The sequence below is a fragment of the Salmonella sp. SAL00670 genome, assembly GCF_046552235.1.
GTDB lineage: Bacteria > Pseudomonadota > Gammaproteobacteria > Enterobacterales > Enterobacteriaceae > Salmonella > Salmonella enterica.
Map to the genome: position 1 here is coordinate 1 of NZ_JBGDUO010000004.1, position 115,343 is coordinate 115,343.

The 115,343-nt window shown below is 51.3% G+C and carries 95 protein-coding genes and 2 pseudogenes (1 of these 97 running past the window's edge); 50 read left to right on the top strand and 47 right to left on the bottom strand.

What is annotated here, in order from left to right:
- Positions 1-364: 364 nt before the first annotated feature.
- Positions 365-802 carry an acetyltransferase gene (locus ACLJRS_RS13955; protein WP_000973244.1) on the bottom strand — a complete coding sequence of 146 codons (438 nt, stop codon included), beginning with the start codon at positions 800-802 and terminating at the stop codon, positions 365-367.
- 156 nt (positions 803-958) lie between these two features.
- Here ACLJRS_RS13955 and metA point away from each other — a divergent pair, with 156 nt between their 5' ends.
- The 4 genes from metA (at position 959) to aceK (ending at position 6,947) form a co-directional block, all read left to right on the top strand.
- Entirely contained in the window at positions 959-1,888 is a 930-nt protein-coding gene (gene metA / locus ACLJRS_RS13960) for a homoserine O-succinyltransferase MetA (protein ID WP_001122767.1), read from the top strand.
- 268 nt (positions 1,889-2,156) lie between these two features.
- Complete coding sequence (aceB, locus tag ACLJRS_RS13965) at positions 2,157-3,758, top strand: malate synthase A (RefSeq protein ID WP_001069370.1); 1,602 nt, start codon at positions 2,157-2,159, stop codon at positions 3,756-3,758.
- A gap of 31 nt (positions 3,759-3,789) precedes the next feature.
- The gene (gene aceA, locus ACLJRS_RS13970; RefSeq protein ID WP_000857884.1) at positions 3,790-5,094 is read left to right on the top strand and encodes an isocitrate lyase; all 1,305 of its coding nucleotides are present in this window, start codon (positions 3,790-3,792) and stop codon (positions 5,092-5,094) included.
- A gap of 101 nt (positions 5,095-5,195) precedes the next feature.
- On the top strand, positions 5,196-6,947 hold the full coding sequence (gene aceK / locus ACLJRS_RS13975; protein WP_001137266.1) for a bifunctional isocitrate dehydrogenase kinase/phosphatase: 1,752 nt from the start codon (positions 5,196-5,198) through the stop codon (positions 6,945-6,947).
- Here the strand turns inward: aceK and ACLJRS_RS13980 are convergent.
- Positions 6,911-7,318 (bottom strand): ASCH domain-containing protein, encoded by a 408-nt coding sequence (locus tag ACLJRS_RS13980; protein WP_010989091.1) that lies wholly within the window; start codon positions 7,316-7,318, stop codon positions 6,911-6,913. The genes aceK and ACLJRS_RS13980 overlap by 37 nt on opposite strands.
- Positions 7,319-7,328: 10 nt before the next feature.
- Positions 7,329-8,153, bottom strand: a complete 825-nt coding sequence (gene iclR, locus ACLJRS_RS13985) for a glyoxylate bypass operon transcriptional repressor IclR (RefSeq protein WP_000226434.1) — start codon at positions 8,151-8,153, stop codon at positions 7,329-7,331.
- A gap of 303 nt (positions 8,154-8,456) precedes the next feature.
- Between iclR and metH the strand changes: the two genes are divergently transcribed.
- Both metH and ACLJRS_RS13995 read left to right on the top strand, forming a co-directional pair.
- On the top strand, positions 8,457-12,140 hold the full coding sequence (gene metH, locus ACLJRS_RS13990; RefSeq protein WP_000095978.1) for a methionine synthase: 3,684 nt from the start codon (positions 8,457-8,459) through the stop codon (positions 12,138-12,140).
- 266 nt (positions 12,141-12,406) lie between these two features.
- Entirely contained in the window at positions 12,407-14,038 is a 1,632-nt protein-coding gene (locus ACLJRS_RS13995) for a Na/Pi cotransporter family protein (RefSeq protein WP_000956811.1), read from the top strand.
- A 75-nt stretch (positions 14,039-14,113) separates the two neighbouring features.
- Here ACLJRS_RS13995 and pepE read toward each other — a convergent pair whose 3' ends face one another.
- Positions 14,114-14,803, bottom strand: coding sequence for a dipeptidase PepE (pepE, locus tag ACLJRS_RS14000; RefSeq protein ID WP_000421798.1), 690 nt, complete (start codon positions 14,801-14,803; stop codon positions 14,114-14,116).
- 71 nt (positions 14,804-14,874) lie between these two features.
- Here pepE and ACLJRS_RS14005 point away from each other — a divergent pair, with 71 nt between their 5' ends.
- Genes ACLJRS_RS14005 through rluF form a run of 3 tightly spaced genes read left to right on the top strand, consistent with a single transcriptional unit; the run spans position 14,875 to position 16,466 of the window.
- Entirely contained in the window at positions 14,875-14,976 is a 102-nt protein-coding gene (locus ACLJRS_RS14005) for a hypothetical protein (RefSeq protein WP_001576533.1), read from the top strand.
- Positions 14,977-15,010: 34 nt separating this feature from the next.
- Entirely contained in the window at positions 15,011-15,550 is a 540-nt protein-coding gene (locus ACLJRS_RS14010) for a DUF2058 domain-containing protein (RefSeq protein WP_001096724.1), read from the top strand.
- Between the two features lie 46 nt (positions 15,551-15,596).
- Positions 15,597-16,466: a 23S rRNA pseudouridine(2604) synthase RluF gene (rluF, locus tag ACLJRS_RS14015; RefSeq protein ID WP_000954619.1), complete on the top strand. Its 870-nt coding sequence runs from the start codon at positions 15,597-15,599 to the stop codon at positions 16,464-16,466.
- On the opposite strand, the gene ACLJRS_RS14020 is transcribed toward rluF, so the two are convergent.
- The 27 genes and pseudogenes from ACLJRS_RS14020 to ACLJRS_RS14150 all read right to left on the bottom strand — a co-directional run bounded on the left by ACLJRS_RS14020 (position 16,463) and on the right by ACLJRS_RS14150 (position 38,528).
- Positions 16,463-16,735: a DUF3811 domain-containing protein gene (locus ACLJRS_RS14020; protein ID WP_001207628.1), complete on the bottom strand. Its 273-nt coding sequence runs from the start codon at positions 16,733-16,735 to the stop codon at positions 16,463-16,465. The two genes, rluF and ACLJRS_RS14020, sit on opposite strands and share 4 nt — an antisense overlap.
- Before the next feature lie 62 nt (positions 16,736-16,797).
- Positions 16,798-17,556, bottom strand: a complete 759-nt coding sequence (locus tag ACLJRS_RS14025; RefSeq protein WP_001068171.1) for a DeoR/GlpR family DNA-binding transcription regulator — start codon at positions 17,554-17,556, stop codon at positions 16,798-16,800.
- Positions 17,543-18,406 (bottom strand): Cof-type HAD-IIB family hydrolase, encoded by an 864-nt coding sequence (locus ACLJRS_RS14030; RefSeq protein ID WP_000924651.1) that lies wholly within the window; start codon positions 18,404-18,406, stop codon positions 17,543-17,545. Before ACLJRS_RS14030 ends, ACLJRS_RS14025 begins: the two co-directional genes overlap by 14 nt.
- Positions 18,407-18,422: 16 nt before the next feature.
- Complete coding sequence (locus tag ACLJRS_RS14035) at positions 18,423-19,262, bottom strand: hypothetical protein (protein ID WP_000472332.1); 840 nt, start codon at positions 19,260-19,262, stop codon at positions 18,423-18,425.
- Positions 19,263-19,285: 23 nt separating this feature from the next.
- Positions 19,286-20,875, bottom strand: coding sequence for a PTS sugar transporter (locus ACLJRS_RS14040; protein WP_000716849.1), 1,590 nt, complete (start codon positions 20,873-20,875; stop codon positions 19,286-19,288).
- A gap of 422 nt (positions 20,876-21,297) precedes the next feature.
- Positions 21,298-21,813: a tail fiber assembly protein gene (locus tag ACLJRS_RS14045; RefSeq protein WP_001177098.1), complete on the bottom strand. Its 516-nt coding sequence runs from the start codon at positions 21,811-21,813 to the stop codon at positions 21,298-21,300.
- Between the two features lie 9 nt (positions 21,814-21,822).
- Positions 21,823-23,304: a tail fiber protein gene (locus tag ACLJRS_RS14050; protein ID WP_000368203.1), complete on the bottom strand. Its 1,482-nt coding sequence runs from the start codon at positions 23,302-23,304 to the stop codon at positions 21,823-21,825.
- Positions 23,305-23,306: 2 nt separating this feature from the next.
- Positions 23,307-23,939, bottom strand: a complete 633-nt coding sequence (locus ACLJRS_RS14055; RefSeq protein WP_000359500.1) for a phage tail protein I — start codon at positions 23,937-23,939, stop codon at positions 23,307-23,309.
- Entirely contained in the window at positions 23,932-25,047 is a 1,116-nt protein-coding gene (locus tag ACLJRS_RS14060; RefSeq protein WP_000951736.1) for a baseplate J/gp47 family protein, read from the bottom strand. The genes ACLJRS_RS14055 and ACLJRS_RS14060 overlap by 8 nt, the downstream gene beginning before the upstream one ends.
- Complete coding sequence (locus ACLJRS_RS14065) at positions 25,038-25,397, bottom strand: GPW/gp25 family protein (RefSeq protein ID WP_001093501.1); 360 nt, start codon at positions 25,395-25,397, stop codon at positions 25,038-25,040. The genes ACLJRS_RS14060 and ACLJRS_RS14065 overlap by 10 nt, the downstream gene beginning before the upstream one ends.
- Before the next feature lie 163 nt (positions 25,398-25,560).
- Complete coding sequence (locus ACLJRS_RS14070; protein WP_000632054.1) at positions 25,561-27,108, bottom strand: DUF6056 family protein; 1,548 nt, start codon at positions 27,106-27,108, stop codon at positions 25,561-25,563.
- A complete protein-coding gene (locus tag ACLJRS_RS14075; RefSeq protein ID WP_000703634.1) occupies positions 27,108-28,037 on the bottom strand; it encodes a glycosyltransferase family 2 protein in 930 nt (309 codons plus the stop codon). The genes ACLJRS_RS14070 and ACLJRS_RS14075 overlap by 1 nt, the downstream gene beginning before the upstream one ends.
- Entirely contained in the window at positions 28,034-28,396 is a 363-nt protein-coding gene (locus ACLJRS_RS14080; RefSeq protein WP_000593181.1) for a GtrA family protein, read from the bottom strand. The genes ACLJRS_RS14075 and ACLJRS_RS14080 overlap by 4 nt, the downstream gene beginning before the upstream one ends.
- Before the next feature lie 327 nt (positions 28,397-28,723).
- Positions 28,724-29,446 (bottom strand): phage baseplate assembly protein V, encoded by a 723-nt coding sequence (locus ACLJRS_RS14085; protein WP_000679391.1) that lies wholly within the window; start codon positions 29,444-29,446, stop codon positions 28,724-28,726.
- Positions 29,447-29,455: 9 nt separating this feature from the next.
- On the bottom strand, positions 29,456-30,499 hold the full coding sequence (locus ACLJRS_RS14090) for a phage late control D family protein (protein ID WP_001673856.1): 1,044 nt from the start codon (positions 30,497-30,499) through the stop codon (positions 29,456-29,458).
- Positions 30,487-30,696 (bottom strand): tail protein X, encoded by a 210-nt coding sequence (locus tag ACLJRS_RS14095; protein WP_001269717.1) that lies wholly within the window; start codon positions 30,694-30,696, stop codon positions 30,487-30,489. Before ACLJRS_RS14095 ends, ACLJRS_RS14090 begins: the two co-directional genes overlap by 13 nt.
- Positions 30,696-31,649, bottom strand: coding sequence for a phage tail protein (locus ACLJRS_RS14100; RefSeq protein WP_000271422.1), 954 nt, complete (start codon positions 31,647-31,649; stop codon positions 30,696-30,698). Before ACLJRS_RS14100 ends, ACLJRS_RS14095 begins: the two co-directional genes overlap by 1 nt.
- A pseudogene (locus ACLJRS_RS14105) lies at positions 31,649-34,003 on the bottom strand (phage tail tape measure protein). The gene ACLJRS_RS14100 and the pseudogene ACLJRS_RS14105 overlap by 1 nt, the downstream one beginning before the upstream one ends.
- 96 nt (positions 34,004-34,099) lie before the next feature.
- Positions 34,100-34,228, bottom strand: coding sequence for a GpE family phage tail protein (locus ACLJRS_RS14110; protein WP_001185654.1), 129 nt, complete (start codon positions 34,226-34,228; stop codon positions 34,100-34,102).
- Complete coding sequence (locus ACLJRS_RS14115; protein WP_001003642.1) at positions 34,188-34,505, bottom strand: phage tail assembly protein; 318 nt, start codon at positions 34,503-34,505, stop codon at positions 34,188-34,190. The genes ACLJRS_RS14110 and ACLJRS_RS14115 overlap by 41 nt, the downstream gene beginning before the upstream one ends.
- Before the next feature lie 51 nt (positions 34,506-34,556).
- Positions 34,557-35,081 (bottom strand): phage major tail tube protein, encoded by a 525-nt coding sequence (locus tag ACLJRS_RS14120; protein WP_000907491.1) that lies wholly within the window; start codon positions 35,079-35,081, stop codon positions 34,557-34,559.
- Positions 35,081-36,508 (bottom strand): phage tail sheath family protein, encoded by a 1,428-nt coding sequence (locus tag ACLJRS_RS14125; protein ID WP_000729847.1) that lies wholly within the window; start codon positions 36,506-36,508, stop codon positions 35,081-35,083. The genes ACLJRS_RS14120 and ACLJRS_RS14125 overlap by 1 nt, the downstream gene beginning before the upstream one ends.
- Positions 36,498-36,695 carry a hypothetical protein gene (locus ACLJRS_RS14130; protein WP_000875314.1) on the bottom strand — a complete coding sequence of 66 codons (198 nt, stop codon included), beginning with the start codon at positions 36,693-36,695 and terminating at the stop codon, positions 36,498-36,500. The genes ACLJRS_RS14125 and ACLJRS_RS14130 overlap by 11 nt, the downstream gene beginning before the upstream one ends.
- Positions 36,692-37,147 (bottom strand): Gp37 family protein, encoded by a 456-nt coding sequence (locus ACLJRS_RS14135; protein ID WP_000449441.1) that lies wholly within the window; start codon positions 37,145-37,147, stop codon positions 36,692-36,694. Before ACLJRS_RS14135 ends, ACLJRS_RS14130 begins: the two co-directional genes overlap by 4 nt.
- A gap of 158 nt (positions 37,148-37,305) precedes the next feature.
- Complete coding sequence (locus ACLJRS_RS14140) at positions 37,306-37,620, bottom strand: hypothetical protein (RefSeq protein ID WP_410957833.1); 315 nt, start codon at positions 37,618-37,620, stop codon at positions 37,306-37,308.
- 12 nt (positions 37,621-37,632) lie between these two features.
- Positions 37,633-38,238: a lytic transglycosylase domain-containing protein gene (locus tag ACLJRS_RS14145; protein ID WP_001270439.1), complete on the bottom strand. Its 606-nt coding sequence runs from the start codon at positions 38,236-38,238 to the stop codon at positions 37,633-37,635.
- A gap of 2 nt (positions 38,239-38,240) precedes the next feature.
- Positions 38,241-38,528, bottom strand: a complete 288-nt coding sequence (locus ACLJRS_RS14150; RefSeq protein ID WP_001226439.1) for a putative holin — start codon at positions 38,526-38,528, stop codon at positions 38,241-38,243.
- 575 nt (positions 38,529-39,103) lie between these two features.
- On the opposite strand from ACLJRS_RS14150, the gene ACLJRS_RS14155 reads away from it, so the two are divergent.
- Complete coding sequence (locus ACLJRS_RS14155; RefSeq protein WP_000615248.1) at positions 39,104-39,451, top strand: Mor transcription activator family protein; 348 nt, start codon at positions 39,104-39,106, stop codon at positions 39,449-39,451.
- 130 nt (positions 39,452-39,581) lie between these two features.
- Here ACLJRS_RS14155 and lysC read toward each other — a convergent pair whose 3' ends face one another.
- Positions 39,582-40,931: a lysine-sensitive aspartokinase 3 gene (lysC, locus tag ACLJRS_RS14160; RefSeq protein ID WP_000136394.1), complete on the bottom strand. Its 1,350-nt coding sequence runs from the start codon at positions 40,929-40,931 to the stop codon at positions 39,582-39,584.
- Between the two features lie 344 nt (positions 40,932-41,275).
- Between lysC and pgi the strand changes: the two genes are divergently transcribed.
- From pgi to psiE, 6 genes are all read left to right on the top strand, one after another.
- On the top strand, positions 41,276-42,925 hold the full coding sequence (pgi, locus tag ACLJRS_RS14165; RefSeq protein ID WP_000790025.1) for a glucose-6-phosphate isomerase: 1,650 nt from the start codon (positions 41,276-41,278) through the stop codon (positions 42,923-42,925).
- A gap of 443 nt (positions 42,926-43,368) precedes the next feature.
- The gene (yjbE, locus tag ACLJRS_RS14170) at positions 43,369-43,611 is read left to right on the top strand and encodes an exopolysaccharide production protein YjbE (protein WP_001541297.1); all 243 of its coding nucleotides are present in this window, start codon (positions 43,369-43,371) and stop codon (positions 43,609-43,611) included.
- A 63-nt stretch (positions 43,612-43,674) separates the two neighbouring features.
- Positions 43,675-44,313: a YjbF family lipoprotein gene (locus tag ACLJRS_RS14175; RefSeq protein WP_000824812.1), complete on the top strand. Its 639-nt coding sequence runs from the start codon at positions 43,675-43,677 to the stop codon at positions 44,311-44,313.
- Positions 44,310-45,047, top strand: a complete 738-nt coding sequence (locus ACLJRS_RS14180; protein ID WP_000977968.1) for a capsule biosynthesis GfcC family protein — start codon at positions 44,310-44,312, stop codon at positions 45,045-45,047. The genes ACLJRS_RS14175 and ACLJRS_RS14180 overlap by 4 nt, the downstream gene beginning before the upstream one ends.
- The gene (locus tag ACLJRS_RS14185; protein WP_000750804.1) at positions 45,047-47,143 is read left to right on the top strand and encodes a YjbH domain-containing protein; all 2,097 of its coding nucleotides are present in this window, start codon (positions 45,047-45,049) and stop codon (positions 47,141-47,143) included. The genes ACLJRS_RS14180 and ACLJRS_RS14185 overlap by 1 nt, the downstream gene beginning before the upstream one ends.
- A gap of 142 nt (positions 47,144-47,285) precedes the next feature.
- Positions 47,286-47,696: a phosphate-starvation-inducible protein PsiE gene (gene psiE, locus ACLJRS_RS14190; RefSeq protein WP_000982750.1), complete on the top strand. Its 411-nt coding sequence runs from the start codon at positions 47,286-47,288 to the stop codon at positions 47,694-47,696.
- Between the two features lie 165 nt (positions 47,697-47,861).
- Here psiE and malG read toward each other — a convergent pair whose 3' ends face one another.
- Positions 47,862-48,752: a maltose ABC transporter permease MalG gene (gene malG / locus ACLJRS_RS14195; protein WP_001252081.1), complete on the bottom strand. Its 891-nt coding sequence runs from the start codon at positions 48,750-48,752 to the stop codon at positions 47,862-47,864.
- A gap of 14 nt (positions 48,753-48,766) precedes the next feature.
- Positions 48,767-50,311: a maltose ABC transporter permease MalF gene (gene malF, locus ACLJRS_RS14200; protein ID WP_000382573.1), complete on the bottom strand. Its 1,545-nt coding sequence runs from the start codon at positions 50,309-50,311 to the stop codon at positions 48,767-48,769.
- A gap of 42 nt (positions 50,312-50,353) precedes the next feature.
- Between malF and ACLJRS_RS14205 the strand changes: the two are divergent.
- Positions 50,354-50,494: pseudogene (locus ACLJRS_RS14205) on the top strand (hypothetical protein); the annotation flags it as partial.
- On the opposite strand, the gene malE reads toward ACLJRS_RS14205, so the two are convergent.
- A complete protein-coding gene (gene malE / locus ACLJRS_RS14210; protein ID WP_000695415.1) occupies positions 50,443-51,633 on the bottom strand; it encodes a maltose/maltodextrin ABC transporter substrate-binding protein MalE in 1,191 nt (396 codons plus the stop codon). The pseudogene ACLJRS_RS14205 and the gene malE overlap by 52 nt on opposite strands.
- Positions 51,634-51,993: 360 nt before the next feature.
- On the opposite strand from malE, the gene malK reads away from it, so the two are divergent.
- The 5 genes from malK to ubiA all read left to right on the top strand — a co-directional run bounded on the left by malK (position 51,994) and on the right by ubiA (position 57,196).
- Positions 51,994-53,103, top strand: a complete 1,110-nt coding sequence (malK, locus tag ACLJRS_RS14215) for a maltose/maltodextrin ABC transporter ATP-binding protein MalK (RefSeq protein ID WP_000179176.1) — start codon at positions 51,994-51,996, stop codon at positions 53,101-53,103.
- A gap of 88 nt (positions 53,104-53,191) precedes the next feature.
- Positions 53,192-54,550, top strand: a complete 1,359-nt coding sequence (locus ACLJRS_RS14220; RefSeq protein ID WP_000973642.1) for a maltoporin — start codon at positions 53,192-53,194, stop codon at positions 54,548-54,550.
- 163 nt (positions 54,551-54,713) lie between these two features.
- A complete protein-coding gene (malM, locus tag ACLJRS_RS14225) occupies positions 54,714-55,631 on the top strand; it encodes a maltose operon protein MalM (RefSeq protein WP_000782497.1) in 918 nt (305 codons plus the stop codon).
- A gap of 181 nt (positions 55,632-55,812) precedes the next feature.
- Entirely contained in the window at positions 55,813-56,310 is a 498-nt protein-coding gene (gene ubiC, locus ACLJRS_RS14230) for a chorismate lyase (RefSeq protein ID WP_000019230.1), read from the top strand.
- 13 nt (positions 56,311-56,323) lie between these two features.
- A complete protein-coding gene (ubiA, locus tag ACLJRS_RS14235; RefSeq protein ID WP_000455249.1) occupies positions 56,324-57,196 on the top strand; it encodes a 4-hydroxybenzoate octaprenyltransferase in 873 nt (290 codons plus the stop codon).
- 98 nt (positions 57,197-57,294) lie between these two features.
- On the opposite strand, the gene plsB is transcribed toward ubiA, so the two are convergent.
- On the bottom strand, positions 57,295-59,715 hold the full coding sequence (gene plsB / locus ACLJRS_RS14240) for a glycerol-3-phosphate 1-O-acyltransferase PlsB (RefSeq protein WP_000017360.1): 2,421 nt from the start codon (positions 59,713-59,715) through the stop codon (positions 57,295-57,297).
- A gap of 170 nt (positions 59,716-59,885) precedes the next feature.
- Here plsB and ACLJRS_RS14245 point away from each other — a divergent pair, with 170 nt between their 5' ends.
- The 5 genes from ACLJRS_RS14245 (at position 59,886) to ACLJRS_RS14265 (ending at position 62,816) form a co-directional block, all read left to right on the top strand.
- Complete coding sequence (locus tag ACLJRS_RS14245; RefSeq protein WP_000002900.1) at positions 59,886-60,254, top strand: diacylglycerol kinase; 369 nt, start codon at positions 59,886-59,888, stop codon at positions 60,252-60,254.
- Positions 60,255-60,362: 108 nt separating this feature from the next.
- Positions 60,363-60,971 carry a transcriptional repressor LexA gene (gene lexA / locus ACLJRS_RS14250; protein ID WP_000646079.1) on the top strand — a complete coding sequence of 203 codons (609 nt, stop codon included), beginning with the start codon at positions 60,363-60,365 and terminating at the stop codon, positions 60,969-60,971.
- A 178-nt stretch (positions 60,972-61,149) separates the two neighbouring features.
- The gene (gene dinF, locus ACLJRS_RS14255; protein ID WP_001128102.1) at positions 61,150-62,475 is read left to right on the top strand and encodes an MATE family efflux transporter DinF; all 1,326 of its coding nucleotides are present in this window, start codon (positions 61,150-61,152) and stop codon (positions 62,473-62,475) included.
- On the top strand, positions 62,472-62,585 hold the full coding sequence (locus ACLJRS_RS14260; RefSeq protein WP_077906478.1) for a hypothetical protein: 114 nt from the start codon (positions 62,472-62,474) through the stop codon (positions 62,583-62,585). Before dinF ends, ACLJRS_RS14260 begins: the two co-directional genes overlap by 4 nt.
- 21 nt (positions 62,586-62,606) lie before the next feature.
- Entirely contained in the window at positions 62,607-62,816 is a 210-nt protein-coding gene (locus ACLJRS_RS14265; protein WP_001030592.1) for a CsbD family protein, read from the top strand.
- Positions 62,817-62,914: 98 nt separating this feature from the next.
- Here ACLJRS_RS14265 and zur read toward each other — a convergent pair whose 3' ends face one another.
- A complete protein-coding gene (gene zur / locus ACLJRS_RS14270; protein WP_000416271.1) occupies positions 62,915-63,430 on the bottom strand; it encodes a zinc uptake transcriptional repressor Zur in 516 nt (171 codons plus the stop codon).
- Between the two features lie 246 nt (positions 63,431-63,676).
- On the opposite strand from zur, the gene ACLJRS_RS14275 reads away from it, so the two are divergent.
- From ACLJRS_RS14275 to pspG, 3 genes are all read left to right on the top strand, one after another.
- Entirely contained in the window at positions 63,677-64,987 is a 1,311-nt protein-coding gene (locus tag ACLJRS_RS14275; RefSeq protein ID WP_001039337.1) for a conjugal transfer protein TraF, read from the top strand.
- An 87-nt stretch (positions 64,988-65,074) separates the two neighbouring features.
- Positions 65,075-66,073 (top strand): tRNA dihydrouridine(20/20a) synthase DusA, encoded by a 999-nt coding sequence (gene dusA, locus ACLJRS_RS14280; RefSeq protein ID WP_001182227.1) that lies wholly within the window; start codon positions 65,075-65,077, stop codon positions 66,071-66,073.
- Positions 66,074-66,240: 167 nt separating this feature from the next.
- Positions 66,241-66,483 carry an envelope stress response protein PspG gene (gene pspG, locus ACLJRS_RS14285; RefSeq protein WP_000891414.1) on the top strand — a complete coding sequence of 81 codons (243 nt, stop codon included), beginning with the start codon at positions 66,241-66,243 and terminating at the stop codon, positions 66,481-66,483.
- Between the two features lie 174 nt (positions 66,484-66,657).
- Here the strand turns inward: pspG and ACLJRS_RS14290 are convergent, their stop codons facing one another.
- On the bottom strand, positions 66,658-67,641 hold the full coding sequence (locus ACLJRS_RS14290; protein ID WP_000235555.1) for a quinone oxidoreductase: 984 nt from the start codon (positions 67,639-67,641) through the stop codon (positions 66,658-66,660).
- Positions 67,642-67,705: 64 nt separating this feature from the next.
- Between ACLJRS_RS14290 and dnaB the strand changes: the two genes are divergently transcribed.
- The 6 genes from dnaB (at position 67,706) to ACLJRS_RS14320 (ending at position 73,415) form a co-directional block, all read left to right on the top strand.
- Entirely contained in the window at positions 67,706-69,121 is a 1,416-nt protein-coding gene (gene dnaB / locus ACLJRS_RS14295; protein ID WP_000918353.1) for a replicative DNA helicase, read from the top strand.
- Between the two features lie 31 nt (positions 69,122-69,152).
- Positions 69,153-70,232, top strand: a complete 1,080-nt coding sequence (gene alr, locus ACLJRS_RS14300) for an alanine racemase (protein ID WP_001147297.1) — start codon at positions 69,153-69,155, stop codon at positions 70,230-70,232.
- 185 nt (positions 70,233-70,417) lie between these two features.
- Positions 70,418-71,611 carry an aromatic amino acid transaminase gene (gene tyrB, locus ACLJRS_RS14305; protein WP_000486910.1) on the top strand — a complete coding sequence of 398 codons (1,194 nt, stop codon included), beginning with the start codon at positions 70,418-70,420 and terminating at the stop codon, positions 71,609-71,611.
- 186 nt (positions 71,612-71,797) lie between these two features.
- The gene (gene aphA, locus ACLJRS_RS14310) at positions 71,798-72,511 is read left to right on the top strand and encodes an acid phosphatase AphA (protein ID WP_000724435.1); all 714 of its coding nucleotides are present in this window, start codon (positions 71,798-71,800) and stop codon (positions 72,509-72,511) included.
- Positions 72,512-72,639: 128 nt separating this feature from the next.
- A complete protein-coding gene (locus ACLJRS_RS14315) occupies positions 72,640-73,056 on the top strand; it encodes a secondary thiamine-phosphate synthase enzyme YjbQ (protein WP_000270393.1) in 417 nt (138 codons plus the stop codon).
- 2 nt (positions 73,057-73,058) lie between these two features.
- Positions 73,059-73,415, top strand: coding sequence for an MmcQ/YjbR family DNA-binding protein (locus ACLJRS_RS14320; protein WP_000155666.1), 357 nt, complete (start codon positions 73,059-73,061; stop codon positions 73,413-73,415).
- Here ACLJRS_RS14320 and ACLJRS_RS14325 read toward each other — a convergent pair whose 3' ends face one another.
- The 3 genes from ACLJRS_RS14325 to uvrA all read right to left on the bottom strand — a co-directional run bounded on the left by ACLJRS_RS14325 (position 73,416) and on the right by uvrA (position 77,153).
- Complete coding sequence (locus ACLJRS_RS14325; RefSeq protein WP_000146597.1) at positions 73,416-73,754, bottom strand: hypothetical protein; 339 nt, start codon at positions 73,752-73,754, stop codon at positions 73,416-73,418.
- Positions 73,741-74,196: a hypothetical protein gene (locus ACLJRS_RS14330; protein ID WP_000432191.1), complete on the bottom strand. Its 456-nt coding sequence runs from the start codon at positions 74,194-74,196 to the stop codon at positions 73,741-73,743. Before ACLJRS_RS14330 ends, ACLJRS_RS14325 begins: the two co-directional genes overlap by 14 nt.
- A 131-nt stretch (positions 74,197-74,327) precedes the next feature.
- Complete coding sequence (gene uvrA, locus ACLJRS_RS14335; RefSeq protein ID WP_000357725.1) at positions 74,328-77,153, bottom strand: excinuclease ABC subunit UvrA; 2,826 nt, start codon at positions 77,151-77,153, stop codon at positions 74,328-74,330.
- 247 nt (positions 77,154-77,400) lie between these two features.
- On the opposite strand from uvrA, the gene ssb1 reads away from it, so the two are divergent.
- The 7 genes from ssb1 to siiF all read left to right on the top strand — a co-directional run bounded on the left by ssb1 (position 77,401) and on the right by siiF (position 102,374).
- On the top strand, positions 77,401-77,931 hold the full coding sequence (gene ssb1, locus ACLJRS_RS14340; RefSeq protein WP_000168322.1) for a single-stranded DNA-binding protein SSB1: 531 nt from the start codon (positions 77,401-77,403) through the stop codon (positions 77,929-77,931).
- A gap of 1,040 nt (positions 77,932-78,971) precedes the next feature.
- Complete coding sequence (siiA, locus tag ACLJRS_RS14345; RefSeq protein ID WP_000389227.1) at positions 78,972-79,604, top strand: SPI-4 type I secretion system auxiliary protein SiiA; 633 nt, start codon at positions 78,972-78,974, stop codon at positions 79,602-79,604.
- Entirely contained in the window at positions 79,601-80,989 is a 1,389-nt protein-coding gene (locus ACLJRS_RS14350) for a MotA/TolQ/ExbB proton channel family protein (RefSeq protein WP_000875181.1), read from the top strand. Before siiA ends, ACLJRS_RS14350 begins: the two co-directional genes overlap by 4 nt.
- A complete protein-coding gene (gene siiC / locus ACLJRS_RS14355; protein WP_001750160.1) occupies positions 80,979-82,298 on the top strand; it encodes an SPI-4 type I secretion system protein SiiC in 1,320 nt (439 codons plus the stop codon). The genes ACLJRS_RS14350 and siiC overlap by 11 nt, the downstream gene beginning before the upstream one ends.
- The gene (siiD, locus tag ACLJRS_RS14360; protein ID WP_001081935.1) at positions 82,295-83,572 is read left to right on the top strand and encodes an SPI-4 type I secretion system protein SiiD; all 1,278 of its coding nucleotides are present in this window, start codon (positions 82,295-82,297) and stop codon (positions 83,570-83,572) included. Before siiC ends, siiD begins: the two co-directional genes overlap by 4 nt.
- Positions 83,573-83,588: 16 nt before the next feature.
- A complete protein-coding gene (gene siiE / locus ACLJRS_RS14365) occupies positions 83,589-100,268 on the top strand; it encodes a non-fimbrial adhesin SiiE (RefSeq protein WP_410957834.1) in 16,680 nt (5,559 codons plus the stop codon).
- Between the two features lie 39 nt (positions 100,269-100,307).
- On the top strand, positions 100,308-102,374 hold the full coding sequence (gene siiF, locus ACLJRS_RS14370) for an SPI-4 type I secretion system protein SiiF (RefSeq protein ID WP_000358566.1): 2,067 nt from the start codon (positions 100,308-100,310) through the stop codon (positions 102,372-102,374).
- Positions 102,375-102,651: 277 nt separating this feature from the next.
- On the opposite strand, the gene ACLJRS_RS14375 is transcribed toward siiF, so the two are convergent.
- Positions 102,652-102,933, bottom strand: coding sequence for a YjcB family protein (locus ACLJRS_RS14375; protein ID WP_000719058.1), 282 nt, complete (start codon positions 102,931-102,933; stop codon positions 102,652-102,654).
- A gap of 562 nt (positions 102,934-103,495) precedes the next feature.
- Here ACLJRS_RS14375 and ACLJRS_RS14380 point away from each other — a divergent pair.
- On the top strand, positions 103,496-105,097 hold the full coding sequence (locus tag ACLJRS_RS14380) for an EAL domain-containing protein (RefSeq protein ID WP_000083650.1): 1,602 nt from the start codon (positions 103,496-103,498) through the stop codon (positions 105,095-105,097).
- Here ACLJRS_RS14380 and soxS read toward each other — a convergent pair.
- Positions 105,085-105,408, bottom strand: coding sequence for a superoxide response transcriptional regulator SoxS (soxS, locus tag ACLJRS_RS14385; protein ID WP_000019483.1), 324 nt, complete (start codon positions 105,406-105,408; stop codon positions 105,085-105,087). The two genes, ACLJRS_RS14380 and soxS, sit on opposite strands and share 13 nt — an antisense overlap.
- A gap of 86 nt (positions 105,409-105,494) precedes the next feature.
- On the opposite strand from soxS, the gene soxR reads away from it, so the two are divergent.
- The 4 genes from soxR to ACLJRS_RS14405 all read left to right on the top strand — a co-directional run bounded on the left by soxR (position 105,495) and on the right by ACLJRS_RS14405 (position 110,406).
- The gene (gene soxR, locus ACLJRS_RS14390; protein ID WP_000412686.1) at positions 105,495-105,953 is read left to right on the top strand and encodes a redox-sensitive transcriptional activator SoxR; all 459 of its coding nucleotides are present in this window, start codon (positions 105,495-105,497) and stop codon (positions 105,951-105,953) included.
- 292 nt (positions 105,954-106,245) lie between these two features.
- Positions 106,246-106,914 carry a glutathione S-transferase family protein gene (locus ACLJRS_RS14395; RefSeq protein ID WP_000958575.1) on the top strand — a complete coding sequence of 223 codons (669 nt, stop codon included), beginning with the start codon at positions 106,246-106,248 and terminating at the stop codon, positions 106,912-106,914.
- 346 nt (positions 106,915-107,260) lie between these two features.
- Complete coding sequence (gene ghxP / locus ACLJRS_RS14400; protein ID WP_000106901.1) at positions 107,261-108,610, top strand: guanine/hypoxanthine transporter GhxP; 1,350 nt, start codon at positions 107,261-107,263, stop codon at positions 108,608-108,610.
- Positions 108,611-108,759: 149 nt separating this feature from the next.
- On the top strand, positions 108,760-110,406 hold the full coding sequence (locus ACLJRS_RS14405) for a Na+/H+ antiporter (protein ID WP_001536604.1): 1,647 nt from the start codon (positions 108,760-108,762) through the stop codon (positions 110,404-110,406).
- 130 nt (positions 110,407-110,536) lie between these two features.
- Here ACLJRS_RS14405 and ACLJRS_RS14410 read toward each other — a convergent pair whose 3' ends face one another.
- Entirely contained in the window at positions 110,537-111,424 is an 888-nt protein-coding gene (locus ACLJRS_RS14410; RefSeq protein ID WP_000354963.1) for a LysR family transcriptional regulator, read from the bottom strand.
- Positions 111,425-111,527: 103 nt separating this feature from the next.
- Here ACLJRS_RS14410 and ACLJRS_RS14415 point away from each other — a divergent pair, with 103 nt between their 5' ends.
- Both ACLJRS_RS14415 and ACLJRS_RS14420 read left to right on the top strand, forming a co-directional pair.
- The gene (locus tag ACLJRS_RS14415; RefSeq protein ID WP_000257347.1) at positions 111,528-111,938 is read left to right on the top strand and encodes a CidA/LrgA family protein; all 411 of its coding nucleotides are present in this window, start codon (positions 111,528-111,530) and stop codon (positions 111,936-111,938) included.
- On the top strand, positions 111,931-112,620 hold the full coding sequence (locus ACLJRS_RS14420) for an LrgB family protein (RefSeq protein WP_001067092.1): 690 nt from the start codon (positions 111,931-111,933) through the stop codon (positions 112,618-112,620). Before ACLJRS_RS14415 ends, ACLJRS_RS14420 begins: the two co-directional genes overlap by 8 nt.
- Before the next feature lie 38 nt (positions 112,621-112,658).
- Here ACLJRS_RS14420 and actP read toward each other — a convergent pair whose 3' ends face one another.
- The 3 genes from actP to acs all read right to left on the bottom strand — a co-directional run.
- On the bottom strand, positions 112,659-114,308 hold the full coding sequence (gene actP, locus ACLJRS_RS14425) for a cation/acetate symporter ActP (RefSeq protein ID WP_000832529.1): 1,650 nt from the start codon (positions 114,306-114,308) through the stop codon (positions 112,659-112,661).
- The gene (locus tag ACLJRS_RS14430) at positions 114,305-114,619 is read right to left on the bottom strand and encodes a DUF485 domain-containing protein (protein ID WP_000999620.1); all 315 of its coding nucleotides are present in this window, start codon (positions 114,617-114,619) and stop codon (positions 114,305-114,307) included. The genes actP and ACLJRS_RS14430 overlap by 4 nt, the downstream gene beginning before the upstream one ends.
- Positions 114,620-114,864: 245 nt before the next feature.
- A protein-coding gene (gene acs, locus ACLJRS_RS14435; protein WP_000083877.1) for an acetate--CoA ligase crosses the window boundary here: on the bottom strand, positions 114,865-115,343 show its 3' end. The gene runs 1,480 nt beyond the window's last position; the window shows 479 of its 1,959 coding nt (coding positions 1,481-1,959); its start codon lies beyond the right edge, outside the window — the gene reads right to left on this strand; it ends in the stop codon at positions 114,865-114,867.

A 115,343-nucleotide genomic window follows, 5' to 3' on the forward strand; every position in this document is an offset into this window, starting at 1 on the left:
CAGAAGTGAAACGCCGTAGCGCCGATGGTAGTGTGGGGTCTCCCCATGCGAGAGTAGGGAACTGCCAGGCATCAAATAAAACGAAGGGCCCTGTCGGAAGACAGGGCCTTTTGTTTTATCTGTAGTCTGCCGGTGAGCACTCGTTGCGCAGCAACGGCCCGTAGGGTGGCGGGCAGGACGCCCGCCATAAACTGCCAGGCATCAGACAAGTGAAGAAGCCCGTCCGTCTGGACGGGCTTTTTTGCGTGTGTGGTAACTGTAAAAATATAGGCCTGATAAGCGCAGCGCCATCAGGCAACCTGCACCGCCGGATGGCAGTTTCGCCTTATCCGGCCTGTATGCACTTATCAGGCAGCACCACTACTCACGGATAAATTAAATTCAACAATGGATACGGTTTCCCAAGATCGTCAACCTCCGAACGTCCCGTCACCTTAAATCCCATTTTCTTATAAAATCCAACAGCTTGTGTATTCTGCTCATTAACATTGGTTGTCAACCCCGGCGCCAGTGTTAACGCATGTTCAACCAGCATCTTACCGATACCCTGACCACGCACGTCCGGATCGACAAACAGCGCATCCATATGTTCGCCGGTAAGCAGCATAAATCCTACCGGCTCATCCTGATCGGTCACGGCAACCCATAGTGGCGCTTCTGGCAGAAAATCGCTCACCAGTTCTTCCAGTTCGGCCCGATAAGCGTTTGACAGAAAATCGTGCGTGGCATCGACTGAGCGACGCCAGATCGCAATCAGTTTTTCCCCTTCCTCATGCCTTGAACGGCGAATGTTAATCATCATCTTCACTCCTTTTTTGCTTACTTCTATTCTAATGCAAATGCTGTCGTGAAACTTTCTCACCTTGAACTTGCAGACTCGACATTCGCCTGATTTCTGAGTATCTTCAGCTATCTGGATGTCTAAACGTTTAAACGTATGTCGTGAGGTTATCAGGTTATGCCGATTCGCGTGCTGGACGAGCTACCCGCCGTCAATTTTTTACGTGAGGAGAATGTCTTCGTCATGACGACTTCTCGCGCATCAGGTCAGGAAATTCGCCCGCTAAAGGTACTTATCCTTAACCTGATGCCGAAGAAGATTGAAACGGAAAATCAGTTTCTGCGTTTGCTATCGAACTCGCCATTGCAGGTCGATATTCAACTACTGCGGATAGATGCCCGCGAGTCGAGGAACACGCCAGCCGAGCATCTGAACAACTTTTACTGTAACTTCGACGATATCTGCGATCAGAACTTTGATGGGCTTATCGTGACCGGAGCGCCGCTGGGTCTGGTGGAGTTTAATGACGTGGCTTACTGGCCGCAGATTAGGCAGGTGCTGGAATGGGCGAAAGATCACGTTACTTCGACGCTATTTGTCTGTTGGGCCGTTCAGGCCGCACTCAATATTCTGTATGGTATCCCTAAGCAGACCCGTACAGATAAACTTTCCGGCGTCTATGAACATCACATCCTTCATCCACATGCTCTGTTAACGCGTGGTTTTGATGATTCGTTTCTGGCGCCACACTCACGCTATGCCGATTTCCCGGCGGCGCTGATACGGGATTATACGGATCTTGAAATTCTGGCCGAAACAGAAGAAGGGGATGCGTACCTGTTTGCCAGCAAAGATAAACGTATTGCGTTTGTCACCGGTCATCCTGAATATGACGCTCATACGTTAGCGGGTGAATATTTTCGTGACGTTGAGGCCGGGTTAAATCCGGAGGTTCCGTACAACTATTTCCCAAAAAACGATCCGCAAAACATACCGCGCGCAACCTGGCGCAGCCACGGTAATTTACTGTTTACTAACTGGCTCAACTATTATGTCTACCAGATTACGCCATATGATCTGCGTCACATGAATCCAACCCTGGATTAATCTTCTGCTTCTGACGATCCTAAAGCGTTTCAGCATGTTGAATCAGGCACCTTCGGGTGCCTTTTTTATTTCCGAAACGCACCTCATCATGTAATTGAATTTAATTTATATTGTTATCAATAGGTTAATGCATAATTAAATTAAAAATGGAAATTGTTTTTGATTTTGAAATTTAATTGAGTAGTCTTAGTTGTGTTGAACGAAAAGCGCACAGTGATCCTTCGTTCGCATTGGGGATGTATCTGGATCAACAACGAGGAGCTGCATGATGAATCCACAGGCAACCACAACTGATGAATTAACCTTTACCAGGCCGCAAGGCGAGCTGGAAAAGCAAGTCCTGACCGCTGAAGCAGTCGAGTTTTTGACGGAGTTAGTCACCCGTTTTACGCCAAAACGCAATAAACTCCTGGCTGCACGTATCCAGCAACAGCAGGATATTGATAACGGTAAGTTGCCTGATTTTATTTCGGAAACCACTTCCATTAGAGAAAGTAATTGGCAGATTCGTGGTATTCCGGCGGATTTACAGGATCGCCGAGTAGAAATTACCGGGCCGGTTGAACGTAAAATGGTGATTAATGCCCTGAACGCAAATGTGAAAGTGTTTATGGCGGATTTTGAAGACTCGCTGGCGCCGGACTGGAATAAAGTTATTGATGGTCAAATCAACCTGCGTGATGCGGTGAACGGCACCATTAGCTATACCAACGAAGCCGGAAAAATCTATCAGCTCAAGCCCGATCCGGCCGTATTGATTTGTCGTGTACGTGGTCTACATCTGCCAGAAAAACATGTTACCTGGCGGGGGGAAGCCATTCCCGGCAGCCTGTTTGATTTTGCTCTGTACTTTTTCCACAACTATAAAGCGCTGCTCGCTAAAGGTAGCGGCCCGTATTTTTACCTGCCGAAAACGCAAGCCTGGCAGGAGGCAGCCTGGTGGAGCGAAGTCTTCAGCTACGCCGAAGACCGCTTTAACCTGCCGCGCGGTACGATCAAAGCGACCCTGTTGATTGAAACGCTTCCTGCTGTTTTCCAGATGGATGAGATTCTTCATGCGTTGCGTGATCATATTGTCGGTCTCAACTGTGGTCGCTGGGATTATATTTTCAGCTATATCAAAACGTTGAAAAATCACCCGGATCGCGTCCTGCCGGACAGGCAGGTGGTAACGATGGACAAACCGTTTCTGAGCGCCTACTCGCGCCTGCTGATCAAAACCTGTCACAAGCGCGGCGCGTTCGCGATGGGCGGTATGGCGGCGTTTATCCCGAGCAAAGACGTTGAACGCAACAATCAGGTCCTTGCCAAAGTGAAAGCGGATAAAGCGCTGGAAGCGAACAACGGCCACGACGGCACGTGGATTGCGCATCCTGGGTTGGCGGATACCGCAATGGCCGTCTTTAACGAGGTACTGGGCGAGCACAAAAATCAGCTGTTCATTACCCGTGATGAAGATGCGCCGATTACCGCTGAACAGTTACTGGAGCCATGTGAAGGCGAACGCACAGAAGCGGGAATGCGCGCCAATATTCGCGTGGCAGTGCAGTACATTGAAGCGTGGATCTCCGGCAATGGCTGTGTACCGATTTACGGTCTGATGGAGGATGCCGCGACGGCGGAAATCTCACGAACCTCTATCTGGCAGTGGATTCACCATGAGAAAACACTGGGCAATGGAAAACCCGTAACGAAAGCGCTTTTCCGCGAAATGTTGGCGGAAGAGATGCGGGTAATCCAGGACGAACTGGGCGAGCACCGCTACAGCAGCGGGCGCTTCGACGATGCCGCACGTCTGATGGAGCAAATCACCACCTCAGATGACTTAATCGACTTCCTCACCCTGCCGGGCTATCGCTTACTGGCTTAATTCACCACATAACAATATGGAGCATCTGCACATGAAAACCCGTACTCAACAAATCGAAGAATTACAGAAAGAGTGGACACAACCGCGCTGGGAAGGCATCACCCGCCCGTACAGCGCGGAGGAGGTGGTGAAATTACGCGGCTCGGTTAACCCGGAATGCACGCTGGCGCAGCTCGGCGCCGCGAAAATGTGGCGGCTGTTGCACGGTGAAGCGAAAAAAGGCTATATCAACAGCCTTGGCGCGCTGACCGGCGGTCAGGCGTTGCAGCAGGCGAAAGCTGGTATTGAGGCGATTTATCTTTCAGGCTGGCAGGTGGCGGCAGATGCCAACTTGGCATCCAGCATGTATCCGGATCAATCGTTGTACCCGGCAAACTCTGTTCCGGCGGTAGTGGATCGGATCAACAACACTTTCCGTCGTGCAGATCAGATCCAGTGGGCATCCGGTATTGAACCCAACGATCCGCGCTATGTGGATTACTTCCTGCCGATCGTTGCTGATGCGGAAGCCGGTTTTGGCGGCGTTCTGAATGCCTTCGAACTGATGAAATCGATGATTGAAGCCGGTGCAGCGGCCGTTCACTTCGAAGATCAGCTGGCGTCGGTGAAGAAATGCGGCCATATGGGCGGCAAGGTGCTGGTCCCCACGCAGGAGGCGATTCAGAAACTGGTTGCTGCGCGTCTGGCCGCTGATGTGATGGGCGTCCCGACGCTGGTGATTGCGCGTACCGATGCGGATGCGGCAGATCTGATCACCTCCGACTGCGATCCCTATGACAGCAGTTTTATTACCGGCGAACGCACCAGCGAAGGTTTCTACCGCACCCATGCGGGCATTGAGCAGGCGATCAGCCGCGGTCTGGCGTATGCCCCGTATGCCGATCTGGTATGGTGCGAAACCTCTACGCCGGATCTCGAACTGGCGCGTCGTTTTGCCGATGCTATCCACGCGAAGTATCCGGGCAAACTGCTGGCCTATAACTGTTCACCATCCTTCAACTGGCAGAAGAATCTGGACGACAAGACCATTGCCAGCTTCCAGCAGCAGTTGTCGGACATGGGTTACAAATACCAGTTTATTACCTTGGCGGGTATTCACAGCATGTGGTTCAACATGTTTGACCTGGCGCATGCATACGCTCAGGGCGAGGGCATGAAACACTATGTTGAGAAGGTTCAACAACCCGAGTTCGCCGCGGCGAAAGACGGCTACACCTTTGTTTCCCACCAGCAGGAAGTGGGCACTGGTTACTTCGACAAAGTCACCACCATTATTCAGGGTGGCGCGTCATCCGTTACCGCGTTAACGGGTTCCACCGAAGAATCGCAGTTTTGATTGATGCCCGGTGGCGCTGCGCTTACCGGGCCTACAGATAGCGTAGGCCGGATAAGCGAACGCGCCATCCGGCATGACGTGGTGCCGGATGAGGGAAAAAAATGCCGCGTGGCCTGGAATTACTGATTGCTCAAACCATCCTGCAAGGCTTTGACGCGCAGTATGGTCGATTTCTGGAAGTGACTTCCGGCGCGCAGCAGCGTTTTGAACAGGCCGACTGGCACGCCGTCCAGCAGGCGATGAAAAGCCGTATCCACCTCTATGATCATCATGTGGGTCTGGTGGTGGAGCAACTGCGCTGTATTACCGATGGCAAAAGTACCGACGCGGATTTCCTTTTACGCGTTAAAGAGCATTACACCCGGCTGTTGCCGGATTACCCGCGCTTCGAGATTGCGGAGAGCTTTTTCAACTCCGTTTATTGCCGGTTATTTGACCACCGCTCGTTAACACCCGAGCGGTTGTTTATTTTCAGTTCGCAACCGGAGCGCCGCTTCCGTACTATCCCGCGCCCGCTGGCCAAAGACTTCTTTCCCGATCACGGTTGGGAGCCGCTGTTGATGCGCATACTCAGTGACTTACCGCTGCGTCTGCCCTGGCAGAATAAAAGCCGGGATATCCGCTATATTATCGCGCACCTGACTGAAACACTGGGCGAGGACGCGCTACCTCGCTGCCATGTCCAGGTGGCGAATGAGTTGTTTTACCGTAATAAAGCGGCCTGGCTGGTAGGTAAATTAACCACACCTGACGGTACGCTGCCGTTTTTATTGCCGATTCATCGTACTGATGAGGGGGAACTGTTTGTCGATACCTGCCTGACCACCACGGCAGAAGCGAGCATTGTGTTTGGTTTTGCCCGCTCTTATTTTATGGTGTATGCGCCGCTGCCTGCCGCGCTGGTTGAGTGGTTGCGTGAAATCCTGCCGGGTAAAACCACTGCCGAACTGTATATGGCGATTGGCTGCCAGAAACATGCGAAAACCGAAAGCTACCGCGAATATTTATGTTATCTGGCTGAAAGCGATGAGAAATTCATTGAGGCGCCTGGTATCCGCGGCATGGTGATGCTGGTGTTTACCCTGCCAGGTTTCGACCGGGTATTTAAAATCATTAAAGACAAATTCGCCCCGCAGAAAGAGATGTCTGCCGCCCATGTGCGTGCCTGTTATCAACTGGTAAAAGAGCATGATCGCGTCGGTCGTATGGCGGATACCCAGGAGTTTGAGAATTTCGTACTGGATAAACGGCAAATCGATCCGGCGCTGATGGCGCTGTTACGACAAGAAGCGCCAGAGAAGATTACCGATCTTGGGGAACATATCGTCATTCGCCATCTCTATATTGAACGTCGCATGGTGCCACTCAATATCTGGCTGGAACAGGTAGAAGGCCAGCAGTTGCGCGATGCGATAGAAGAATATGGTAATGCGATTCGCCAGCTTGCCGCCGCTAATATTTTCCCCGGCGATATGTTGTTTAAAAACTTTGGCGTTACCCGTCATGGTCGCGTGGTGTTCTATGACTACGATGAAATTTGCTACATGACGGAAGTGAATTTCCGCGATATTCCGCCAGCGCGTTATCCGGAAGACGAACTGGCCAGCGAACCCTGGTATAGCGTCTCGCCGGGTGATGTTTTCCCGGAGGAGTTTCGCCACTGGCTGTGTGCCGATCCGCGTATCGGGCCATTGTTTGAAGAGATGCATGCCGACCTGTTTCGCGCCGATTACTGGCGTGCGCTACAGACGCGTATTAAAGAAGGGCATGTAGAAGATGTGTATGCCTATCGACGTCGCCAGCGCTTTAGCGTGCGTTACGGCGCGATCTCAAGTACGGCGAACTCTTCGTAAACCAGTTCCATCTCCGGCGACCAATTACCCTCGCGCTCAAAAAAGGCCCGGTGTGCCGCTTGCCAGTACGCCAGGCTAAGATCGCCTTCGCCTTCCAGTGCGGCGAGATCGGCGCTCATCTCGTTAAAACGGATCAGCCTGAGCGCCAGCGTGCGTATGACGCACACGGCGTCGCCTGTGCCGTTGAGCACAATGTGATATGACCCGGGCGTGACAGGGGGCTGCTCTTTCTGATAGCTAACCAGCGAGCTACAGGTGCCACGCTTTTTACCGGCGACCACTAGCGCCGCCAGCTCGTCGGCCAGCGCCGGCGAATCACCGAAAGACCAACAGAAGGCCTGTGGGTACTTCTCCTGCCAGTATAATTTCAGGCTGCTCATTTCAGCGAGTTCCACCATAGGCCAGCGTCACCTCTTTCGCCGCTTTAATCACCATGGCGCCAAGTTCGGTGACGCGATCGTCGGTAATGCGTGAGCAGGGGCCGGAAATAGAGAGGGCCGCAAACGGTTCGCGGTGTTCGTCATAAATACACGAGGCCACGCAGCGCAGACCGAGCGCATGTTCTTCGTCGTCAAAGGAATAGCCGCGCTTGCGTGTTTGGGCGAGGTCATCTTTCAGATGCAGCGGCGACACCAGCGTCGCATGGGTATAAGCGTGCAACCCCTTGCGGTGCAGCAGACTGGTAACCTGTTCCTCACTGAGCTGTGATAAAAACGCCTTGCCCGCGCCAGAGGCGTGCATGGGCAGCTTGCCGCCAATAGGGGCGGACATGCGCATCAATTGTGTGCACTGCACCTGGTCGATAATAATGGCCTGATGGTCGCTCTGGTCGAGTACGGCAAGGTTTACCGTTTCGCCGGAGTCCTCCATCAGCTTGCGCAAAATCGGATGGACAATCGCCAGCAGATTACGGCTCTGTAAGAAGCTGCTACCGACGATAAACGCGTGTGCGCCTACGGCCCAGTGGCCCAGCTCACCAACCTGGCGGACAAAACCCTGTTGCTGCATGGTGGTGAGTAGACGGTGAGTCGTGGAATTAGGCAAACCCGCCTGTTGCGCCAGTTCGGTCAGCGCGACGCTGCCGTTGGACTCGGCAATCCACTCCAGCAGCTTCAGACCGCGAGTTAAAGACTGAACCTGCCCGGTTACGGGTGCAGTGGTAGCGGCAGGTTTTCTCCCGCGTTTCGCGGGAACAGGGGCAACCATGGCAGACTCCTTTTTCTGTATCGTGGAAATCATTTTCGTTTTATTCAATTATAATGCAAGAGTTCCTGAACTGATCGGATGAGTGACATCACAGGATGCCCGATGGCGCTGCGCTTATCAGGCCTACGCTTTGGGAGCCGCCAAAGTAATTTGTAGACTGATAAGGCGCTTGCGCCGCCATCCGGCAAAGCGACAGAAGTGGGTGGCAAGCTGAACATGTCTCATGTTGCCCGTTGTTCTCTTTTCCGCCAGCACGCTTTGTGCCAGTATGGCTCGTTACGTGGAGCGTTGTCGGGAGCGAGTGTGAGCAGCAAAGTTGAACAACTGCGTGCGCAGTTAAATGAACGTATTCTGGTGCTGGACGGCGGTATGGGCACCATGATCCAGAGCTATCGTCTACATGAAGAAGATTTCCGCGGGGAGCGCTTTGCCGACTGGCCCTGCGACCTGAAAGGCAACAATGACCTGCTGGTACTCAGCAAGCCGGAGGTGATCGCTGCTATCCACAACGCCTACTTTGAGGCTGGCGCGGATATCATCGAAACCAACACCTTTAACTCGACAACCATTGCGATGGCGGATTACCGGATGGAATCCCTGTCGGCGGAAATTAACTATGCGGCGGCCAAACTGGCGCGTGCCTGCGCCGATGAATGGACGGCGCGAACACCAGAAAAACCACGCTTTGTTGCGGGCGTGCTTGGTCCAACTAACCGCACGGCCTCCATTTCACCGGACGTCAACGACCCGGCGTTTCGTAATATCACCTTCGATCAGCTGGTGGCGGCCTACCGTGAATCCACTAAAGCGCTGGTGGAAGGTGGCGTAGATCTGATTCTGATTGAGACCGTCTTTGACACCCTGAATGCGAAAGCGGCGGTGTTTGCGGTGAAAGAAGAGTTTGAAGCGCTGGGCGTTGATCTGCCGATCATGATTTCCGGCACCATCACCGACGCCTCTGGCCGTACGCTTTCCGGCCAGACGACCGAAGCCTTTTATAACTCGCTGCGCCACGCCGAGGCGCTCACTTTTGGCCTTAACTGCGCGCTGGGGCCAGATGAACTGCGCCAGTACGTCCAGGAACTGTCGCGGATTGCCGAATGCTACGTCACCGCGCACCCGAACGCCGGCCTGCCGAACGCTTTCGGCGAGTACGACCTCGACGCCGACACCATGGCAACGCAAATCCGCGAATGGGCCGAAGCGGGCTTCCTCAACGTGGTTGGCGGCTGCTGTGGCACTACGCCAGAGCATATCGCCGCCATGAGCCGCGCCGTTGCCGGTTTGCCGCCGCGCCAGCTGCCGGATATCCCGGTCGCCTGCCGCCTTTCCGGCCTGGAGCCGCTGAACATTGGCGACGATAGCCTGTTTGTCAACGTCGGCGAGCGTACTAACGTCACCGGCTCGGCCAAATTTAAACGGCTGATCAAAGAAGAGAAATACAGCGAAGCGCTGGACGTCGCCCGTCAGCAGGTAGAAAGCGGCGCGCAGATTATTGATATCAATATGGATGAGGGGATGCTTGACGCCGAAGCGGCGATGGTGCGTTTCCTCAGCCTGATTGCCGGTGAGCCGGACATTGCCCGTGTACCAATCATGATCGACTCCTCCAAATGGGAGGTTATCGAAAAAGGGCTGAAGTGCATTCAGGGTAAAGGCATCGTCAACTCTATTTCGATGAAAGAGGGCGTGGAAGCCTTTATTCATCATGCGAAGCTTCTGCGTCGCTACGGCGCGGCAGTGGTGGTCATGGCCTTTGATGAGCAGGGCCAGGCCGATACCCGCGAGCGTAAAATCGAGATTTGCCGTCGGGCGTACAGGATTCTGACTGAAGAGGTGGGCTTCCCGCCGGAAGACATCATCTTCGACCCGAATATCTTTGCCGTCGCCACCGGTATTGAAGAGCACAACAACTACGCGCAGGACTTTATCGGCGCTTGTGAAGACATCAAACGCGAGCTGCCGCACGCGCTGATCTCCGGCGGCGTGTCTAACGTGTCCTTCTCGTTCCGCGGCAACGACCCGGTACGTGAGGCTATCCACGCGGTATTCCTCTACTACGCCATCCGCAACGGCATGGACATGGGCATCGTCAACGCCGGGCAACTGGCGATTTATGACGATCTGCCCGCCGAGCTGCGCGATGCGGTTGAAGATGTCATTCTTAACCGTCGCGATGACGGCACCGAGCGTTTGCTGGAACTGGCGGAGAAATATCGCGGCAGTAAAACCGACGAGGCTGCCAGTGCCCAGCAGGCGGAATGGCGTAGCTGGGACGTGAAAAAGCGTCTCGAATACTCGCTGGTGAAAGGCATTACCGAGTTTATCGAACAGGATACCGAAGAAGCCCGTCAGCAGGCCGCCCGCCCGATTGAGGTGATTGAAGGGCCGCTGATGGACGGCATGAACGTGGTCGGCGACCTGTTCGGCGAAGGGAAAATGTTCCTGCCGCAGGTGGTGAAATCCGCTCGCGTGATGAAACAAGCGGTGGCCTACCTGGAGCCGTTTATTGAAGCCAGCAAAGAAAAAGGCTCCAGCAACGGCAAGATGGTGATTGCCACCGTGAAGGGCGATGTGCACGACATTGGCAAGAACATTGTCGGCGTGGTGCTGCAATGCAACAACTACGAAATCGTCGATCTCGGCGTGATGGTGCCAGCGGAGAAAATCCTCAGAACGGCGCGTGAAGTGAATGCCGATCTGATTGGTCTTTCCGGGCTGATCACCCCGTCGCTGGACGAAATGGTCAACGTGGCGAAAGAGATGGAGCGTCAGGGCTTTACTATCCCGCTACTGATCGGCGGCGCAACCACTTCGAAAGCGCATACGGCGGTGAAAATCGAGCAGAACTACAGCGGTCCGACGGTCTACGTGCAGAATGCTTCGCGTACCGTGGGCGTGGTGGCGGCGCTACTCTCCGACAACCAGCGCGATGACTTTGTCGCCCGTACCCGCAAAGAGTACGAAACCGTGCGTATTCAGCACGCCCGCAAAAAACCGCGCACGCCGCCGGTCACGCTGGAAGCGGCGCGCGATAACGATCTGGCGTTCGATTGGGAACGTTACACCCCGCCGGTAGCCCACCGTCTGGGCGTGCAGGAGGTGGAAGCCAGCATCGAAACTTTGCGCAACTACATCGACTGGACGCCGTTCTTTATGACCTGGTCGCTGGCCGGCAAATACCCGCGCATTCTGGAAGATGAGGTGGTGGGCGTTGAGGCGCAGCGTCTGTTTAAAGACGCCAATGATATGCTGGATAAACTGAGCGCCGAGAAACTGTTGAATCCGCGTGGCGTGGTGGGCCTGTTCCCGGCGAACCGTGTGGGTGACGACATCGAAATTTATCGCGACGAAACCCGTACTCATGTTCTGACGGTCAGCCACCACCTGCGCCAGCAGACCGAGAAAGTCGGTTTTGCCAACTACTGTCTGGCGGATTTTGTCGCGCCGAAACTGAGCGGAAAAGCGGATTACATCGGTGCTTTCGCGGTGACCGGCGGTCTGGAGGAGGATGCGCTGGCGGACGCCTTCGAAGCGCAACACGACGACTATAACAAGATCATGGTGAAAGCGATTGCCGACCGTCTGGCGGAAGCGTTTGCCGAGTACCTGCATGAGCGTGTACGTAAGGTTTACTGGGGATATGCGCCGAACGAGAGTCTGAGTAACGACGAATTAATCCGCGAAAACTACCAGGGGATTCGCCCGGCGCCGGGTTATCCTGCCTGCCCGGAACATACCGAAAAAGGCACTATCTGGCAGCTACTGGATGTCGAAAAACACACCGGGATGAAGCTCACCGAATCTTTCGCCATGTGGCCTGGCGCGTCGGTCTCCGGCTGGTACTTCAGCCATCCTGAGAGCAAATACTTTGCGGTAGCGCAGATCCAACGCGATCAGGTGACAGATTATGCTTTCCGTAAAGGAATGAGCATTGAGGATGTTGAGCGGTGGCTGGCGCCGAACCTGGGTTACGATGCGGACTGATTCATAAAATCGTCACTTTTCCTTACAACATACAAGGCACTCATTGGGTGCCTTGTCTCTTTCTTACAATTAAACCCTTATACTGAAGGAAGGCTCTACGCTGAATTTGCCGGATGGCGGCGTAAACGCCTTATCCAGCATACCGTATTACGTATGGTAAGCCCGGTGGCGTGCAACGCCAGCAGGCCTTAACGCTGTGCGCCATCAGGCAATTTATCGCAAGTGAGCTTCAGGAAAACGTATAACGATAAGGAGAACCTGACGCCGTGTTAACTTTGCTCCATCTACTTTCTGCCGTTGCGCTGTTGGTATGGGGAACACATATCGTTCGTACTGGCGTAATGCGCGTGTTTGGCGCGCGTCTACGCACTGTCCTCAGCCGCAGCGTGGAAAAGAAACCGCTCGCCTTTTGTGCGGGTATCGGTGTTACCGCGCTGGTACAAAGCAGTAACGCCACCACTTTATTGGTAACGTCGTTTGTCGCCCAGGATCTTGTCGCCCTGACGCCAGCTCTGGTGATTGTGCTGGGCGCCGACGTGGGGACCGCGCTAATGGCGCGTATCCTGACCTTCGATCTCTCGTGGCTGTCGCCGCTGCTGATTTTTATCGGCGTGATTTTCTTTTTGGGACGTAAGCAGTCCCGCGCCGGGCAGCTGGGTCGCGTCGGTATCGGGCTTGGCCTGATTCTACTGGCGCTGGAGCTGATTGTGCAGGCAGTGACGCCGATCACTCAAGCTAATGGCGTGCAGGTCATTTTCGCGTCGCTGACGGGCGACATTATGCTGGATGCGCTGATTGGCGCGATGTTCGCTATTATCAGTTATTCCAGCCTGGCGGCGGTGTTGCTGACAGCAACCCTGACGGCGGCGGGGATTATATCGTTCCCGGTGGCGTTGTGCCTGGTCATCGGCGCCAATCTGGGATCGGGCCTGTTGGCGATGCTCAACAACAGCGCCGCCAATGCTGCCGCGCGTCGCGTAGCGCTCGGCAGCCTATTGTTCAAATTGATCGGCAGCCTAGTCATCCTGCCGTTTGTCCATCCGCTGGCGAATCTGATGGATGAGCTATCGCTACCGAAATCAGAGCTGGTGATCTATTTCCACGTTTTCTATAACCTGGTGCGCTGCCTGGCGATGGTGCCATTTGCCGAGCTGATGGCGCGTTTTTGTAAACGAATTATTCGTGATGAGCCTGAACTGGATACCCATCTGAAGCCGAAACATCTGGATGTCAGCGCGCTGGATACGCCAACGCTGGCGCTGGCTAATGCTGCCCGCGAGGTGTTGCGCATTGGCGATGCGATGGAACAGATGATGGAAGGGCTAAAAAAGGTCATGCACGGCGAGCCGCGTGAAGAGAAAGCGCTGCGCAAGCTGGCGGATGACGTTAACGTGCTCTACACCGCGATTAAGCTTTATCTGGCGCGAATGCCAAAAGACGAGCTGGCGGCGGAGGAGTCCCGCCGGTGGGCGGAGATTATTGAGATGGCCCTGAACCTCGAACAGGCGTCGGATATTATCGAGCGAATGGGCAGCGAGATTGCCGACAAGTCGCTGGCGGCGCGTCGGGCATTTTCAGAAGAAGGATTGAAAGAGCTGGATGCGCTTTACGATCAACTGCTCAGTAATCTGCAACTGGCGATGTCGGTCTTTTTCTCCGGCGATGTCACCAGCGCCCGTCGGTTGCGCCGCAGTAAACATCGCTTCCGTATACTTAATCGCCGATACTCACATGCGCATGTCGACCGCCTGCACCAGCAGAACGTGCAAAGCATTGAAACCAGCTCGCTTCATTTAGGGCTGCTGGGCGATATGAAACGTCTTAACTCACTGTTCTGTTCGGTCGCCTATAGCGTACTGGAACAGCCGGATCAGGACGAGGAACGGGGCGAGTATTAAGTGAAATGCCGGATGGCGGGGCCTACGGAGAACATGCGCGTAGGCCCGCCATTCGGCATTCAATGTGGCCTGGGATTAAAAGCGATGACCCGCTTCCAGCGCCACGGCCTCTTCACCTGCTTTAAACACCCAGGTGGTATTCGGGCCGCCGAGAACCGCCTGGCCGTTGCTCACCTGAATCCAGTTACCTTCCGGCAAACCAATCACTGTCAGTTCCGGCGCGACCACCAGCAGTTCGCGAATACGCTGCTCGCGGGTCTCGCCCTTATGACCTTCCGGCAAGGCGTTAGTGAAGTGAGGATTAATTTGCAGCGGGAACAGATCCAGCGCGTCGAAACCGTTTGGATCGACGATCGGCATATCGTTGGTCGTGCGGATAGTCGGGCAGGCAAGGTTGGCGCCCGCGCTCCAGCCGATATACAGCGCGCCGCGTTTTACCCTGTCCGCCACCGGCGCCAGCAGCCCGCGTTCACGCGATTCTTTCAGTAGCTGGAAGGTATTTCCGCCGCCGACAATAATGATTTCCGCTTTCTCAATCGCCGCAAGCGGATCGGCGACACGATGAATCCCTGTGACGTTTACCCCTAATGGCGCAAGCACCTCTGCGGTTTTATCCGTGTACTCGTCCCATGTTTGCGTGACGCCGGCAAACGGAATAAACACGGCTGAGCGCCGACCGTTCAACTGATTCGCTATCAGCGTCAGAGCGTGTTCCAGCCAGGCTTTACCCGGCAGCGTCGAGTTACTTAATAAAAGCAGTTCCATTACTTCTCCACCTCATCAGGAAATGTCAAAACGTAATAATGCTACCATTATCCATTTAATGTCTTACTGATATGGCTCATGATGTTGCGCGTGTTACAGGCAACGCGCGGTCGCTAAAAGTGACGCCAGGCCAGATCTGCTATCTGGTATCGCCTGAAAAATTACAGGTATAATCCGCAAAATTATTTAACACGTTTAGAGACGAAAATGGCAAAACTGACCTTACAAGAGCAACTGCTACAAGCGGGATTAGTGACCAGCAAAAAAATGGCCAAAGTCCAGCGCACGGCTAAAAAATCACGCGTTCAGGCTCGTGAGGCCAGAGAAGCGGTGGAAGAAAATAAAAAGGCGCAACTTGAGCGTGATAAACAACTCAGTGAACAGCAAAAACAAGCGGTTTTAGCGAAAGAGTTTAAAGCTCAGGTTAAGCAACTTATTGAAATGAATAGAATCAATGTATCTAAAGGCGATATTGGTTTTAACTTCACCGATAATAACGTCATCAAAAAAATAGACGTGGATAAGCTCACTCAGACGCAACTGATTAATGGGCGTCTCGCGATTGCGCGTCTGGTTATCAATAACAGCGGTGAATGTGAATATGCGATTATTCCCGCGAGCGTCGCCGATAAAATCGCACAACGAGATGCGGACAGTATTGTCGTAAACAGTGCGCTGAGTCAGGAAGAGCAGGACGAAGATGATCCGTATGCCGATTTTAAAGTTCCTGACGATTTGATGTGGTAAGTCACATTCCCGACGTTTATGTAGAAAAATTTCTCAGAGAGTAAATATGCTGACCGACACATCTACCCGGCTTAATAAATATATCAGTGAAAGCGGCATCTGTTCGCGTCGCGAGGCGGACCGTTTTATCGAACAGGGCAATGTTTTTATCAACGGCAAACGCGCCGCCATTGGCGATCAGGTGGTCGCCGGGGATGTTGTTAAAGTAAATGGTCGGTTGATTGAGCCGCGAGAAGCGGATGATTTAGTGCTGATTGCGCTGAATAAACCGGTTGGCATTGTCAGTACCACTGAAGACGGCGAACGCGACAATATTGTCGATTTTGTGAACCACAGCAAACGTATCTTCCCGATTGGTCGTCTGGATAAAGACTCGCAGGGGCTGATATTTCTGACTAACCACGGCGATCTGGTCAATAAGATTCTGCGTGCCGGTAACGATCACGAAAAAGAGTATCTGGTGACGGTGGATAAACCGATTACCGACGAGTTTATTCGCGGTATGGGCGCTGGCGTGCCGATTCTGGGTACCGTCACCAAAAAATGTAAGGTGAAAAAAGAGGCGCCGTTTGTCTTTCGCATCACCCTGGTGCAGGGATTAAACCGTCAGATCCGTCGTATGTGTGAATACTTTGGTTATGAAGTGACGAAACTGGAGCGTACGCGCATTATGAACGTCAGCCTGAGCGGGATTCCGCTGGGCGAGTGGCGCGATCTGACGGACGATGAGCTGATCGATCTGTTTAAGTTGATTGAGCGTTCCTCTTCCGAAGCCAAACCAAAGGCCAAAGCGAAGCCGAAGACCACGGGTATTAAGCGACCGGTCGTGGCGATCGAAAAAAGCAATGAGAAAGCACGCCCGACATCAAGCGGTAAGCGCTTTACCTCGCCGGGACGAAAGAAGAAAGGACGTTAACGTCTGCCGCGCGTCGGCGTATTCGCCGACCAGGAGAATGACGCTTCCGTATCGGGTTTATACGCCTGCTTTTTCTTCAACTGGCGGGCTTTTTTCGCTTCAGCCTCACGCAGCGCCATCAGCTTATCGATGTACTCCTTTTTTACGCTGTTGGTCTCAGAATTGGTCAGCGGACGACCGTGCGCAATACGGGCGCGGTCCAGCAACGTTTTCAGTTCGCGCTGTTCGCGCTCGGTCATCTCTTTTTGGGTAATGCGGGGGAGTGCCATACGGGTGCCCTCAGTTAGCCGATGCATTTAGTCTACGGCAATACGCAACGGGCGGATAGCGCTCAGTCAGCAATCCGCAGCTTTCCAGCGAAATCCTGTGGCGTATAACCCGTTGACGTAAATCCTTTATCCGTGATGATGTTATCGATTTCTTTTACGCTTGCGATGCACATCACACCGTCCTGACCAAATTTGGTATGGTCAGCGAGAATCACTGATTTTTTGCTCATCGCAATCATGGCTTTGGCAACGTAGGCTTCTTCAAAGCTCTTCACCAACACGCCATGCTGGGGAGAAATGCCGCCAGCGCCAATAAAACAGATATCCGCGTGAATTGCGTTAATCTGCTGACACACCGAGACGCCGAGGTTGGCGCGAAAATGGTAATCATATTCGCCGCCTAATACATACACGCGGGCCTGCAGGTTATGCTCTTTAATTTTATCGGCAATCAGGGCTGAATTGGTAATCACGGAAAAAGCGAGAGGCGGTAATTGCTCGGCCAGAATAAGGTTAGTTGTACAGGAATCAATAAACAATGTATCCCGTTCACTGACCATTTCGGCGGCAAGTTTGCCAATCGCTATTTTCTCTTCGCGATGCGCCTCTATTCTTGCGCTAAACGCATCCTCCTGGACAACTTGCTTTTTGACTGCGCCCCCATGAATCTTAGTGATTTTGCCTTCAGATTCCAGTAAGGAGAGATCGCGACGAATGGTTTCTGAGGTGACGTTGAGCATTTCCGATAATTTAATAACGGTGACTTCACCGAATTTGTTTAATTCATCAAGAATATGTTTTCGTCTTTTAATTGGATTCATTATCTTTCGCCGCCGTCAACCTTTGGCGCATGGTAACTGGATGCGTAAGGCAACGCAACCACTCCAACGCACGGACGATACCCTCCTCATCATTCGTGGCAGTCACATAGCCGGCCTGCCGTTTTACTGCATCCGGCGCGTTGCCCATTGCGATGCTGATTCCGGCGGCGGCAAACATGCTGACATCATTCTGCTGGTCGCCAATCGCGACCACCTTGTCAGAAGATATATTTAAATGATGAATTAATTGTTCTATTATGCACCCTTTATTTACATCGGATCTTTGAATATCAATATAATTTTCTCCCGTGACAACCGCATAATATCCACAAGGCAGGTGATTATTCACTTCTGTACACAGATTATCTATCTCCGGAGATGCGGCAACAAGGGTAATTTTATATATGTTGCGACGATTAAAGATATTTTCTGCAGTTTCAGTTATAAGCGGTAACCCAAATAAGCGAGCCTCATATGTTGTCCAGTGCGCAATCAGCCTATCGTCACGATGGTGAATTGCTTCGGCACTAAAAAAATGGTGGTGATAGCGGGAAAGAGAAATATGCTGGTCAATATTCCACAGGTCTGTGGCGGTCAGCGGGGCAGCATGAATAATGCGCTGCTCCGCCATCTCCAGAAGGTGTCCGCAGTTAAAACCGGCGCACCAGCTAAACAACCTATCAACCTGTTGTTGGCGTAGCAGGCGTACCATTGAGGAGACCGGTCTGGCGGAACATGCCGCCAGTAGACCACCGTTCTGGCGGAACGCAATCAGCGCCTGGCGCGTGCGCGGGCTGATTGTTTTCTGCGAGGTGAGTAATGTTCCATCCAGATCGGTGATTAACAACATCTCTCGTTCCCTAATATCAATGAACAATAAACGGCGTAACGGCTTCTTTGGCGGCGTTGCACACCATGTTGTCGATAGCCGTACCGACCACGAGAATATTGACTCCGGTATCTTTAAACGCTTTCGCGTTGGCAAGGTTAATCCCGCCTTCCGCCAGCGTCGGAACATCCACCGCGCCGACCAACGCCCGCAGGCGATCTTTAATCATCTGCGGGATATCGCCTGCCGCTACGCCTTCATAGCTCATGCCGGTCATCAGACCAATCATATCCACGCCGATATCCTGCATCCGCTTCGCCACGCTGGCGACCTCTTCCGGCGTGCGTGCAGGAATACCGAAAGTATGCAGATCGTCAGGATGGCCAATATAGGCATCGACGGTCAGACCATATTGATGGGCGAGATTAACGATGTCCTGCAGATCGTCCCAGTCGGATTTATGCGTATGTAAACCGTCGGCTCCAGCGCGGGCAATCTCCAGAATTTCCGTTTCGCTGAGCGGCACCGGTAAGGTTTCGGTAAAACCGCCGGCGATACCAACGGTGATAAAAATATCGTCCGGGACCACATTACGAACACCGTGTACGGCCTCAGCCATCTGGCTATTGGTGATTTCGTGACGAATCTGCTCCGCCGCGTGCATGTTGCTCACGCCTTTGTGTCCACGCGCCAGCGCCAACGCAGGGTGGTTCGGCTCCAGAAGCTTAACGCCAGCCTCACACACGGCTTTCGCCAGGCGCGCATCGTCGCCAGTTATTCCTGTGCTGAGGATAGTTTGCCCACCGTGAAGCGTGATGGCTTCTTTCACTTTCTGTAACGCTTTGGCGCGTTTTTTATTCATATCGCCTTTAAACATGGTGTACCTCTGGTGTTGGTGCATTAATTAACGGCTGTCGTTGTTGATTCGCTCTGTACGACAGGTTTGAAACGGTTAGCAATAATGGTGGTAAGGCAGGTCATCGCCATTGTGGCAATCATTACGATGGCCATCTGGAGCGCATTGCTGGATAAGAACGGTGAGGCGAAAGCCGGAACATAGGCCACACCTTTGACATTAAAAAAGCCCAGCATCATGCCGCCCATTCCGGCCCAAAAAATGGCGGAGCCAAAAACAATTTTGTTGGCGAACATGAAGGGATAGGCGGATTCAACAAAGGTGCCAAAACCCAGGTTAATGAGCAGGCCCGGCGTAGCAACGGCAGCTTCGCTTTTTTCACGCGGGGCGATCACATTGGCAAGGTTAATACCTGCGGCCACCATCACCAGACCGACCATATCGACCGCGCCGAGGAAGCTGACGCCGGATTTTTCCATCTCCAGCAGCACCAACGGCAGGATCACCGCGTGATAGACGCCGCCGAGAATGGCAGGCCAGATAACCAGACCAGCCAGCAGCCCGGCAAGAATTGGGCTGAATGCCAGCGTGCTTTCGATAGCCAGTTTGATGTAATTACCCGCAGATAGCGCCAGCGGACTCAGCAGATAGTGCATGATTAACCCAGCGGCAAGGCCCGATATCCCACCGGCGACGATGTTGACGGTAGTCATTGGGAAGCGCCAGTTCAGGCACAGCTCGAACAGCCAACGGACGAAAATCCCCGCCATTACACCGCCGATAATGCCGCCGATCAGTCCGCCCTCTACGGAAAGCACGCCAGCGACGACCCCGGCCACAATTGAAACTTCATCCAGTTCGGAAATCTGTTTTGCCGCCAGTACCGCGACTAACACCGGCAGACCTTTTAATAAGATTTCAAAGATATCGTTAAGTTTTTCCAGTCCTGGTATGTGGCTCAGGGCGAGTACAATCGCCATGGCGATAAAGCCTGGTAGCGCAGGGATCATGATGCTACGAATGTTAAAACGTTTGAGCAGGCTTTTTCCGGAACCGCTCTGTGAGGGCGAAGCGCTACCCAACTGTGGTTTGTACTTGATACCCCAATGTTTACACAGCGACGCCACGAAGGAGACGGCGCGGGTACGGCTGGTGGTGCCGGTTGTTCCGGAGGTCGCGACCACATTCGCCCCCTTTGCCGCCACCAGCGCCATGGAGGTTCCCCCGGTGCCGACAATCGGTGTTTTCATCTCAACGGCGGCGGCAAAAACGGCCTGGTTCGCCTTTACCGGATCGGCGCTCATTACCACGATCCCATCGATCTCACCGCGGCGGATCATCTCAGCGATTTGGCGATCGCTTTCTACTACCGAGGTGTTTACCTCCGAAAGTTTGCCCTGAAATATGCGCTGTGGTTTTTGTTGGTTTTCTGTGGTTAATGCATAAACCGATGCCGGGGTATCCGGTTTGGCGACGTCCATCGAGGCTTCTGCCGCGATAAACTGTACGGCGGCCACATTCACGCCCGCAGCCTCGCACTGCTGATAAATCTCCTGGAGTAACTTCTCTGGCTCGGCGCCACCCAGGTTGTAGAGGTTGCCTCCACTGCTTCCAATAATCGCAATTTTTTTCATAGCGGCCTCAAATAGGGTAAGGGGGTTATCTGTGTTGTAGTGCAATCATAATTCCAACTAAAACAAAATAAATCAACAATGAAAAAGTTGTTTTATAACAATCGATCTCAATTTTTAAAGGTAACCTATTAAAGTATAATGATTAATTTATGTTTTTGCTTTGTGTTGTTTTGTGTGGTTTTGTGACGAAGTTCAAAATGAGGAGGGCATAAATAGGGGAAAGCTGTCCATGTTGATGGGACGAGCAGGGTGTACAGATTCCTGAGCAGTATTCCGCCGGCAGCGCCTGGCGCGGGAACCGCCGGATGACGCGCCTGAGTCGCCATCCGGCAACGTATCGCCCGATGGCGCTTACGCTACCGGGCCTGTGTTTCTATGATTTATGTATATATTATTGAGTTTACTCTATATGCCCATCGGACTTATACATCTGGAGGTAAAGGCCAGCTAATGTCGAGTAAGTTACTGGTATCAATCCTATTGATTTCAACTCGATACCTTTTCCATGCACCCAATTTTTGTATCTCTTCGTCAGTGGCTATTCCAAGGTCTACAGCATCTTGTAATGGTCTTATTTTTTCATTTGCTAGTTTCAGTTTTTTTGATTTTTCTGCATTGGTGATTTGAGTAAGTTCTACTTCATTATATGTCCTGGGTATTATTTTGTTATCTACAAATTGATATTTTCCAGAAATGATATCATCATATGGTAAACTGTCGGATTCAACAATATCAAAGCCTGCTGGATATAACGTTGAAATATTTTCACTCACAGAGTGAATAACTTTTGTGTCAGGGTGAATACATAGCTTGTATTTTAGTTTAAAAGTATCTATTGAATTATAAAAATCTAAGCCGTTTTCATCAATAAAGTATTGTATATTTTCTCCAAACGGCATATGTTCTGGGTAATAACGTGTGACATTTCTTAATTGCATTTTTTTTCCTTATCCTGAAATAGTTCGCCAAAAACCGTTGATGTTAATCTGAAGTGGTTTATATCTCACACATTCCATTTTATCACCACCATCAACAAATGTTATTACACATCCAGCAGGTGCCATTGTTGGTGCTTGTACCTCTGCACCTAACATAACATTTTGCACGTATCGTGCATCAGATTGTGTCCTGGTATATATATTCGTTGCAGAGGTTTTGCTTTTTGCCAAATCATACGCCGCCTTTACCGCGCTCGGCGTCGCTGCCTCCGTCGTACTGGTGCTGTTCGTTGCACTGTTGAGCTTTACGATCCCTTTCTGCGCCGTAGTCCCATCCGGCACGTCGGTAATATCCCCCCACGCATGTTTGTGACTCCCCGCCGCCTTCCCATTCGCCAGGTCATACGCCGCTTTCACCGCGCTCGGCGTCGCCGCCTCCGTCGTACTGGTGCTGTCGGTGGCGCTATTAAGCTTCACGATCCCTTTTTGCGTCAGCGTACCGTCCGGGGTGCCGGTGATCTGCCCCCAGGAGTGAGTATGGCCGGCCGGGGCCGCTGCGCTCGCCTTGTCATACGCCGCCTTTACCGCGCTCGGCGTCGCCGCCTCCGTCGTACTGGTGCTGTCCGTCGCGCTGTTAAGTTTCACGATCCCTTTTTGCGTCAGCGTGCCGTCCGGGACGCCGGTAACCTGGTTCCAGACGTGAGTATGGTTCGCCGGAGCTGCCGCATTCGCCTTATCCATCGCCGCCTTTACCGCGCTCGGCGTTGCCGCTTCCGTTGTGCTGGTGCTGTCCGTCGCACTGTTAAGCTTAACAATCCCCTTTTGCGTCAGCGTACCGTCCGGAACGCCGGTAATCTGGTTCCAGGTATGCGTGTGATTACGCGCTTCCGCCATCGCCGCCTTGACCGCCTTTGGCGTAGCCGCTTTGGTCTCGTCATCGCTGTCAGTGGCGTTACTGAGCCGTGTAAAGCCTTTCTGCGTTAATGTCGCATCCGGGTGATTTGTCGAATGTTCATGCTCGTCCAGCCGGACATCCACATAGTCGCGCGTCGCCAGCACAATGCTCGGATCGACCGTCAGCGTCACCGCCGTGGTGTTGGAGACTTCCATAATCAGGCGGATACAGACCTGCTTGCCGCAGCCGCCCGGCAGCAGCGGTTTGTAGGATTCCGGGAATTTGCCGATGGCGATTAGCTCGCCCTCGTTGTCGAACACGCCCACTTCACGCACGTACCAGCCGCCAACCTCTTCCGGCAGCACCAACTCGGCAATCAGCCAGTTAGGATTATTCGGCGCAACGGTCAGCGTATTCATCTCGCCGCGCCAGACTTCGTGGCGTAAATTGGTCTGGCTGGCGGTCGGTTCATAATATTGTCCGCCGCCGTCGCCAACCGCCATCTTTTGCAGATGTAGCTGTTTTTTATCCGCAAGGGCGCTGGCGATTTTCGCCATTCCCCTGTCGGTCAGGAGGGTATAAAACTCATTATCCATAATTACTCCGGGTAAATAGATGTAATTTCAAGGCTCCATTGCCCTGTACCGAAATAGATCGGTTTAGTTTGTTGAACTTCCAGAACCTGGAAGGGTAAGACGGTCGTTATTTCTCCACCGTAAAGCGCGCTGCCAATAACAGGAATAGCGCTTTGGTTAATTATCCAGACAATTAACGCTTCCAGTTTTGAACGCACGTTCTTATATTCATGAATAAGATCGACCAGATTATTAAACAGATTTTCATCCATGCCCTGGTTGATTAGCTTAATTTCAACCTTGAAGAAATAAGCCTTACCTCCATACTCAAACCATTCGGAGATCGTGCCGGGTAAGGATAATATTTCCAGTACGCGGCGAACGGCCCAGGGGGTTCCTTTATATTTATGCAGTTCAATCGCCTGCTTAATTAACTCTCGTTTCTCCTGTTCATTGGCAGCAAATAGCCAGCCTTCGAGCCCCTGTACATGAAACTGTTCGGCCAACGAGGGCAATGCCGAGGCATCAACGATATCCACCAGATAGACCAGCAACGCCGTCAGGTCGATTTGCGCGAAACGTTCGGCGGCAATGTTCGCCAGAATTGAGAAACGTTCGTCGCTGGCCAGCGGCGGCGGCAGAAGCAGTTTATCCATCGCTGACTCCGGCAATCGTCACGTCAATAGCCGTACATTCCGCCCATTCGTGCGCCTGCAATACCTTTTTCGCGGGCATATCCAGCGCGACGTCGTAAACGCCATCCACTTGTAGCACTTTAATTATCTGGTTTGGCACAATGTCCTGGCCCAGCCGGGTCTGGCGCGAGCGCGTCCATGTATTAATCGCTTCACGCGCGGCGGCAAGCGTCGTCTCCTGATCGGCGGTGGTAAACAGCGTCAGCCGGGCGCTGATCTGATAAGCCACGCGCGGAGAACATTTAGCGCTCACCTTATCGGTTAGCGGGCGCTTTTTCTCTTTGCTCACCTCCCGTTCGATCTGGGCAAGAAGCTCCGGCCCCGGCAGACCGTTCAGGGTCAGCGGATAGAGTTCCACGCAGCCTTCCGCCAGCCCTTCATCCGGCCCCAGTACCGCCACGTCGATAATCGACTGGCTGACCGAGAGCGTATGGAAGCGATAGGCGCCATAGCTGCCCGCGTTGCTGAAACTTTCCGGCGCTAGCTGGATGCGTTTACGTAGCGCGTCGTCGTTCTCTTCGCCGCAGCCGCCACTTGAGGCCGTCAGATTGGTGACGCTGATATCGTAATTGCCCACGCGGTCTACCAGCGCGCTGATTTGCGCAGGCTGCCAGTTGTTGCCGGGTTCACCGGTCACTACACAGGTTGCAGTTACCGCAACGCTCAGGCTGCCCGCAGGCAACAGAACATCTTCGTCGGTGGCGAACATCACGCTATCCGACGCGCTGGCGCGGGTACCCTGTGGAATCACCAGGTTACTTTTAGCCGCTTGAGTAACAGAAAACTGCAGCGTGGTTTTTGCCGCCTGAGCGGGCAGACGGTGAACGCCAACCAGCTCGCCTAAATAATCCAGCATCGGCGCACGGGAATACGCGACCAGGTTTTGCTTCGCTGCCTCCTGGATGGCGATGCGGACAAGGTTTTCACGATAAGCAAACAGGTCAATGAGCAGCCGCTCAGCCTGCGCCGGATAGAGTTTTTTACCGCTGGCTTCTTCATATTGCGCAATCATCTCGCTGGTGATTTGCGCGGGATCGCGGTCAATAAAATCGGGTTCGGCTATCGCCATAACACCTCCGTTGAGTTGATTACGCCGTCTGCGGCACGCCATTGCACGCGTAACGTCAGGTGTTCGCCGTCAATCGTCGGCGTCACCTTCAGCAACCGGCAGCGGGGTTCCCACATGCGAATCGCTTCCACCGACTCCCGAACAACGTGCGGAATAGCCCGCTCGATCGGGTAATCGATATAGCGCCACAGATTGCTGCCAAAAAGCGGCCTGTGGGGATCGCTGCCGCGCGGCGTGCGCAGAATGATGTGTATTGCCTGATGAATATCATCCAGCCCGCAGACGTATTCTTCAGGACGTTGCAAGGCAGGTTGCCAGTGCAGGGTCGAGGGTCGTGTTTTCGTGTTCATGAGGCTATTTTCGCCTTCCGGCGGGGGGAGAGATATTAAAGCGCTTTAAGGAAATAATTGATGGCGGGGTCAGAATGTGTTTTGCCCGGCGGCGCTTCTGCGCTTACCGGGCCTGTGTTGATGCACATTTTGTTAAATGGCGAAGATCGCGTTTTACGTAAAGTTAAAATGAAATTGCTGTAATTTCACCTTTGCCTACAGAAGCGTAGTACCAGAATTCATCATTGATTTCTGCGTGCTTCATTTTTTCAACTGGAATCGTTTTCTGCCGTCCATTAACCGAGAGTGTGATCGAACCCGTTAGCTGCTCCCGGCTGATAATAGCGAAATCCCCGCGGGTGTTGCTATAAGCCGTCGTTTCATTGGAAAGGCTGTGCTTCGCTCCATTAGCGATTACAGAATAATCAAAATTGACTTTCTTTTTGAAAATAGCTTGTACATGATAATACTCGCCGTAAACAGCAGGATCATGGAATAAACCAAAATGACCACCGCTATTTTGCAACTTGACGAAATAATAGTCAGGGATGATAAACTTCTGTTTACCTGCCGCTATTTCTTTAGTAATGATTTCTTGTCTTACGATTTCCTGTCCGGCCGTTTTTTTATAACCGTTAAGCATCAATGAATAGGACCAAAGGAATACGATACCACAGAGGACAGTCACGGCAGTTACGCCGACGACTCCAGCCTTAACGCCACTTTTCAACAGGGCGTAAGCGATGAAGGAGATAGCTAAAAGGAAAAACATAAACGTACCGTTCATAACCCGATCGGGGTAGGACGGCGACGCGAACATGATTAAGGAAGTGCTAATACCTATACATACGACTAACGCAGCGCAGATAAGGGACGTTTTATCAATTTTGGCGCGAATCTGCTTATTGAATATGACCAGTAAGACCAGCAATAACAAAACAACATAAGCTATCCAGATCAGCGCCAGATGGTTATGAACGCGTTCTGTTAAGTGAATGAAAATACGTTCAAAAATCGGCCTTCCATACCAGAATTCTTTGCCGCTGGCGCGGATGAAATTGCCCGGAGAAAGTATCAATACGCATGAACCTGCGATTGCACAGAGACTATAAACTATCTTATTGCGCGAAACAGATTTGTTTTGCCATAACTCGTATGCAATGGCCAGAACAGAAATAAGCGAGACGAAAGGTGAGACGCTTTCATTGGAACAGCCTGCCATAAAGCTTAGTAATGCAACCCACGGGCTGATCGCTTTACTGTTTTTTATTGTTATGGTGTAAAAGAAGAACAGCCATGCAACAACGAACAGATTCGTCCACAAATAATTCGCAGCACCAACGATCCAGAAAGTGGTTTGACCCAAATTCGGGTTCGAAATCCAGTAAGTGAAGAATATTAGTGGGAATAATAAGTAGTCGGATTTATTCCAGCGTAATGTACCTGAGGGTGTCTTCACAATGAAATAACAAAATACCAGTGTCGAAACGGCAGCGCTGATGGAATACACGAGTTGAGAACGTGTATACAGGATGAGTGCGCTGGTGTAATCAGCTATAATCCTGCCACTCCATGTCATATAATGATGAAAATGTGATTCCGGCGAAATTCCTAAAAGGTAATAGCGGTAATCATCAGAGTGAATGGGGGTATACCATTCAATAAGAAAAATAGACAAAAAAGCCAGTAGTATCATCGCCGTTTTCGGTAATATCTTGAGCATAGTAATCATTATTCCATCATTGTTTTTTTGTTTTTCACGATATAGCGGGGTCTTTGCTTCACCTCCGTGTAAACGCGTCCGATATATTCACCCATGATGCCTATGCCGATAAGCTGGATGCCGCCTAAGAAGAGAATCGCGGTCATAAGCGAAGGATAACCAGGAACAGGGTTTCCCCACATCAATTTATCAATGATCATCCACATGGCATATATCAGGGAGAGGGCAGAAACGCTCACTCCTATATACGTCCAGATACGCAAAGGGAAAGTAGAAAAACTTGTAATCCCCTCCAGCGCCAGGTTCCAGAGTTTCCAGCCATTAAATTTTGAGCTACCTGCGACACGTTCAGCACGGGCATATTCGACAACATCTGTTTGACCTCCAACCCATGAAAGTATACCTTTCATGAAAAGGTTACGTTCTGGTAATAGCTTGATATTTTCTACAATCTCGCGCGACATCAATCGAAAATCACCGACATTCTCTTCAATCTTTGGCGTACTGATTTTGTTATGCAGCCTGTAGAACCACTCAGCGCTTTTACGCTTCAGGTGGCCATCCGTTGAACGATCGATACGCTTAGCCAGCACCATTTCTGCACCAGCCTGCCATTTATTGATCAAATGTGGGATTACTTCGATGGGATCTTGTAAATCAACATCGATAGGGATCACCACATCTCCGGTCGCGTAATCCAATCCGGCAAAAAGTGCAGGTTCTTTACCAAAATTGCGGGTAAATGAGATCGGAACAACAAGAGGATCGGCAACAGCTAATGCGCTGATGATTGATTCAGTCGCATCGTGACTCCCATCATTAACGAAGATAATCTCAACGTTATAAGGTTTAAGTGAACTGTATTCTCTGACCGTTTTATAGAAAATAGGGATCGCGTCCTCTTCATTAAAGACGGGAACCACTAATGAAATTTTCATTTCTCATTCCTGAAAACAATGAATCTGGAATATAAAAATCCGCAAATAAGGCTAATTGCGGAAAATACAATGAGCGTAAAAATGGGAGGCATAGCACACTTGTCGCCTGTCCATCCCACGACAGCGCTCAGCACGCCCATAAAACCGACGTACAGCAAATAACGTCCGGTTGATACGCTGGCTCCAAAGGTAAACCGGGCGTTAGCGAAAAAACTAAAACTGACAGCGGCAGCAAAGCCCGCTACGTTTGCCAAAGCCTGACTTGTTTGAAATCCATAGACGCAAAGGGCAAAGATAGCCCAATGCAAAGCAGTATTAAGTACGCCTATCGAAACGTACTTTATAAATAATTTTATCATTATAGCAATCAAGAAGTTGTAATTCAGCGAAGTCTACCAGACAAAACTGAGAGGATCATTCCTGAACAGCAGATTTTATGTAAACAGGGCGAAGTTAAAGTAAAAAATAACGCTAGTTTTCCAATATACATATATGCAATATTTGCAGCGCAAAGTGATTACATTTTCATCGGAAATAGCGCGCGAAAAGGGACTAATCACGTTGCGCTGAAAATAAATATCCTCCAGCAATTTGCCCGGTGGCGCTTCTGCGCTTACCGGGCCGGTGTTTATGCACCTTTTGCAGGCTGGATAAGGCGAAGCCACCATCCAGCAGCAATTTGCAGGTTAGTGAGAGTGGTGGTTAGAGTTGCCGCCGTTGTCCATCAGCGTGCCGCTGGCGTTAACGTGGCCGAGGACATTCACGTTGCCGGTAATCACCGCGCTGTTTCCGACGCCGCCGCTGCCTGCCATACCGCCAAGCCAGGTGAGTTTTTTCATCACGGTAACGTCGCCGGTAAAGGTGCTGAGCGGCGCATCGACGGTGACATTCAGCGCTTTAATGCCCGTATGGGGCGCTTCCACGTTGACATCTACCGCCTTGACGCCCACGGAGGTGGCCGCCACGTCTACGGTTTCTGATATCACCGTGACGTGCTGCGCCCTGACCTCTACTTGCGGTGAAGTAAGCTGCGTACGTTCCTTCACTTCAATGACGATTTTTTCTATGCCGCCGTTGACGGTGAGCTGGTGTAACGCACGGTCATATTCAAAGGCCGCGCCGTCGGAAAACTGCACGTAGCGCTTGTCGCGCGAGGCCAGCGGCGCGGTATCCACGCTGGAGTAGACCGCGCCCAGCACCACGCCATCCTCGCCGTTGTCGTCGAGCAGCACTTCGACCTGTTCGCCAATATCCGGCAACCAGTAATCTTTGTTGTCCTGCGTATTGCGTTGCAGCACCGCAAGCCAGTTACTGCGCAGGTTATCGCACTCCGGCAGAGTGACTCTGACGCGCACGACCGCCTCATCAATATCGCTGATAATGCCCGTCTGGCGGGTAACGCCTTTCATATTGCCTCCTTACTGGCTGGTTGCCGGTCCGCGTGAAATGTCGATTTCGGTAGTGTAGCCGCCGCTGCGCGTGAGTTTGTGCATGGATTTATCAATCAGCCACTGCCCGGAAAGTATGCCAAAATCGCTCAGTTCTATCTTGTTGCCCGCCGTCAACTGCGGGCAGCCCATCATGCTGAGCGTGCCGGTTTGCTGGTATTCGTTGTGGCTGTCCAGCGCGGCATTGGCTTTAGCCTGCGCCGCGCCGGTATCCGGAGCGCGACTGTTAATCTTCAGGGTATCGGCGCTGGTCGCCGCACCGCGCGCCGGGGCTTTTTCCTGGCTATCATGGGTGTAGATAACCAGTTCTTTTTGCTTGCTATTTTGATGTTGCACGGTGGCGTTTTTGTAGATCCGGTTGATGGTATCTTTGAACGTGTAGTGCGAAATATCCGTCCGCCTGAGCGTCTTCACCGGCGCCAGACAGCGTAGCGTCGGCAGATGCGAAAAGATCAGCTCCGTCGCCGTCACTTTCACGGTATAGCCATATTCACTCGCCAGCCGTTTGAGAAACGCCACATCGGTTTCGGCATATTGCGTGACCCGATCAATTGTCAGCGGCGCAATCTCGCCCACCAGCGTTAAACCATGCTTTTGCGCGATGCGACTGGCGATGGCGGAAAGCGTAGTCTCCTCAAAGCCCTGGCTGTTTTTGGTGCGTAGCGCTTTGCTGACCGAGGTGGCGATACCGTCGATATTGACCGTCGAAGGCGGCGCGCTGATATCAATTTTATCAATAACATACGTTCCACAATCGAGCAGGTCTTCCCCCTGGTAGCCCAGGTGCAGCGCCAGCGTGTCGCCTTTTCCCGGATACCATTCGTTCATCCAGCGCCCGGCGCTATCTTCCAGCGCAATGGCAATAACATCCGACTCGTTTTTAATGCTGTCGCTGTAGCTGATACTGGTGACATAAGGCGCGATATCGTAAGTGATATCTTTATGCCCGTACCAAAGGGTAAAAATGGGCCTCAGGGTGGCGAACACCCCGCCGGATACTGTTATCTCAGCCATGGCGGTAGCTCCGGGGTAGTTTGCGTAACGCTGATAACCGGGATGACCAGCCGCACGCCTGACGGTAAAACCGGCATAATAGCGACGTGCGGATTGGCCGCGATGATGCGTTCGTAGGCCAGGGCGTCGCCGTAATAGCGCCAGGCGAGATTATCCCAGCGTTCGCCGTCGGTGGTGACATGTTCAAGGTAGCGCATTACAGACTCCTCGTAATATCGGCGGCGGCAAGCTGGCTCACGTCGGGCGCGCTTTTTTGCAACGTGCCGCGCGCCTGATTGACCAGCGTCGCGGCGCTGTCGTAAGTCGCTTCCGCAACGCTGCTGGTGATGGCGTCAAACAGCGATTCGGCGTGTTCGATAAGCGTGCCGGCATCGCCCGCGCATTCGCGGATCCCCGGCAGGCTGTCGATCAGTTCCTGCATTTTCGCCGCCAGCGCTTTCGGCAGCCCGGCCAGCGTTTGCAAATCCAGCGGCTGCTGGAACAGCGCGTCTATCGAACTCATGGTTTTTTTCAGCGAATCGACGATATCGCCGCATTTTTCTTTCAGCGCTTTGGCTTCCTTCACCAGTTCTTTCGCCTGGGCGATCGTTTTTTTGATGTCATCAATGGCGTCGGCCACCTCATCCATCATCTCTTTGGCTTCACGCATACCCTCTTCAACGACGCTCAGCAGTTCATCGAACCAGGAATCGTTAACGTCGGGAAGCTCATCCAACATCTCGTCAATGTTCGGTTCCTGGGTGGTGATGGCCGGAGGCAGCAGCGGGCTCTTCGGATCGCCGGTGTACTCCTGTAGCGACAAACTGCCGCCCTGGGCAATGACGTTACCGTAAGGATCGGTGTGTTGGTGGGTAGCGGTCAGATCGGTAATCACGAACCAGCCGCGATAATCGCCGTTGCCGAACACCAGCGCCATCGCCTGGTGCGCGGTCATCGCTTCCCGCAGACGGTTCAGCTCGGTGGTCGGCTGGCAATACTGACTATGAAAGTTGAATTTCAGGGTGATTTTGTCCAGCTTATCGCCGATAAATTGCACGCCCGGTTTCCCTTCAATACGGGCATGGCTGGTGTAATCCACGCCCATCGTACTTTCAAATTCGTCCCAGTAAGCGACGACGTCAAATTCTATTTCGCCTAATACGGCATACATTATGCGTACTCCCGGCGCCGTTGTTGCGCCATGACATCGTTAATCATTCTCTCCAGCTCGCGTTTGCTCAGCGACAGCACGTTGTTGATATCTTTGGCGGCATTCGCGCCGCTTCCCTGCACGGTAACCTGCGGGGAAAAGTGTACCTGCACGTTGCTTTGCGCGCGGGAGGGCAGCGTATAAGGTTTCCCGCCGGATTTGCCGGGAAGCGCGGCTGGCGTCGGCGGCGTGGCGGCGCTTTTCGTCTTCACAGGCTGCGGCGAGGCCATCGTTTTGGCCGAGGTTGTCACCGCTTTCGCTCCCGATGCCAGCGGCGCGCTGGCCTGTTGCGCGACCATTGTTCCGGCAATACCGGGGACGGCGGCGGCGACAGACGGCATTTCAGCGCTGATGCCCAGCGCGCTTTTCGCCCAGTCGGGGATCAGCGCTTTTATCTTCTCAATCGCCCCGCTCAGGAAAGGAAGCGCATTCAGAATGCCGTTGATCAGGCTATCGAGAATATTGCCGCCAAATTCGCTGAAACTGGCGGGGAGTTCAATGCCAAACCAGTCCAGTACGCCGGCGAAGGCGCGGTAAAACAACCCCAGCGGCGACCAGTCGAGAATCAGACGCGTGACGCCGGCAATGCCTCCGTCAAAGGCGGTTTTGATGCGCTCCCAGACTCCGGCAAAGAAACCGGAAATCGGTTCCCAGTAGCGATAAAGTAAATAGGCGGCGCCTGCGATAGCGGTGATAGTCAGGCCGACAGGGTTCATCAGCAGCGCCCGACCCAGCCAGATAAACGTCTGGCCGACCAGCCGTAGCCCTTTTATCAGGCCGTTTCCCAGCAGCATCGTCAGGCTTTTCGCACCGTTGCCAAACGATTTCAGAACCGACAGCGCGCGACTGCCGCCGCCCAGCGCCAGACCGGCTTTGACCTTCAGGAAGATATCGATCAGGCGAATAAACGGTGACGCAATGAGGTTTGCTCCCAGCCTGAGAATATTCAGCGCCCCGTTGAACAGCCAGATAACGCTAACGACTTTAGCGACCCCTTGCACCAGCGCCGGATTTTCCCGCAGCTAGGCGCTGAACTGCCGCACCAGCGGCGTGATGCTTTGCGCCAGTTCGCCAATGGCGGGCATCAGTTCCAGGCCGACGGTCAGCCACAGATCGTTAAGTGAAAGTTGTAACGCTTTGGTCTGTTCTCCGGGCGATGTCATTTTCGCGGCGAAGTCATCATCAATAACATGTTGCCCCGCCGCCTGCATTGCGGAGGCTTTTAGCTGGCGATATTCGTCCATATTCGCCAGCATCGGGGCGAGAAAATCCCGCGTTTGCGCATCGCCGAACATCGCGCCGAGGTTAAATTTCTCCACCATGGCCTGTAGCGCGTCGCCGCGCGCGGAAAGATCCTCAATCTTCATGGTTTGCCTGAAGGTGTCGAGGATCTGCGGGTTCATTTTCTCCAGTTGCATCTGCACGATGTGGGTCATCGCTTCCGTCACGCCGATCCCATTTTGCTGATGCTCCAGCAGCGATCCCTGAAGATCCACGCCCTGGCGGGCAAACCAACTGTCCGTCTCTTTCGAGAAGGCGGATTTCAGGAAATGGTCGAAATTCGCTGCCGCCGCGCCTGCGTCAGGGGCATTTTTCATGGCGATTTGCATCGTTGCGGTCAGTTCCGCAATGCCTTCTTTCCCCTGAGCGCCGGTTTTTCCGGCAAAGGCGTTAATCCACTGGGTTTGCTCTGCAACGGAGCCGCCGCCGCTTTTTGCCACGCTGTACAGCATATTTTGCGCAAAACGGAAGTCGTCAGGGGCGATGTTCAGTTTGTCGCGAGTGGCCAGAGCCGCCTGCGCCCAGCTTTGCGCGCTGTCGCGGGAGGCGGTCGCGGCTTTGGCGATATCGGGCATGTAGCGGCTAAGATCCTGCAATGCGCTGACGCCGCCTTCGATCATCGTGGCGGCGGTGCTTTGCAGATCTTTTTGATCTTGATTGAAATCAAGGCTCCAGTCGCGGATATTCAGGCTCAGGGCGTCCCGCGCGGTGTTATCCATGCCGCCCTTCGCCGCCATATCGACCATGTTGCCCTGAAATTCGTAAGGCAGCTTCCAGTCGGGAGTCTCAACGTTCAGGAGCTTGCCGAGCTGTCCGGCGAACGTTTGTGTTTTTTCCAGCAACCCGGCGCGCTGTTTATCGTTCTCTTCCCGGCGAAGGGCGGAGTTAGCGAGCTGTTGCGTAAGCCGGGTGACTTTTGTTTGCTCAAAGCTGAGCGTGTGCAGCGTGCTGGCGTTGAGTGAGCCGTAACGGGCTATTGCCTGCGTCAACGTCTCATTACGCGCCTGAAGCTGGGTAATAATGTCGTTGGCCAAAATAGTGTCTCGTATAAGTTGCCCGGTAACAGGCTGCTTGCCGGAAAAAGGACAGGGAAGGAGTGAACCGGGCTTGGGTCAGGAAACCCGCAGGCATTAAGCCTGCGAGTCGTATTCGTGTTTAATTTGCGCGCTGGCTTCGTCCAGCCAGCAGGTAAAATCGTCAACCGACAGCGCGTCAATTTCACTGGGCGGAAAGCGAAACCACCTCGCCAGCAGCGCCATTGCCTGCCACAGTTGCTGTGGGTTCTGTAGCCATGCTAAGCATGGACTGAAATCGTTTCTGCAATGCCTGATAGTCCAGCAGATCCATTTCCGCCAGATCTTCGGTTACCAGCCCGGTCATAGCCGCCATCAGCGGCTCATCCCACTCTTCCGGTTTATCGCTGGCGCGTCGCGCGGCGCGCATATCTTTTACCTTCAGGCGACGTAATTGCAGAACGTCGATACGTTCCCCGGCGGCGGAGGTAAACGGAAATTGCAGGGTATATTTTTCGTTCATGGTGTAGTCCTTATTCGTCGTGTTAAATTCGGGGCCGTAGCCCCGAAGTAATTAACCGCCAATATTATTGCGGTAGGCATTTAATTGATCCGCGCCATTTACGCGGAAAATATTCGCCAGATAATCCAGTTCAAGAATCGTTTCACCGTCAACCACCTGTTTAATATAAGTGCAGCCGAAGGCGCTGCTAAATTCCGGGTTTTCATTCTGTTTAAACGTTCCCAGCGGGTTCTTTTTAAACATTACGGTCATATGCGTCACCAGCGCTAACTGATCCGCTTTACCCTGCGAGTTATAACAATCGATGCTGGAGCGGCACTGCAATGCCACCGCCTGCCACGGATTTGCCGTTTTACGCATGACGTCGTGGTAAAACGAGTTCCATTTAATTTCACCTTCCAGTTTGTCAAAACCGGCAGGCAGTTCAATTTTACCGACCATCCCCAGCGCTTTATGCTCCTGCATAATCATACTGATATCAGGCAGTTTAATTTCACTCGCGCGACCTAAAAGATTATTACCAGCAAGATAAATATTGGCGTTGGTAATACGGTTAATTTGAATTTTTCCAGCCATTAGCGATTGCTCTCCAGAGAAACTAAATATTCAGAGGTAATTTCGGTTTCAAACGTCAGACGTTCCAGTGGCGGCGGCGGGGTGAATTTGTAGCTCAGCAACAGATGCCCGGCTGCCAGTTCAGTCTGTTCGTTACGCGCCGGGTCGTACCAGCATTCAAAGCCCAACAACGCGCCGTCGGCAATCAGCTTGCGGCCCCAGGTGTTCACCGATTCGGTCAGCGCGTCGATCAGCGCTTGGTTTATCGGCATATCCATATACTGCTGGCTGAAATAACGAATCGATTCGTTGATTACATCGCCGGTACGGCGCACGTTCTCAAAGTTACGCATATGAGTAACCGTCGGCCAGGCGGCGGTACGGTTGCCCCACAGGCGCAAACCGGAGCCATAGCTGTTGAAGATGGTGGTGATGCCGTTTTCATTCAGTTGATTCACTTCGCTTTGCGGATCGTCGATCATCGCTGACAGCGAGCGCTCTACGCCGGTAATGCCCTGAATTTCCTGATTGGAGTTGCTCCACCAGAAGCCTTTTTCCAGATCCACTTTGGCACGCAGGCCAGCGGCGCGGGAGGAGAGCGGCTCCAGGACTTCGCTGTCCGTCGCGCTGTCGTACACTTTAACGTGCGGATAGCACAGACGCGCGCGATCGGAACTGGTATTGAAGTTAATCGCCCCCTGCGGGCCGCGCCCTGCCAGAACCTGCTGGAAAGTCGTGCCGATGGGCGCATCAATGTAGGTAATGGCTCCCAGCGCTTCTGCCTGAGCGATAAGCTTAACGGCGACCGAGTTTTGCGTACAAAAGACCGGCGCAATCAGGATCTTTGCGTAAAAACCAAACTGGTTCCAGGTGTCCTGTAACAGCTTCATGCCGGTACGGTCACCCGCGGTGTTTACCGCGCCAATAATATCGGCGGCAGTCACTTTGGTGGGGTCCGCGTAAGTATAATTTACATAGGCCTGAGCGCCGGGTTTCAGGTTGGTCCCCATGCAGGTGATTTTACCGGTCAGCATATCAATGGTGTAATCGGTGCCTTTGATATAAGCGTTTCCGGCGTTCGTGCTGCGGCCAATGTTCATCGTTTGCACGGCCCCGTGCTTGAGTTGAATCTGACCGTTGTCATCAACCTTCACGGTTTCACTGGGAATGGTACTTTTGTGTACCGCCGGATTCAGCACGTTAATCACCACGACCGTCCCCGCGCCGTGATCGTAGATCGCCTTCAGCGCCTGCGGGATGGTGAAATTTGCCAGGCCTGGGCCAAACTGCGCCGCGTCGCTTTCAGAAAGGCACAGCGTTGGCTGGTTAACCGGGCCGCATGGCGCGGTGCCGATCAGACCAATAACCGCAGATTTAACCGCCTTAACCGGACGTGGGCCGGTTTCGATCTCAATGGTCTCTACACCGTGCAGGTAATTAGCTGCCATGGACAATTTCCTCTTCATTAGTTTCTACTTCTTGCGTAACCACTGGCACCAGGTGACGGCGGGCAATCATGGTGATTACCCACTCGTTATCTTCCGGCAGCGAGATTTCGCTATTGGGCCACAGTAAGACTTCCTGACCGTCGGCGAGCGTGACGCCGCTTGCCGGGCCACTGTAGATATATTTCATTGAATTTCCTCATAATTAACGATTGTCAGCAGGGGGGAGTCCTTGCTTTCCTGTTCCGCGATAAACAGGGTGCTGGCGGTCATATCCAGGGAGTAACGGCAGAAGTTTGCGGCGTCGCCGATATATTTTTCGCTTTCCAGCCAGAGCGGACGATCACAGTCGGGAAGTTCAATGCCCCCCAACGAGCGATGTAGACAATCCAGCGCGTTTATCGCGTCACTTATTTGCGGAACAATAACGGTGGCGGAAATCCGGATTAGTTGTTTTTGTACCGTGGCATCCGTATTTTCTGGTTCGGCAAAAACCGATCCGCGGTAGTGGATTAATACCGTTATCTGCTGTACGTTTGGGACATACGCTTTCGGATCTGCCGATGAAATAAGTACATCCATATCGGGATTTAATTCACGCAGCCGATTTGCGACGGTATTTACAACAGATAATGTTTCCATATACGCTTTCCTTAATTCGCCAGGAGAGGAGATATTCTCTCTCCGTCACAGTTCGGAGGTATTTTGGCGTATCAGGCGTGAGGCGTCTTTTAATCTGTTTTAGAGAAAAAAGTTAAAACAAATAAAAAATCCCCGGCGTATAAACGGCGGGGATTTATTTAAAGATTACCTCGTTGGATCAGTTCTATTTTGCTATATAGCGCATCCAGTTTTGCTTCCAGAACGGCCTGGCCGCGAAGATAATCCTCGCGGCGGACATAATGCAGCGGTAAATCGGCGCGGAACTCCAGAAATTCCCTCTCCAGCCTGGACCAGCCTATTTCTGATTCGCGCCGGGCAGCTTCCAGTGCTTCAAAACGTTCATTCAGCCGTTTTCCAATTTGCGCCAGCAGCAATTTACCGGCAGCAAACATTAATCCAACAAACGAAAGTAAGAGGGAGATGACTTCCCAAAAATCGATACTGAGTTTCATTACTCCCTCTGATTAATGAATGCAGCTAGCCTGCCCCCATTGCAAATAACGGGGAGCATGTTGGTATAAAATCGCTTTGGGATAGTGACGATTCTCGCGCCAGTTTGCGGCGCTGCGCCCGGCGTTAACGCGTTCTACATGTTCAAACCAGATGGACGCATTCAACCCCTTTGCGGCGGCCAGCTTTTTATCTCTGTTCACCCAGCCTTGCCCGCCGTTATAGGCGCTCAGAGTAAACGCCATCCGCTGGCAGTTATCCTTCGCGACCAGGCCGTTCCAGAGTTGATGGTCATACTGTACCAGCGCGCGTATCGCCCAGGCGGGATTAAACGGCTTGTTCTTGCGAAGCGCTGGGTACAACTGGCTTACCCATTTTGCCGTTGCAGGCATAAATTGCGCCATACCCTGCGCGCCAGCCGGAGAAAGCGCGTCAGGCGCCCAGCCGGATTCCTGATGTAGTTGCCCGGCAAAATCAGCAACGGGGGCGTTAAGCCCCCAGATTTCGCGCGCGGTACGAATCACTTCGTTGCGCCATTGCAGGGAAGCGCGCGGCGGTTCGGCAGCGTCGGCAGACAAGAAAGTCATAGCGCAGACCAGGCATACGTATTGATAACGCATCGTTACAGCCCCAGCGCGACGGCAAGGCAAATTGCCGCAACGATGATCGCGCGACGAATCATCGCAGCGGCGCAGCACAGCGATTCTTCCCAGGGGCAAAAGGAGTCGGGACGCGCCCAGGGGAAAAGACTGCGGTCGAGCCAGTAACCCAGCACCGCTGATAACGAAACCAGGCTGAGTTTATAGATGACGACCGGAATTTGCGCTGATGATGTCCAGCCGATAAGCGCAAACAGTACGACAGAGGCAATCAGCCAGCCGGAAAGTCGGGGAACAATAATTTTTCGCATACTCTATCTCCTGATAATTGAGAGAGAAGTATCGCTTTTCCCCATAGTGGAAGAACGAAAAGGGCTTTAATAAATAACTTTAAAAAATGTTTAGCGCATGGCGTCAAATGCCAACAAATAAACGAATAAATAAAGCTTTCGGGGAGGGGGTAGAGGTTGCCTGCGGAGAGTCAGTATGTGTCTGCGGCAGGCTACGATGGCGGTATTGCTGCGTCATAATAATCTTTGATTAAAATTATCTTATTGATTTTTAAAGTCAGTTTAAAAATTCACGCGATCGTGAGGAAAGCGATCTTTTTGATCGAATGCAGAAAAAAATGCAAAAAATTAACTGTATATACATACAGTATTGTGTAAAATGATGACATCAGTGAAGGCTTACTTCACCTATAAAATAAATACATATTATAAATTGAAAGCGATATATACATTCTTTTAATTTATAATTAAATGTCGTTGATAGTAAATATTTATATATATTTTTAATATATTGATAGGTAGTTATTGCACCGTTTTTTACGCTTCCCTTTTTGGTGCCGTCACGGGGAGCATGGTGCTGGATATGGAGATAAAATATGATTCAGAAATCAAAAGAAATGGTTCGGCTTCCGGAGATTATTAACGATCTGGCGTTTCATGCGTCGCAGGTACTTATTGAAAGCATGAATATTGATAGCGCGTCAGCCGAAAATGCCGGTCAGGCAATTGCTGACAGAATGATGCGCAACTGGGGCGGGCAAAGCATTTATTTCCCCAAAGGTATCTCTGGTCGAGCCTCGGAACGGGATTATCAGATTTACAGCGAGTGCGATGGGCGTAATTATGCGGAGCTGGCCAAAAAGTACAATTTGACACTGCAGTGGATCTATAAAATCGTTAAGCGGGTCCACACGGAAAAACAGCACCAGCGGCGTATGCTGTAAGCGATATCGGGTACGGCGTATAGCGACAAGCGCTATACGCCGGGAGCTGCGACAGGCCGGATAAGGCGTTTGCGTCGCCATCCGGCAGCGTATTGCCTGATAGCGCTCACCCGCTGCCGTGTCAGGGCGATTATTCAAATAAGTTCTGATGTAGCTTTTGCACCACTTTCTCGGCATCGTCTCCCGGCACGAGGAAGCACAGATTGTGGCTGGAGGCGCCGTAACAAATCATGCGAATGTTGAACGGTTCCAGGACGCCAAACACTTCTTTACCAACACCGCAGGCTTTTGACAGGTTGTTGCCAATCAGCGCGACCAGCGCCAGTCCTTCTTCGACTTCGACCCGACACAGCGCGGAAAGCTCCATCAATAAGGATTGGGTCAGTAACGTATCGCCCGTGGAGGTGGAGCCGGTAGTATCCAGCGTCAGCGCAACGCTCACCTCCGAAGTGGTAATCAGATCTACCGAAATATTATGCCGCGCCAGAATGCCGAACACCTCTGCCAGGAAACCTCGCGAGTGCAGCATATTCAGGCTGTGCAGCGTCAATAGCGTTTGATTGCGGCGCAGCGCCAGCGCACGGAACAGCGGCGGGTTTTGGGTTTTATTGCACACCAGCGTACCGCCCGCTTGCGGATCTTTACTGGAGCCAACGAAGACCGGGATATCGCTACGCACGGCCGGGAGTAAGGTGGCTGGATGCAGTACTTTTGCGCCGAAGGTTGCCATCTCCGCCGCTTCTTCAAAGTCGATTTCATCAATTCGCTGCGCGACGGGCACTACGCGCGGGTCGGTGGTGTAAATACCGGGCACATCTGTCCAGATATCAACCCGCGCGGCGTGGAGCGCTTCAGCCAGCAACGCTGCCGTATAGTCGCTGCCGCCGCGGCCTAACGTCGTGGTGCGGCCTTTGCTTTCACTGCCGATAAAGCCCTGAGTAATGACCAACGTTTCGCTCAGGCGCGGGAGCAACTGCTGCGCGGCCAGTTCCGCAAGCGCTGCGACGTCCGGTTCCGCACGACCAAAGCGATCGCTGGTACGCATCACTTTGCGCACGTCGAACCAGTGGGCCTGTACGTCGCGTTCACGCAGGATCTCAACAAATAGCAGGGTAGACATCAGCTCGCCGTGGCTGACCAGTTCATCGGTCAGGGCTGCCGATGTCGCCAGCGATGCCGCCTCCGCCAGAATAGTGATGTTTTCCAGCAGGCGTTCAATCTCTTCGCGAATGACATTCGGATGACGCAGACGATCAAGGATATCGAACTGGATTTTACGGATGGCGTCGAGCGTAGCGAAACGTTCGCCAGGCTCCATCCCTTCGGCCAGCGCCACCAGCAGATTAGTGATGCCGGCAGACGCGGAAAGCACGACTAAACGAACATTGGCGTCGGAAAGTACGATATCCGCGCTACGGTTCATGGCGTCAAAATCAGCGACGCTGGTACCGCCAAATTTGGAAACAACGATCTCTGTCATATCAACCTCGTGTCAGGAAATGAAAAACGCGACCATGGCACAAGGGCAGAACAGAAACCGGTGCAGGCGCAAATGCAAGTAACGTATTTATAAATAAAAGTTGTGGCCTGGACTGTCAACGTTGGGATTATGCGGATTTTTTATGCTGAGTTTAGGCTCAGTAACAGCGCTTATAACCCCGATACCCATTTGCCGCCTTTCTGCACCTCGAATTATTTAGGGTATATACTTTTTATCCTCATTCGACAGTGCCTGGGGCAACGGCACTAAAACAATCACACTTTTCTGTGACTGGCGTTACAATCGATCCCAGTCACAATTCTCAAATCAGAAGAGTATTGCTAATGAAAAACATCAATCCAACGCAGACTTCTGCCTGGCAGGCGCTCCAGAAACACTACGATGAAATGAAAGACGTTACGATCGCTGAGCTTTTCGCGAACGATAGCGACCGTTTCGCTAAATTTTCCGCGACGTTTGACGATCTGATGCTGGTGGATTTCTCCAAAAACCGCATCACCGAAGAGACGCTGGCAAAATTACAGGATCTGGCGAAAGAGACCGATCTGGCCGGCGCGATTAAATCCATGTTCTCCGGCGAGAAGATCAACCGCACCGAAGACCGCGCCGTGCTGCACGTGGCGCTGCGTAACCGTAGCAATACGCCGATCATCGTGGACGGCAAAGATGTGATGCCGGAAGTGAACGCCGTGCTTGAGAAGATGAAAACTTTCTCGCAAGCGATTATCTCCGGTCAGTGGAAAGGCTACACCGGTAAGGCCATCACCGACGTGGTGAACATCGGTATCGGCGGTTCCGACCTCGGCCCGTTCATGGTGACCGAAGCGCTGCGTCCGTATAAAAACCATCTGAACATGCACTTCGTCTCTAACGTCGATGGCACCCACATCGCTGAAGTGCTGAAGAAAGTGAACCCTGAAACCACACTGTTCCTGGTCGCTTCTAAAACTTTCACCACCCAGGAAACCATGACCAACGCCCACAGCGCGCGCGACTGGTTCCTGAAAAGTGCAGGCGATGAAAAACACGTGGCGAAACACTTTGCTGCGCTCTCCACCAACGCCAAAGCGGTCGGCGAATTTGGTATCGACACGGCCAATATGTTCGAGTTCTGGGACTGGGTCGGCGGTCGTTACTCGCTGTGGTCTGCCATCGGACTGTCCATTATTCTGTCCGTCGGTTTCGACAACTTTGTCGAGCTGCTTTCCGGCGCGCACGCGATGGACAAGCATTTCTCCACCACTCCGGCGGAGAAAAACCTACCCATTCTGCTGGCGTTGATTGGCATCTGGTACAACAATTTCTTCGGCGCGGAAACCGAAGCCATTCTGCCGTATGACCAGTATATGCACCGTTTCGCCGCCTACTTCCAGCAGGGTAACATGGAATCCAACGGTAAATACGTTGACCGTAACGGCAACGCCGTGGATTACCAGACAGGCCCAATTATCTGGGGCGAACCAGGCACCAACGGTCAGCACGCGTTTTATCAATTGATTCACCAGGGTACTAAAATGGTGCCGTGTGACTTTATCGCCCCGGCTATCACCCATAACCCGCTATCCGATCATCATCAGAAGCTGCTGTCTAACTTCTTCGCGCAGACCGAAGCGCTGGCGTTTGGTAAATCCCGCGAGGTGGTTGAGCAGGAATATCGCGATCAGGGTAAAGATCCGGCGCAGCTTGAACACGTTGTGCCATTCAAAGTGTTTGAAGGCAACCGCCCGACCAACTCTATCCTGCTGCGTGAAATTACGCCGTTCAGCCTGGGCGCACTGATTGCGTTGTATGAGCATAAAATCTTTACGCAGGGCGTCATCCTGAACATCTTTACTTTCGACCAGTGGGGCGTTGAGTTGGGTAAACAGTTGGCTAACCGTATTCTGCCGGAGTTGGGCGATGATAAAGCTATTTCGTCCCATGATAGCTCTACTAACGGTCTGATTAACCGTTATAAAGCCTGGCGCGCCTGATGGCACTGCGCTTATCCGGTCTACGTAATGCATAGCGTCTGTAGGCCGGGTAAGGCGTTTCGCCGCCATCCGGCAAAAAGAGAATAAGATAATAAAAAGGCCGATATTCACATCGGCTTTTTTTATAAGATAATTCCGCTTGTCCGTCTTTATCCCCACAGTTTTATATTGAGCTTAATCCTAAAATAAGCAATAACCAGAAAATTACTCTGCGTTATTTTCAGATTATACGGATACTGATGTCTTTTAGTTTAATTTTAACTTATTGATTTTATTTGTTTGTTAATTAAATAATGTAGGCGTTACTTCTTTAAAGTTTAATTATCCTAAAACTTCGATGTTATTTCTCCCGGACATAATCCGCCTGCTTTGGTTGTGTATACTCGGTAGCGCCCGAAATTCTTTTGGGTAAATCTCCATTCATTCAATGAAGGGAAATTATGATGAAAAAAGTACTGTATGGCATTTTTGCCATAACCGCGCTTGCGGCGACATCTGTCTCGGCAGCCCCCGTTCAGGTGGGTGAAGCGGCAGGGTCGGCAGCGACGTCGGTATCGGCGGGAAGCTCCTCCGCCACCAGCGTTAGCACCGTAAGTTCGGCGGTGGGCGTCGCGTTAGCGGCAACCGGCGGCGGCGATGGTTCCAATACCGGGACCACGACCACCACGACCACCAGTACCCAGTAGTATCGGTACGTTTAACCATAACCACACTCCGGTGTGGTTATTTTGCCCCTCTGGAGAAGCGTCGTGAAGCGACTCGCACTTATCCTGATTTGCCTGCTATTACAGGCGTGTTCGGCCACCACTAAAGGCCTGGGCGATTCACTGTGGGACAGTTTGTTCGGTACGCCAGGCGTACAGCTAACGGATAACGATATTCAAAACATGCCGTATGCCAGCCAGTACATGCAGCTTAACGGCGGTCCTCAACTGTTTGTGGTGCTCGCTTTCTCGGAAAACGGGCAGCAGAAATGGGTGACGCAGGATGGCGCGACGATCGTGACGCAGCATGGCCGTCTGGTCAAAACTCTGCTCGGCGGCGACAACCTGATCGATGTGAATAATCTGGCGACCGACCCGCTGGCGAAACCAGGACAGATTATCGATGGCGCGACCTGGACTCGCACCCTGGGCTGGACCGAACATCGCCAGGTGCGTTACGCCACCGCCCGTTCCGTTTTTACATGGCGAGGGACCGATAGCGTTAGCGTCGGCAGTGAAGAGACCGCCGTGCGGGTGCTGGATGAAGAAGTGACGACCGATCAAACGCGCTGGCGTAATCGCTACTGGGTTGATAGCGAAGGCCAAATTCGCCAGACGGAACAGTATCTGGGCGCGAATTACTTTCCGGTGAAAACCACGCTGATTAAGGCGGCAAAATCATGATGAAAAGGACGATAAGCGCGCTGGCGCTGGCCTTTGTCGCGTCATCCGCCTTTGCCAGCGGCACTGTTACCGTTTTTACCCAGGGTAATAGCGAGCCTAAAACGCTGACAGACGCTGAGCGTCTGCTCGATTTAGTCGGACAGCCGCGCCTGGCAACGAGCTGGTGGCCTGCGGCGGTGATAGGCGAAGAACAGGCGACCGTGACGGCGCGTCAGCAGCAGCAGGAACTTCTCGGGCGACTGGCGGCGCTCGGCGCTGAGGAAGACGGCGATGCGGCGGCGGCGATAAACACACTGCGCCGACAGATTCAGGCGGTGAAGGTGACGGGCAGACAATTCGTGAATCTTGATCCTGACGTGGTGCGGGTGAGCGAACGTGGTAACCCGCCGCTGCAAGGTCACTACACGCTCTGGGTCGGGCCGCAACCCACGCAGGTGACGCTCTTTGGCTTGATTAGCCAGCCGGGCAGCCAGCCGTTCGTCCCTGGGCGGGACGTCGCCAGTTATCTTGAGGATCAGCGCTTACTCAGCGGCGCGGATCGTAGCTATGCCTGGGTGGTTTACCCTGATGGACGCAGCCAAAAAGCGCCGGTGGCTTACTGGAATAAGCGTCATATCGAGCCGATGCCCGGCAGCATTATTTTTGTCGGTTTTGCCGATTCCCTTTGGCGCGGCACGCCGGAGGCGATAAATGCCGACATTCTTCATACCCTGACGCAGCGGATACCGGAATAATGAAAAAAACACATCTGCTCAGCGTGCTGGCGCTGGGTATTAGCGCGGCCTGCCATGCCGAAACATATCCAGCCCCTGTTGGACCTTCACAATCTGACTTTGGCGGCGTGGGCCTGCTGCAAACGCCGACAGCGCGTATGGCGCGTGAAGGGGAGATGAGTCTGAACTATCGCGATAACGATCAGTACCGCTACTACTCGGCTTCGGTTCAGCTTTTCCCGTGGCTGGAAACCACGTTGCGCTATACCGATGTCCGTACGAAAAAGTACAGCAGCGTGGAATCATTCTCCGGTGACCAGACTTACAAAGATAAAGCGTTTGATGTGAAACTGCGGTTGTGGGAAGAGAGTTACTGGATGCCGCAGGTGGCGGTTGGCGCGCGCGATATCGGCGGGACGGGGCTGTTTGATGCGGAATATATTGTAGCGAGTAAGGCCTGGGGGCCATTTGATTTTTCATTAGGTCTCGGCTGGGGCTATCTTGGCACCAGCGGCAATGTGTCTAATCCTTTCTGTTCGTATAGTGATAAATTCTGTTCGCGTGATAACAGTTATAAAGAGGCAGGTTCCGTCGACGGTAGCGATATGTTTCACGGCCCGGCTTCGCTGTTTGGCGGCGTGGAATACCAGACCCCGTGGCAACCGCTACGCCTGAAGCTGGAGTATGAAGGCAATAACTATCAGCAGGATTTTGCGGGTAAACTGGAACAGAAGAGCAAGTTTAACGTCGGCGCCATTTACCGCGTCACCGATTGGGCCGACGTTAACCTCAGCTACGAGCGCGGCAACACCTTTATGTTTGGCGTTACGCTGCGCACCAATTTCAACGATTTACGTCCCGCGTATCATGACAATTCACGCCCGCAATACCGACCACAGCCGCAGGATGCCATCCTGCAACATTCGGTAGTGGCTAATCAATTAACGTTATTGAAATATAATGCCGGTCTGGCGGACCCGAAAATCCAGGTCAAAGGCGATACGCTGTACGTTACCGGCGAACAGGTGAAGTACCGCGACTCCCGTGAAGGGATCGTGCGCGCTAACCGGATCGTCATGAACGATCTGCCGGAGGGGATCCGCACGATCCGCGTGACGGAAAACCGCCTTAATCTGCCGCAGGTCACCACTGAAACCGATGTCGCCAGCCTGAAACGCCATCTGGAAGGCGAACCGCTGGGACATGAAACTCCGCTGGCGCAAAAACGCGTGGAGCCGATCGTGCCAGAGAGTACTGAACAGGGTTGGTATATCGACAAGTCGCGCGTTGATTTTCATCTTGATCCCGTGCTGAATCAGTCGGTAGGCGGCCCGGAAAACTTCTATATGTATCAGCTGGGCGTAATGGGAACTGCGGATCTGTGGGTCACGGATCATCTGCTCACCACGGGCAGCGTGTTTGCCAATATCGCCAACAACTACGACAAATTTAACTACACCAATCCGCCGAAGGACTCGCATCTGCCGCGGGTGCGTACGCATGTCCGTGAGTATGTGCAGAACGATGTTTATGTGAATAACCTACAGGCCAACTACTTCCAGTATTTTGGCAATGGTTTCTATGGGCAGGTCTATGGCGGTTATCTGGAGACCATGTTTGGCGGTGCCGGGGCGGAAGTCCTGTATCGCCCGGTAGACAGCAATTGGGCGTTTGGCCTGGATGCCAACTACGTGAAACAGCGTGACTGGCGTAGCGCGCAGGATATGATGAAGTTTACCGATTACAGCGTGAAGACCGGACATTTGACCGCATACTGGACGCCGTCGTTCGCCCAGGATGTGCTGGTGAAAGCCAGCGTTGGTCAGTATCTGGCGGGCGATAAAGGCGGTACGCTGGAGATCGCCAAACGCTTCGATAGCGGCGTCGTTGTCGGCGGTTACGCGACGATTACCGATGCGTCGCCGGATGAATATGGGGAAGGGGATTTTACCAAAGGCGTATATGTTTCCGTGCCGCTGGATATCTTCTCGTCCGGCCCAACCCGAAGTCGTGCGGCAATTGGCTGGACGCCGCTGACGCGTGACGGTGGTCAACAGCTTGGCCGTAAGTTTGGCCTGTATGATATGACCAGTGACAGGAGCGTAAATTTCCGTTAATACTCAGGCCGGATAAGGCGTTCACGGCGCTATCCGGCAAATTATCTTATTGAACAAAATATAAACATAAATAAAAAATATAGATGCCCGTCACATTTGTGCGTTATACAGAAACCTCGCCGCAGAGAAAGAGGGGGCTGTTATGATGCCATTATCGCGCTCACGTCTTGAGTTTATCGCCACGATTTTACAAAACGTACTAAATTTGGGGCTGCTTACCCTCGGCCTGATCCTGGTCGTTTTTCTCGGTAAAGAGACGGTTCATCTGGCGGATGCATTATTCGTGCCTGAGCAAGCCAGCAAATATGAACTGGTGGAAGGGCTGGTGATCTACTTTCTTTATTTCGAATTTATTGCGCTGATTGTGAAGTACTTTAAGTCTGGCTTTCACTTTCCGCTGCGCTATTTCGTGTACATTGGGATCACGGCGATTGTGCGCCTGATCATTGTCGATCATAAAACGCCAATGGATGTATTACTCTATTCGGCGGCGATCCTCCTGTTGGTTATCACGTTGTGGTTATGTAATTCGAACCGACTACGGCGAGAATAGGCGTCGCCACACCGTAACGGACGTATGGCGTGGCAATAAATCAGCTGCTGTCTATAACGCATAAAAAAAGCGCTCCGAAGAGCGCCAAAATACGACCATAAGTGGGGATAACATAACTTGAGGGCAGTGGCATTGCCCGTTGCCGGGCAGGTACTTCGATAAAACTTAACCTTTCACACCCCCAGCCGTCAGGCCGTTGACCAGCCAACGTTGCGCCAACAGGAACACCAGGGTGATAGGAATAGCTGAAAGGACGGCGGCGGCGGCAAAGTCGCCCCACAAATAGTTTTGCGGGTTGAGATATTGCTGCATACCCACGGCCAGCGTATAGCTGTCCACATCGCGCAGTAACAACGAGGCGACCGGAACTTCGGTAATCGCTGCGATGAACGACAGAATAAACACCACCGCCAGAATCGGTACGGAAAGCGGCAGCAGCACCAGGCGAAACGCCTGCCACGGGGTTGCGCCATCCAGCGCGGCGGCCTCTTCCAGCGAACTGTCGATAGTTTCGAAGTAGCCTTTAATCGTCCAGACATGCAGCGCGATGCCGCCAAGATAGGCGAAGATCACGCCGCCATGCGTATTCAGACCGATAAATGGAATGTATTGTCCCAGGCGATCAAATAACGCATACAGCGCTACCAGAGACAAAACCGCCGGAAACATCTGGAAAATCAGCATCCCTTTGAGCAGTGTTGCTTTACCTGGAAAACGCATTCGTGCAAAAGCGTAGGCGCAGGTGGTGGAGAGCGCCACGATGCCAATGGCGGTAATACCGGCGATTTTCACCGAGTTCCACAGCCACAGCAGGACCGGGAAGGGAGGCGGCGTTACCCGACCATCCGCATGTTCCACGCTGAAACCCAGCGCCAGCCGCCAGTGTTCCCAGGAGATTTTGTCCGGGATCAGGCTTCCGGTGGCGAAGTTCCCTTCACGTAGCGAGATAGCGATGACCATCAGCAGCGGGAACATAATCGCCGCGATGAAAATCAGCAGCCCCAGGTGCGTGATGAAGAGACGTAATTTTTGAGATTTGGGTTGGACCATAGCCATTGTTATTATCTCCCTTAATCAAACTTCATACGCGTGGCTTTCAGGTTCACTATTGCCAGCGCGCCTACCAGCAGGAAGATCAGCGTGGCAATGGCCGCCGCCAGACCGAAGTCCTGACCGCCGCCGCCTTCAAAGGCGATACGGTAGGTGTAGCTGACGAGCAAATCGGTATAACCGGCAGGCGTGGTGGTGCCGAGACGGTCTGGCCCGCCGTTGGTCAATAACTGAATCAGGACAAAGTTATTAAAGTTAAAGGCGAAGCTGGCGATCATCAGCGGCGTTAGCGGCTTAATCAGCAGCGGTAAGGTGATCTTAAAGAAATTCTGAAACGGACCGGCGCCGTCCATTGCGGAGGCTTCGTACAGGTCATCCGGAATCGCTTTCAGCAGTCCCATGCACAGGATCATCATGTAGGGATAGCCCAGCCAGGTATTCACGATAATCACCATTGCCCGCGCGGTGTTGGGGTCGCTGAACCAGGCAGGTTTAATGCCAAACAGCGCGCTCAGCATCATATTGATTTCACCAAAGCTTTGGTTGAATAACCCTTTGAAAATCAAAATTGAAATAAACGACGGTACGGCGTAGGGCAGAATCAGCAGGACGCGGTAGATAGCTTTACCTTTCAGCGCTTCCCACTGTACGAGGCAGGCCAATACCATCCCAACCGCCACGGTTAACACCACAGTGAGGACCGAAAAGACCACGGTCCAGACGAAGATAGCGAAAAAGGGCTTCTGGATCCCTTCGTCGGTAAAGACGCGCGTAAAGTTTTTCGCGCCGATAGTAACGGTATAACCAGGACTGAGTTTTTCATCACCCCAGCTTCCGTCGGCGTTGATCGACTGATAATAACCGCTATCGTTGTTTGGCCGGTATTTTACGCCGCTCTGGTTATTGGTAAGCAGGCCGTCATCAGCCAGTGTGTACAGCGGACGGGTACCGGAAAACTGACGCAGCGAGCTCATAATCACTTTGCTTTCATCCGGCAGGACGGCGGTTATCTGGTTCAGCGCCAGACGGTTCTGGGTGATTATCCGCAGATTGGCGCGTTCGCCGCCCGGCAGGGCATCGGTCTCTTTCAGCTGTAATTTTTGTTCGCCGCCGAAGGAAAATGCGTCAGACAGGTAATGTTTGCCCGTTTCGCCGTCGGTGAGGGCCAGTTGCCACTCGTCGCCGGTCGGGTAAAGACCGAAGTTATAGGTTTTTCCTGCCTGATAAGAACGGTCCATCAGCACTTGCTGGGCGCGTTCAAAGGTGAGCTGGTTGGTGCTGCTGTAGTTAGTAAAGGCGATGGCGATGGTGCACACCAGCGGGAATAGCACAAACAGCCCCATGCCGGCGAGGCCAGGGTAAACGTAGCGCCAGGCGTAGGTTTTACGATTTGCGAAAATATACAGGCCAGCAGAGCTTAAAATCAGCGTCATGATGGCGAACAGATACTCCCCTTGTACGTACATTAAAACTACAAGGTAACCCACCAGCAGGCCCAGCAGACCAATTACTGACCATTTAAGCTGGTCGCTTTGCCACCAGTGTTTCTTTTTAATGACATCCATGGGGGTTTTCCTCTACAGCGTTGAAACTTCCTGGCCGGAGATGTGCCTGATGGCGCTGCGCTTATCAGGCCTACGGTGTGTTGTAGGCCGGATAAGGCATTTATGCCGCCATCCGGCACAGGCTCGCGGCATTACTTGGTGATACGGCTTTGTGCATCTTTCAGCGCGGCATCCACGGTTTGACGGCCGCTGGCGGCGTTGATCACAGCCGTACGTACCGCATACCAGAAGGCGGACATCTGCGGAATATTCGGCATGATCTCGCCTTTCTGGGCGTTATCCATGGTGGCAGCGATACGGGGGTCTTTCGCTAACTGCTCCTGGAAAGATTTCAGCGCCACGGCGCCCAGCGGTTTATCTTTGTTCACCGCCTCCAGACCCTGATCGGTCAGCAGGTAGTTTTCGAGGAACTCTTTCGCCAGCTCTTTATTCGGGCTGGCAGCGTTAATCCCCGCGCTCAGCACGCCGACGAACGGTTTCGAGGGTTTACCTTTGAAGGTCGGCAGCAGGGTGACACCGTAGTTGACTTTGCTCTTGTCGATGTTCGACCATGCCCACGGGCCGTTGATGGTCATTGCCGTTTCGCCTTTATTGAAGGCTGCTTCGGCGATGGAGTAATCGGTATCGGCGCTCATATTTTTGTTCTTGATCATATCGATCAGGAAAGTCAGGCCCGCTTTCGCGCCGGCGTTATCGACGCCAACGTCTTTCACGTCATACTTGCCGTTTTCAAATTTGAACGCGTAACCGCCGTCAGCGGCGATCAAAGGCCAGGTGAAATACGGCTCTTGCAGGTTGAACATTATCGCCGACTTCCCTTTCGCTTTTAGCTCTTTATCCAGCGCCGGGATCTCTTCCCAGGTTTTCGGCGGGTTCGGGACGAGGTCTTTGTTATAAATCAGGGAGAGGGCTTCAACGGCGATGGGGTAGGCGATCAGCTTGCCGTTATAACGTACCGCATCCCAGGTGAACGGATAGAGTTTGTCCTGAAACGCTTTATCCGGAGTGACCTCCGCCAGCAGACCAGACTGCGCGTAGCCGCCAAAACGGTCGTGCGCCCAGAAGATAATGTCAGGACCGTCGCCGGTGGCAGCCACCTGCGGGAATTTCTCTTCCAGCTTATCCGGGTGCTCAACGGTCACTTTAATGCCGGTGTCTTGCTCAAATTTTTTACCGACCTCGGCCAGACCGTTATAACCCTTGTCGCCGTTGATCCAGATAACCAGTTTACCTTCTTCAATTTTGGCGAGAGCCGGGGCGGAAATCATCATCGTCGTAAGTGCGGATAATGCGAGGATGCCTACGCCAGTTTTAATCTTCATATCTCCCATCCTTTTTGGTGATGTACACAGAGGTGGTTTAACGGTCTCTAGTTTCTTTATACGACAACCTCTTTCCATCCTCCCTACCCCTACGCCCCACCCCGACTTTATGTGATCTGTGTTGCATAAATGTGAGTAATGCGTGCTGGCGCACACAAAAACACGCCGATTTTTGCGGGTGGCATCACGAAATTCCTTTTCTGTTCGCGCCCGTGGTCTCAGGCGCTGTGTCCTCATCCTCCCGCCTCCTCCCCCATAAAAAAGCCGGGGGTGGAGGATTTACCCCAGTCAGGGATCGCGCATAGTCAGGCCATCATGAATGTTGCTGTCAATGACAGGTTGTAACGAAGGGAGAAAGGCATGGCGAGCGTACAGCTACGAAATGTAACGAAAGCCTGGGGTGACGTGGTGGTATCGAAAGATATTAACCTCGATATCCATGACGGGGAGTTCGTGGTGTTTGTCGGACCGTCAGGCTGTGGTAAATCGACCTTGCTGCGTATGATCGCCGGGCTTGAAACCATCACCAGTGGCGACCTGTTTATCGGGGAAACCCGTATGAATGATATCCCGCCTGCCGAGCGCGGCGTGGGCATGGTATTCCAGTCTTATGCGCTCTATCCCCATCTCTCCGTTGCAGAAAACATGTCTTTCGGCCTCAAGCTGGCGGGCGCCAAAAAAGAGGTAATGAATCAACGCGTCAACCAGGTGGCGGAAGTGCTGCAACTGGCGCATCTGCTGGAACGTAAGCCAAAAGCGCTTTCCGGCGGGCAGCGTCAGCGCGTAGCGATTGGCCGCACGCTGGTGGCGGAGCCGCGTGTGTTTTTGCTGGATGAACCGCTCTCTAACCTGGATGCCGCGCTACGCGTGCAGATGCGCATTGAAATTTCTCGCCTGCATAAACGTCTGGGCCGCACGATGATTTACGTCACCCACGATCAGGTCGAGGCGATGACCCTGGCCGACAAAATCGTGGTGCTGGACGCCGGTCGCGTCGCGCAGGTCGGTAAGCCGCTGGAGCTGTACCACTATCCGGCGGACCGTTTTGTCGCGGGCTTCATCGGCTCGCCGAAGATGAACTTCCTGCCGGTGAAAGTGACCGCCACCGCGATTGAACAAGTCCAGGTCGAACTGCCGAATCGCCAGCAAATCTGGCTGCCGGTCGAAAGTCGCGGCGTGCAGGTCGGCGCCAATATGTCTTTAGGCATTCGGCCGGAACACCTGCTGCCGAGCGATATCGCCGATGTCACCCTGGAAGGCGAAGTCCAGGTGGTCGAGCAGTTAGGGCACGAAACACAAATTCATATCCAGATCCCCGCCATCCGTCAAAACCTGGTTTATCGCCAGAATGACGTGGTGTTGGTAGAAGAGGGCGCCACATTCGCTATCGGCCTGCCGCCAGAGCGCTGTCATCTGTTCCGCGAGGATGGCAGCGCATGTCGTCGTCTGCATCAAGAGCCGGGTGTTTAAGGCCTCCATAAAAAAACGAAACGCAAAACCATTCGCAGTTTTAGAAGGTGGCAGCGTTTAAAGAAAAGCAATGATCTCAGGAGATAGAATGATGATTACTCTGCGCAAACTCCCACTGGCGGTTGCTGTCGCAGCGGGCGTAATGTCCGCTCAGGCAATGGCTGTCGATTTCCACGGTTACGCCCGTTCCGGTATTGGCTGGACGGGAAGCGGCGGCGAACAACAGTGTTTCCAGGCAACGGGTGCCCAAAGTAAATACCGTCTTGGTAACGAATGTGAAACCTATGCGGAACTGAAACTGGGCCAGGAAGTGTGGAAAGAGGGCGATAAGAGCTTCTATTTCGACACCAACGTCGCCTATTCGGTTAACCAGCAGAACGACTGGGAATCGACCGATCCCGCCTTCCGCGAAGCGAACGTGCAGGGTAAAAACCTGATTGAATGGCTGCCGGGCTCTACCATCTGGGCCGGTAAGCGCTTCTATCAGCGTCATGACGTACACATGATCGACTTCTACTACTGGGATATTTCAGGTCCTGGCGCGGGTATCGAAAATATCGATCTGGGCTTCGGTAAGCTTTCGCTGGCGGCGACCCGGTCTACTGAAGCGGGCGGCTCTTACACCTTCAGCAGCCAGAATATTTATGATGAAGTAAAAGATACCGCTAACGACGTCTTTGACGTACGTCTGGCTGGTCTGCAAACGAACCCGGACGGCGTACTGGAGCTGGGCGTTGACTACGGTCGCGCCAATACGACCGATGGTTATAAGCTGGCGGATGGGGCATCGAAAGACGGCTGGATGTTCACCGCCGAACACACGCAAAGCATGTTGAAAGGCTATAACAAGTTTGTCGTGCAATATGCCACCGATGCCATGACCACGCAGGGTAAAGGCCAGGCGCGCGGTTCCGACGGTTCTTCATCTTTCACTGAAGAATTGCCTGATGGAACCAAAATTAATTATGCCAATAAGGTCATCAACAATAATGGCGATATGTGGCGTATTTTGGATCATGGCGCCATCTCGCTTGGTGATAAATGGGATTTGATGTACGTCGGTATGTACCAGAATATCGATTGGGATAATAACCTGGGTACTGAGTGGTGGACCGTGGGCGTACGTCCAATGTACAAGTGGACGCCAATCATGAGTACCCTGCTGGAAGTCGGCTACGACAACGTGAAATCTCAGCAGACCGGCGATCGTAACAATCAATATAAAATCACCCTGGCGCAACAGTGGCAGGCGGGCGACAGCATCTGGTCGCGTCCGGCTATCCGTATTTTCGCCACCTACGCGAAATGGGATGAGAAATGGGGCTATATCAAAGACGGCGATAACATTTCCCGTTATGCCGCAGCGACTAACTCCGGCATTTCCACCAACAGCCGTGGCGATAGCGATGAGTGGACCTTCGGCGCCCAGATGGAAATCTGGTGGTAATACGATGGTCATCTGACGTAACGAGGGGCGCAAGCCCCTCTGAAACATCAGGTCTGATGATGCTTGTAAGCCGAATAAGGCGCCAGCCGCCATTCGGCGATATGTTTGGGTTGGCGCGCTATTGCCTGGCTACCGCTGAACCCGCCTTATTGAGGTGAGAATAATGAAAATGAAGAAAAGTCTCGTCGCCCTCTGTTTAACCGCAGGGCTGTTCGCCAGCGTGCCGGGTATCAGCCTGGCGGAAGTGAACTATGTACCGCAAAATACCAGCGCCGCGCCCGCTATTCCTGCTGCTGCGCTACAGCAATTAACCTGGACGCCTGTAGATCAGTCAAAAACGCAGTCTACCCAACTGGCGACGGGTGGCCAGCGCCTTGACGTCGCCGGCATTACCGGCCCGGTCGCCGCTTATAGCGTTCCGGCGAATATCGGCGAGCTGACATTAACTCTGACCAGCGAGGTCAATAAGCAAGCCAGCGTTTTTGCGCCAAACGTGTTGATTCTTGACCAAAATATGACACCTTCGGCGTTCTTCCCCAGCAGTTACTTTACTTATCAGCAGCCGGGCGTCATGAGCGCAGACCGGCTGGAAGGCGTGATGCGCCTGACGCCTGCGTTGGGGCAGCAGAAACTCTATGTTCTGGTGTTTACGACCGAAAAAGATCTTCAGCAAACCACTACGCTGCTCGATCCGGCAAAAGCCTATGCCAAAGGCGTCGGTAACTCTATCCCGGATATTCCCGATCCAGTTGCTCGCCATACCACTGACGGCGTGGTGAAACTGAAGGTGAAAACCAACAGCAGCTCCAGCGTATTGGTCGGGCCGTTGTTTGGCTCGTCCGGTACCGGGCCGGTAACGGTAGGCAATACCGCCGCGCCGGTCGCTGCGCCAGCGCCAGTCGCGCCGAAGAAAAGCGAACCGATGTTGAACGATACGGAAAGCTACTTTAATAAAGCGATTAAGGATGCCGTAGCGAAAGGCGACGTCGATAAAGCGCTGAAACTGCTTGATGAGGCCGAACGTCTGGGATCGACATCTGCCCGTTCCACCTTTATCAGCAGTGTAAAAGGCAAGGGGTAATTGTTTCCCCACAGTGCTGATTTTGCAGCAACTGGTGCGTCTCCTGGCGCACCTTTTTTTTGTCATTTCATGCGAATTGTTATTTTTTTGTTGCGCAACAGATCACTTAATTGTGATTGCGCCCCCCGTAATGTCTTTTCTGAGATACAATGACTTTAGGTTATGAATCGGAGAGTAAGGCATGTCACACCCTGCGTTAACGCGACTGCGTGCGCTGCGCTATTTTGATGCGATTCCTGCGCTTGAACCCCATTTGCTGGACTGGCTGTTGCTGGAAGATTCTATGACTAAACGTTTTGAGCAGCAGGGAAAGCGGGTAAGCGTGACGCTGATTCGGGAAGCGTTTGTCGGCCAAAGTGAGGTCGAGGAAGCATCAGGTTTACTGCCATCCGAATCCCGCTACTGGTTACGTGAGATACTGCTTTGCGCTGACGGCGAGCCCTGGCTTGCCGGACGTACCGTGGTACCGGAATCCACGCTGTGCGGACCTGAACAGGTCTTACAACATCTGGGTAAAACCCCGCTTGGACGTTATCTATTTACATCATCGACACTGACCCGCGATTTTATTGAAATTGGACGCGATGCAACGCTGTGGGGGCGCCGCTCTCGACTGCGGTTGAGCGGAAAACCGCTGTTGCTTACCGAGCTTTTTTTACCTGCATCGCCGCTGTACTGAGAGGAAGATAAAGATGGAGTGGAGTCTGACGCAGAGTAAGCTGCTGGCGTTTCACCGTTTGATGCGTACAGATAAGCCTATTGGCGCGTTGCTGCTGCTCTGGCCGACGCTTTGGGCGCTATGGGTGGCGACGCCGGGTATGCCTCAGCTGTGGATTTTGGCAGTTTTTGTCGCTGGCGTGTGGTTAATGCGCGCGGCGGGCTGCGTGGTGAATGATTATGCCGATCGTAAATTTGACGGACATGTAAAACGTACGGTCAACCGACCTTTACCCAGCGGCGCCGTGACAGAGAAAGAAGCGCGCAACCTGTTTGTGGTGCTGGTGCTGCTGGCGTTTCTGTTGGTGCTGACGCTGAACGCCATGACGATTCTGCTTTCCGTGGCGGCGCTGGCGTTGGCCTGGGTTTATCCCTTTATGAAACGCTATACCCACCTGCCGCAGGTCGTGCTGGGGGCCGCTTTCGGCTGGTCAATCCCCATGGCGTTCGCCGCGGTGAGCGAATCCCTGCCGTTGAGCTGCTGGCTAATGTTCCTCGCCAATATTCTCTGGGCAGTGGCTTACGATACGCAATATGCGATGGTCGACAGAGATGATGATATCAAGATAGGCATTAAATCGACGGCGATCTTGTTTGGTCGTTATGACACATTGATTATCGGGATTCTGCAGCTTGGCGTCATGGCGTTAATGGCGCTGATCGGCTGGTTGAATGGTCTGGGATGGGGATATTACTGGGCTGTGCTGGTGGCGGGCGCGCTGTTTGTCTACCAGCAAAAACTGATTGCGAACCGTGAGCGTGAAGCCTGCTTTAAAGCCTTTATGAACAATAACTACGTTGGCCTGGTGCTATTTTTAGGGCTGGCGATGAGTTACTGGCACTTCTGATGTCATGCCGGGCGGACCCGGCCTACAAAGCCAAAATTTTCAATACGTCATATCAGTTGCCCGATAAGCTTACGCCATCGGGCATTTCAGGCACTGGCTTACTCGCCCTGCGTCGCGCTTTCAATCGTCAGACGGACATCAGAGGTAATCAGATCGGCAAGCATCTGATATATCTTCATCGTTTCTGCCGGTTCGGCATCGCCCGTATCACTGATATAACCCTCATCCCGTAGCGTCAACACGAGTGAACTGAACACCGCTTTGTCGAAAAACTCCGGCGCGTTAATACCGTGCAGGACAGACAGACGTTGCGCCACGGTACGGCTTTCTTTCTCCAGCGTACTGCGGTTGATGGACGGATTGGCGCTCAACAGCCAGAACGTAATGGCATAACGCTGTAGCGTTTCGCGCGCGCCTGCCGCCAGCAGTTGCAGCGTACGGGAATGCGTCGGGTTGATATGCAGTTCATCATCCTGCAGGGTAATTAGCCCCTGACGCTGCATTTCACTGGCCAGCGCGTCAATGACCGAGGCTAACTCCTCGCGCTCCCAGCGCAGGAACAGCTCCGCTTTTAACATCGGATAGAGCGCTTCAACATGCTGCTGCAACGCATCACGCGAAATGCGACGATGCTGGGTGATAATCGCCGCCATCAGCGAAGGCATAATCAACATATGCGCGATATTGTTACGATAGTAGGTCATCAACACCGCCTGCTCGCGCGGCAGAATGATGATATCGCCAATGGTGTCTTTCTCGACCTCAAACTTATTCATCTGCAGCGCGTGAGCGATAAGCTCGCCAGCGCTGGCGGCAGGAACGGTTGAGTCTGTGGAATAAGGGACATTGCGCATCAGATCGAGATAGCAATCAAGCTGCTCGGTGAGCTGCTCGCGGGTGAGCGAGCGCTGACGCGACGCTAACAGCGCGGTACAACACAGGTTCATCGCGTTTGCCGCGCCAGCGTTGTTAATACGCACCATCAGATCGGCGGCGATACTATTTACCGTCGGCGTCAGCCAGGCTGGGCGTATGGCCTCTATAGGGTCGATAGATTCGCGCCACTCCGGCACATGCTGGTTCAGGTACGTCATGAGCGGCATCGGTTCGCCAAAGTTAACGTAGCCCTGACCCAGATTGCGCAGCTTGCTCAAGCCTTTCAGCATCTGCGGCAGACTCTCTTTCTCTTTTGTCGCGCCGCGCAGCTCTTTCGCATAGGTGCCCACTTCCATGACGTGCTCATAGCCGATGTAAATAGGCACTAACGTAATTGGACGGGTACCGCCGCGCAGCATCGCCTGGATAGTCATCGACAGGGTGCCGGTTTTCGGATCTAACAAACGTCCGGTACGCGAACGTCCTCCTTCGACAAAATACTCAACCGAGTAACCGCGGCTGAACAGCTCGCCCAGGTATTCGCGAAAGACGGTGGAATAGAGTTTATTCCCCTTAAAGGTGCGACGAATAAAGAACGCGCCCAGACGACGGAAAATCGGGCCAGCGGGCCAGAAATTAAGGTTAATGCCTGCGGCAATGTGCGGCGGAACCAGTCCCTGATGGTACAGCACATAAGAAAGGAGCAAATAGTCCATATGGCTGCGGTGACAGGGCACATAGACGATTTCATGCCCGTCGTGCGCCAGTTGGCGTACGCGCTCGGCGTTATGCACGTTAATCCCCTGGTACAGTCGGTTCCAGGTAAACCCCAAAATCCTGTCGGTCAAACGAATCATCTCGTAAGAGAAGTTCGCCGCGATCTCTTCCATCAGCGCAATGGCGTTTTGCTGCGCTTTTTCATGAGAGATTTTCTTACTGCGCGCTTCGTCTTCTACCGCGCGGGCGATCGCTTTCGAGGCCAGCAGTTTGTTAAACAGATCCTGACGGGCGGGCAGGCGTGGGCCAACCGCCGCCAGGCGCTGGCGAGCAAAGTGCATACGCGCCACGCGAGCCAGCTTCTGCGCGATGATTTTATCGGTGCCGTGTTCATCAGCCATGCGACGCAATGAGACGGACGGCGAGAATCGGACAAAGCTATCGCGACCCAGCCAGGAGATGGCAAAGAATTTCTGTACGCCGTTCAGCATACGTAAAGGCGGGTTATCTTCTCCCTTTTCACGACCCGGCGCGCGGCCAAACATCACGGAAACGGGCACCATCTGCACGTCCAAAGCCGGATTACTCCGATGCAGATCGAGATAATCGTGAAAAAGTTTCACCGACTCTTCTTTTGGCGTGTAATAGGTAAAGACACGCGGTCCGCCGTGAATAAATACATAGCGTGGCAACAGCGCGCCGTCGATCTCCAGCGGCTCCAGCGGATCCGGGAGATCGTGCGCCAGACATTGCGCCCGCAGCGTCAGTAAGTCCGCTTTTGAGTTGTATGGCAAGACATACATAATGGGGCGAGAAGTATCGAGCCCCAATTCCTGGGCGGGTTCCGCCGGAATAGACTTGCTTTTTACCAGTATGCTTAATGGTAAATTCAGTAATTTGTAGTAAATTCGTGGCCAGCCGGACATAAACGATGTAAAGCCTCTGGTTAATAATGCAAATGCGGTGCAAGGATATCAGAAAGTTTAGCGAATTTCTGTTGTATCCCGTCATACTTCGCGCTGCGTTACGGCAGTTCGAATCGTGCAGGGCAACCGTATAATGTCATTGACGTTAATAATGTAAAAAGGTTCTTTTGATGGCCAATAATACCACTGGATTCACCAGAATTATCAAAGCGGCAGGATATTCCTGGAAAGGATTTCGCGCCGCATGGACTCACGAAGCGGCGTTTCGCCAGGAAAGTATCGCGGTATTGCTGGGCGTCATCATCGCCTGCTGGCTGGATGTGGATGCGATTACCCGTGTGTTATTGATAGGTTCCGTTTTACTTATCATGATTGTTGAAATCCTCAACAGCGCTATTGAAGCGGTCGTTGACCGCATCGGTTCTGAATACCATGAGCTTTCCGGCCGTGCGAAAGATATGGGATCGGCTGCGGTGCTACTGTCTATTTTCGTTGCCCTGATGACCTGGGGCATCCTGTTATGGTCACATTTTCGATAAAGGTTCCAAATTTTATAAATCTCTTGTTTTTTGCGCCGTTTGTGGTTCCAAAATCACCTTTAACTGTATATACTCACAGCATGACTGTATATACACCCAGGGGGCGGAATGAAAGCGTTAACGGCCAGGCAACAAGAGGTGTTTGATCTCATCCGGGATCACATCAGCCAGACAGGTATGCCACCGACGCGTGCGGAAATCGCGCAGCGTTTGGGGTTCCGTTCCCCAAACGCTGCGGAAGAACACCTTAAAGCGCTGGCGCGCAAAGGGGTGCTTGAAATCGTTTCCGGCGCATCGCGAGGTATCCGTCTGTTACAGGAAGAAGAGGACGGATTACCGCTTGTCGGGCGTGTCGCGGCGGGTGAACCGCTTCTGGCGCAGCAGCATATTGAAGGCCATTACCAGGTCGATCCTTCACTGTTCAAACCCAGCGCCGATTTCCTGCTGCGCGTGAGCGGTATGTCGATGAAAGACATCGGTATTATGGATGGGGATTTGCTGGCGGTACATAAAACGCAGGACGTCCGTAATGGCCAGGTGGTTGTCGCTCGCATTGACGATGAAGTGACAGTAAAACGCCTGAAAAAGCAGGGCAATAAAGTGGAGCTGCTGCCGGAAAACAGCGAGTTTACACCGATAGTGGTGGATCTGCGCGAACAAAGCTTTACGATTGAAGGGCTGGCGGTAGGCGTCATTCGCAACGGGGAATGGTTGTAATCTCGTTTTAATCTCCTTGTAAGCCGTCATCCGGCAATCGTGCAGCCTGATGGCGCTGCGCTTATCAGGCCTACGGGAATGCAGTTCCTGAGATGATTAATTTGTAGGCCGGATAAGGCGTTACGTTGCCATCCGGCAATGCGCTCGTTTCGTTTAACTCCTTGTCAGGCTTTTCTCCATGCCGCTTTTTACCTCCTCTGATAAAGCTCTCTGGCATCTCGCGCTGCCGATGATTTTTTCTAACATCACCGTCCCCTTGCTGGGGCTGGTCGATACGGCGGTGATTGGTCATCTGGACAGCCCGGTTTTCCTGGGCGGCGTGGCGGTGGGCGCGACTGCCACCAGCTTTCTTTTCATGCTGCTGCTATTTCTACGTATGAGCACCACCGGCCTAACGGCGCAGGCATTTGGCGCCAAAAATCCGCAGGCGTTAGCCCGGGCGCTCATTCAACCGTTATTGCTGGCGCTGGGCGCTGGCGTGATGATTGTGCTATTTCGCACGCCGCTTATCGAGCTGGCTTTACATATTGTCGGCGGGAACGACGCTGTCCTGGTGCAGGCGAGACGCTTCCTTGAAATTCGTTGGCTAAGCGCTCCCGCGTCACTGGCGAATCTGGTGCTGCTCGGGTGGCTGTTAGGCGTTCAGTATGCGCGGGCGCCGGTTATCTTGTTGGTCGTGGGCAATATCCTCAACATCGCGCTCGACCTGTGGCTGGTGATGGGGCTTCATATGAACGTGCAGGGCGCCGCCCTGGCGACGGTCATCGCAGAATATGCCACGTTACTGATCGGACTCATGATGGTACGTAAAGTTCTCCATCTCCGCGGTGTGTCGCTGGATATGCTAAAACAGGCCTGGCGCGGCAACGTGCGCCGCCTTTTGGCGCTCAATCGCGATATCATGCTGCGCTCATTGCTCCTTCAGCTTTGTTTTGGCGCAATCACGGTGTCAGGCGCGCGGCTGGGCAGCGATATTATCGCGGTAAATGCAGTCCTGATGACCTTACTCACCTTTACGGCCTATGCGCTGGACGGTTTTGCTTATGCGGTGGAGGCGCACTCCGGTCAGGCTTACGGCGCGCGTGACGGTAGCAAGCTACTGGACGTCTGGCGAGCGGCGTGTCGTCAGTCAGGAATTGTGGCCTTGTTGTTTTCCACAGTCTATGCCCTGGCAGGCGAACATATTGTCGCGTTACTGACCTCATTGCCGCAAATACAGCTACTGGCGGATCGGTATCTTATCTGGCAGGTGGTATTACCACTGGTGGGCGTATGGTGCTATCTGCTCGATGGTATGTTTATTGGCGCGACGCGCGCTGCCGAAATGCGCAATAGCATGGCTGTCGCCGCGGGAGGATTCGCGCTGACGCTCTTCGCCCTGCCGGTATTAGGAAATCATGGTTTATGGCTGGCATTAACCGTGTTCCTGGCGCTTCGCGGTCTGTCGTTGAGCCTTATCTGGCGTCGTCACTGGCGCGAGGGTACATGGTTTGCCAGATCGTGACGGTTAAAAATTCTGAATATAAAACCGAAGGCCGAATTCCTGCCTACAATCATTATCACGTCCAGCAGAAATTGCAGTGCATTTGGGCGAATAACACCTGCTATTCCTAACCGAATGATGAGGACAAGATGATGAATAAAGACGAAGCCGGCGGTAACTGGAAACAGTTTAAAGGTAAAATGAAAGAACAATGGGGCAAACTGACCGATGACGATATGACCGTTATCGAAGGTAAACGCGACCAACTGGTAGGTAAAATCCAGGAGCGTTACGGTTACCAGAAAGATCAGGCGGAAAAAGAGGTTGTTGACTGGGAAACCCGTAACAACTATCGCTGGTAATATGTTTTCCCCTACCAGGAGTACATGGATGTGCTTCCCACTGTTTGCTTATGAATGCGGGCGTGCCCCTCTCTACTGCCGCCCGTTTTCCGTTCAGGCTAACGCGGTTTTTTCTTCACCAGCACCGAGTGATCGTGACCACAGTCGCCCGGATGGCGACACGCTTCCACTTCTACGCACGCAGGGCACAGACCGTGCGCCTCAATAACGTTATGTCGTAGCGCAAATCCCATTTTAGCCGCCAGCGTATGCATGATGTCTTCCACGCCCTCGGCACACTCTTCCTTCACCACGCCACAACGATCGCAGATAAACATGGCCGAGCTGTGCGTCGGCTGGTCGAACAGGTGGCAAACCACATAACTATTGGTGGATTCCACTTTATGGACAAAACCCTGTTCGAGCAAAAAATCCAGCGCGCGGTAGATGGTGGGCGGTTTGGCCTGTGGTTCCGTTTCGCGCAGCAAATCGAGCAAATCGTATGCGCTGATGGCACCCTGTTGCAGACTCATCAGGCGCAGCACTTCGAGGCGCTGAGGCGTCAGGCGCACGTTGCGCTGCGCGCAGAGTTTTTCAGCTTGCGCCAGTAACTCTTGCGTTGTGGTCTTTTCCATGTAGCACCTCGAATGGCATGAAAGTCTAATCCGCTACTTTACCACGAGCTGCTTAAAACTCTGAAATTACCCCGCGACAATATATCGCCTGCTAAGCTTTTCCGCGCCAGTATTCTCATCTATACATAATGAGGGTCGATATTATAACAACAGGATTTAACATCACTATTTCACAGCAATAGTTCGCCTCTGTCCGGTAAGGCGTGGCGGAGGGATTACTTCACCTGATAATAAGATGGGCTAACTGTGAACAAAAACGTCAAACTTTCACTGATTGCTATCGCGGTCTCGCTTTTTATGGCAAAGCAGGCGAGCGCCGCCAATACCTGGACGGAAGCGCGTAATGACGCAATGGGCGGGACGGGCGTCGCGTCCGCGAATTATGGCAGCGGAGTACTATTAAATCCGGCGTTACTGGCAAAAGCCAAACCGGAAGACAATATCACTGTTGTCCTTCCTGCGGTCGGCGTCCAGATTACGGATAAAGACAATCTCCAGGATGAAATTGACGATATCAGCGATAAAGTGGATTACTACGATGAGGTCGTCGATAACCTTACGCTGGGGCAAATTCTGCTCAATCCGCGAGGCGTGCTGAATCAATTTCAGGGCGCCGCGCGCGACCTGGCCGATGAGCTGGAATATCTCAACGGAAAAACCGCCCGCGCCAATGCCGGCGCCGGGTTGGCGGTAAGTATTCCAGGGCAAACGCTTTCCGTGGCGTTTATCGCCAAAGGTTATGCGCATGGGCGCGTGAGTTCGTCCATTGATCAGAACGATATTCAGTATTTGCGCGATATCCAGCATGATGAACGTGTCGCGCTTCGTGAAGCAGGACGCGCTGCTTTGCTGGGGTCTGACGAAATTACAAAGCATTTAAACTCTACCGCGTCGGGGCGGGTAGCGATTGTATCTGACTACGGTATTGCGCTGGCGAAGCAGTTTGTGGTGGGCGAGGTGCCTGTTTCCATTGGCGTTACGCCAAAACTGCAAAAAACCTGGCTCTATAACTACACCACCTCAATTTATAACTACGACAGTAGCGACTGGAATAGCAGCCGTTATCGCAATGACGATACGGGTTTTAACATTGATGCGGGGCTTGCTGCCGATATCGGTGAAAACTGGACGTTGGGGCTGAGCGGGCAAAATCTGGTATCTCGCGATATCGATACGAAAGATATTTACATCACTAATGGTATGACGGGAGAAACCACCAACTACAAAGATACATACCAAATCCGCCCTCTGGTTACCGCGGGCGTCGCATGGCATAACGATTTGCTGACCGTAAGCGCCGATGGTGATCTGACGGAAACGAAAGGCTTTAAGAGCGAAGACAATTCACAGTACGTTGGCGTCGGCGCTGAAGTTCGACCGTTGTCATGGCTGGCGGTGCGCGCAGGGTATCGTGCGGATGTGAAAAATAACGATAGCAATGTGGTTACCGGCGGTCTTGGCTTTGCGCCCTTTAACCGTGTGCATCTCGACTTAATGGGACTGTACGGCGAAGATGAAACCTGGGGGGCTGGCGCGCAGCTTACGATGACATTCTGAGGCGTTTTCACCGGAGGCGCTACGCCTCCGGTTTAGCGTTATGCTATAGTGACGCCCCTTTTTTAACCGGATGCTTATTTATTCGCCATGCAGCCTGAAACCCAGTCCTCCGCTTTTCCTGCTTATCGCTTCTCCATCGCGCCTATGCTCGACTGGACGGACAGACATTGCCGCTATTTCCTGCGTTTGCTGTCTCGCCAGACGCTGCTCTACACCGAAATGGTGACCACGGGCGCGATTATTCACGGTAAGGGTGACTATCTGGCTTACAGCGAAGAAGAGCATCCGGTTGCTCTACAGCTTGGTGGAAGCGATCCGGCTCAGCTTGCGCATTGTGCAAAGCTGGCGGAAGCGCGTGGCTACGATGAAATTAACCTCAACGTGGGGTGCCCCTCCGATCGTGTGCAAAATGGTATGTTTGGCGCCTGTTTGATGGGCAATGCGCAACTGGTCGCCGATTGTGTTAAAGCCATGCGTGATGTCGTCTCGATTCCGGTAACGGTAAAAACCCGCATTGGTATTGACGATCAGGACAGTTATGCGTTTCTGTGTGATTTCATCGATACGGTTTCCGGTCGGGGCGAATGCGAGATGTTTATTATCCATGCGCGCAAAGCCTGGCTTTCTGGCTTAAGCCCGAAAGAAAATCGTGAGATCCCGCCGCTGGATTACCCGCGCGTATACCAGCTAAAGCGGGATTTTCCGCACCTGACCATGTCCATTAACGGCGGCATCAAATCGCTGGAAGAGGCGAAGGAACACCTGCGCCATATGGATGGCGTCATGGTTGGCCGCGAAGCTTATCAGAATCCGGGTATACTGGCCGCGGTGGATCGGGAGATTTTTGGCGCCGATACCACCGATGCCGACCCGGTTGCGGTGGTTCGCGCGATGTATCCCTATATTGAGCGTGAATTGAGCCAGGGAGCGTATCTGGGGCATATCACTCGCCATATGCTGGGGTTGTTCCAGGGCATCCCCGGCGCGCGGCAGTGGCGTCGCTATCTGAGCGAAAACGCCCATAAAGCTGGCGCGGATGTTGCTGTACTGGAGCAGGCGCTAAAACTGGTGGCAGACAAGCGTTAAAAGTTCGCCAAAAATTAGTCAATCTCACCACGCACTGTGCAGTCTTGCAGGGCGTTTTCTTTATATATCAAAAACATAAATATTGGCATGATTTTTGTAATAGCTTACCTGACCAAACCCGGTAAGCGCCGTGCCGCCGGGCAATGCCATTTTTATGGGGAGCGACTATGCTGGAACTACTTTTTGTGCTTGGCTTTTTTCTGATGTTAATGGTGACGGGCGTCTCCTTGCTGGGCATTCTGGCCGCGCTGGTTGTAGCGACTGCCGTCATGTTCCTGGGTGGAATGTTCGCCCTGATGATCAAGCTGTTACCGTGGCTACTGCTGGCGGTGGCTGTGGTGTGGGTGATCAAAGCAGTAAAAACGCCAAAAATCCCTCAGTATCAGCGCAATAACCGTCGGTTTTACTAAGGTATTGAGCGGTTCGTCACAACCTGGAACTTTGCCCTCACAGGCAAATAGGAATCGATTATTAAATCTGTCATGATTGCGCAGGTAACGAATTCATCGCGCTGTACCCTACATACAGCCGAACAAAAAAAGAAAGGGCTTCCCGGGTGGAAGCCCAATTTCTTTGCAGAGCTATTACGGAATCAGCAGGCTTGAGCCCTGTGTGGCCCGGCTTTCCAGCACCTCATGTGCGCGACGGGCATCTTTTAACGCATAGCGTTGATTTTCAGCCACATCAACTTTAATCACGCCGCTGGCGATCAATGAGAACAATTCATTGCTGGCTTCGGTCAGTTCTTCACGTGTCGTAATATACCCCTGTAGTGAAGGTCGCGTGGCATACAGGGAACCTTTCTGATTCAGAATACCTAAATTCACGCCAGTGACGGGGCCGGACGCATTGCCGAAACTGACCATCAGTCCCCGACGTTGCAGGCAGTCCAGTGAGGCTTCCCAGGTATCTTTCCCCACGGAGTCATAGACCACGCGGACTTTTTTGCCGCCGGTGATCTCTTTTACCCGTTCGACAATGCTCTCCTCACGGTAATTAATTACCTGCCAGGCGCCAGCGTCCAGCGCCCGCTGCGCTTTTTGCGCGCTACCGACGGTACCGATAAGCTTCGCGCCCAGCGCTTTTGCCCATTGGCAGGCGATCAGACCGACGCCGCCCGCAGCGGCATGAAACAGGAAGGGTTCGTCGGGTTTCACTTCATAGGTTTTGCGCAACAGGTAAAAAACGGTCAACCCCTTGAGAAAAGAGGCTGCCGCCTGTTCGAAGGAAATGGCGTCAGGTAAAATCGCGGCTTTATCTGCGGGGACGTTATGGACGGAACTGTAAGCGCCGAGCGTTGACTGCGCGTAGACGACGCGATCGCCCACGCGAATGTGCTCCACGCCGTTGCCGACTTTACTGACCACACCCGCAGCTTCGGTTCCCAGGCCCGCAGGCAACGACGGGGGCGGATAGAGTCCGCTACGGATATAGGTGTCGATGAAGTTGATACCAATGGCTTTGTTCTCAACCTGGATTTCGTGTTCCGCCGGTTCCGTTGGCGTAAACTCCACGGTCTGAAGCACTTCCGGACCACCATGCTTGTGAAATTCAATACGCGTTGCCATGCTTCCTCCAAAAGAAATGTGGTAATCTTTCGACCCAATCACTATCTCGGTAACTCCATTCACTATGGCAGGAAATAAACCCTTCAACAAACCACAGACTGATGCCCGCGACCGCGATCCGCAGGTTGCCGGGATAAAAGTGCCGCCGCACTCGATTGAAGCGGAACAGTCGGTGTTGGGCGGTTTAATGCTGGATAACGAGCGCTGGGACGATGTGGCCGAGCGCGTGGTGGCGGAAGATTTCTATACCCGCCCGCATCGCCATATCTTTACGGAGATGGGGCGCTTGCAGGAAAGCGGCAGTCCTATCGACCTGATTACGCTCGCGGAATCGCTGGAGCGGCAGGGCCAACTGGACAGCGTCGGCGGCTTCGCCTATCTGGCGGAGTTGTCTAAAAATACGCCAAGCGCGGCGAACATCAGTGCTTATGCGGACATTGTGCGCGAACGCGCCGTGGTCCGCGATATGATCGCGGTGGCGCATGAAATTGCGGATGCCGGTTACGATCCACAGGGGCGCAATAGCGACGAACTGCTGGATCTGGCGGAGTCGCGCGTCTTCCAGATCGCGGAAAACCGGGCCAACAAAGACGAAGGTCCGAAAAGCATCGACCAGATTCTCGACGCCACCGTGGCGCGTATTGAGCAGTTGTTCCAGCAACCGCACGATGGCGTTACAGGCGTGGATACCGGCTATCAGGACCTCAATAAAAAGACGGCAGGGTTACAGCGTTCGGATTTGATTATCGTTGCGGCGCGCCCCTCCATGGGTAAAACCACTTTTGCGATGAACCTCTGCGAAAATGCGGCGATGTTGCAGGATAAACCGGTACTGATCTTTAGTCTGGAGATGCCCGGCGAACAGATCATGATGCGTATGCTGGCCTCGCTGTCCCGCGTCGATCAGACACGTATTCGTACCGGTCAACTCGATGATGAAGACTGGGCGCGAATCTCCGGCACGATGGGCATTCTGCTGGAGAAACGCAATATGTATATTGACGACTCCTCAGGTCTTACGCCGACAGAAGTCCGTTCGCGCGCGCGGCGTATTTTCCGCGAACATGGCGGGTTAAGTCTGATTATGATCGACTACCTGCAATTGATGCGTGTGCCGTCGCTTTCTGATAACCGTACTCTGGAAATCGCCGAAATTTCTCGCTCGTTGAAAGCGCTGGCGAAGGAACTACAGGTGCCGGTCGTGGCGCTATCGCAGCTTAACCGCTCCCTGGAACAACGCGCGGATAAACGTCCGGTGAACTCCGACCTGCGTGAATCCGGCTCTATTGAACAGGATGCCGACTTAATTATGTTTATCTACCGTGATGAGGTTTATCACGAGAACAGCGACTTAAAAGGCATTGCTGAAATTATTATTGGTAAGCAACGTAACGGTCCTATCGGTACGGTTCGTCTGACGTTCAATGGTCAGTGGTCGCGTTTCGATAACTATGCGGGACCGCAATACGATGATGAGTAACTCTCCGTCATTCTTTTAACAAGGAATTCAAATGCAAGCGGCAACAGTCGTCATTAACCGCCGCGCTCTGCGACACAACCTGCAACGTCTGCGTGAACTGGCGCCTGCCAGTAAGCTGGTTGCGGTGGTGAAAGCGAACGCTTATGGACACGGTCTTCTGGAGACCGCGCGAACGCTCCCTGATGCTGACGCTTTTGGCGTGGCGCGTCTGGAAGAGGCTCTACGTCTGCGAGCGGGCGGGATCACGCAGCCTATCCTGCTGCTGGAGGGTTTTTTCGACGCCGCCGATTTGCCGACCATTTCCGCGCAATGTCTGCATACCGCCGTACATAATCAGGAGCAGCTTGCCGCCCTGGAGGCGGTGGAGCTGGCGGAGCCGGTAACGGTCTGGATGAAACTGGATACCGGTATGCATCGTCTCGGCGTGCGCCCCGAAGAGGCGGAGGCGTTCTACCAGCGTCTGACGCACTGTAAAAATGTACGCCAGCCGGTGAATATCGTCAGCCATTTTGCCCGTGCGGATGAGCCGGAATGCGGCGCTACCGAACATCAGCTCGACATTTTTAATGCCTTCTGTCAGGGTAAACCCGGTCAGCGCTCTATTGCCGCGTCTGGCGGTATTCTGCTGTGGCCGCAGTCTCACTTTGACTGGGCGCGTCCGGGCATCATTTTGTATGGCGTATCGCCGCTGGAGCACAAACCCTGGGGGCCGGATTTTGGTTTTCAGCCGGTGATGTCCTTAACCTCCAGTTTGATCGCGGTGCGTGACCACAAAGCGGGCGAACCGGTGGGCTACGGCGGAACATGGGTAAGTGAGCGCGACACGCGCCTGGGCGTGGTGGCGATGGGGTATGGCGATGGCTACCCACGAGCGGCGCCTTCCGGTACGCCAGTACTGGTCAATGGCCGTGAAGTCCCGATTGTCGGGCGGGTGGCGATGGATATGATTTGCGTGGATTTGGGGCCAAACGCGCAGGATAACGCGGGCGATCCGGTGGTTTTATGGGGTGAAGGTCTGCCGGTTGAACGTATCGCTGAAATGACAAAAGTAAGTGCTTACGAACTTATCACGCGCCTGACCTCAAGGGTGGCGATGAAGTATATTGATTAAATACGCGGCGGGCCGGGTGGCGCCTGCGCTTATCCGGCTTGTATCGCGCATTGGCTGTAGGCCGGATAAGACGTTCACGCCGCCATCCGGCAATATGCGCATCCACCACAACATCCTCTCGATCTTCTCGTCCTTCCGGTTTATTGTGTTATTTCCTGCCCTCTGTAAACCTGGAGAACCATCGCGTGTTTCAAAAAGTTGACGCCTATGCCGGCGATCCGATTCTTTCACTGATGGAGCGTTTTAAAGACGACTCCCGTCACGACAAAGTAAATCTGAGCATTGGCCTGTATTACAACGAAGACGGGATTATCCCACAGCTTAAAACGGTGGCCGAAGCCGAAGCCCGGCTTAACGCGCAGCCGCATGGCGCTTCGCTGTACCTGCCGATGGAAGGACTCAATACTTATCGCCATACTATCGCGCCTTTGCTCTTTGGCGCCGATCACCCGGTTCTTCAGCAACAGCGCGTGGCCACTATCCAGACATTAGGCGGTTCCGGCGCGCTGAAAGTGGGCGCGGATTTCCTGAAGCGTTATTTCCCCGACGCAGGCGTATGGGTGAGCGACCCCACCTGGGAAAACCATATTGCGATATTTGCCGGGGCAGGATTCGAAGTGAGTACTTACCCCTGGTATGACGACGCGACTAACGGCATCCGTTTTAACGATCTGCTGGCCACGCTGAATACGTTACCTGCGCGCAGTATCGTGCTGCTGCACCCCTGTTGTCACAACCCGACCGGGGCGGATTTAACGCCTTCGCAATGGGATGCGGTGATTGAAATAGTGAAAGCGCGCGATCTGATTCCGTTCCTTGATATTGCCTATCAGGGGTTTGGCGCAGGCATGGACGAGGATGCTTACGCTATTCGCGCCATTGCCAGCGCTGGGTTACCTGCGTTAGTCAGTAATTCTTTTTCGAAGATTTTCTCGCTGTACGGCGAGCGCGTCGGCGGCCTGTCGGTGGTGTGTGAAGATGCTGAAATTGCCGCGCGGGTTCTGGGACAGCTAAAAGCGACGGTGCGCCGAATTTACTCCAGTCCGCCGTGTTTCGGCGCTCAGGTGGTCGCTACGGTCCTGGGCGATGAGGCGTTAAAAGCGGGCTGGCTGGCGGAAGTCGACGCGATGCGTAACCGCATTATATCGATGCGCCAGACGCTGGTGAAGGAGCTGAAGGCGGAGATGCCTGACCGCAACTTTGATTACTTGTTACAGCAGCGCGGTATGTTCAGCTATACCGGGTTAAGCGAGGAGCAGGTCGAGCGGTTGCGCGATGAGTTTGGCGTTTACCTGATTGCCAGTGGCCGCATGTGTGTCGCCGGGCTTAATGCTTCAAATGTACACCGCGTGGCGAAGGCATTTGCCGCTGTCATGTAATATTCAGGCCGGACGGCGATAACAGTGCCCTCCGGCCTGACAATAGCTGTTGTGATCATCCTCTTTTTTCGTAACAAAACCGCAGATAATCCTTCCTTTTGACCGTTACTGGCGTTATGGTCAGATAGTTTTTTGAGCAAAGACTCATCTTAATAATTATAATATTTTGAATTTTAAGGGAAAAGCATGAAAAAAATAACCCTGGCGCTGAGTGCCGTCTGTTTGTTGTTTACGCTAAACCATTCCGCGAATGCGTTAGTATCTTCCCCTTCGACGCTCAATCCGGGCACTAATGTTGCAAAACTCGCGGAACAAGCGCCTGTCCATTGGGTCTCTGTCGCCCAGATTGAAAACAGCCTCACCGGACGCCCGCCGATGGCGGTCGGCTTTGATATTGACGACACCGTGTTATTTTCCAGCCCCGGATTCTGGCGCGGAAAGAAAACCTACTCCCCGGACAGCGACGATTATCTGAAAAATCCGGCCTTTTGGGAAAAAATGAACAACGGCTGGGATGAGTTCAGTATTCCAAAAGAAGTGGCCCGACAGCTCATTGATATGCATGTTCGCCGTGGCGACAGTATTTACTTTGTCACTGGTCGTAGTCAGACGAAAACGGAAACCGTGTCGAAAACGCTGGCGGATAACTTCCATATTCCGGCGGCGAATATGAATCCGGTGATTTTCGCCGGCGATAAACCGGAACAAAATACGAAAGTACAGTGGCTGCAGGAGAAGAACATGCGTATCTTCTACGGCGATTCGGATAACGATATTACCGCGGCTCGTGATTGTGGTATCCGCGGTATTCGCATCCTGCGCGCGGCTAACTCCACCTACAAACCGCTGCCGCAGGCAGGAGCGTTTGGCGAGGAAGTCATTGTCAACTCGGAGTACTAAAAATCAGGAGAGCGACAGGCTCTCCTTTTTTGCATGATTTTTGCACAAACTTGCTCCGCTGGCTTTTACCTTTTCCAGACTTGCTGCACACTATTCAGGAGACGTTTGTTTTTAGGAAGGAGCAGCCTATGTGGTATCAGCGCACCATTACACTGAGCGAGAAGCCGCGCGGGTTTCATCTGATAACAGATGAAATTACCGATAAATTGTCTGGCTTACCGCCTGTCGAAACGGGTTTGCTGCATCTGTTGTTGCTACATACCTCGGCCTCGCTGACGTTAAACGAAAACTGCGATCCTACCGTGCGCGCTGACATGGAGCGCCATTTCCTGAAAACCGTTCCCGATAATGCGGCGTATGAACATGACTACGAAGGCGCGGATGACATGCCTTCGCATATTAAGTCGTCAGTATTGGGCGTCTCGTTGCTGCTGCCTGTACGCCAGGGGCGTTTACAGTTAGGAACATGGCAAGGTATCTGGTTGGGAGAACACCGTATTCACGGCGGTCCACGTAAAATCATCGCGACACTACAAGGGGAATGATAATGACCATTTCGGAATTACTGCAATACTGCATGGCAAAACCTGGCGCAGAGCAGAGCGTTCACAGCGACTGGAAAGCGACGCAAATTAAAGTGGAAGATGTACTTTTCGCGATGGTAAAAGAAGTTGAAGGACGCCCGGCAGCCTCTCTCAAAACCAGCCCGGAACTGGCAGAGTTGTTACGCCAGCAGCACAGCGATGTACGACCGAGTCGGCACCTTAATAAAGCGCACTGGAGCACGGTCTATCTGGACGGCTCGCTGCCGGATTCACAACTCTATTATCTGGTCGATGCCTCTTATCAACAGGCGGTAAATGCGCTGTCGGAAGATAAACGCAAGCAGTTGCCGCAGTCCTGATTATAGCGCGCCGACCAACAACGCCAGGGCGATATCAATGAGGCGGATGACCGTAGACCGGATACGGCTGCCGAGGGCGATTTGCGCATTATTGGCGCGTAGCCTGGCGAGGTCCCGCTGTCCTTCCAGCAGAATAATCATATCATCGTCGTCCAGCCAGCCGCGAGCATGTTCCTGAAGCGCGCGGGCGATAAACGCGGCGGACTCGCGGATACCGTCGTCGCTGTCTTCTCTTGCCTGCTTATACGCCTGGATAAACTCGGCAATCGCCGAGGAGGCTACAGGATGTTCGGCCCGGGCGGTGGTCATCAGGTAATGTATTTCGTTAATAGACGCCATTTTCATCTCCCTGAGTGCAGCGAGCGCCCCAATGCAGACACTCACCCTGTATGGCTAATTTCCAGACCTGATTATTTTGCTGTTGGTATCTCTCAGCCTGGATGTAAGTAAGTGGTTGCTTACGTTGCATAACCCGCGCATAAAGACGCAAATAGTGATTTTTCAGCAGCGCCAGATTATCGAGTCGGTGTTTATCCCCACCTTGACAGGCGACCCGCTCAGCCTGAAAAAATGTCTGACGGATATCGCGGTCATCCTTGAGCAGTGTCTCTTTTTGCCACGGTATTCGCGCCGCGTCCTGCAGGAAGCGGGTTGAGCGCGCTTGTAATAGCGTCAGTTGTTGAAAAGCCACGGCGCTAAAGCGGTCAGGCAGCGTACAGGCGGCTAAAAACAGGCACAGCAGTAGTGTGATTGCGTAGGGTAACTTCATGGTGTTTTCCATAACAGACCGTTTGCGCTATCACATGTCAGAGCGAGGCGGCACGCAAATCACAAATGCTCAACACGGATACAATGAGGTGGGATGAGGAAAAATGATGCCGCTTCCCGGCGAATCGGAAAGCGGCGTGAAGGTTATTTGAGCATAGGTTTAAGGAAGCGGGCGGTATGCGACGCCTCGCACTCCGCCACGGTTTCCGGCGTACCGGAGACGAGAATTTCGCCGCCGCCGCTGCCGCCTTCCGGGCCGAGGTCGACAATCCAGTCCGCCGTTTTAATGACGTCCAGGTTGTGTTCGATCACCACGATGGTGTTGCCCTGATCGCGCAACTGATGCAGAACGTCAAGCAACTGCTGAATATCGGCAAAGTGCAGGCCGGTGGTTGGCTCGTCGAGAATATACAGCGTCTGCCCGGTGCCGCGCTTCGACAGTTCGCGCGCCAGCTTCACGCGCTGGGCCTCGCCGCCGGAAAGCGTTGTCGCCGACTGACCAAGACGGATATAGGTCAGCCCCACGTCCATCAGCGTCTGCAGCTTACGCGCCAGCGCCGGAACCGCATCAAAGAACTCACGCGCTTCTTCAATGGTCATATCCAGTACTTCGTGGATGGTCTTGCCTTTGTACTTAATCTCCAGCGTTTCCCGGTTATAGCGCTTGCCTTTGCACTGGTCGCACGGCACGTAAATATCCGGCAGAAAGTGCATTTCGACTTTAATGACGCCATCGCCCTGGCACGCTTCGCAGCGACCGCCGCGCACGTTGAAGCTGAATCGCCCTGGCGTGTAGCCGCGCGAGCGAGACTCCGGCACGCCAGCAAAAAGCTCGCGAACCGGGGTAAAGACGCCCGTATAGGTCGCCGGGTTGGAACGCGGGGTGCGCCCGATTGGGCTCTGGTCGATATCGATCACTTTATCGAAATGTTCCAGCCCCTGAATATCCCGATACGGCGCCGGTTCGGCGATAGTCGCCCCGTTTAACTGACGCTGGGCGATGGGGAACAGCGTGTCGTTAATCAGCGTCGATTTACCGGAACCCGAGACGCCGGTGATACAGGTAAACAGCCCTACCGGTAGCGTAAGGGTCACATCTTTCAGGTTGTTGCCGCGCGCGCCGGTGAGTTTGAGCACTTTTTCTGGATTTGCCGGCACGCGTTGTTTCGGCACTTCAATTTTGCGTTTACCGCTCATGTACTGGCCGGTCAGCGATTCCGGTACCGCCATAATGGCTTCCAGCGGGCCTTCCGCCACCACCTCGCCGCCGTGAACGCCCGCGCCGGGGCCAATATCGATCACATGGTCGGCGGCGCGAATGGCGTCTTCATCGTGTTCCACCACAATCACGGTATTGCCAAGATTGCGCAGATGAATCAGCGTACCCAGCAGCCGTTCGTTATCGCGCTGGTGCAGACCGATGGACGGCTCATCCAGCACATACATCACGCCGACTAACCCGGCGCCTATCTGGCTCGCCAGACGAATACGCTGGGCTTCGCCGCCGGAAAGCGTCTCTGCCGAGCGGGAGAGCGTGAGATAGTTCAGGCCGACGTTCACCAGAAACTTGAGGCGATCGCCGATCTCTTTTAGCACTTTTTCGGCGATTTTCGCCCGTTGCCCGGAAAGCTTGAGATTAGTGAAAAAATCCATCGCATGGCCAATGCTCATATCGGAAATAGCAGGCAGCGGCGTATTTTCCACAAATACATGGCGCGCTTCGCGATTCAGTCGCGTGCCTTCACAGCTGGCGCAGGGGCGATTACTGATGAACTTCGCCAGCTCTTCGCGCACCGCGCTGGATTCCGTCTCTTTATAACGGCGCTCCATATTATGCAGCACGCCTTCGAACGGATGGCGGCGCACGGAGGTATCGCCGCGATCGTTCATATATTTAAATTCAATGTTCTCTTTGCCGGAACCGTACAGCACGACTTTATGTACGTTGGCGCTGAGGCTTGCCCACGGCGCATCTACGTCGAACTTATAGTGTTCCGCCAGCGACTTGAGCATTTGAAAGTAGTAAAAATTGCGACGATCCCAACCACGAATCGCGCCGCCTGCCAGCGACAGGTCGGGATTCTGGATCACGCGGTCCGGATCGAAATATTGCTGAACGCCGAGGCCGTCACAGGTCGGGCAGGCGCCTGCCGGGTTGTTAAACGAGAACAGACGCGGTTCCAGCTCGCGCATACTGTAGCCGCAAATCGGACAGGCAAAATTGGCGGAGAACAGAAGCTCCTCCGCTTTCTCATCGTCCATATCGGCAACAACCGCCGTGCCGCCGGATAATTCCAGCGCCGTTTCGAACGACTCCGCCAGGCGTTGGGAAAGATCGTTGCGAACTTTGAAGCGATCGATCACCACCTCAATGGTATGTTTCTTTTGCAGCTCCAGCTTCGGCGGATCGGAGAGATCGCAGACTTCGCCGTCAATACGGGCGCGAATGTAACCCTGGCTTGCCAGATTTTCCAGCGTTTTGGTGTGTTCGCCTTTACGCTCTTTAATAATCGGCGCCAGCAGCATCAGGCGTTTGCCTTCCGGCTGTGACAGCACGTTATCGACCATCTGGCTAACGGTTTGCGCCGCCAGCGGCACGTCATGGTCCGGACAACGCGGCTCGCCCACGCGGGCAAACAGCAGGCGCAGGTAGTCGTGGATCTCGGTAATAGTACCCACCGTAGAGCGCGGGTTGTGAGATGTCGATTTCTGTTCAATTGAGATCGCGGGCGATAGCCCCTCAATATGGTCGACATCCGGTTTTTCCATGAGCGACAAAAACTGCCGCGCGTAAGCGGAGAGCGATTCAACGTAACGACGCTGCCCTTCGGCATACAGAGTGTCGAAAGCCAGTGAGGATTTGCCTGAACCCGAAAGCCCGGTCACGACAATCAGTTTGTCGCGGGGGATGACGAGGTTAATATTTTTGAGATTATGGGTGCGGGCGCCCCGAACTTCGATCTTATCCATTCACCTTTCCCGGTAGAGACTCGGATGCCTGGTTTGTTTGAAGGACAAACGGCAGAAACGGCTAATTATGACACAATTTAACCTGTTTGAATATACAGTATTGGAATGCATCTTCAGCTAAAGTATGCAACAATATGAGGTTCGCGCGAGTGACCTGGAACCTGCATCGCAGCTATTAAAATGCTACGTGGAAATGGTACACTCACGCGTTTACACTATTTATGAAACGTATTCAGGAGACTCAATTATGGCCAGCAGAGGCGTAAACAAGGTGATTCTCGTTGGTAATCTGGGCCAGGACCCGGAAGTACGCTATATGCCGAGTGGCGGCGCTGTCGCCAACTTAACGCTGGCTACTTCTGAATCCTGGCGCGATAAGCAGACCGGCGAAATGAAAGAGCAGACTGAATGGCACCGGGTGGTGATGTTCGGCAAACTGGCGGAAGTGGCCGGCGAATATCTGCGTAAAGGTTCTCAGGTGTATATCGAAGGTCAATTGCGTACCCGCAAGTGGACCGATCAGAGTGGCCAGGAACGCTATACGACTGAAATTAACGTTCCGCAGATCGGCGGCGTGATGCAGATGCTGGGTGGTCGCCAGGGCGGCGGCGCACCGGCAGGCGGTCAGCAGCAGGGGGGTTGGGGTCAACCGCAACAACCTCAGCAGCCGCAGGGCGGCAACCAGTTCAGCGGCGGCGCGCAGTCGCGTCCACAGCAATCCGCGCCAGCGCCGTCTAACGAACCGCCAATGGATTTTGACGACGACATTCCGTTCTGATTTTTGGTAAAAAACTCAAAGCGTTATTTGCATTTTCGCTATAGTTCTCGTCTGCTGAAATGCCTGGTGTAAACCAGGCATTTTCTTACCTGGTATTATTGTCTTTGTATCCCTTTCAAAAAAGAGAAGCGCATATCTTACGGAAAAATGTCGCTTATCGCCTCTGGCCGACTCGCCTCGGCACATCATTATCCAGCCGAAGTTCATAAATGTACTGCAATAACCCGGATTGTCTTAAATATGAAAGAGAAATCTCATCTGCAAAATATATAATTTATAGCCATTTTTTGACAACAAAAAGATATTATAAAATAACGGTAGAGAAGGGGCGGTATTATCAATAGTTAATTAAATGTTTGCTTTAGCTTGTGATGAGCTCAAATATGATATGTGTATCTTGCTTTATTTTTAATTGCTGAAGATAAAATTGTTACTTATAGCTGGCTTTATATAAAAAATGGTTTTATTTGTGTGTTTTTTTACGCAATTCTGATTTTTTACTCCCCACTTATTATATTTTCAATGATTTAAGTTATATTGAAGTCCCTATGACCCTATGTTTTAATTGTGAAAATTCATTTTATCCTCTGGAGGCAAATTTATTAAATACGTATGGTTATAACGCGTATTAAAAAGAAATATGTCCTTAAAATGATTTAGAGTTTCAATGATTAGCTAACAAATCTATTTATCGGCGGGTGGTTTTAATTTGCTGATGACTATTTTTTATTTATGAGCTGAGAGCTTATGCGATACCTATTATTGGGGAAGATATAGTTAGTGCAATAATTGATGTCTACCTAATTAAAAAAATGAAGAGTGTTTTTAATTAAAGCACTCATCTTTGTTGTGGGCGCATAAAAATGGCGTCGTTGTTTTTATTTTTCTGATTACGAGATGTAAGAAAACTGAACTCTATAAAGCGTATTGGTAGCAGGAAGCCAAGGGCGGTAGCGTTCACTTTCTGAATAAGTTGAGCATCCTTTATCCTTTCTAATCCACAAAAACATTTTATTCACAATGTAATATCAGGAGACAACATGGAAGACGAAAGTAATCCGTGGCCTAGTTTTGTTGATACATTCTCTACGGTATTGTGCATTTTTATATTTCTTATGTTGGTGTTTGCACTTAATAATATGATTATTATGTATGACAACTCAATTAAAGTTTATAAAGCAAATATAGAGAATAAGACTAAATCTACTGCTCAAAATAACGGAGCCAATGACAATTCAAATGCTAATGAAATAGTTAATAAGGAAGTGAATACCCAAGATGTGTCGGACGGAATGACTACAATGTCAGGTAAGGAGGTTGGAGTATACGATATCGCCGATGGTCAGAAAACTGATATAACGTCTACAAAAAATGAGCTTGTTATTACGTATCATGGCAGGCTGAGAAGCTTTTCAGAAGAGGATATTCATAAAATAAAGGCTTGGTTAGAAGACAAAACTAATAGTAATTTATTGATAGAAATGGTTATTCCTCAGGCAGACATCTCTTTCTCTGACTCTTTACGACTGGGATATGAACGGGGAATTATTTTAATGAAAGAGATTAAGAAGATATATCCTGATGTAGTTATTGACATGAGTGTTAACTCCGCAGCATCAAGTACAACGAGTAAAGCTATTATCACGACTATTAATAAAAAGGTGTCAGAGTGAAATATATAAATCATTACCGCTATTTGTTTGTCTGTTTTTTCCTTGCCATACTCCCTTTTTTCGCTTTATCTTTTCCCGGTATAAGAGAGTATGTTTTTGATAACTTTATGGTTTCTGCAATTTACAATGGAGTCATTATTGCCATTTATATTACAGGTTCTTTGTGTGCATTATTCACTATTCTTAAAAATATTTCAGCAAAAGACATATTAATAGCTCAGGACGCCAGTAGAAAAAATAGCATTCTTTCTAACCTCAATCAGGTTTTGTTTGCCGGGGAACCCAAACAGTGTGATTTCAATTTGCTGATGGAATTAGATGACAATGTCTCTACCGCCCGTAATCAACGATTGTCATTTATTATGAGCTGTAGCAATGTGTCGACGCTTGTTGGCCTGTTGGGGACGTTTGCGGGTCTGTCTATTACGATTGGTTCAATCGGGAACTTATTGAGCTCGCCATCAGATGTTGGCGGTGATAATGCAAGTAATACACTCAATATGATCGTGACAATGGTAGCGTCGCTTTCTGAACCATTGAAAGGGATGAATACCGCATTTGTATCTTCTATCTATGGTGTTGTTTGCGCCATACTCCTGACCTCACAAAGTGTTTTTGTTCGCAGCTCCTATTCCCTTGTTTCTACGGAAATCAAAAAATTAAAAATCATAAGCAACAGATCCAATAATAAACAACGAAGCCTGCGGGTTGAATCAGAGACGCTTGTAGAATTTAAAGAGTTGTTTAAAGCGTTTTTTGATAACTATCTGTCAGTTGAAAATTTACGGACGCAGGATGAAGAAAAGAAACGAGAGATGCTATCAGATAGCTTTGTCACTTTGCAAAACCGACTATTGGATAACTCAGCAAAACTAGAGCAACTTTCTACGCTGATTGATGGTTATCTGGTAAGCAGTAACGAAAATCTCAAAAAATTATCTGACGGTGTAATAACAATTACCTCGCGTTTATCTGAAGGTAATATCCTGCTTGCTGATAATAATGCACGACTGGAGGCAATGAGTACAATACAAAATATTATAGATAAAAAGAATGATTCAATAATGACATCAGTTGATAAATGTTATCAGGAATCTCTTTCACATGGTAAGACCATAAACGATATTGCCGCTGGCAGTGCCGATATTTCTCATACTCTCGATGGGCTGAGAAAAGAAATGGATGAGGATATGAATAATGTTCATTTAGCGCTATCCGATCTATCGGCTACTGATAAAAAGATTATTGCCAATACTAAAGAGATTAGTGCTGAAATGGTTAGCTACCGTGATACCTATATGCCATTAATGGAAAAAATAACATCTATGCATCAGGAAATAGTAAAGCAACGTTTGTTAAACAAGGAGGAAAAAAATGAAGATTAAGATGTTTTTTCTGACGACTGCTTTTATTACACAAAGCACATACGCCAGCGAGCTTCCGGTCATTCCTCTAAGAGATTTAGTTAATGCCGCATTAACGCATCAGCCCTCTGTTGCTGTTTCATATTATGAGACTGAAAAGAAAAACAGTGACTTAGATCTTTCACGGGCAGCACTTTATCCTACCCTGGATCTAACATCTGGCCTTAATAATAACAGGAAAGAGTCATCAGGTACCGAGAGGAACGTTGAAAATAAGGTGTCTTTATCATACCGAATAACGGATTTTGGAGTGAGGGGGGCTAATATCAGGAAATCTGAATATGAAAGAGATAATAGTAAAACTGACTATGAAAAAACAAAGAATATAGTGTCTCAGGAGGTTGTGACAACCTATTACAACATCAGTAAATATCGTGAAATGATTGATGGCGTAAATCTGGAGAAAGAGTTTTATAAAAAGATGCTGGAAACTTTTTCGCTGCTGGTATCTTCCGGTGTAGCTATGCAATCTGATATGCGTAAAGTACAAGTATCTATCGATGCATTAAATACCAGAAGCATTATGTATCAGTCGATGTTGGATGATGAAATGTATAAAATGCAGAATATGACTGGTCTGAATTTGTCACCAGATCAGATTCAAAGCGATGAAAAATTCAACCTCTTCAAAAAATATATCTTTGTCGAAAGTCCTGAAAAACTTATGGACATGGTGATGAAATACAACGATGACTATAAGATGCTTGTCAATACCCGAAAAGCCGCGACCGAAGATATTAATGCCGCAAAATCATCCTATTTTCCGACTGTAGATCTCGTGTCCAGCTATGTACAGAATAACCCGAGCGGTAGTGCCAAAAAAAGTGATTATGAAGATGAATTTAAAACGGGTATCAATTTCAGTTTCAACATTTTTAATGGGTTCAGAAATTCAGCCCAGGAAAGAAAAATGGTGGCAAGTTACTCGCAGGCTAAGCTGCAAATTGACGATTTTTTGATTAAAACGCGTTATAACATTGATTCACAACTTTCAAGATACGCCGCTGCAAAAGAGACTTACTCAGTGGCGGAACGTTCACATACAAACGCGTTACAGCTTACTGAATTATATGAGCAGGAGTTTCAGTTAGGGCAAAAAAGTTTGCTTGATTTAATTTCAAGCCGTAATGAAGCATTTCAGGCATATGTAAGCATGATCGACAGCAAATATAGCCTGTATATTTTAAAGCTACAGCAACTCTCATTGATTTTTCATTTAATGGATTATTTAAAAGGAAATACTGAAAGTGAGTTAAATGTAATGAAATGAATAGAAGACAAAGCGATCATCTCATGATGATAATTATTTCTTTGACGATCTTAATTATTATCCTTACCTACTTTATAGAAATTAATTCAGTGGTTCATGGTCAGGGCGTTATCACTACTAAAGATAATGCTCAGTTAATATCTCTTTCTAAAGGAGGGACGATACAAGATATTTATGTAGCCGAGGGTGATACTGTAAAAAAAGGAGAACTCCTTGCAAAGGTCGTTAACCTTGATCTGCAAAAAGAATATCAAAGGTATAGAACTCAAAAAGGGTATCTGGATAAAGATGTTAACGAAATATCTTTCATTCTTGATAAAGAAAATGAGAGTGGGTTGATTACCCTGGATGGCACCCGTTCTTTAAGCAATAAAGAGGTAAAAGCGAATATTGAATTAGTGCATAGTCAGATAAGAGCTAAAGAGTTAAAAAAAACCTCTCTTGATTCTGAGATTAGCGGATTACAAGAGAAGCTGAGTTCGAAAGAAAAAGAACTCGCATTGCTTGCCGAAGAAATAAATATTCTTTCCCCACTGGTAAAAAAAGGAATTAGCCCATATACCAATTTTCTTAACAAGAAACAGGCGTATATAAAAGTTAAGTCTGAAATTAATGATATTGAAAGTAGCATCACTTTAAAAAAAGATGATATTGAGTTGGTTGTTAATGATATTGAGGCGCTTAATAATGAATTGCGACTATCTTTATCTAAAATAATATCTAAAAATCTTCAGGAACTTGAGGTTGTTAACTCTACATTAAAAGTAATAGAGAAGCAGATAAATGAGGAGGATATCTATTCACCGGTTGACGGTGTAATTTATAAAATCAATAAAAGTGCCACTACTCATGGTGGTGTGATTCAGGCGGCGGACTTACTTTTTGAAATAAAACCAAAAGTAAGGACTATGCTGGCCGATGTGAAAATATTACCCAAATACCGTGACCAAATATATGTAGATGAAGCCGTTAAACTGGATGTGCAGTCAATTATCCAACCAAAGATAAAATCGTATAATGCGACTATCGATAATATTAGCCCTGATTCCTATGAGGAAAATACCGGAGGAACAATTCAGCGTTATTATAAAGTAATTATTGCATTCGATGTTAATGAAGATGATTTACGGTGGTTAAAACCAGGTATGACTGTTGACGCCAGTGTAATTACCGGAAAACACAGCATTATGGAATACCTGTTATCTCCCTTGATGAAAGGCGTGGACAAAGCCTTTTCAGAACCAGTTAATACTAAACGATTAGATACACCTTGAGAGTGAATATAATATTATGGGAAATAAAAGCATACAAAAGTTTTTTGCCGATCAAAATTCTGTAATTGATTTATCTTCTTTGGGTAATGCCAAAGGCGCAAAAGTTTCTCTTTCCGGGCCAGACATGAACATTACCACGCCGCATGGGTCAGTGATCATTGTCAATGGCGCTCTTTATTCAAGTATCAAAGGCAATAACCTCGCTGTTAAATTTAAAGATAAGACTATTACCGGCGCTAAAATTCTGGGCAGCGTAGATTTAAAAGATATTCAACTGGAGAGAATTGACAGCTCATTGGTTGATTCTGCTCAGGTAGAAAAGAAAGGTAATGGCAAACGACGAAATAAGAAGGAAGAAGAGGAATTAAAAAAGCAGCTTGACGATGCTGAAAACGCAAAGAAAGAAGCTGATAAGGCGAAGGAAGAAGCAGAGAAAGCTAAGGAGGCAGCAGAAAAAGCGCTCAATGAAGCGTTTGAAGTACAGAACTCGTCAAAGCAAATTGAAGAAATGCTGCAGAACTTTTTGGCTGACAATGTAGCAAAAGACAATTTGGCTCAGCAAAGCGATGCTTCCCAGCAAAATACACAGGCTAAAGCAACGCAGGCTTCTAAACAGAACGATGCTGAAAAAGTTCTTCCTCAACCTATTAATAAAAATACCAGTACTGGCAAAAGTAATAGCAGTAAAAATGAGGAAAATAAGCTCGATGCCGAGTCTGTTAAAGAGCCGCTTAAAGTCACATTAGCGCTTGCGGCCGAGAGTAACAGCGGTAGCAAAGATGATAGTATAACTAATTTTACCAAACCTCAGTTTGTAGGTAGCACTGCTCCCAATGCCACGGTTATTATTAAAATTAATGGTATTGCTGTCGGTCAGGCTGTAGCGGATAGTTTGGGTAACTTCACCTTCACAGCGCCTGAAACATTGACTGATGGAACATACAATCTGGAGGCAGAGGCCAAGACTGCTGATGGAAGCGGTAGCGCCAAACTTGTCATTACTATCGATTCCGTTACCGATAAGCCAACATTTGAACTTTCGCCTGAAAGTAGTGTGTCCGGTCATAAGGGCTTAACGCCGACCTTGACGCCTTCAATTGTTGGTACGGCGGAAGAGAATGCTAAGGTTGACATTTATGTAGATAATAAACTGGTTGCCAGCGTTGATGTCGATAAAGATGGAAACTGGAGTTATGAATTTAAAGATAATGAATTATCTGAGGGCGAAAATAGTATAAAAGTCGTTGCCGTGGATAAAGCAGGTAATAAAAACGAAACGACGGATAGTATCATAACCGACACCATTCCTCCGGAAAAGCCGACGATTGAGCTGGATGATAGTAGTGATTCCGGCATTAAAAATGACAACGTTACAAATAGCACCCTGCCAACATTTATTGGTGTGGCGGAACCCGGTTCTACAGTCTCTATTTATCTTGGACTTAAACATCTTGGTGAGGTCATTGTTGCTAAAGATGGGACATGGAGCTATACGCTTACTACGCCGCTCAAGGATGGCGAATACAATATAACAGCAACTGCTACTGATATTGCCGGGCATACCTCAGCGACGGCAAATCTGCCTTTTACTATTGATACACGTATCAGCTATTTCAGCGCTGAGATTGAAACGACTGATGATAGCGGTATTGTCGGAGATAACGTTACTAACAATACTCGCCCAACCTTTACAGGTAAAACTGAGCCAAATGCTATTATCAGTGTCATAAATAGTGAGACTGGCGAAGAGGTTATTTTTAAAGCGAATGACAAGGGCGAATGGACATTCAATTTCACTTCCGACTCAGTGGAAGGGGTTAACAATCTTACGTTCACTGTTGAAGATGTCGCTGGCAACAAAAAGGATTTTTCCTTTAGTTACGTTATCGATACTGTTGCCCCTGTACCTCCGACGGTTTCTTTGGAGGATTTTGTTGTTTTACCGAATGGTATAATTTTATCAGGGAATGATTTACCGGCTTTAGTCGGTACGGCAGAGCCAAAGTCTACCATCTTATTGATGCGAGATGGTAAATTATATGACAGCATTGAGGTTGACTCAAACGGGACCTGGAATTATCAGTTTAGTAATAAATTTCTTCAGGGCGCCTATGATATTGAAATCATTTCTCAGGATGCCGCCGGTAATAAATCCTCTACTGTTAAATATTCTTTTACTATTCAAACTGAAGTTGTACCTCCAAAAGCGGAACTCGATGCCAGTGATGATTCCGGTGCAAAAGGCGACTGGATTACCAATAAACATAATGCTCTGACATTACTGGGAACAGCTGATAGGTTTGCTACCGTAAATATCCTTATCGATGGTAAAACGATAGGCGTGACGACTGCGGATGCAGACGGTAACTGGAATTTTGATATTTCCCGAAATCTGTCTGACAATGTTTATAAGATTACGGTTGAATCCATCGATCCTTTAGGAAGAACGTCATCTGTAGATTATCAGCTTACCATTGATAGCTTTACGCCGATCCCTACTGTTATGTTGCATGATAGCGCTGATTCTGGCGTTAAAGGCGATATGATTACTAAAATTAATACGCCGTTGTTTACCGGGATGGCTGAAGCTAATGCTAAGGTTTCCATCTATGTTGACGGTGTGTTAAGTGGTGAGGCTATTGCTGGCGATGATGGTGTATGGAATTTTCAATTTACCACAGCGTTATCCGATGGCTCGCATGACGTAACGGTAAAAGTAGAAGATATTGCCGGTAATACTGCCTCCTCATCAGCGTATAATTTCCAAATCGTAACGCAAACGCAAAAACCAACAATAGAGTTGGTCAACGATACGGGGGTTGATAATACAGACCATATTATTAATGAAAAGAATCCTGCACTGACAGGAACCGCTGCACCCTATTCAACGGTTAAACTCTATATTGATGGCGCACTGATCGCTGAGGTCAGAACAAATAAAGATGGCAGATGGGAGTATACCCTGAAAGCCGATCAAGGTTTGGTTGATGGCGATCATAGAATAACCGCTTCAGTTGAAGATATCGCTGGCAACATTGCCCATTCGGATCCTTTCTTAATTAGCGTCGATACTGCTATTTCAATACCGATAGTTTCATTGAGCCCGGATTCAGATTCGGGAATTGCAGATGATAATTTAACGAATATCGTTAAACCTACCTTGCACCTAAAAGATATTGATCCGGACATTATCAGTGTTCAGGTATGGGATGCCGCGTCTGATACGCAGATCGGTGTTGCCACGCAACAACCTGATGGTTCATGGGCCTATACCTTTACTTCAGCTTTAACGGAAGGCTTGCATCAGGTTTATGTCAAGGTTGAGGACATTGCGGGTAATAAAGCGAACAGCGCGGTATTCGATTTTACTATCGATACCACAGTATCAACGCCGGTGATTTCCCTGCTTTCTAAGGATGATACGGGGGTTACAGGCGATAACCTGACCAATATCAATAAGCCAGGTTTTGCTATTTCCGGTGTTGATGCTGATGCGCATCGGGTCGTCGTACAGGTGATGCACAATGGCGTGAGCGAAGAGATCGAACTTTCCCACCTCAATGGTAGTTGGTTATTTATACCAGGGAATACGTGGGCGGATGGCAGCTACACGTTAACGGTGAAAGTAGAAGATAAGGCAGGAAATACCAACTACTCAGCGCCGCTGACGGTCGTTATCGATACCCAAATCGCCATTGATGGGGTGGAACTGGTCAACGATAGCGGCGTGAAAGGCGATAATATGACCAACGACGACCGTCCCCACTTTCGTGTGACGGTACCTACGGATGTCAATGAAGTCCGTCTGAGCATTGACGGTGGTAATTCGTGGGTTCAGGCAACTCCGGGCGTGGCAGGAAGCTGGGAGTATATCTGGCCGACAGACCTGGCAGATGGTCAATACACGCTAACGGTGGAAGCGACTGATAAAGCAGGCAATACAGTGACGAAGACCATCGATTTCGCGGTGGATACCACGCTGTCAGTGCCGGTCATCGTACTGGATAGCGCGGACGATACCGGTGTCCAGGGCGATAACATGACGAATCGCACTCAGCCGACATTTGCCCTGCAGCATATTGATGATGATGCCGTTCGCGTTACGGTCAGCGTGGAGCATGGCGGCGTCACCACCACATTTGACGCCACGAAAGGCACAGGCGGATGGACCTTTACGCCGCCGACATCATGGGCGGATGGTGATTATACCCTGAGTGTGTCAGTCGAAGATAAAGCGGGGAACACCAGCCATTCTGCATCGCTGACGGTGACGGTGGACACGCAAATCGCCATTAATAACATTGAACTGGTCAATGACAGCGGTATTCCCAACGATAATCTGACTAATAATGTGCGTCCGCACTTCCAGGTGACGGTACCGACGGATGTCAACGTGGTGCGCCTGAGCATTGACGGCGGCAAGACGTGGTTCAACGCGACCCAGAGCGCGACGACGGGCGTCTGGGATTATATCTGGCCGGATGATGTGGCCGACGGGGGCTATACCCTGACGGTAGAAGCGACCGATGAGGCGGGAAATAAGGCAACACAGACGCTCGATTTCACCATCGATACCACTCTGTCTGTGCCGACCCTCTCGCTGGACAGCGCAGATGACAGCGGCATCGCGGGCGATAATATCACCAATGTTAAAACGCCGGGCTTTACCCTCAACAATATTGATACCGATGTCAGCCGGGTGATAGTGGAGGTAATGCACAATGGCATTAAACAGGAGGTGCCACTGGTTCAGACCGGCGGACAGTGGCGCTTTGCGCCGACCAGCGACTGGGCGGACGGCGACTATATCCTGACGGTGAAGGTAGAAGATAGGGCCGGAAATGTGAAGCAGTCCGCGCCGTTGACGGTGACAGTAGACACGCATATCGCCATTGACCGTATTGAACTGGTTAACGACAGCGGTATCCCCGGCGATAATCTGACCAATGAAGCGCGCCCGCACTTTCAGGTGACAGTACCGGCGGATGTTAACGGTGTAAGACTGAGCATTGATGGCGGCAAAACGTGGTTTGACGCCACGCAGAGCGCGACGTCGGGCGTCTGGGATTATACCTGGCTGACGAATGTGGCTAACGGCCCTCACACCCTGATGGTGGAAGCGTCCGACAAGGCGGGAAACAAAACGACGCAGAAACTGGACTTCACCATCGATACCATTCTGTCAGAACCGACGATTACCCTGGACAGCGCGGATGATAGCGCCGCTGGCGATAACATCACCAACGTTAAGATGCCAGGCTTTACCCTCGGTAATATCGACGCCGACGTGACCAAAGTGGTGGTGACGGTGGCGCATGATGGTAAGAACCAACAGATAGAGTTGATTAAGAACGGCGGTGTGTGGCGCTTTACGCCGGGCGCAGCCTGGACCGATGGCGACTATACGCTGACGGTAAAGGTAGAAGATAAGGCGGGTAATACAAATTATTCTGCGCCGCTGACGGTGACTATCGATACGCAAACGTCTATTGATCGCATTGAGCTTCTTAATGACACGGGTATTGTCGGGGATAACCTGACCAATGAAGCACGTCCACAGTTTCATATTACGGTACCGACGGACGTGAACTCTGTGCAACTGAGTCTTGATGGCGGCATCAACTGGGTTAACGCAACGCTGACGTCTGACGGCGTTTGGGAGTATATATGGCCGACAGATCTGGTCGAAAATACGTATACCCTGACAGTGAAAGCAACCGATGTTGCAGGCAACACGGCGACGGAAACGCTCAATTTTATCATTGATACCACATTGTCGACACCGACCATCACGCTGGATAGCGCAGATGATAGCGGCACCGCCAACGATAATAAGACTAACGTTAAAACGCCGGGTTTTATTATCGGCGGTATTGATTCTGACGTGACTCAGGTCGTCGTGCAGGTGATGCGCGATGGTCACAGCGAGGAGGTGGAGCTGACGCAGACTAACGGGCAGTGGCGTTTTGTACCCGGCAGCGCGTGGACTGATGGCGACTATACGCTGACGGTAACGGTGAAAGATGAGGCGGGTAATATTCGCCACTCAGCGCCGTTGACGGTCACCATCGATACGCAAATCACCATTGACCATATTGAACTGGTCAATGACAGCGGTATTCCCGACGATAATCTGACTAATAATGTGCGTCCGCACTTCCAGGTGACGGTACCGACGGATGTCAACGTGGTGCGCCTGAGCATTGACGGCGGCAAGACGTGGTTCAACGCTACCCAGAGCGCGACGCCGGGCGTCTGGGATTATACCTGGCTGGCTGATGTGGGAGAGGGTAAGCATACCCTGACAGTGGAGGCGACCGACAAGGCGGGAAACAAAACGACGCAGCAACTGGACTTCATCATCGATACCCTACTGTCAGAACCGACTATCGTGCTGGACAGCACGGACGACAGCGGAACAAAAGGCGATAACCTGACCAACGTAAATAAGCCGACGTTTTTACTGGGCAATATTGACGCAGACGCGCGGTATGTCACGGTTGAGGTACAGCATGGCGGCACGAAAGAGGTGCTGACGGCCACCAAAGACGCGACCGGCAACTGGAGCGTAACACCGACCGGCACATGGGCAGATGGCGACTATACGCTGACAGTGAGGGTGGAAGATGAGGCGGGGAACGAAAAACACTCAGCGTCGCTAACGGTCACTGTTGATACCCAAATCACCATTGATGTTATTGAACTGGTTAATGATAACGGTATTCCCGGCGACAATATGACTAACGACGCCCATCCGCAGTTCCGCGTGACGGTACCGGGGGACGTTAACGAAGTTAGTCTGAGCATTGACGGTGGCGTGACCTGGGTTAAGGCGACACAGAGCGCGACGCCGGGCGTCTGGAATTATACTTGGCCGGGCACCGTGCCGGATGGCGACTATACGCTGAATGTGAAAGCGACTGACAATGCGGGTAATACGGTGACGGAGACACTCCACTTCACTATTGATACCACGCTGTCAGTGCCGGTCATCGTACTGAATAGCGCGGACGATACCGGTGTCCAGGGCGATAACATGACGAATAGCACCCAGCCGACATTTGCCCTGCAGCATATTGATGATGATGCCGTTCGCGTTACGGTCAGCGTGGAGCATGGCGGCGTCACCACCACATTTGACGCCACGAAAGGCGTAGGCGGATGGAGCTTTACGCCGACAGGGGCGTGGGCGGATGGTGATTATACCCTGAGTGTGTCAGTCGAAGATAAAGCGGGGAACACCAGCCATTCTGCATCGTTGACGGTGACGGTGGACACGCAAATCGCCATTAATAACATTGAACTGGTCAATGACAGCGGTATTCCCGACGATAATCTGACTAATAACGTGCGTCCGCACTTCCAGGTGAAGGTACCGACGGATGTTAACGAGGTACGCCTGAGCATTGACGGCGGCAAGACGTGGTTCAACGCTACCCAGAGCGCGACGCCGGGCGTCTGGGATTATACCTGGCTGGCTGATGTGGGAGAGGGGAAGCATACCCTGACAGTGGAGGCGACCGACAAGGCGGGAAACCAGACGACGCAGAAACTGGACTTCATCATCGATACCCTACTGTCAGAACCGACTATCGTGCTGGACAGCACGGACGACAGCGGAACAAAAGGCGATAACCTGACCAACGCGAATAAGCCGACGTTTATACTGGGCAATATTGACGCAGACGCGCGGTATGTCACGGTTGAGGTGCAGCATGGCGGCACGAAAGAAGTGCTGACGGCCACCAAAGGCGCGACCGGCATCTGGAGCGTGACACCGACCGGCACATGGGCAGATGGCGACTATACGCTGACGGTGAGGGTGGAGGATGATGCAGGGAACGTAAAATACTCAGCGCCGCTGACGGTCACGGTTGATACCCAAATCACCATCGATGTTATTGAACTGGTTAATGATAACGGTATTCCCGGCGACAACCTGACCAATGACGTTCGTCCACACTTCCGCGTCACGGTGCCAGGGGATGTCAACGAGGTACGTCTGAGTATCGACGGCGGTAATACGTGGGTTCGTGCAACACAGGGCACGGCAGGGACCTGGGATTACACCTGGCCGAAAGATGTGACCGACGGGCTACATACCCTGACGGTAGAAGCGACCGATAAGGCGGGAAATAAGACGACGCAGACGCTCGATTTTACCATTGATACCCGGCTGTCAACGCCTACCATCGCTATGGATAGCAGGGACGATACAGGTGCCATTGGCGATCATATTACGAGCGTCAAAAGACCGGGCTTTACCATTGGCAATATTGACTCCGATGCGCAATCGGTCATTTTGCGGATCACACAGGGCGGCAATAGCCAGGAAGTGACACTAACCCAGGTTGGAGGACAGTGGCGCTTTACGCCAGATGCTGACTGGGCGGACGGTAGCTATACACTGACGGTAGAGGTAACGGATAACGCAGGAAACGTTCGTCAGTCCACGCCGCTGATAGTGACGGTAGATACGCAAACCAGCATTACTGATATTACATTGGTCAATGATCATGGCGTGCCTGATGACAATCTAACTAATAGCACCCGTCCGCAGTTTGAGATCACGGTGCCGGCGGATGTGAATTCTGTGCAACTGAGCATTGATGGGGGCGCAAACTGGGTGAGCGCGACGCAGGGTATCGAAGGCGTCTGGGGCTATACCTGGCCAACGGATATGGGCGATGGAAAACACACCCTAACCGTCATGGTCACCGACAGAGCGGGCAATACGGCGACGCAAACGCTTGAATTTTTCATCGACACCCGGTTGTCGACGCCGACCATTGCGCTGGATAGCACGGATGATACCGGTACGCCTGGCGATGATATGACCAATCGCACCCGACCGACCTTTATTCTGCAGAATATCGATTCGGATGTTATCAACGTTACAGTCAGCGTCACGCATAATGGAACGACAACCTCATTTACTGCGACACAGGGGGCTGGAGGATGGAGCTTTACACCGCCAGCACCGTGGGGCGACGGTGATTATACGCTGACGGTGACAGTGGAGGATCGGGCGGGAAATACGCGTCCGTCTACGCCGCTGACGGTGACAGTGGATACGCAAATAGCCATTGATCATATTGAATTAGTCAACGATAGCGGCGTCCCTGGCGATAATGTCACAAAACATGTGCGTCCGCAGTTCCAGATCTCGGTACCGGATGATGTGGAAAAGGTTCTTCTGAGTATTGACGGCGGCACGACCTGGGTTACCGCAATCAAGAGTTCGACGGCTGGCATTTGGGATTACACCTGGCCGACGGATATGCCAGAGGGACAGCATACCCTGACCGTGGAAGTGACTGACGGTGCGGGTAATAAGATGACGGAGACGCTCAATTTCACTATCGACATCACGTTGATGACGCCAACCATTGAGCTGGCGCCCGATCAGGATACCGGACAGAATAAGAACGATAATCTGACCAGCGTCACTCAGCCGGTATTTGTGTTGGGGAGTATCGATAAAGATGTTCGACACGTGGAATTGAGTATTGAGCATAACGGCACGTTTAAAACGGTGGTACTCACCGAATCAGCCGACGGCTGGCGCTATCGACCGGATTCTGCTTTGGTGGACGGTAGCTACACATTCACCGTGACGGTAACAGATGTGGCAGGCAACCAGCAAACATCCGCGCCTTTAAAGGTGACGATAGACGGTACGTTGACTACGCCGGTGATTGAACTGGCAGCTGGCGAAGATAGCGGTACTGTTGGCGATCGCCTCACCAATCACGATCGGCCTGTGTTCGACATACATCAGGTTGATTCTGACGTTACGCGCGTGATGGTCAAAGTAACTTACAACGGTAAAACGCACGAGGAAGCGGCGGTATTCACCAATGGTCAATGGCGCTTTACGCCTTCTGCGAGCTGGGCTGATGGCTCATATCAGTTAGCCGTTGTGGTGGAAGATCTGGCGGGGAATGTAAAAGAATCTGCGCCGTTTGAGGTGCGTATTGATACCACGACAACCATTAACAATATCGTATTGCTTAATGATACTGGCGTGCAGAATGATCAATTAACGAATGTTGCCAAACCGTCATTCAGAATTGACGTTCCCGGTGATGTCGTCCAGGTACGCGTAACCCTGGATGGTGGCGCTAACTGGAATGTGATACGCAAAAATGCCGACGGACAGTGGATTTTTGACAGCCCGAATACTCTGGTTGACGGCACATATACCCTTCGCGTAGAGGCCACGGATGAGGCAGGTAATATTGCGAATAAAGATTTAGTATTTAATATCGATACTAATATACAGGTTCCTACTATTGCTTTAGACGCAGGACAAGATACCGGAGCGAATACCGCCGATAATATTACTAATATTTCACGACCCACCTTTACGATTGGTAATGTTGACCCCGATGTTATCAAAGTCGTGGTGACGATTGATGGTCATGATTATAACGCGACTAAGGTTGGGGCTGGTTGGCAATTTACACCAGGCAATGCCATTCCGGATGGTTCTTATAATATTACCGTTACGGTTGAAGATAAGGCCGGAAATACCGCGACATCGAAACCATTACCTGTTGTGATAGATACGACGGCTGAAATTGAAAGCGTCACGTTGGTTACAGATAGCGGTGATAGCGATGTAGATAACATTACCAAAGTCGACAAGCCGCAGTTTAGTATTGTTACCGCTGATGATATTACCCATGTGCGCGTTAAAATCGATAACGCCGCTAATTGGATTGAACTCACAAAAGGAGGGGATGGCCGCTGGATATTTAATGTCGGTTCGGCATTACCTGATGGGCAACACACTCTCTTGGTTGATGTGACTGATATCGCCGGCAACGTTGCGCAAGAAACGCTGCAGTTTACGATTGATACGACTCTGCGAGAGCCGACAATTGTACTCGATCCCACCCATGATACTGGTGATGATACTAATGATAATCTTACCAGGATTAACAAACCGGTGTTTATTATCGGTAATGTCGATAATGATGTATCACACATTGTGGTTCATATTGATGGTCGGGATTACACCATTGAAAACACAGGGGGGAATTTAACCTTTACGCCGGATCAACCGCTGTCTGACGGTCAGCATACGATCTCTGTTACCGTAACGGATATTGCTGGTAATACCAAAACATCGGCCGAACTGCGGATTGAAATCGACACGCAGGTTCAGATTGACAGTGTTACGTTAACAACAGATAGCGGCGTCAACGATCACGATAATGTCACCAATGCTACCCGTCCCTCTTTTGAAATTGCAACGCCTGATGATGTGACATCGGTGCTGGTTTCTTTCGATGGCGTAAACTGGACGCCCATCAGTAAAAATGCGGCCGGGCAGTGGGAATTTACTGCAGGTAGCGCATTGCCTGATGGTCATTATACTCTCCATGTCCAGGCGACGGATCGGGCAGGGAATACGGCAAATTCCACGCTGGGCTTCACCGTGGATACGCAGATTGACGGCCTGAGCGTCGTGATGCTGGACGACGCCGGAAAGGATTCTACGGATGGTATTACGAATATTACCTCTCCACGTTTTGAAATTTCAGCCAGAGAACCGCTGCAGAGCGTGACGGTAATTTTAAACGGGAAATCCAGCACACTGACTCAGGGGGCAGGTAATAAATGGCTGTTTACCCCTGATACACCGTTAGTGGATGGAACTTACAAAATAGAAATAGTGGCTGAAGATATCGCAGGTAATAAAATTAGCAAAGAGGTATCATTCACAATAGACACTATTGTTTCTGATCCCAGTATTGATTTGCTGGATGCGGATGATACTGGCGAAAGCGCTGTTGATAATATTACGAGTGTCACTAAACCACGTTTCGTTATTGGCAATGTACCCGCCGATATTGATACTGTTGTAATCAGAATTAACGGCGTTTCTTATCCGGTTACGGCAAATGGCAATAACCTCTGGGAATTCCAGGTTCCCGTTGCGTTAAACGATGGCGTATATGAAGCCGTTGTTGTCTTCAGAGATATTGCCGGAAATACTTCTGAAACTAAGCTGCCCTTTACCATTGATACCACGACAAGCGTCAGTGTCAGAATGGAGCCAGCGTCTGATACCGGAAATTCCAATAGCGATAACCTTACGAATAAGCAAAATCCCAAATTCGAAGGTACTGCAGAGCCCAATGCGAAACTGGTGATTACCATTGTTGACGATAAGTCAGGTCGGGAGGTTTTAAAACAAACGATTACGGTTGGCGCTGATGGCAACTGGAGTGTGACGCCGAATATACTGCCGGATGGCATGTATACCATCAACGTCGTCGCAACAGATGTCGCGGGAAATACTGCGCAAACGCAGGAAAGATTCACTATCGATACGGTTACGATCGATCCCACCATTCGCCTTTCGGATCCATCTATTGATGATCAGCATGAAGCAACCAGCCTGCGTCCTGAGTTCAAAGGGTTTGCCGAAGCGTTCTCGACGATTATGATTCAGTGGGATGGGAAAGTGGTCGGCTCCGCAAACGCCAATGCGAATGGCGAATGGAGTTGGACGCCGCCATCAGTATTAGCGCCAGGCTCCTATGTTGTGAGCATTGTTGCCAAAGATAAAGCGGGTAATGAATCGTCGCAGGTCGACTTTCCTGTAGTAATACCTGTTATTGATGTCACGCCTCCAACCATAAAGCTCAGCGAGGAGAGCGATAGTGGTGCCTTAGGAGACTTTACGACGAATAATAAAACGCCGACCCTGATTGGGAGCACGTTACCTAATACGATTGTGAGTATTTATGTGGATGGCGTGAAGGTCGGCGAGGCGACAGCGGATACAGCGGGTCGATATACTTTCCAGTTATCGGAAATGAAAGATGGCCATTATGTCGTCCAGGTGGGTATCGTCAACCCTCGCGATAATAGCGAACTGCGTTCTACCGCCGTTGATCTCACTATCGATACCGAGGTTGCTGAACTGGTATGGAATATATCTGGAATGCATGAGGGCGGATATATCAACACGGTGACGCCGGAGATTGGCGGCACCAGTGAGCCAAACAGCAAAATCACTATCTTTGTGAATGGCGTTGAAAAAGCGATTGCTTATACGACAGGCGCAGGACACTGGGGCGTAGTATTACCCGCTTTGGGTAATGACGGTAATTATGAATTAACGTTTAAAGTTGAAGACGTTGCCGGCAATATCAGAGAGTTTGGTCCGCAGAATGTGATACTGGATACGGTAATTTCGCCGTTAACCGTGGTATTACGCGAAGCTGATGACAGTGGCAAAGTTGGCGACTGGATCACCAATAAATCTCATGTCACCATCGATGGTACTGCCGAAGCCGGAAGTACTTTAACCATCAGGAATCCGCAGGGAGTGGTTATTGCTACCCTGGTGGTAGGCAATGATGGTCGATGGAGCGCAGAATTAGATCTGCGTGAAGGTAGTAATGCCTTTGTCGTGGTATCGGAAGATAAAGCGGGCAACAGCCAACAAAAAGAGATTCTGATAGAACATGATACGCAGATTGAAATCAGCGATATTTCATTAAGTCGGGATACTAATAGCGGTGATAAATATGATCTGATTACCAATAATAAGTCTCCGGTACTGGTTGCCATGACCGATCCCGGCGCGACGGTACAGGTTTATATTAATGGTGTGTTACAAGGCACAGTAGAGGCGAGTTCGTCAGGTAATATTAGCTATACCATGCCGGCAAATAGCGCCGACGGCGAGTATCAGGTGCAATTTGTTGCTACGGATACTGCTGGTAACCGGGTTGAGTCTGCGATTACAACCGTGACAATCGATTCTCAAATTGCTGTCTTTGACATTGATGAAGATTCATTACCGGCCCTCTCTAATAACCGGGCGTTGTCAGTCTCAGGTGTCGGGGAGGCTGGTTCTCAGGTCAGCATCTTTGTCGATGGTAAATTAGTCAACGTTGTTATGGTTGAGGCTGATGGCACATGGCGCGCGCCGATACTGCTGCAAGATGATGGTACGTTTAATATTCATTTCAGCATTACTGACGTTGCTGGCAACACTGAAGTGAGCAAGGATTATAGCGTGGATGTCGATTCATCAACCGACTTCCCAACGCTCAACCTTGAAGATGCGAGCAACTCTGGTTCACTTGACGATCTGATTACTAGTCACAACAAGCCTGTGTTAGTTGGCACCGCAGAAGCGGGAGCCACAATCCATATTTATGTGGATGAAAAGATCGTGGCAAATGTTCTTGTGCTTGAAGATGGAACCTGGTCCTATCAGTTTGATAATGCGTTAAAAGATGGTGAATATTCTATCCGAGTGGTTGCCGAAGACCCGGCAGGTAATACAGCAGAATCGCCTCGCTTACTCGTCACGATAGATACCAGTACGTTTATCGATAATCCTGTTATGATGGCAGGTTCTGATAACGGTATTTTCAGTAATGATAGTATAACGAGTCAAACCCGGCCTGCGTTTAGTATTTATGGAGAAATGAACCAGAGTGTTCAGATTTTCATTGATGGGGTGTTAGTCGATACGATCACGGTGACCGACAGAAATCAAGTTTATCGACCTGAGTCACCGTTGGGCGATGGTTCCCATAGCATTTATTATGTTATCACCGATAAAGCAGGCAACACGGCTACCTCGAAAACGCTAAACTTTACTATCGATACCTTAAATACGACGCCTGTCGCTATTGATTCTATCGGCGGACAAACGTTAGCAGAGATGACCGGTAGTGATGGCAAAATATATATAACGGACACGACACGTAACTTATTGTTTAGTGGCAGTGCCGAGCCCAATAGCAAAATAGAAATCATCATTAATGGCTTAAATGTGGGGGAAGTTTGGGTTAATGACAAAGGCCACTGGCAGATGCCGGTGAACCCGCTTTATTTCACAGAAGGCCAACTGGATATCACTGTTAAATCTACGGACCGTGCTGGTAACGTAAATCAGGAAAAGTATTCCATTTGGGTCGATACGCATATCCAGGTATTTACCAGCGAGCTTGATGACAATAAATCATCATCGAAAACGGACTGGTGGAGTAATAGCTCCACTATTACCATGAGAGGTATGGGGGAAATTGGCGCTACGGTATCATTAATCGTGGCAGGGGTCACGTTGGCAACCGCTGTCGTTGCGGCTAATGGGCAGTGGGAATTATCGACCGATCAGCTTCCGGAAGGTAAATACGATATCACGTTGAGTATTGAGGATAACGCAGGCAACCGTAAGGAAGAGGTACATGAAATATTTATTGATCGAACGCCACCAAACGCTCCGGTCGTAACTTATTCAGATATTGTCAACGATCTAATTATTATGCAGGGGACGGCGGAAGCCAAATCTCAGCTAATAATAACCGATAGTAATGGGAATACTTATACGTTAACCGTTCCTGATAATGGTAAATGGAGTATGGCTATCCCGTATCCATCGGAAGGGAAGTTTACCATTACGAGTGTGGATGCGATTGGTAACCGGAGTGATGATGTCTCTCTCGATATCATGAAAGAGGTTCCCGTTATTTCATTATCTCCAGACTCAGACAGTGGTACGGTGGGCGATAATATTACGCGAGATAAGCAACCTACCTTTATTATCGGGAATCTGGAAAGCGATGTTGTGGTCGTTCAGGTCGATATCAATGGGACCGTATATAATGCTGAAAAAAATGCCGATGGCGTTTGGTTCTTTACGCCAGGTACACCGTTAGCTGATGGTTCCTATACGATATCGGTAATCGCAAGCGATGCCGCGGGTAATCAGAAAAACTCGTTACCCATTACCGTTACGATCGACAGTACGCTGACGGTGCCGGAGATTGCGTTGGCAGCAGGTGAAGACAATGGCGTTTCAGACAGCGATAACGTGACGAATCACACCCAGCCTAAGTTCACGCTGCAGCATATTGATGCTGATGTGACCGGGGTGACCGTAAACGTGACGCATAACGGCGTGACAGACACCTATCAGGCGACGCAAGGCGCGGATGGCTGGACCTTCACGCCGCCAGCCGCCTGGAATGATGGTACCTACACGCTGAGCGTGACGGTGGTGGATCGCGCGGGGAATTCACAGCAATCTGCTTCGCTAGCGGTGACGGTTGACTCAACGGTGACGGTAACAGCGGATAGCCAGCATGACGATGCGAGCGATGACGCCACGGCAACAGCGGTTACTCCACCGGAGTCTGAAACAGTGAATGCCGAAAGCGCTACGCATCTTCGTACAGTGCCGTCTGCGGCGGAAGAAAGCGTGGTGAAGGAGACAGCCTATAGTATTACATTGTTAAACGCTGACTCTGGGGATGAAATAGATCGTTCAATTAGTCAGACACCTTCTTTTGAAATATCAGTACCTGAGAATATTGTTAATGTCAGTATTATGTTTGAAGGAGAAGAGTTTACTCTGCCGATAACTAACCAGAAAGCAATATTCGAAGTTCCGCTATCTTTGGAAGATGGTGAATATACTATGGACGTGAAATTCATTGATAAAGACAATGATTTCCTGATTAAGGAGAAAACATTCTCAGTCGATCACTCCTCGGCGGATATTGTGAACGCAATGAATGCAAGAGGAAAGACCGAGGATGATATTAATGATTCCCCTTCCACGAGTTCTGTAGGGCACAACAATAACGGCGCTATTGATGTTTTCGCCGTTAATGAAGTTACGCTACCTGTAGATAATCAAGAAGAACACGCATAATAACGGAGGCCCCTCACCTTTGGGTGAGGGGGTTTACTTATGGATAAAAAACTAGAACCTTATTATTTAAGTGCGGAAACGGCATTATCTATAGTGTCTAAAAAATTCAACATAAAAATTGATATCAAAGAGGATGATATAAATTTAAGATTTAAAAAGTACGACAGAAATAACACTGATGACTCTATACAAATGAAGAATTTCTTTTTGTCGTTAGGGCTTTCTCTACAGGATATATTATTTAATAATGGTGAGGATTTACTAAATGAGCCTATGCCGATTTTACTATTAACACCAGAAATGAAGTGGATGGTGTGTGTGAGCGGCGGGCAAAAAATAAAGTTGGTAAACGCGCGCGGTGAACTCTGTTATGTTGAAATTGAAGATGAATATTTAAAAGAGTTATCTGCATTTAGTATACTACCTTTAAATAAAGTTGTTGATAGTATAAGAGTAAAAAATATCATAAAAAACTCTTTATCGATGAACAAGATTTTTTATACTAAATACTTCTTTTCATCTCTTTTTATGGCAATTTTTGCGTTAACTATCCCAGTATTTAGTAATCTGTTCTATGATAAGCTTGTTCCAAGCGCTTCGGTTTCATCTTTATTTGGCGTGGCTATAATTGTTGCTGTATTTATTGTTTTTGAGTTTATCCTTCGTACTTCGAAAGATATTTATCAGTCTATCACAGCAAGGCAGGATGACGTCGATATTGATATCGCATTTCTTGAAGCGGTACTTTATAGTAAAAAGAAAAATGGCAGATCCATGTCATCAGCATTTGTGCTATGGAATGAGTTTCAGAAAATTAAACCCGTTTTATTAAACTCGATCTTTCAACGTATAGCCGATATTCCAATATTTATTATATTTCTCATTGTTATATATGTAAATTTAGGTCTGGTTGTTATTGTACCTATTACCATGTTTATCGTCTCTATTATTATTTCCCTCGTTAACCACCATTATACTAATGAGTTAATGAACAAACAAAAAGAAGGACAGAAGAACAGGAATATTTTTATCTCAGAAGTTTTCTTATCTATTAAAATGATCCATACCTTAAATAATCAAGGTTTACTTTTTGATTGGGTTAATACATCAAATGAACAGTCGTATCTTAACCTGAAGATAAGGAAATTAAATCTTATCTATCAATCTATATTGGGGAGTATGTCATCTATTACCCAAATAACTATTATGGTAATAGCCTTTTTTATGGTAATCAAGGGTGATGTTACTACTGGCGCAATTGTTTCATCTGTCATTGTCTCTGGCCGTATTTCCGGGATCATTTCGAATTTTTCTTCTACATTAATCTCTATTTTATCAGCAGAAAAAACCGGTAAGGATCTGCTTTCTTTTTTTGATGAAGATCAGGCAGAAAAAACACCGGCATTACAGTCAATATCAAAGTGCAATGGCGATATCTCTATCCGGGGCGTGAGTTATCAGTATGATGCTCAATCTCCGATGATTATTAACCGACTGTCTATAGACATACCTGCGGGGCAACGTGTCGCGGTGGTAGGCGAATGCGGAGCAGGAAAAAGCTCATTACTGGGAATGCTATCTGGCTACCTTTCGCCAACAGACGGTGCCATTTTATATGATGGATATAACTTAGGACATTTATCGCAGAACTTTTTTTCTCAGCATTTAAGCGTGGTGACGACACATGATGTTTTATTCACCGGAACCATTGAAAGTAATTTCGCGTTAAAACCGCAAAACGACAGGGGCCGGGTACTCAAGGCGCTTCAGCTGGCGAACTGTGGTTTTATCTTGCAACATCCTATGGGGCTGAAGTTTCCGGTGAATTTTATGGCTAAAAACCTGTCATCCGGACAGCAGCAGCAGTTATTATTAGCACGTAGTCTGAGTAGTGACGCCAGCGTCTTTTTATGGGATGAACCAACATCAAATCTGGATGAGAATACCGAGAAGCAAATTTTTGATAACTTAGATGAGTTTATTCATGGGAAAACGTTGATCATGGTGACGCATCGTCGATATCTGATAAAGTATTTTGACCGGGTCCTGGTAATGAAAGGTGGAAAAATAATCCGTGATTGTTCTCCGGATAAATTATTAATGTAAAATAAGCAGCGCTTGTCGCTGTTATCAGGTGGTACTGCTTAATAAAAAAGACCCGTTGCACAAACGGGTCTTTTTTGTCATTTAACGAGTCGGCAACGTCTTCAATAAGTTTAGCTCGATTCTGTTAGGGCTATTCCACTTGCCATTTTTGGATAACCACACCTGGCGGCCCTCATCAACGGCAATGCGAGGGACGTGATGGTTCGCAAGGCTACCCCTGGCGCGCGATTCCGCGTTGAGATAACCGGTGGGCGACTTCAGCGGCAGCGATAGCCTATCAGGTCAGCACCATCGGCCATTCTGGTGGGGTCTGGCTCATCGTTTCGACCATTACGGCTTCAATGTTATGCCAGATCGCAGCGAGATCCATCATGGTAATACCGAGTAAACCGGTGGCAAACCAGCAGGCGGATACTACGCCCAGACCGCTACTGATCACCGCCAGACCAATATAATCTGATTTACGGAAACGGATATTGAGCGTGCTGGCTAAAAACATGAGCACGGCGCTCAGCAGTTGCCAACGGAGAAGAACGACACCAGTGGTTATGGCAGCCATGAAACATTTCCTCTGAATAGACCTTTGTCCAGGACAGCGCGGCGTTGCTCCCGGGAAGCATGGGATATTCTGGCTATCGACGGACGTCACATCAACATCGAATGAAACATTGTTTCTATTTCATTGTTTTTGTGAACTATATCACAAAAACCAGCTTGTTCGCCAGATCGGCAATGTATTTTTTGTGCGTTTTATAACCGTATTTTTTGTGTGACTTCTACGCGTCCGTAGAGAAACTGCCGGAAAGCAAAGATGTATTATTACTACTCTTTTATTTTTTTTCGTGAAATTCAGACCTGATAAAAATATCAAGTTATTTATCAAAAGAAAGGAGTAAAGATGTATACCCCATCGTTTACTTGAGTATAAATCTGATATTGTCAAAAATATTTAGCGTCCTGCCAGGTATGCGAGAGAGATTGCGCGTAGTTATTAATGGTAAATGTTGATCGGTAAAAGTCTGTTGCTAATATTGATAAATTCATGCACCGTAAACCTCCGTTTGGTTCACGTCTTATTTTGCCAATAATAGTCACAAATAATGCAGGGAAATAGGCTGAAAATGAGTCAAAGCACACGACGCAAGGTGTTGAGATTTCTCGGAACGATCATTGTGGTGTTACTTCCTGTATTGCTGGCGATCTGGTTTGCTCATATCCGGGCAGTCTCTGAAACCAGAAATCAGTTACATTCATTTGCGCAGTTGGTATTAGATAAAACGGAGCGGGTTATCCTGCAAGCAGATTTAGCCCGCGATGCTGCTGAACAATATCAGGGGCAAGCCTGTACGCCAGCCCATCAACAGCGAATGCTGAATATTATCCGCGGTCGTTTGTACATTAATGAGTTGATTTATGCTAAGGGCCAGCGTTTTCTATGCTCTACGGTTATGACGCCAACAAGTCCTTATTTTATTCCCCGCGCTGACTATAAACGAAAGCCTGACATCGCTATTTATTACTATCGTGATACGCCTTTTTTCAACGGTTATAAAATGACATATATGCAGCGGGGAAACTATGTCGCGGTTATCAATCCCTTATCTTATAGCGAGGTGATGTCAGACGATCCGGCGTTGGCCTGGGGAATGTATGATACGGTGACCAACACCTTTTTCTCCCTGAGTGAACAGGCGCAGGCTGATCAGCTATTACCTTTGGTACGACGGAGTGAACCTGTGTTCCAACAGGGTGAGCGTTTTTATACTCTGGTTAAATCAGCAAAACGACCGGTTGCCGCGATTGTTTCAACCTCAAAGCAACGCTTTTACCAGAACCTCTTTCATCAGCTTACGTTAACGCTACCGTTAGGGATCATCTGTAGCATTATCATCTTATTTATGTGGTCACGATCCCGGCAGGCATATTACTCACCGCGTCGATTGCTGCAACGGGCCATTACCAGGCACCAGCTTTGCCTTCATTATCAGCCGATCATTGATATCCGAAACGGGACATGTGTAGGTGCCGAAGCGCTATTGCGTTGGCCGGGCTATCACGGTCCGGTGATGAGCCCGTGCGAATTTATTCCGCTGGCGGAAAAAGAGGGGATGATTGAGCAGATCACCGATTATGTCGTCGAAGAGGTATTTAATGATTTAGGTGGTTTTCTGGCCGCGCACCCGCATCTTTATGTCTCTATCAATCTCTCTGCCGCTGATTTTCTCTCTTCCCGGCTAATTGTGATGATTCATGAAAAAACGCGTCAGCATTCAGTGCTTGCGCAACAGATAAAAGTTGAAGTGACCGAGCGCGGATTTATTGATGTGCCTAAAATGACGCCGATTATTCAGGCGTTTCGCCAGGCGGGATACGAGGTGGCAATTGATGACTTTGGTACCGGCTATTCGAACTTGCATAACCTGTACTCATTAAATGTCGACCTTTTAAAAATTGATAAATCTTTTGTCGACACGCTAACCACTAATAGCGCCAGCCATTTGATTGTGGAACATATTATTGAAATGGCGCAAAGTTTGCGGCTAAAAATCATTGCGGAGGGGGTTGAAACGGCTGAACAGGTTAGCTGGTTGCTAAAACGCGGCGTTCAGTATTGTCAGGGATGGCACTTTGCGAAGGCGTTACCACCGCAGGAATTCATCGCCTGGCTACAACAAACGCCCGCGCCTCTGACGATACGCGGGCAGACGCCCTACAGGCGGTGACGGTAATCGCTGGGAGTGCGATCGAACTCGCGGCGGAATACACGCGAGAAGGTTTGCTGCGATACATAGCCCAGGTCCATCGCGATATCAAAAATCGGGCGCTCGGTCGTTCGTAGCTCAACGGCCGCCAACAGGAGACGGCGCTGGCGAATATACTCGCCTAATGTTTGATGCGTTACCGTACGAAACATCCGCTGCAAATACCACTTGGAATAGCCCGATTTTTTTGCCACCACATCAATGTTTAGCGGTTGGTCGATATGTTCATCAATCCATTCGATAAGGGTCTGAATTATCTGCTGATGCGACATATTGTTGCCTCTTAAACAGTATTCGATTCGTCGTTTTGTCTGCGGGCGAGTATAATTCCTCAAGTTAACTTGAGGTAAAGCGATTTATGGAAAAAAAATCTCCCCGTTTAAAAGCCTTACTGACGCCGGGGGAAGTTGCGAAACGTAGCGGTGTTGCTGTGTCCGCCCTGCACTTCTATGAAAGCAAAGGGCTAATTACCAGTATCCGTAATAGCGGTAACCAACGGCGATATAAGCGTGACGTGTTGCGTTATGTCGCGATTATCAAGATCGCCCAGCGTATCGGCATCCCGCTGGCAACTATCGGCGACGCGTTTGGTATCTTGCCGGAAGGGCATACGTTAAGCGCGAAAGAGTGGAAGCAGCTCTCCTCGCAGTGGCGCGAAGAGTTAGACCGACGTATTCATACGCTGGTGGCGTTGCGCGATGAGCTGGACGGTTGTATCGGCTGCGGCTGTTTATCGCGTAGCGACTGTCCGCTGCGAAATCCAGGCGACAGGCTTGGCGAACACGGGACGGGCGCCCGGCTGCTTGAAGATGATTAACATGCACTCGGCCATCGGGCTGAGTTCACCTAAAACTAAAGCGCCGCTAAGGGCGCTTTAGTTTGTTTCCGGTCTTTGTCTTTCGCTCTATCCCGCTGATTACAGGAGGGTTTCCCCCGACGTCAACACCCCTCATATCGAGCACATGGTGGAGGTTCCGGTTTGTGTTGATACTGTAAGTGTAAGCGACGACGCCCTGTTCGCCAGCGAAATGCTGATTTTTTAGCCGAAATTTTTACGGCAACTGCCATAATTTTCTATAGTTAGTTGGCATACCTTACAGGAGACAGCCATGCTGACGGTGCACCATTTAAATCAGTCTCGTTCGCAGCGCATCCTGTGGGCGCTGGAAGAGCTGGCGTTGCCTTACCAGATTGTGCGTTACCAGCGTGAAAAGACCATGCTGGCGCCGCCGGCATTGAAAAAAGTGCATCCGCTGGGCAAGTCTCCGGTTATCGAAGATCATGGTATGGTTATTGCGGAATCGGGCGCCATCCTGGAATATTTGCAGGACACTTACGACAGTATCGGACGCTTTAAACCTGCGGATGCGCAGGGGAAACAACACTATCGCTTCTGGCTACATTACGCTGAAGGTTCTCTCATGCCCTTGCTATTGATGAGACTGCTCTTTACCTCTCTGGGTAAACCGCCGGTACCATTGGGCCTGCGAACGTTGGGCGGCGTTATCGGTAAGGGCGCGCAAAAAGCGTACCTCAATCCGCAACTGGAAACCCATGCGCGCTTTATTGACGGGCATCTGGCAAATCACCCCTGGTTTGCCGGAGAGCAGTTAAGTATGGCGGATATCCAGATGAGCTTCCCGCTATTTGCGCTGCTTGCCCGAGGCGGAATCGCTCATCTCGACCATATCAACGCATGGAAAGCGCGGGTAGAAATGCGTCCAGCCTGGCAGCGAGCGATTCAGCAGGGCGGTCCGTTTACCATTCCCGGCGGATAATGGCGTTTTTGTGAGCAGATTGCGCAACGTATTTGCTAACAGCGATGCGAAAAATTGTTGCTGGATTGCGCAGGGACGATAACGTTTGCGCATCGTCTGGCGATTTATTGAGCATACTAAGCAGAAAAGCATAAAAAGCGGCAAAGTTCAGTTGAAAAAGCGTTGATGATCGCTGGATAATCGTTTGCTTTTTTTTGCCACCCGTTTTGTATACGTGGAGCTAAACGTTTGCTTTTTTGCGGCGCCCCGGTTGTCGTAAATGTAGCACAAGGAGATAACGTTGCGCTGTTAGTGGATTACCTCCCACGTATACCGACGAATAATAAATTCTCAGGGGATGTTTTCTATGTCTACGCCTTCAGCGCGTACCGGCGGTTCACTCGACGCCTGGTTTAAAATTTCACAACGCGGGAGCACCGTTCGCCAGGAAGTCGTTGCTGGCTTAACCACGTTTCTCGCGATGGTTTACTCCGTCATCGTGGTGCCAGGGATGCTGGGTAAAGCCGGGTTCCCGCCTGCCGCCGTCTTTGTAGCGACCTGCCTGGTCGCAGGCGTCGGCTCTATCGTTATGGGGCTTTGGGCGAATCTGCCGCTGGCTATCGGTTGCGCTATCTCGTTGACGGCGTTTACCGCGTTTAGCCTGGTCCTGGGGCAGCATATTAGCGTCCCGGTCGCGCTTGGCGCCGTATTCCTGATGGGCGTACTGTTTACCATTATCTCCGCTACCGGCATTCGTAGCTGGATTTTGCGTAACTTGCCGCAGGGCGTGGCCCACGGAACCGGTATCGGTATTGGCCTGTTTTTGTTGCTGATTGCCGCCAACGGCGTCGGCCTGGTCATTAAAAACCCGCTGGATGGCCTGCCGGTCGCGCTGGGCGATTTCGATACCTTCCCGGTGATTATGTCGCTTGTGGGTCTGGCTGTTATTCTCGGTCTGGAAAAGCTGAAAGTCCCCGGCGGCATTCTGTTGACCATTATTGGCATTTCTATTGTGGGTTTGCTCTTCGATCCTAACGTCCATTTTTCCGGCATTTTCGCCATGCCTTCGTTGAGCGATGAAAACGGCAACTCGCTGATCGGCAGCCTGGATATTATGGGCGCGTTAAACCCTGTCGTTCTGCCAAGCGTACTGGCGCTGGTGATGACGGCGGTGTTTGATGCGACCGGCACGATCCGTGCGGTCGCAGGGCAGGCTAATCTGCTGGACAAAGACGGACAAATTATCGATGGCGGCAAAGCGCTAACCACCGACTCCCTGAGTAGCGTTTTCTCCGGCCTGGTCGGGGCAGCGCCCGCCGCGGTGTATATCGAGTCTGCGGCCGGTACGGCGGCGGGCGGTAAAACGGGCCTGACGGCGATTACCGTGGGCGTGCTGTTTTTGCTGATCCTGTTTCTTTCGCCGCTCTCTTATCTCGTTCCCGTCTACGCAACCGCCCCGGCGCTCATGTATGTCGGTCTACTGATGCTGAGTAACGTGGCGAAAATCGATTTTGCTGATTTCGTCGATGCGATGGCGGGGCTGGTAACGGCTGTATTTATTGTACTGACCTGTAACATTGTCACCGGGATTATGATTGGCTTTGCCACGCTGGTCGTCGGGCGTCTGGTTTCCGGTGAATGGCGTAAACTGAATATCGGGACTGTCGTCATTGCGGTCGCGCTGGTCGCTTTTTATGCCGGCGGCTGGGCTATCTAGCTCTGCCTTCATTCTGAAAAACGGGCGGCGTTGGCCGCCTGTTTTCATTTTCAGGACACATCACGTTACCTTTTGCGTTAATCTGAAGAAGGTGAAACCGAGGCATGATGCCTCTCTCCATCATAAAAAACATCGCAAACAGGGAACGCATGGAAATTTTCTTCACAATACTCATCATGACCCTTGTGGTCTCGCTGTCGGGGGTATTTACGCGTGTATTACCCTTCCAGCTTCCTTTACCCCTTATGCAGATCGCCGTTGGCGCGCTGTTGGCGTGGCCGACGTTTGGTTTGCATGTGGAATTCGACCCGGAACTCTTCCTGGTGCTGTTTATTCCGCCGCTGCTGTTTGCGGATGGCTGGAAGACGCCGACCCGTGAATTTCTTGAGCATGGACGAGAGATTTTCGGGCTGGCGCTGGCGCTGGTCCTGGTAACGGTCGTTGGAATCGGCTTCCTGATTTATTGGCTGGTGCCCGGCATTCCGCTGATCCCCGCCTTTGCACTGGCCGCCGTGCTGTCGCCGACCGATGCGGTAGCGCTCTCCGGAATTGTGGGCGAGGGGCGTATCCCGAAAAAAATCATGGGCATTCTGCAGGGAGAGGCGTTAATGAACGACGCCTCCGGTCTGGTATCGCTGAAATTCGCCGTCGCGGTGGCGATGGGGACGATGGTCTTTACCGTCGGCGGCGCGACGCTGGAGTTTTTTAAGGTCGCTATCGGCGGTATTCTGGCGGGTTTTGTGGTCAGTTGGCTGTATGGCCGCTCGCTGCGTTTTTTGAGCCGCTGGGGCGGCGATGAACCCGCGACGCAAATCGTCCTGCTGTTTCTGCTGCCCTTCGCGTCTTACCTGATTGCCGAACATATTGGCGTCTCAGGCATCCTGGCCGCGGTTGCCGCCGGGATGACCATCACCCGTTCTGGCGTAATGCGCCGCGCGCCGCTGGCAATGCGTTTGCGCGCGAACAGTACCTGGGCGATGCTGGAATTTGTCTTTAACGGTATGGTCTTTCTGCTGTTGGGACTGCAACTACCGGGGATTCTGGAATCTTCGCTGGCGGCGGCGGAAGCTGACCCGAATGTCGAAACCTGGATGCTCTTTACCGATATCGTGCTGATTTATGCGGCATTGATGCTGGTTCGCTTCGGCTGGCTGTGGACCATGAAAAAGTTCAGCCTGCGCTTTTTGAAGAAGAAACCGATGGAGTTCGCCAGCTGGACGTCGCGTGAAATTCTGATTGCCTCCTTCGCTGGCGTTCGTGGGGCGATCACCCTGGCTGGTGTGCTCTCTATACCGTTACTTTTGCCGGATGGCAGCGGATTTCCGGCGCGTTATGAACTGGTATTCCTGGCGGCTGGCGTCATTCTGTTCTCGTTATTTGTCGGCGTGATCATGCTGCCGCTGCTGTTGCAACATCTGGAAGTCGCCGATCATGCGCAACAGTTGAAAGAGGAGCGTATCGCCCGCGCGGCGACGGCGGAAGTGGCGATTGTCGCCATTCAGAAAATGGAAGAGCGTCTGGCGGCGGATACCGAAGAAAACATCGATAATCAGTTGCTTACTGAAGTAAGCTCACGTGTCATTGGTAACTTGCGTCGCCGTGCCGATGGGCGAAACGATGTCGAAAGCTCCATACAGGAAGAAAACCTGGAGCGACGTTTCCGTCTGGCGGCGCTGCGTTCCGAGCGCGCCGAGTTGTATCATCTGCGCGCCACGCGAGAAATCAGCAATGAAACATTGCAAAAGCTGCTGCACGACCTGGATTTGATGGAAGCGCTACTGATAGAAAATCAGTAGTCCTTGTGGCCCGGTGGCGCCATGCTTACCGGGCCTACTTGTAGGCCCGGTGGCGCCATGCTTACCGGGCCTACAAGTAGGCCGGATAAGGTGCTTGCGCCGCCATCCGGCAAGGGTCTTAACCCATGGCTTACGGTTGTTTCAGCCAAAACCCTTCGCAACAGGTTAACCATGCCCGGGCGCTGTGCGACAGATACACGCCCTCTCGCCAAATCATGCCCAACTGCCAGCGGAGATCGCTTTCCAGCGGTAGCCAGCGCAGCGTGGCCTTATCCAGACGCTGACAAATCGGCTCCGGCAAAATGGCGATGCCGACGCCCGCTTGCACCATAGCGGCGAGAAAATCCCATTGCCCGCTGCGCACGGCAATCCGTGGTTTTACGTCATGCTGGCTAAATAAGGTCATCAACTGGCGGCTCAGGGCAAAGTCTTCGTTATAGATAAGAAGAGGATGCTCCGCCAGAGCTTCAGGCGCGATGGAGTCGCCGGTTGTCCACTGACCGGAACGGGGAACCAGCACGCACAGCGGATGGCTGAACAGCGATAACGTCGTCAGCCCGCTCGCTTCTTCCACCGGGAGCGCGGTCATCGCAACATCCAGCTCGCCATTCATTACCGCCTGCTGTACCGTCAGGCCGCCAAACTCCGAAATTTTGAGTTCAACGCCAGGGTAGCGTTGTCGAAACAAACTGATTGGCCCGGCCATCAACATGCCGACCATCGGGGGAATACCCAGCCGCAGCACGCCCTTATTGAGATGGTTAATATCGCTCAACTCGGCCTCTAACTGGCGAAACTCAGCGAGGATCGCCAGTCCGCGTTCAAACACCACGCGTCCGGTATCGGTCAGCAATAACTTACGTCCGTCGCGGATCAGTAGCGTACAGTTAAGCTCATCTTCAAGATTTTTCAGCATCTTGCTAATGGTGGGCTGGGTGACAAATAACTTCTCCGCTGCGCGGGTGAAACTTTGCTGGCGCACCACCTCGACAAAATAACGCAGCGTTCTGATATCCATGATTATTCCTTCCGACTATGCCTGCAATGATTTTAATTCATTTCTGCCCGTGACGGAGGTTCTCTATACTGGCGCTCCGTATTATTTTTCAGGACATTCCCTCATGGCTGTGGCGATAAGCCGCGTTACGCCTGCCGTTGTGCAACGACTCCAGGTACCGGTTCAGGTACTACTCTATGCAGGTTTATTCATTTTTTCCCAATATCTTGTCTCCTGGCTGCACCTGCCGTTGCCCGCGAATCTGGTCGGCATGGTGCTTATGTTGGCGCTGATCGTTTGCCGGATTATTCCGCTTAGCTGGGTACGCGCAGGCGCACGCTGGCTGCTGGCGGAGATGCTGTTATTCTTTGTTCCCGCCGTCGTGGCGGTAGTGAACTATGCCCATCTGTTACTGGTGGACGGCTGGCGCATTTTCTCGGTGATAGCGATCAGTACCTTAATGGTACTCGGCGCGACGGCGTGGGTGGTGGATAAAGTGTATCGCTATGAGATGAGTAGGCTAAACCGTGAATAACGTTCAGTTAAGCGTACTGTGCCTGGTGATTACGCTGGGAATTTACTTCGCCAATAAGCGCCTGTATCGCCGTTTTCGCAAATTGCCGTTGATGCCATTAGTGCTGACGCCGGCACTGCTGGTGTTAATGCTGGTGTTCGGTCATATCTCCTGGCAAAACTACATTGGTGAATCGCACTGGCTATTGTGGCTGCTCGGCCCGGCGACCATTGCCTTTGCGGTGCCGGTGTACGATAACCTCGCGATTATCAAACGTCACTGGATGTCGCTCACCGCGGGCGTAGTGACGGCGACGGTGGTGGCGGTCACCAGTTCCGTTTGGCTGGCGCGTCTGTTCACGTTACCGGATGAGATTCAGCGTAGTCTGGCGGTACGTTCCGTTACCACGCCATTTGCGCTGGCGGCGGCAGAACCCCTGGGCGGGCAGCCAGATCTGGTGGCGCTGTTCGTGGTCGTCACTGGCGTGTTTGGCATGGCGGTCGGCGACGCGCTATTTTTGCGTCTCTCTATCCGGGAAGGCATGGCAAAAGGGGCAGGATTCGGCGCGGCGTCACATGGGGCGGGCACGGCGCGTTCCTATGAACTTGGTCAGCAGGAGGGCGTCGTCGCCAGTCTGGTAATGATGCTGTCCGGCGTGGTGATGGTGCTGGCAGCCCCGCTGGTGGCGAGGGTGATGTTCTGATTTTCCTCCGACCCACAGGGCCGGAGGAAACGGTAAGATTAATGCGCACGCCCTTGTTGTACGCCGAATCCCGTTTGGGAGCGGATAAACTGAGCGCGGAACTGCTCACGTTCACGGTTGCCTTCTGCCGAGTTATCGGTGGCCGAGAAGAACCAGATCCCCAGGAACGCCACGCTGATAGAGAACAGCGCCGGATACTCATACGGGAAGATCGCTTTTTCGTGGCCGAGGATCTGCACCCAAATGGTAGGGCCAAGAATCATCAGCACCACCGCTGTCAGTAAACCTAACCAGCCGCCCAGCATAGCGCCGCGCGTGGTCAGTTTTGACCAGTACATGGAAAGCAGAATGATGGGGAAGTTGCAGCTCGCGGCGATAGCAAATGCCAGGCCCACCATAAAGGCGATGTTCTGATTTTCAAACAGGACGCCGAGGATAATGGCGATCACGCCCAGCACCAGGACGGTGATTTTCGACACCTTCAGCTCTTCACGTTCGGTTGCGCCTTTGCGGAACACGTTGGCGTACAAGTCATGCGACACCGCCGATGCGCCCGCCAGCGTCAGACCTGCGACCACCGCCAGAATGGTGGCAAACGCCACTGCCGAAATAAAGCCGAGGAACAGGTTGCCGCCTACCGCGTTGGCCAGATGCACCGCCGCCATGTTATTGCCGCCAATCAGCGCGCCTGCGGCATCTTTATAGGCGGGATTCGCCCCCACCAGCATGATAGCGCCGAAGCCGATAATAAAGGTCAGAATGTAGAAATAGCCCATAAAACCGGTGGCGTAGAACACGCTCTTGCGCGCTTCGCGGGCATCGCTGACCGTAAAGAAACGCATCAGAATATGCGGCAAGCCGGCGGTGCCGAACATCAGCCCCAGACCCAACGACAGCGCCGAAATCGGATCTTGCACCAACCCTCCTGGACTCATAATGGCTGAACCTTTCGGGTGTACCGCCATGGCTTCGGTAAACAGATTATTGAAGCTAAAGCCGACGTGTTTCATCACCATAAAGGCCATAAAACTGGCGCCAAACAGCAACAGGACGGCTTTGATAATTTGCACCCACGTTGTCGCCAGCATCCCGCCGAACAGCACGTACATCATCATCAGCACGCCGACCAGCACCACGGCGATGTGATAGTTGAGGCCGAACAGCAGTTCAATCAGTTTACCGGCGCCGACCATTTGGGCGATGAGATAAAGCGCCACCACTACCAGGGAGCCACAGGCCGAAAGAATACGGATTGGCCCCTGTTTCAGGCGATAAGAGGCAACGTCAGCAAAAGTATAACGTCCCAGATTACGCAGGCGCTCGGCAATCAAAAACAGGATGATTGGCCAGCCGACAAGAAAGCCCAGCGAATAGATCAGCCCGTCATAACCGGAGGTAAACACCAGCGCGGAAATGCCGAGAAATGACGCGGCGGACATATAGTCGCCGGCAATCGCCAGGCCGTTCTGGAACCCGGTGATATTGCCGCCAGCGGTGTAGTAGTCGCTACGGGAACGTACGCGTTTAGAGGCCCAGTAGGTAATACCGAGCGTAAACACGACGAAAATCAAAAACATGATAATCGCCTGCCAGTTGGTGGGCTGGCGTTCAACCGCGCCGCTAATGGCATCCGCCGCATGAGCGGCGAAGGGGAGTGCGGCGGCGAGCGCCGTCAGAACTCTCTTCATAATGCTTTCACCTCATGCAGTACGGCGTTATTAAGACGATCGAATTCGCCGTTCGCCCGCCAGATATAAATTCCGGTCAACACAAAAGAAATCACAATCACCCCGACGCCAATGGGAATTCCTCGGGTGACGCTGGTTCCCGCATGTAGAGGCGTGCCCAGCCAGCCAGGCGCGAAGGCGATCAGTAAAATAAAGCTGATATAAACCGCCAGCATGATAACCGACAGAATCGTGGCAAACCGTTGCCGTTTTTCAACTAATTCCCTGAAACGCGCACTGTCTTCTATCCGCTGATAAATTTGGTCATTCATCACAGAGCTCTCCAGAGGTCCCCCTGCGTCTTTCGCGCTACAGGCGCGTTGGCCGCACTCGCGCGCCCCAGCCACATAGTGAACTTGAACTATGCTGCTGAGGGTGTGCTCGCTTGCCGCCTTCCTGTAACACGAAATCCTTTGGGGGAGGGTTTTTTATATTTCCCTCTCCCGGTTTGAGAGAGGGCAGGGGTAGGGTCGTAGGCCGGATAAAACGCGTTCGCGTTGCCATCCGGCATTTATGGTTATGACGGCATCGCGATGGCCTGCTTCTCTTCGAGCAGTTTCTCCACCACGCCAGGATCGGCGAGAGTCGAGGTATCGCCCAGATTGCTGGTATCGCCCGCCGCGATTTTGCGCAAAATGCGGCGCATAATTTTGCCGGAACGGGTTTTTGGCAGTGAGTCGGTCCAGTGCAGCACGTCCGGCGTCGCCAGTGGGCCAATCTCTTTACGTACCCAGTTGCGCACCTCCGCGTACAGTTCTGGCGACGGCTCCTCGCCGTGGTTGAGCGTCACATAAGCGTAAATCGCCTGGCCTTTGATAGCGTGTGGAATACCCACCACCGCCGCTTCGGCGATCTTCGGATGCGCCACCAGCGCTGACTCGATTTCCGCCGTACCCAGACGGTGGCCGGAGACGTTTAACACGTCATCCACGCGACCGGTGATCCAGTAATAGCCGTCTTCATCGCGACGAGCGCCGTCGCCGCTGAAATACATAT

Excerpts from the sequence above, each read along its gene's own strand:
- ACLJRS_RS13955 (WP_000973244.1), bottom strand. The coding sequence starts at position 802 with ATGATGATTAACATTCGCCGTTCAAGGCATGAGGAAGGGGAAAAACTG.
- metA (WP_001122767.1), top strand. The coding sequence starts at position 959 with ATGCCGATTCGCGTGCTGGACGAGCTACCCGCCGTCAATTTTTTACGT.
- aceB (WP_001069370.1), top strand. The coding sequence starts at position 2,157 with ATGAATCCACAGGCAACCACAACTGATGAATTAACCTTTACCAGGCCG.
- aceA (WP_000857884.1), top strand. The coding sequence starts at position 3,790 with ATGAAAACCCGTACTCAACAAATCGAAGAATTACAGAAAGAGTGGACA.
- aceK (WP_001137266.1), top strand. The coding sequence starts at position 5,196 with ATGCCGCGTGGCCTGGAATTACTGATTGCTCAAACCATCCTGCAAGGC.
- iclR (WP_000226434.1), bottom strand. The coding sequence starts at position 8,153 with ATGGTTGCCCCTGTTCCCGCGAAACGCGGGAGAAAACCTGCCGCTACC.
- pepE (WP_000421798.1), bottom strand. The coding sequence starts at position 14,803 with ATGGAACTGCTTTTATTAAGTAACTCGACGCTGCCGGGTAAAGCCTGG.
- ACLJRS_RS14005 (WP_001576533.1), top strand. The coding sequence starts at position 14,875 with ATGGCTCATGATGTTGCGCGTGTTACAGGCAACGCGCGGTCGCTAAAA.
- ACLJRS_RS14010 (WP_001096724.1), top strand. The coding sequence starts at position 15,011 with ATGGCAAAACTGACCTTACAAGAGCAACTGCTACAAGCGGGATTAGTG.
- rluF (WP_000954619.1), top strand. The coding sequence starts at position 15,597 with ATGCTGACCGACACATCTACCCGGCTTAATAAATATATCAGTGAAAGC.
- ACLJRS_RS14020 (WP_001207628.1), bottom strand. The coding sequence starts at position 16,735 with ATGGCACTCCCCCGCATTACCCAAAAAGAGATGACCGAGCGCGAACAG.
- ACLJRS_RS14025 (WP_001068171.1), bottom strand. The coding sequence starts at position 17,556 with ATGAATCCAATTAAAAGACGAAAACATATTCTTGATGAATTAAACAAA.
- ACLJRS_RS14030 (WP_000924651.1), bottom strand. The coding sequence starts at position 18,406 with ATGTTGTTAATCACCGATCTGGATGGAACATTACTCACCTCGCAGAAA.
- ACLJRS_RS14035 (WP_000472332.1), bottom strand. The coding sequence starts at position 19,262 with ATGTTTAAAGGCGATATGAATAAAAAACGCGCCAAAGCGTTACAGAAA.
- ACLJRS_RS14040 (WP_000716849.1), bottom strand. The coding sequence starts at position 20,875 with ATGAAAAAAATTGCGATTATTGGAAGCAGTGGAGGCAACCTCTACAAC.
- ACLJRS_RS14045 (WP_001177098.1), bottom strand. The coding sequence starts at position 21,813 with ATGCAATTAAGAAATGTCACACGTTATTACCCAGAACATATGCCGTTT.
- ACLJRS_RS14050 (WP_000368203.1), bottom strand. The coding sequence starts at position 23,304 with ATGGATAATGAGTTTTATACCCTCCTGACCGACAGGGGAATGGCGAAA.
- ACLJRS_RS14055 (WP_000359500.1), bottom strand. The coding sequence starts at position 23,939 with ATGGATAAACTGCTTCTGCCGCCGCCGCTGGCCAGCGACGAACGTTTC.
- ACLJRS_RS14060 (WP_000951736.1), bottom strand. The coding sequence starts at position 25,047 with ATGGCGATAGCCGAACCCGATTTTATTGACCGCGATCCCGCGCAAATC.
- ACLJRS_RS14065 (WP_001093501.1), bottom strand. The coding sequence starts at position 25,397 with ATGAACACGAAAACACGACCCTCGACCCTGCACTGGCAACCTGCCTTG.
- ACLJRS_RS14070 (WP_000632054.1), bottom strand. The coding sequence starts at position 27,108 with ATGATTACTATGCTCAAGATATTACCGAAAACGGCGATGATACTACTG.
- ACLJRS_RS14075 (WP_000703634.1), bottom strand. The coding sequence starts at position 28,037 with ATGAAAATTTCATTAGTGGTTCCCGTCTTTAATGAAGAGGACGCGATC.
- ACLJRS_RS14080 (WP_000593181.1), bottom strand. The coding sequence starts at position 28,396 with ATGATAAAATTATTTATAAAGTACGTTTCGATAGGCGTACTTAATACT.
- ACLJRS_RS14085 (WP_000679391.1), bottom strand. The coding sequence starts at position 29,446 with ATGAAAGGCGTTACCCGCCAGACGGGCATTATCAGCGATATTGATGAG.
- ACLJRS_RS14090 (WP_001673856.1), bottom strand. The coding sequence starts at position 30,499 with ATGGCTGAGATAACAGTATCCGGCGGGGTGTTCGCCACCCTGAGGCCC.
- ACLJRS_RS14095 (WP_001269717.1), bottom strand. The coding sequence starts at position 30,696 with ATGCGCTACCTTGAACATGTCACCACCGACGGCGAACGCTGGGATAAT.
- ACLJRS_RS14100 (WP_000271422.1), bottom strand. The coding sequence starts at position 31,649 with ATGTATGCCGTATTAGGCGAAATAGAATTTGACGTCGTCGCTTACTGG.
- ACLJRS_RS14110 (WP_001185654.1), bottom strand. The coding sequence starts at position 34,228 with ATGGCGCTGCTGGCGAGGTGGTTTCGCTTTCCGCCCAGTGAAATTGAC.
- ACLJRS_RS14115 (WP_001003642.1), bottom strand. The coding sequence starts at position 34,505 with ATGAACGAAAAATATACCCTGCAATTTCCGTTTACCTCCGCCGCCGGG.
- ACLJRS_RS14120 (WP_000907491.1), bottom strand. The coding sequence starts at position 35,081 with ATGGCTGGAAAAATTCAAATTAACCGTATTACCAACGCCAATATTTAT.
- ACLJRS_RS14125 (WP_000729847.1), bottom strand. The coding sequence starts at position 36,508 with ATGGCAGCTAATTACCTGCACGGTGTAGAGACCATTGAGATCGAAACC.
- ACLJRS_RS14130 (WP_000875314.1), bottom strand. The coding sequence starts at position 36,695 with ATGAAATATATCTACAGTGGCCCGGCAAGCGGCGTCACGCTCGCCGAC.
- ACLJRS_RS14135 (WP_000449441.1), bottom strand. The coding sequence starts at position 37,147 with ATGGAAACATTATCTGTTGTAAATACCGTCGCAAATCGGCTGCGTGAA.
- ACLJRS_RS14140 (WP_410957833.1), bottom strand. The coding sequence starts at position 37,620 with ATGAAACTCAGTATCGATTTTTGGGAAGTCATCTCCCTCTTACTTTCG.
- ACLJRS_RS14145 (WP_001270439.1), bottom strand. The coding sequence starts at position 38,238 with ATGCGTTATCAATACGTATGCCTGGTCTGCGCTATGACTTTCTTGTCT.
- ACLJRS_RS14150 (WP_001226439.1), bottom strand. The coding sequence starts at position 38,528 with ATGCGAAAAATTATTGTTCCCCGACTTTCCGGCTGGCTGATTGCCTCT.
- ACLJRS_RS14155 (WP_000615248.1), top strand. The coding sequence starts at position 39,104 with ATGATTCAGAAATCAAAAGAAATGGTTCGGCTTCCGGAGATTATTAAC.
- lysC (WP_000136394.1), bottom strand. The coding sequence starts at position 40,931 with ATGACAGAGATCGTTGTTTCCAAATTTGGCGGTACCAGCGTCGCTGAT.
- pgi (WP_000790025.1), top strand. The coding sequence starts at position 41,276 with ATGAAAAACATCAATCCAACGCAGACTTCTGCCTGGCAGGCGCTCCAG.
- yjbE (WP_001541297.1), top strand. The coding sequence starts at position 43,369 with ATGAAAAAAGTACTGTATGGCATTTTTGCCATAACCGCGCTTGCGGCG.
- ACLJRS_RS14180 (WP_000977968.1), top strand. The coding sequence starts at position 44,310 with ATGATGAAAAGGACGATAAGCGCGCTGGCGCTGGCCTTTGTCGCGTCA.
- ACLJRS_RS14185 (WP_000750804.1), top strand. The coding sequence starts at position 45,047 with ATGAAAAAAACACATCTGCTCAGCGTGCTGGCGCTGGGTATTAGCGCG.
- psiE (WP_000982750.1), top strand. The coding sequence starts at position 47,286 with ATGATGCCATTATCGCGCTCACGTCTTGAGTTTATCGCCACGATTTTA.
- malG (WP_001252081.1), bottom strand. The coding sequence starts at position 48,752 with ATGGCTATGGTCCAACCCAAATCTCAAAAATTACGTCTCTTCATCACG.
- malF (WP_000382573.1), bottom strand. The coding sequence starts at position 50,311 with ATGGATGTCATTAAAAAGAAACACTGGTGGCAAAGCGACCAGCTTAAA.
- malE (WP_000695415.1), bottom strand. The coding sequence starts at position 51,633 with ATGAAGATTAAAACTGGCGTAGGCATCCTCGCATTATCCGCACTTACG.
- malK (WP_000179176.1), top strand. The coding sequence starts at position 51,994 with ATGGCGAGCGTACAGCTACGAAATGTAACGAAAGCCTGGGGTGACGTG.
- ACLJRS_RS14220 (WP_000973642.1), top strand. The coding sequence starts at position 53,192 with ATGATGATTACTCTGCGCAAACTCCCACTGGCGGTTGCTGTCGCAGCG.
- malM (WP_000782497.1), top strand. The coding sequence starts at position 54,714 with ATGAAAATGAAGAAAAGTCTCGTCGCCCTCTGTTTAACCGCAGGGCTG.
- ubiC (WP_000019230.1), top strand. The coding sequence starts at position 55,813 with ATGTCACACCCTGCGTTAACGCGACTGCGTGCGCTGCGCTATTTTGAT.
- ubiA (WP_000455249.1), top strand. The coding sequence starts at position 56,324 with ATGGAGTGGAGTCTGACGCAGAGTAAGCTGCTGGCGTTTCACCGTTTG.
- plsB (WP_000017360.1), bottom strand. The coding sequence starts at position 59,715 with ATGTCCGGCTGGCCACGAATTTACTACAAATTACTGAATTTACCATTA.
- ACLJRS_RS14245 (WP_000002900.1), top strand. The coding sequence starts at position 59,886 with ATGGCCAATAATACCACTGGATTCACCAGAATTATCAAAGCGGCAGGA.
- lexA (WP_000646079.1), top strand. The coding sequence starts at position 60,363 with ATGAAAGCGTTAACGGCCAGGCAACAAGAGGTGTTTGATCTCATCCGG.
- dinF (WP_001128102.1), top strand. The coding sequence starts at position 61,150 with ATGCCGCTTTTTACCTCCTCTGATAAAGCTCTCTGGCATCTCGCGCTG.
- ACLJRS_RS14265 (WP_001030592.1), top strand. The coding sequence starts at position 62,607 with ATGAATAAAGACGAAGCCGGCGGTAACTGGAAACAGTTTAAAGGTAAA.
- zur (WP_000416271.1), bottom strand. The coding sequence starts at position 63,430 with ATGGAAAAGACCACAACGCAAGAGTTACTGGCGCAAGCTGAAAAACTC.
- dusA (WP_001182227.1), top strand. The coding sequence starts at position 65,075 with ATGCAGCCTGAAACCCAGTCCTCCGCTTTTCCTGCTTATCGCTTCTCC.
- pspG (WP_000891414.1), top strand. The coding sequence starts at position 66,241 with ATGCTGGAACTACTTTTTGTGCTTGGCTTTTTTCTGATGTTAATGGTG.
- ACLJRS_RS14290 (WP_000235555.1), bottom strand. The coding sequence starts at position 67,641 with ATGGCAACGCGTATTGAATTTCACAAGCATGGTGGTCCGGAAGTGCTT.
- dnaB (WP_000918353.1), top strand. The coding sequence starts at position 67,706 with ATGGCAGGAAATAAACCCTTCAACAAACCACAGACTGATGCCCGCGAC.
- alr (WP_001147297.1), top strand. The coding sequence starts at position 69,153 with ATGCAAGCGGCAACAGTCGTCATTAACCGCCGCGCTCTGCGACACAAC.
- aphA (WP_000724435.1), top strand. The coding sequence starts at position 71,798 with ATGAAAAAAATAACCCTGGCGCTGAGTGCCGTCTGTTTGTTGTTTACG.
- ACLJRS_RS14315 (WP_000270393.1), top strand. The coding sequence starts at position 72,640 with ATGTGGTATCAGCGCACCATTACACTGAGCGAGAAGCCGCGCGGGTTT.
- ACLJRS_RS14320 (WP_000155666.1), top strand. The coding sequence starts at position 73,059 with ATGACCATTTCGGAATTACTGCAATACTGCATGGCAAAACCTGGCGCA.
- ACLJRS_RS14325 (WP_000146597.1), bottom strand. The coding sequence starts at position 73,754 with ATGGCGTCTATTAACGAAATACATTACCTGATGACCACCGCCCGGGCC.
- ACLJRS_RS14330 (WP_000432191.1), bottom strand. The coding sequence starts at position 74,196 with ATGGAAAACACCATGAAGTTACCCTACGCAATCACACTACTGCTGTGC.
- uvrA (WP_000357725.1), bottom strand. The coding sequence starts at position 77,153 with ATGGATAAGATCGAAGTTCGGGGCGCCCGCACCCATAATCTCAAAAAT.
- ssb1 (WP_000168322.1), top strand. The coding sequence starts at position 77,401 with ATGGCCAGCAGAGGCGTAAACAAGGTGATTCTCGTTGGTAATCTGGGC.
- siiA (WP_000389227.1), top strand. The coding sequence starts at position 78,972 with ATGGAAGACGAAAGTAATCCGTGGCCTAGTTTTGTTGATACATTCTCT.
- siiC (WP_001750160.1), top strand. The coding sequence starts at position 80,979 with ATGAAGATTAAGATGTTTTTTCTGACGACTGCTTTTATTACACAAAGC.
- siiD (WP_001081935.1), top strand. The coding sequence starts at position 82,295 with ATGAATAGAAGACAAAGCGATCATCTCATGATGATAATTATTTCTTTG.
- siiE (WP_410957834.1), top strand. The coding sequence starts at position 83,589 with ATGGGAAATAAAAGCATACAAAAGTTTTTTGCCGATCAAAATTCTGTA.
- siiF (WP_000358566.1), top strand. The coding sequence starts at position 100,308 with ATGGATAAAAAACTAGAACCTTATTATTTAAGTGCGGAAACGGCATTA.
- ACLJRS_RS14375 (WP_000719058.1), bottom strand. The coding sequence starts at position 102,933 with ATGGCTGCCATAACCACTGGTGTCGTTCTTCTCCGTTGGCAACTGCTG.
- ACLJRS_RS14380 (WP_000083650.1), top strand. The coding sequence starts at position 103,496 with ATGAGTCAAAGCACACGACGCAAGGTGTTGAGATTTCTCGGAACGATC.
- soxS (WP_000019483.1), bottom strand. The coding sequence starts at position 105,408 with ATGTCGCATCAGCAGATAATTCAGACCCTTATCGAATGGATTGATGAA.
- soxR (WP_000412686.1), top strand. The coding sequence starts at position 105,495 with ATGGAAAAAAAATCTCCCCGTTTAAAAGCCTTACTGACGCCGGGGGAA.
- ACLJRS_RS14395 (WP_000958575.1), top strand. The coding sequence starts at position 106,246 with ATGCTGACGGTGCACCATTTAAATCAGTCTCGTTCGCAGCGCATCCTG.
- ghxP (WP_000106901.1), top strand. The coding sequence starts at position 107,261 with ATGTCTACGCCTTCAGCGCGTACCGGCGGTTCACTCGACGCCTGGTTT.
- ACLJRS_RS14405 (WP_001536604.1), top strand. The coding sequence starts at position 108,760 with ATGGAAATTTTCTTCACAATACTCATCATGACCCTTGTGGTCTCGCTG.
- ACLJRS_RS14410 (WP_000354963.1), bottom strand. The coding sequence starts at position 111,424 with ATGGATATCAGAACGCTGCGTTATTTTGTCGAGGTGGTGCGCCAGCAA.
- ACLJRS_RS14415 (WP_000257347.1), top strand. The coding sequence starts at position 111,528 with ATGGCTGTGGCGATAAGCCGCGTTACGCCTGCCGTTGTGCAACGACTC.
- actP (WP_000832529.1), bottom strand. The coding sequence starts at position 114,308 with ATGAAGAGAGTTCTGACGGCGCTCGCCGCCGCACTCCCCTTCGCCGCT.
- ACLJRS_RS14430 (WP_000999620.1), bottom strand. The coding sequence starts at position 114,619 with ATGAATGACCAAATTTATCAGCGGATAGAAGACAGTGCGCGTTTCAGG.